This window comes from Rhizobium sp. BK316 (genome assembly GCF_014193695.1).
In the GTDB taxonomy this organism is placed as follows: Bacteria; Pseudomonadota; Alphaproteobacteria; order Rhizobiales; family Rhizobiaceae; genus Rhizobium.
Genome location: NZ_JACHZR010000001.1, coordinates 784,984 through 898,007 on the forward strand (window position 1 = coordinate 784,984; position 113,024 = coordinate 898,007).

The 113,024-nt window shown below is 59.8% G+C and carries 110 protein-coding genes and 1 pseudogene (1 of these 111 running past the window's edge); 67 read left to right on the forward strand and 44 right to left on the reverse strand.

Annotation, left to right across the window (positions count from 1 at the left end):
- Both FHT87_RS03415 and ung read right to left on the reverse strand, forming a co-directional pair.
- Nucleotides 1–470 carry the 5' portion of a VOC family protein gene (locus FHT87_RS03415; protein WP_183725375.1) on the reverse strand. It extends 463 nt beyond the left edge of the window, so the window shows 470 of its 933 coding nt (coding positions 1–470); its start codon is at nucleotides 468–470; the stop codon falls past the left edge of the window.
- 129 nt (nucleotides 471–599) lie between these two features.
- Entirely contained in the window at nucleotides 600–1,292 is a 693-nt protein-coding gene (gene ung / locus FHT87_RS03420) for a uracil-DNA glycosylase (RefSeq protein WP_183725377.1), read from the reverse strand.
- Nucleotides 1,293–1,582: 290 nt separating this feature from the next.
- On the opposite strand from ung, the gene FHT87_RS03425 reads away from it, so the two are divergent.
- From FHT87_RS03425 to FHT87_RS03435, 3 genes are all read left to right on the forward strand, one after another.
- Nucleotides 1,583–3,007, forward strand: coding sequence for a phosphomannomutase (locus FHT87_RS03425; protein ID WP_183725379.1), 1,425 nt, complete (start codon nucleotides 1,583–1,585; stop codon nucleotides 3,005–3,007).
- 43 nt (nucleotides 3,008–3,050) lie between these two features.
- Complete coding sequence (locus FHT87_RS03430; RefSeq protein ID WP_183799465.1) at nucleotides 3,051–4,478, forward strand: mannose-1-phosphate guanylyltransferase/mannose-6-phosphate isomerase; 1,428 nt, start codon at nucleotides 3,051–3,053, stop codon at nucleotides 4,476–4,478.
- An 84-nt stretch (nucleotides 4,479–4,562) separates the two neighbouring features.
- The gene (locus tag FHT87_RS03435; protein ID WP_183725383.1) at nucleotides 4,563–5,879 is read left to right on the forward strand and encodes a UDP-glucose/GDP-mannose dehydrogenase family protein; all 1,317 of its coding nucleotides are present in this window, start codon (nucleotides 4,563–4,565) and stop codon (nucleotides 5,877–5,879) included.
- A gap of 337 nt (nucleotides 5,880–6,216) precedes the next feature.
- Here FHT87_RS03435 and FHT87_RS03440 read toward each other — a convergent pair whose 3' ends face one another.
- On the reverse strand, nucleotides 6,217–9,441 hold the full coding sequence (locus tag FHT87_RS03440; protein WP_183725392.1) for a heparin lyase I family protein: 3,225 nt from the start codon (nucleotides 9,439–9,441) through the stop codon (nucleotides 6,217–6,219).
- 252 nt (nucleotides 9,442–9,693) lie between these two features.
- Here FHT87_RS03440 and FHT87_RS03445 point away from each other — a divergent pair, with 252 nt between their 5' ends.
- The 6 genes from FHT87_RS03445 to FHT87_RS03470 are packed head-to-tail and all read left to right on the forward strand — an operon-like array spanning nucleotide 9,694 to nucleotide 15,437.
- The gene (locus tag FHT87_RS03445) at nucleotides 9,694–10,953 is read left to right on the forward strand and encodes an ABC transporter substrate-binding protein (RefSeq protein ID WP_183725394.1); all 1,260 of its coding nucleotides are present in this window, start codon (nucleotides 9,694–9,696) and stop codon (nucleotides 10,951–10,953) included.
- Nucleotides 10,954–11,013: 60 nt separating this feature from the next.
- Entirely contained in the window at nucleotides 11,014–11,883 is an 870-nt protein-coding gene (locus FHT87_RS03450; protein ID WP_183725396.1) for a sugar ABC transporter permease, read from the forward strand.
- A complete protein-coding gene (locus FHT87_RS03455) occupies nucleotides 11,873–12,682 on the forward strand; it encodes a carbohydrate ABC transporter permease (protein WP_183725398.1) in 810 nt (269 codons plus the stop codon). Before FHT87_RS03450 ends, FHT87_RS03455 begins: the two co-directional genes overlap by 11 nt.
- Nucleotides 12,683–12,706: 24 nt before the next feature.
- Complete coding sequence (locus FHT87_RS03460) at nucleotides 12,707–13,456, forward strand: glycerophosphodiester phosphodiesterase family protein (protein WP_183725399.1); 750 nt, start codon at nucleotides 12,707–12,709, stop codon at nucleotides 13,454–13,456.
- On the forward strand, nucleotides 13,453–14,493 hold the full coding sequence (locus tag FHT87_RS03465; protein ID WP_183725402.1) for an ATP-binding cassette domain-containing protein: 1,041 nt from the start codon (nucleotides 13,453–13,455) through the stop codon (nucleotides 14,491–14,493). The genes FHT87_RS03460 and FHT87_RS03465 overlap by 4 nt, the downstream gene beginning before the upstream one ends.
- A gap of 56 nt (nucleotides 14,494–14,549) precedes the next feature.
- Nucleotides 14,550–15,437: a MurR/RpiR family transcriptional regulator gene (locus FHT87_RS03470; RefSeq protein WP_183725404.1), complete on the forward strand. Its 888-nt coding sequence runs from the start codon at nucleotides 14,550–14,552 to the stop codon at nucleotides 15,435–15,437.
- An 89-nt stretch (nucleotides 15,438–15,526) separates the two neighbouring features.
- Here the strand turns inward: FHT87_RS03470 and minE are convergent, their stop codons facing one another.
- The 3 genes from minE to minC are packed head-to-tail and all read right to left on the reverse strand — an operon-like array spanning nucleotide 15,527 to nucleotide 17,370.
- Complete coding sequence (minE, locus tag FHT87_RS03475) at nucleotides 15,527–15,784, reverse strand: cell division topological specificity factor MinE (protein WP_183725406.1); 258 nt, start codon at nucleotides 15,782–15,784, stop codon at nucleotides 15,527–15,529.
- Entirely contained in the window at nucleotides 15,781–16,596 is an 816-nt protein-coding gene (gene minD, locus FHT87_RS03480) for a septum site-determining protein MinD (protein ID WP_183725408.1), read from the reverse strand. The genes minE and minD overlap by 4 nt, the downstream gene beginning before the upstream one ends.
- 30 nt (nucleotides 16,597–16,626) lie before the next feature.
- The gene (minC, locus tag FHT87_RS03485) at nucleotides 16,627–17,370 is read right to left on the reverse strand and encodes a septum site-determining protein MinC (RefSeq protein WP_183725410.1); all 744 of its coding nucleotides are present in this window, start codon (nucleotides 17,368–17,370) and stop codon (nucleotides 16,627–16,629) included.
- A 313-nt stretch (nucleotides 17,371–17,683) separates the two neighbouring features.
- Between minC and FHT87_RS03490 the strand changes: the two genes are divergently transcribed.
- The gene (locus FHT87_RS03490; RefSeq protein WP_183725412.1) at nucleotides 17,684–18,313 is read left to right on the forward strand and encodes an alpha/beta family hydrolase; all 630 of its coding nucleotides are present in this window, start codon (nucleotides 17,684–17,686) and stop codon (nucleotides 18,311–18,313) included.
- Between the two features lie 195 nt (nucleotides 18,314–18,508).
- Complete coding sequence (locus FHT87_RS03495) at nucleotides 18,509–19,777, forward strand: acyltransferase (RefSeq protein ID WP_183725414.1); 1,269 nt, start codon at nucleotides 18,509–18,511, stop codon at nucleotides 19,775–19,777.
- A 63-nt stretch (nucleotides 19,778–19,840) separates the two neighbouring features.
- Here FHT87_RS03495 and FHT87_RS03500 read toward each other — a convergent pair whose 3' ends face one another.
- Nucleotides 19,841–20,035: a hypothetical protein gene (locus FHT87_RS03500; RefSeq protein ID WP_183725416.1), complete on the reverse strand. Its 195-nt coding sequence runs from the start codon at nucleotides 20,033–20,035 to the stop codon at nucleotides 19,841–19,843.
- 580 nt (nucleotides 20,036–20,615) lie between these two features.
- On the opposite strand from FHT87_RS03500, the gene xth reads away from it, so the two are divergent.
- Entirely contained in the window at nucleotides 20,616–21,413 is a 798-nt protein-coding gene (xth, locus tag FHT87_RS03505; protein ID WP_183725418.1) for an exodeoxyribonuclease III, read from the forward strand.
- Here xth and FHT87_RS03510 read toward each other — a convergent pair.
- Entirely contained in the window at nucleotides 21,367–21,663 is a 297-nt protein-coding gene (locus FHT87_RS03510; protein WP_183725420.1) for a hypothetical protein, read from the reverse strand. The two genes, xth and FHT87_RS03510, sit on opposite strands and share 47 nt — an antisense overlap.
- A gap of 198 nt (nucleotides 21,664–21,861) precedes the next feature.
- On the opposite strand from FHT87_RS03510, the gene FHT87_RS03515 reads away from it, so the two are divergent.
- A complete protein-coding gene (locus tag FHT87_RS03515; RefSeq protein WP_183725422.1) occupies nucleotides 21,862–22,416 on the forward strand; it encodes a hypothetical protein in 555 nt (184 codons plus the stop codon).
- A gap of 70 nt (nucleotides 22,417–22,486) precedes the next feature.
- On the opposite strand, the gene FHT87_RS03520 is transcribed toward FHT87_RS03515, so the two are convergent.
- The gene (locus tag FHT87_RS03520; protein ID WP_183725424.1) at nucleotides 22,487–22,750 is read right to left on the reverse strand and encodes a hypothetical protein; all 264 of its coding nucleotides are present in this window, start codon (nucleotides 22,748–22,750) and stop codon (nucleotides 22,487–22,489) included.
- 311 nt (nucleotides 22,751–23,061) lie between these two features.
- Here FHT87_RS03520 and FHT87_RS03525 point away from each other — a divergent pair, with 311 nt between their 5' ends.
- From FHT87_RS03525 to treS, 3 genes are all read left to right on the forward strand, one after another.
- Complete coding sequence (locus FHT87_RS03525; protein WP_183725426.1) at nucleotides 23,062–23,325, forward strand: hypothetical protein; 264 nt, start codon at nucleotides 23,062–23,064, stop codon at nucleotides 23,323–23,325.
- Between the two features lie 12 nt (nucleotides 23,326–23,337).
- On the forward strand, nucleotides 23,338–23,712 hold the full coding sequence (locus FHT87_RS03530) for a GFA family protein (protein WP_183725428.1): 375 nt from the start codon (nucleotides 23,338–23,340) through the stop codon (nucleotides 23,710–23,712).
- A 69-nt stretch (nucleotides 23,713–23,781) separates the two neighbouring features.
- Complete coding sequence (treS, locus tag FHT87_RS03535) at nucleotides 23,782–25,425, forward strand: maltose alpha-D-glucosyltransferase (RefSeq protein ID WP_183799468.1); 1,644 nt, start codon at nucleotides 23,782–23,784, stop codon at nucleotides 25,423–25,425.
- A gap of 28 nt (nucleotides 25,426–25,453) precedes the next feature.
- On the opposite strand, the gene FHT87_RS03540 is transcribed toward treS, so the two are convergent.
- Complete coding sequence (locus FHT87_RS03540; RefSeq protein ID WP_183799471.1) at nucleotides 25,454–25,843, reverse strand: hypothetical protein; 390 nt, start codon at nucleotides 25,841–25,843, stop codon at nucleotides 25,454–25,456.
- 252 nt (nucleotides 25,844–26,095) lie between these two features.
- Complete coding sequence (locus FHT87_RS03545; protein ID WP_183799474.1) at nucleotides 26,096–27,607, reverse strand: oligosaccharide flippase family protein; 1,512 nt, start codon at nucleotides 27,605–27,607, stop codon at nucleotides 26,096–26,098.
- A 243-nt stretch (nucleotides 27,608–27,850) separates the two neighbouring features.
- On the opposite strand from FHT87_RS03545, the gene FHT87_RS03550 reads away from it, so the two are divergent.
- From FHT87_RS03550 to FHT87_RS03585, 8 genes are all read left to right on the forward strand, one after another.
- A complete protein-coding gene (locus FHT87_RS03550; protein ID WP_210276638.1) occupies nucleotides 27,851–28,522 on the forward strand; it encodes a hypothetical protein in 672 nt (223 codons plus the stop codon).
- Nucleotides 28,519–29,148, forward strand: a complete 630-nt coding sequence (locus tag FHT87_RS03555) for an HAD family phosphatase (RefSeq protein ID WP_183799477.1) — start codon at nucleotides 28,519–28,521, stop codon at nucleotides 29,146–29,148. Before FHT87_RS03550 ends, FHT87_RS03555 begins: the two co-directional genes overlap by 4 nt.
- Nucleotides 29,145–30,638 (forward strand): glycosyltransferase family 2 protein, encoded by a 1,494-nt coding sequence (locus FHT87_RS03560; RefSeq protein ID WP_183799480.1) that lies wholly within the window; start codon nucleotides 29,145–29,147, stop codon nucleotides 30,636–30,638. Before FHT87_RS03555 ends, FHT87_RS03560 begins: the two co-directional genes overlap by 4 nt.
- Nucleotides 30,631–31,374 (forward strand): hypothetical protein, encoded by a 744-nt coding sequence (locus FHT87_RS03565; RefSeq protein WP_210277782.1) that lies wholly within the window; start codon nucleotides 30,631–30,633, stop codon nucleotides 31,372–31,374. The genes FHT87_RS03560 and FHT87_RS03565 overlap by 8 nt, the downstream gene beginning before the upstream one ends.
- A 123-nt stretch (nucleotides 31,375–31,497) precedes the next feature.
- Nucleotides 31,498–32,475, forward strand: a complete 978-nt coding sequence (locus FHT87_RS03570; RefSeq protein WP_183725442.1) for a glycosyltransferase — start codon at nucleotides 31,498–31,500, stop codon at nucleotides 32,473–32,475.
- 413 nt (nucleotides 32,476–32,888) lie between these two features.
- Nucleotides 32,889–33,059: a hypothetical protein gene (locus FHT87_RS03575; RefSeq protein WP_183725444.1), complete on the forward strand. Its 171-nt coding sequence runs from the start codon at nucleotides 32,889–32,891 to the stop codon at nucleotides 33,057–33,059.
- 58 nt (nucleotides 33,060–33,117) lie between these two features.
- Complete coding sequence (locus FHT87_RS03580; RefSeq protein ID WP_183725446.1) at nucleotides 33,118–34,506, forward strand: sensor histidine kinase; 1,389 nt, start codon at nucleotides 33,118–33,120, stop codon at nucleotides 34,504–34,506.
- A 1-nt stretch (nucleotide 34,507) separates the two neighbouring features.
- Entirely contained in the window at nucleotides 34,508–35,131 is a 624-nt protein-coding gene (locus FHT87_RS03585) for a response regulator transcription factor (protein WP_183799483.1), read from the forward strand.
- Here the strand turns inward: FHT87_RS03585 and FHT87_RS03590 are convergent.
- The 3 genes and pseudogenes from FHT87_RS03590 to FHT87_RS03600 form a co-directional block, all read right to left on the reverse strand.
- Nucleotides 35,128–35,664, reverse strand: a complete 537-nt coding sequence (locus FHT87_RS03590) for a hypothetical protein (RefSeq protein ID WP_183725450.1) — start codon at nucleotides 35,662–35,664, stop codon at nucleotides 35,128–35,130. The genes FHT87_RS03585 and FHT87_RS03590 overlap by 4 nt on opposite strands.
- A 179-nt stretch (nucleotides 35,665–35,843) precedes the next feature.
- Nucleotides 35,844–35,956 (reverse strand): annotated as a pseudogene (locus tag FHT87_RS03595) (BA14K family protein); the annotation flags it as partial.
- A gap of 31 nt (nucleotides 35,957–35,987) precedes the next feature.
- Nucleotides 35,988–36,422, reverse strand: a complete 435-nt coding sequence (locus FHT87_RS03600; RefSeq protein WP_183725452.1) for a BA14K family protein — start codon at nucleotides 36,420–36,422, stop codon at nucleotides 35,988–35,990.
- 263 nt (nucleotides 36,423–36,685) lie between these two features.
- Here FHT87_RS03600 and FHT87_RS03605 point away from each other — a divergent pair, with 263 nt between their 5' ends.
- The 10 genes from FHT87_RS03605 to FHT87_RS03650 all read left to right on the forward strand — a co-directional run bounded on the left by FHT87_RS03605 (nucleotide 36,686) and on the right by FHT87_RS03650 (nucleotide 46,768).
- A complete protein-coding gene (locus FHT87_RS03605) occupies nucleotides 36,686–37,954 on the forward strand; it encodes a DUF763 domain-containing protein (RefSeq protein WP_183799485.1) in 1,269 nt (422 codons plus the stop codon).
- Between the two features lie 212 nt (nucleotides 37,955–38,166).
- Nucleotides 38,167–38,439, forward strand: a complete 273-nt coding sequence (locus FHT87_RS03610; protein WP_183799488.1) for an acylphosphatase — start codon at nucleotides 38,167–38,169, stop codon at nucleotides 38,437–38,439.
- A gap of 149 nt (nucleotides 38,440–38,588) precedes the next feature.
- The gene (locus FHT87_RS03615) at nucleotides 38,589–39,230 is read left to right on the forward strand and encodes a Rieske 2Fe-2S domain-containing protein (protein ID WP_183799491.1); all 642 of its coding nucleotides are present in this window, start codon (nucleotides 38,589–38,591) and stop codon (nucleotides 39,228–39,230) included.
- Nucleotides 39,230–40,075, forward strand: a complete 846-nt coding sequence (locus FHT87_RS03620) for an aromatic ring-hydroxylating dioxygenase subunit alpha (protein WP_183801003.1) — start codon at nucleotides 39,230–39,232, stop codon at nucleotides 40,073–40,075. Before FHT87_RS03615 ends, FHT87_RS03620 begins: the two co-directional genes overlap by 1 nt.
- The gene (locus FHT87_RS03625; RefSeq protein WP_183799494.1) at nucleotides 40,072–40,731 is read left to right on the forward strand and encodes a glutathione S-transferase family protein; all 660 of its coding nucleotides are present in this window, start codon (nucleotides 40,072–40,074) and stop codon (nucleotides 40,729–40,731) included. Before FHT87_RS03620 ends, FHT87_RS03625 begins: the two co-directional genes overlap by 4 nt.
- Before the next feature lies 1 nt (nucleotide 40,732).
- Nucleotides 40,733–42,112 carry an amidohydrolase gene (locus FHT87_RS03630; RefSeq protein ID WP_183799496.1) on the forward strand — a complete coding sequence of 460 codons (1,380 nt, stop codon included), beginning with the start codon at nucleotides 40,733–40,735 and terminating at the stop codon, nucleotides 42,110–42,112.
- A gap of 23 nt (nucleotides 42,113–42,135) precedes the next feature.
- Nucleotides 42,136–43,236, forward strand: a complete 1,101-nt coding sequence (locus FHT87_RS03635) for a BMP family ABC transporter substrate-binding protein (protein ID WP_183799499.1) — start codon at nucleotides 42,136–42,138, stop codon at nucleotides 43,234–43,236.
- Between the two features lie 3 nt (nucleotides 43,237–43,239).
- A complete protein-coding gene (locus tag FHT87_RS03640; protein WP_183799502.1) occupies nucleotides 43,240–44,763 on the forward strand; it encodes an ABC transporter ATP-binding protein in 1,524 nt (507 codons plus the stop codon).
- Complete coding sequence (locus FHT87_RS03645; RefSeq protein ID WP_183725474.1) at nucleotides 44,760–45,860, forward strand: ABC transporter permease; 1,101 nt, start codon at nucleotides 44,760–44,762, stop codon at nucleotides 45,858–45,860. The genes FHT87_RS03640 and FHT87_RS03645 overlap by 4 nt, the downstream gene beginning before the upstream one ends.
- On the forward strand, nucleotides 45,857–46,768 hold the full coding sequence (locus FHT87_RS03650; protein ID WP_183725476.1) for an ABC transporter permease: 912 nt from the start codon (nucleotides 45,857–45,859) through the stop codon (nucleotides 46,766–46,768). Before FHT87_RS03645 ends, FHT87_RS03650 begins: the two co-directional genes overlap by 4 nt.
- Nucleotides 46,769–46,809: 41 nt before the next feature.
- Here the strand turns inward: FHT87_RS03650 and FHT87_RS03655 are convergent, their stop codons facing one another.
- The gene (locus FHT87_RS03655; protein WP_183799504.1) at nucleotides 46,810–47,724 is read right to left on the reverse strand and encodes a proline iminopeptidase-family hydrolase; all 915 of its coding nucleotides are present in this window, start codon (nucleotides 47,722–47,724) and stop codon (nucleotides 46,810–46,812) included.
- A gap of 53 nt (nucleotides 47,725–47,777) precedes the next feature.
- Nucleotides 47,778–48,560 carry a LuxR family transcriptional regulator gene (locus FHT87_RS03660; RefSeq protein WP_183799507.1) on the reverse strand — a complete coding sequence of 261 codons (783 nt, stop codon included), beginning with the start codon at nucleotides 48,558–48,560 and terminating at the stop codon, nucleotides 47,778–47,780.
- 125 nt (nucleotides 48,561–48,685) lie between these two features.
- Here FHT87_RS03660 and FHT87_RS03665 point away from each other — a divergent pair, with 125 nt between their 5' ends.
- The 5 genes from FHT87_RS03665 to FHT87_RS03685 are packed head-to-tail and all read left to right on the forward strand — an operon-like array spanning nucleotide 48,686 to nucleotide 54,648.
- Complete coding sequence (locus FHT87_RS03665) at nucleotides 48,686–49,576, forward strand: proline iminopeptidase-family hydrolase (RefSeq protein ID WP_183799510.1); 891 nt, start codon at nucleotides 48,686–48,688, stop codon at nucleotides 49,574–49,576.
- Between the two features lie 51 nt (nucleotides 49,577–49,627).
- Nucleotides 49,628–50,566: an ABC transporter permease gene (locus tag FHT87_RS03670; protein ID WP_183799513.1), complete on the forward strand. Its 939-nt coding sequence runs from the start codon at nucleotides 49,628–49,630 to the stop codon at nucleotides 50,564–50,566.
- Entirely contained in the window at nucleotides 50,563–51,414 is an 852-nt protein-coding gene (locus FHT87_RS03675) for an ABC transporter permease (RefSeq protein ID WP_183799515.1), read from the forward strand. Before FHT87_RS03670 ends, FHT87_RS03675 begins: the two co-directional genes overlap by 4 nt.
- Nucleotides 51,411–53,114, forward strand: a complete 1,704-nt coding sequence (locus FHT87_RS03680) for an ABC transporter ATP-binding protein (RefSeq protein WP_183799519.1) — start codon at nucleotides 51,411–51,413, stop codon at nucleotides 53,112–53,114. The genes FHT87_RS03675 and FHT87_RS03680 overlap by 4 nt, the downstream gene beginning before the upstream one ends.
- 19 nt (nucleotides 53,115–53,133) lie before the next feature.
- On the forward strand, nucleotides 53,134–54,648 hold the full coding sequence (locus FHT87_RS03685) for an ABC transporter substrate-binding protein (RefSeq protein WP_183799522.1): 1,515 nt from the start codon (nucleotides 53,134–53,136) through the stop codon (nucleotides 54,646–54,648).
- Between the two features lie 129 nt (nucleotides 54,649–54,777).
- Here the strand turns inward: FHT87_RS03685 and FHT87_RS03690 are convergent, their stop codons facing one another.
- The 5 genes from FHT87_RS03690 to FHT87_RS03710 all read right to left on the reverse strand — a co-directional run bounded on the left by FHT87_RS03690 (nucleotide 54,778) and on the right by FHT87_RS03710 (nucleotide 61,488).
- Complete coding sequence (locus tag FHT87_RS03690; RefSeq protein ID WP_183799525.1) at nucleotides 54,778–55,308, reverse strand: winged helix DNA-binding protein; 531 nt, start codon at nucleotides 55,306–55,308, stop codon at nucleotides 54,778–54,780.
- A gap of 24 nt (nucleotides 55,309–55,332) precedes the next feature.
- Nucleotides 55,333–58,959: a hydantoinase B/oxoprolinase family protein gene (locus FHT87_RS03695; RefSeq protein ID WP_183799528.1), complete on the reverse strand. Its 3,627-nt coding sequence runs from the start codon at nucleotides 58,957–58,959 to the stop codon at nucleotides 55,333–55,335.
- A gap of 207 nt (nucleotides 58,960–59,166) precedes the next feature.
- Nucleotides 59,167–59,922, reverse strand: coding sequence for a 2-dehydro-3-deoxy-D-gluconate 5-dehydrogenase KduD (gene kduD, locus FHT87_RS03700; RefSeq protein WP_183799531.1), 756 nt, complete (start codon nucleotides 59,920–59,922; stop codon nucleotides 59,167–59,169).
- A 5-nt stretch (nucleotides 59,923–59,927) separates the two neighbouring features.
- Nucleotides 59,928–60,764 (reverse strand): 5-dehydro-4-deoxy-D-glucuronate isomerase, encoded by an 837-nt coding sequence (gene kduI, locus FHT87_RS03705; protein WP_183725507.1) that lies wholly within the window; start codon nucleotides 60,762–60,764, stop codon nucleotides 59,928–59,930.
- The gene (locus tag FHT87_RS03710; protein WP_348649347.1) at nucleotides 60,754–61,488 is read right to left on the reverse strand and encodes a GntR family transcriptional regulator; all 735 of its coding nucleotides are present in this window, start codon (nucleotides 61,486–61,488) and stop codon (nucleotides 60,754–60,756) included. The genes kduI and FHT87_RS03710 overlap by 11 nt, the downstream gene beginning before the upstream one ends.
- A gap of 510 nt (nucleotides 61,489–61,998) precedes the next feature.
- Here FHT87_RS03710 and FHT87_RS03715 point away from each other — a divergent pair.
- The 4 genes from FHT87_RS03715 to FHT87_RS03730 all read left to right on the forward strand — a co-directional run bounded on the left by FHT87_RS03715 (nucleotide 61,999) and on the right by FHT87_RS03730 (nucleotide 65,344).
- Nucleotides 61,999–62,997 carry an ABC transporter substrate-binding protein gene (locus tag FHT87_RS03715; protein WP_183799539.1) on the forward strand — a complete coding sequence of 333 codons (999 nt, stop codon included), beginning with the start codon at nucleotides 61,999–62,001 and terminating at the stop codon, nucleotides 62,995–62,997.
- Nucleotides 62,998–63,101: 104 nt separating this feature from the next.
- Nucleotides 63,102–63,989 carry a proline/glycine betaine ABC transporter permease gene (locus tag FHT87_RS03720; protein ID WP_183725513.1) on the forward strand — a complete coding sequence of 296 codons (888 nt, stop codon included), beginning with the start codon at nucleotides 63,102–63,104 and terminating at the stop codon, nucleotides 63,987–63,989.
- The gene (locus tag FHT87_RS03725; protein WP_183725515.1) at nucleotides 63,982–65,001 is read left to right on the forward strand and encodes a glycine betaine/L-proline ABC transporter ATP-binding protein; all 1,020 of its coding nucleotides are present in this window, start codon (nucleotides 63,982–63,984) and stop codon (nucleotides 64,999–65,001) included. The genes FHT87_RS03720 and FHT87_RS03725 overlap by 8 nt, the downstream gene beginning before the upstream one ends.
- 142 nt (nucleotides 65,002–65,143) lie before the next feature.
- Nucleotides 65,144–65,344: a hypothetical protein gene (locus tag FHT87_RS03730; protein WP_183725517.1), complete on the forward strand. Its 201-nt coding sequence runs from the start codon at nucleotides 65,144–65,146 to the stop codon at nucleotides 65,342–65,344.
- Nucleotides 65,345–65,618: 274 nt separating this feature from the next.
- On the opposite strand, the gene katG is transcribed toward FHT87_RS03730, so the two are convergent.
- Entirely contained in the window at nucleotides 65,619–67,802 is a 2,184-nt protein-coding gene (katG, locus tag FHT87_RS03735; protein ID WP_183799542.1) for a catalase/peroxidase HPI, read from the reverse strand.
- Nucleotides 67,803–67,994: 192 nt separating this feature from the next.
- Between katG and FHT87_RS03740 the strand changes: the two genes are divergently transcribed.
- Both FHT87_RS03740 and FHT87_RS03745 read left to right on the forward strand, forming a co-directional pair.
- Nucleotides 67,995–68,909 carry a hydrogen peroxide-inducible genes activator gene (locus FHT87_RS03740; RefSeq protein ID WP_183725521.1) on the forward strand — a complete coding sequence of 305 codons (915 nt, stop codon included), beginning with the start codon at nucleotides 67,995–67,997 and terminating at the stop codon, nucleotides 68,907–68,909.
- Between the two features lie 137 nt (nucleotides 68,910–69,046).
- Nucleotides 69,047–69,757, forward strand: coding sequence for an MgtC/SapB family protein (locus tag FHT87_RS03745; RefSeq protein WP_183799550.1), 711 nt, complete (start codon nucleotides 69,047–69,049; stop codon nucleotides 69,755–69,757).
- A 239-nt stretch (nucleotides 69,758–69,996) separates the two neighbouring features.
- Here the strand turns inward: FHT87_RS03745 and FHT87_RS03750 are convergent, their stop codons facing one another.
- The 6 genes from FHT87_RS03750 to FHT87_RS03775 form a co-directional block, all read right to left on the reverse strand.
- A complete protein-coding gene (locus tag FHT87_RS03750) occupies nucleotides 69,997–70,770 on the reverse strand; it encodes an SDR family oxidoreductase (RefSeq protein WP_183725525.1) in 774 nt (257 codons plus the stop codon).
- 11 nt (nucleotides 70,771–70,781) lie between these two features.
- Nucleotides 70,782–71,507, reverse strand: a complete 726-nt coding sequence (locus FHT87_RS03755) for an SDR family oxidoreductase (RefSeq protein WP_183799552.1) — start codon at nucleotides 71,505–71,507, stop codon at nucleotides 70,782–70,784.
- A gap of 24 nt (nucleotides 71,508–71,531) precedes the next feature.
- A complete protein-coding gene (locus FHT87_RS03760; RefSeq protein ID WP_183799554.1) occupies nucleotides 71,532–72,806 on the reverse strand; it encodes a D-tagatose-bisphosphate aldolase, class II, non-catalytic subunit in 1,275 nt (424 codons plus the stop codon).
- Nucleotides 72,806–73,783, reverse strand: a complete 978-nt coding sequence (locus FHT87_RS03765; protein ID WP_183799556.1) for a sugar kinase — start codon at nucleotides 73,781–73,783, stop codon at nucleotides 72,806–72,808. The genes FHT87_RS03760 and FHT87_RS03765 overlap by 1 nt, the downstream gene beginning before the upstream one ends.
- A 26-nt stretch (nucleotides 73,784–73,809) precedes the next feature.
- Nucleotides 73,810–75,024, reverse strand: coding sequence for an ROK family protein (locus FHT87_RS03770; protein ID WP_183799558.1), 1,215 nt, complete (start codon nucleotides 75,022–75,024; stop codon nucleotides 73,810–73,812).
- 64 nt (nucleotides 75,025–75,088) lie between these two features.
- Nucleotides 75,089–75,973 carry a sugar phosphate isomerase/epimerase gene (locus tag FHT87_RS03775; protein ID WP_183725535.1) on the reverse strand — a complete coding sequence of 295 codons (885 nt, stop codon included), beginning with the start codon at nucleotides 75,971–75,973 and terminating at the stop codon, nucleotides 75,089–75,091.
- Nucleotides 75,974–76,268: 295 nt separating this feature from the next.
- Between FHT87_RS03775 and FHT87_RS03780 the strand changes: the two genes are divergently transcribed.
- From FHT87_RS03780 to FHT87_RS03805, 6 genes are all read left to right on the forward strand, one after another.
- The gene (locus tag FHT87_RS03780; protein ID WP_183799560.1) at nucleotides 76,269–77,702 is read left to right on the forward strand and encodes an extracellular solute-binding protein; all 1,434 of its coding nucleotides are present in this window, start codon (nucleotides 76,269–76,271) and stop codon (nucleotides 77,700–77,702) included.
- 95 nt (nucleotides 77,703–77,797) lie between these two features.
- Nucleotides 77,798–78,673, forward strand: a complete 876-nt coding sequence (locus tag FHT87_RS03785; protein WP_183799562.1) for a sugar ABC transporter permease — start codon at nucleotides 77,798–77,800, stop codon at nucleotides 78,671–78,673.
- 4 nt (nucleotides 78,674–78,677) lie between these two features.
- Nucleotides 78,678–79,514 carry a carbohydrate ABC transporter permease gene (locus FHT87_RS03790; RefSeq protein WP_183799565.1) on the forward strand — a complete coding sequence of 279 codons (837 nt, stop codon included), beginning with the start codon at nucleotides 78,678–78,680 and terminating at the stop codon, nucleotides 79,512–79,514.
- Between the two features lie 4 nt (nucleotides 79,515–79,518).
- Complete coding sequence (locus FHT87_RS03795) at nucleotides 79,519–79,725, forward strand: DUF2160 family membrane protein (RefSeq protein ID WP_183725543.1); 207 nt, start codon at nucleotides 79,519–79,521, stop codon at nucleotides 79,723–79,725.
- 61 nt (nucleotides 79,726–79,786) lie between these two features.
- Nucleotides 79,787–80,848 (forward strand): sn-glycerol-3-phosphate ABC transporter ATP-binding protein UgpC, encoded by a 1,062-nt coding sequence (ugpC, locus tag FHT87_RS03800; protein ID WP_183725545.1) that lies wholly within the window; start codon nucleotides 79,787–79,789, stop codon nucleotides 80,846–80,848.
- Nucleotides 80,849–80,860: 12 nt separating this feature from the next.
- Nucleotides 80,861–81,586 (forward strand): SDR family oxidoreductase, encoded by a 726-nt coding sequence (locus tag FHT87_RS03805; RefSeq protein WP_183799568.1) that lies wholly within the window; start codon nucleotides 80,861–80,863, stop codon nucleotides 81,584–81,586.
- 19 nt (nucleotides 81,587–81,605) lie between these two features.
- Here FHT87_RS03805 and FHT87_RS03810 read toward each other — a convergent pair whose 3' ends face one another.
- The 9 genes from FHT87_RS03810 to pobA form a co-directional block, all read right to left on the reverse strand.
- Nucleotides 81,606–82,400, reverse strand: coding sequence for an aldolase/citrate lyase family protein (locus FHT87_RS03810; protein WP_183725549.1), 795 nt, complete (start codon nucleotides 82,398–82,400; stop codon nucleotides 81,606–81,608).
- Between the two features lie 10 nt (nucleotides 82,401–82,410).
- Nucleotides 82,411–83,889: an NAD-dependent succinate-semialdehyde dehydrogenase gene (locus tag FHT87_RS03815; RefSeq protein WP_183799571.1), complete on the reverse strand. Its 1,479-nt coding sequence runs from the start codon at nucleotides 83,887–83,889 to the stop codon at nucleotides 82,411–82,413.
- A 36-nt stretch (nucleotides 83,890–83,925) separates the two neighbouring features.
- Nucleotides 83,926–85,053 carry a tartrate dehydrogenase gene (locus FHT87_RS03820; protein WP_183799574.1) on the reverse strand — a complete coding sequence of 376 codons (1,128 nt, stop codon included), beginning with the start codon at nucleotides 85,051–85,053 and terminating at the stop codon, nucleotides 83,926–83,928.
- Nucleotides 85,054–85,435: 382 nt separating this feature from the next.
- A complete protein-coding gene (locus FHT87_RS03825) occupies nucleotides 85,436–86,152 on the reverse strand; it encodes an ABC transporter ATP-binding protein (protein WP_183799577.1) in 717 nt (238 codons plus the stop codon).
- Nucleotides 86,133–86,897: an ABC transporter ATP-binding protein gene (locus tag FHT87_RS03830; protein ID WP_183725556.1), complete on the reverse strand. Its 765-nt coding sequence runs from the start codon at nucleotides 86,895–86,897 to the stop codon at nucleotides 86,133–86,135. Before FHT87_RS03830 ends, FHT87_RS03825 begins: the two co-directional genes overlap by 20 nt.
- Nucleotides 86,894–87,898, reverse strand: coding sequence for a branched-chain amino acid ABC transporter permease (locus FHT87_RS03835; protein WP_183799580.1), 1,005 nt, complete (start codon nucleotides 87,896–87,898; stop codon nucleotides 86,894–86,896). The genes FHT87_RS03830 and FHT87_RS03835 overlap by 4 nt, the downstream gene beginning before the upstream one ends.
- Complete coding sequence (locus FHT87_RS03840) at nucleotides 87,895–88,758, reverse strand: branched-chain amino acid ABC transporter permease (RefSeq protein WP_183725560.1); 864 nt, start codon at nucleotides 88,756–88,758, stop codon at nucleotides 87,895–87,897. The genes FHT87_RS03835 and FHT87_RS03840 overlap by 4 nt, the downstream gene beginning before the upstream one ends.
- A 94-nt stretch (nucleotides 88,759–88,852) precedes the next feature.
- A complete protein-coding gene (locus FHT87_RS03845) occupies nucleotides 88,853–90,025 on the reverse strand; it encodes an ABC transporter substrate-binding protein (RefSeq protein WP_183799584.1) in 1,173 nt (390 codons plus the stop codon).
- Between the two features lie 68 nt (nucleotides 90,026–90,093).
- On the reverse strand, nucleotides 90,094–91,266 hold the full coding sequence (gene pobA / locus FHT87_RS03850; RefSeq protein ID WP_183799587.1) for a 4-hydroxybenzoate 3-monooxygenase: 1,173 nt from the start codon (nucleotides 91,264–91,266) through the stop codon (nucleotides 90,094–90,096).
- A 116-nt stretch (nucleotides 91,267–91,382) separates the two neighbouring features.
- Here pobA and FHT87_RS03855 point away from each other — a divergent pair, with 116 nt between their 5' ends.
- Nucleotides 91,383–92,273, forward strand: a complete 891-nt coding sequence (locus FHT87_RS03855) for a helix-turn-helix domain-containing protein (RefSeq protein WP_183799590.1) — start codon at nucleotides 91,383–91,385, stop codon at nucleotides 92,271–92,273.
- Here the strand turns inward: FHT87_RS03855 and FHT87_RS03860 are convergent.
- Nucleotides 92,270–93,130: a TIM barrel protein gene (locus tag FHT87_RS03860; RefSeq protein WP_183799593.1), complete on the reverse strand. Its 861-nt coding sequence runs from the start codon at nucleotides 93,128–93,130 to the stop codon at nucleotides 92,270–92,272. The two genes, FHT87_RS03855 and FHT87_RS03860, sit on opposite strands and share 4 nt — an antisense overlap.
- Before the next feature lie 68 nt (nucleotides 93,131–93,198).
- Nucleotides 93,199–94,569 (reverse strand): amidase, encoded by a 1,371-nt coding sequence (locus FHT87_RS03865; protein WP_183799596.1) that lies wholly within the window; start codon nucleotides 94,567–94,569, stop codon nucleotides 93,199–93,201.
- Between the two features lie 273 nt (nucleotides 94,570–94,842).
- Here FHT87_RS03865 and FHT87_RS03870 point away from each other — a divergent pair, with 273 nt between their 5' ends.
- On the forward strand, nucleotides 94,843–95,136 hold the full coding sequence (locus FHT87_RS03870; protein WP_183727205.1) for a hypothetical protein: 294 nt from the start codon (nucleotides 94,843–94,845) through the stop codon (nucleotides 95,134–95,136).
- A gap of 72 nt (nucleotides 95,137–95,208) precedes the next feature.
- Nucleotides 95,209–95,649 carry a DUF1810 domain-containing protein gene (locus FHT87_RS03875; protein WP_183799599.1) on the forward strand — a complete coding sequence of 147 codons (441 nt, stop codon included), beginning with the start codon at nucleotides 95,209–95,211 and terminating at the stop codon, nucleotides 95,647–95,649.
- Here the strand turns inward: FHT87_RS03875 and FHT87_RS03880 are convergent.
- Nucleotides 95,646–95,831 (reverse strand): hypothetical protein, encoded by a 186-nt coding sequence (locus FHT87_RS03880; protein ID WP_183727206.1) that lies wholly within the window; start codon nucleotides 95,829–95,831, stop codon nucleotides 95,646–95,648. The genes FHT87_RS03875 and FHT87_RS03880 overlap by 4 nt on opposite strands.
- A gap of 87 nt (nucleotides 95,832–95,918) precedes the next feature.
- A complete protein-coding gene (locus FHT87_RS03885; RefSeq protein WP_183799602.1) occupies nucleotides 95,919–96,542 on the reverse strand; it encodes a TetR/AcrR family transcriptional regulator in 624 nt (207 codons plus the stop codon).
- Nucleotides 96,543–96,672: 130 nt separating this feature from the next.
- Between FHT87_RS03885 and FHT87_RS03890 the strand changes: the two genes are divergently transcribed.
- Entirely contained in the window at nucleotides 96,673–96,888 is a 216-nt protein-coding gene (locus FHT87_RS03890) for a hypothetical protein (protein WP_183799605.1), read from the forward strand.
- Between the two features lie 466 nt (nucleotides 96,889–97,354).
- Nucleotides 97,355–98,185, forward strand: coding sequence for an IclR family transcriptional regulator (locus FHT87_RS03895; RefSeq protein WP_183799608.1), 831 nt, complete (start codon nucleotides 97,355–97,357; stop codon nucleotides 98,183–98,185).
- Between the two features lie 34 nt (nucleotides 98,186–98,219).
- Here FHT87_RS03895 and FHT87_RS03900 read toward each other — a convergent pair whose 3' ends face one another.
- On the reverse strand, nucleotides 98,220–99,089 hold the full coding sequence (locus FHT87_RS03900) for a sigma-70 family RNA polymerase sigma factor (protein WP_183799611.1): 870 nt from the start codon (nucleotides 99,087–99,089) through the stop codon (nucleotides 98,220–98,222).
- A gap of 169 nt (nucleotides 99,090–99,258) precedes the next feature.
- On the opposite strand from FHT87_RS03900, the gene FHT87_RS03905 reads away from it, so the two are divergent.
- The 3 genes from FHT87_RS03905 (at nucleotide 99,259) to FHT87_RS03915 (ending at nucleotide 101,282) form a co-directional block, all read left to right on the forward strand.
- Entirely contained in the window at nucleotides 99,259–99,921 is a 663-nt protein-coding gene (locus FHT87_RS03905; RefSeq protein WP_183799614.1) for an HAD-IA family hydrolase, read from the forward strand.
- 62 nt (nucleotides 99,922–99,983) lie between these two features.
- Nucleotides 99,984–100,673 (forward strand): RibD family protein, encoded by a 690-nt coding sequence (locus FHT87_RS03910; protein ID WP_183799620.1) that lies wholly within the window; start codon nucleotides 99,984–99,986, stop codon nucleotides 100,671–100,673.
- A gap of 150 nt (nucleotides 100,674–100,823) precedes the next feature.
- Nucleotides 100,824–101,282, forward strand: a complete 459-nt coding sequence (locus FHT87_RS03915) for a carboxymuconolactone decarboxylase family protein (RefSeq protein WP_183799623.1) — start codon at nucleotides 100,824–100,826, stop codon at nucleotides 101,280–101,282.
- 18 nt (nucleotides 101,283–101,300) lie between these two features.
- On the opposite strand, the gene rhaI is transcribed toward FHT87_RS03915, so the two are convergent.
- Nucleotides 101,301–102,593 carry an L-rhamnose catabolism isomerase gene (gene rhaI / locus FHT87_RS03920; RefSeq protein WP_183725580.1) on the reverse strand — a complete coding sequence of 431 codons (1,293 nt, stop codon included), beginning with the start codon at nucleotides 102,591–102,593 and terminating at the stop codon, nucleotides 101,301–101,303.
- A gap of 50 nt (nucleotides 102,594–102,643) precedes the next feature.
- The gene (locus FHT87_RS03925) at nucleotides 102,644–104,740 is read right to left on the reverse strand and encodes a bifunctional rhamnulose-1-phosphate aldolase/short-chain dehydrogenase (RefSeq protein ID WP_183725582.1); all 2,097 of its coding nucleotides are present in this window, start codon (nucleotides 104,738–104,740) and stop codon (nucleotides 102,644–102,646) included.
- Nucleotides 104,741–104,949: 209 nt separating this feature from the next.
- On the opposite strand from FHT87_RS03925, the gene FHT87_RS03930 reads away from it, so the two are divergent.
- The 8 genes from FHT87_RS03930 (at nucleotide 104,950) to FHT87_RS03965 (ending at nucleotide 112,935) form a co-directional block, all read left to right on the forward strand.
- Nucleotides 104,950–105,762 carry a DeoR/GlpR family DNA-binding transcription regulator gene (locus FHT87_RS03930; RefSeq protein WP_183725584.1) on the forward strand — a complete coding sequence of 271 codons (813 nt, stop codon included), beginning with the start codon at nucleotides 104,950–104,952 and terminating at the stop codon, nucleotides 105,760–105,762.
- 47 nt (nucleotides 105,763–105,809) lie between these two features.
- Nucleotides 105,810–106,805, forward strand: a complete 996-nt coding sequence (gene rhaS / locus FHT87_RS03935; RefSeq protein WP_183725586.1) for a rhamnose ABC transporter substrate-binding protein — start codon at nucleotides 105,810–105,812, stop codon at nucleotides 106,803–106,805.
- A gap of 73 nt (nucleotides 106,806–106,878) precedes the next feature.
- Entirely contained in the window at nucleotides 106,879–108,414 is a 1,536-nt protein-coding gene (locus FHT87_RS03940) for a sugar ABC transporter ATP-binding protein (protein ID WP_183725588.1), read from the forward strand.
- A 9-nt stretch (nucleotides 108,415–108,423) separates the two neighbouring features.
- Nucleotides 108,424–109,413, forward strand: coding sequence for an ABC transporter permease (locus FHT87_RS03945; protein ID WP_183725590.1), 990 nt, complete (start codon nucleotides 108,424–108,426; stop codon nucleotides 109,411–109,413).
- Nucleotides 109,410–110,420 (forward strand): ABC transporter permease, encoded by a 1,011-nt coding sequence (locus FHT87_RS03950; RefSeq protein ID WP_183725592.1) that lies wholly within the window; start codon nucleotides 109,410–109,412, stop codon nucleotides 110,418–110,420. Before FHT87_RS03945 ends, FHT87_RS03950 begins: the two co-directional genes overlap by 4 nt.
- On the forward strand, nucleotides 110,417–110,737 hold the full coding sequence (gene rhaM, locus FHT87_RS03955; protein WP_183725594.1) for an L-rhamnose mutarotase: 321 nt from the start codon (nucleotides 110,417–110,419) through the stop codon (nucleotides 110,735–110,737). Before FHT87_RS03950 ends, rhaM begins: the two co-directional genes overlap by 4 nt.
- The gene (locus tag FHT87_RS03960; protein ID WP_183725596.1) at nucleotides 110,734–112,101 is read left to right on the forward strand and encodes an FGGY-family carbohydrate kinase; all 1,368 of its coding nucleotides are present in this window, start codon (nucleotides 110,734–110,736) and stop codon (nucleotides 112,099–112,101) included. Before rhaM ends, FHT87_RS03960 begins: the two co-directional genes overlap by 4 nt.
- Before the next feature lie 78 nt (nucleotides 112,102–112,179).
- Entirely contained in the window at nucleotides 112,180–112,935 is a 756-nt protein-coding gene (locus FHT87_RS03965; protein ID WP_183725604.1) for a fumarylacetoacetate hydrolase family protein, read from the forward strand.
- Nucleotides 112,936–113,024: the final 89 nt, after the last annotated feature.

A 113,024-nucleotide genomic window follows, 5' to 3' on the forward strand; every position in this document is an offset into this window, starting at 1 on the left:
ACCGAGTGGAAGCCTCTGATAGCCTGATCCTCGCTGATGCCGCCATGTGTCCAGGGAGCGCGGGTATCGTCCTTGACTTCGACGAGGGCGAAACCATCCCCGTCAGGGCCAGCAAAATTCAGGCGCTTTTCACCGAAGGTTTCCTCGGTTTTTAGACCGCCAACGTTGAGTTTCGTCAGCCGATCGCTCCAGAACCCGAGCGAGCCCTGCGGAACCGAGTAGACCGTGGTACCGACTTCACCGGTACCCGGGCGGCCCTGCGGCATCTTCGGGAACGGGAAGTAGGTCATGATCGTGCCCGGCGAACCGGTCTCGTCGCCGTAATAGAGGTGATAGATGTCGGGAGCGTCGAAATTGACGGTCTTCTTGACACGGCGCAGGCCCAGCGCATTGGTGAAGAACTGGTTGTTGGTGCGGGCGTCCTCCGCCATCGATGTGACGTGGTGCAGACCCTTGATTTGATCGAGCATTTGAGACCTCTTTCTGCCCGCATCGGGCGGGCTTTCGATGGGTCATAGATGAGCTCTTCCGCCCGTTTCTCATAGCCTGGCAAGCCGACACGCATTGTCTCCATTTTGTGAACGACGATGCGGGAGCGTTCACGGATTGGCGGGAAGCTGCCAGTCGATCGGCTCGCGACCGTGCGACTGCAGGAATGCATTCGCCTTGGAGAAATGCCGGGATCCGAAAAAGCCGTTATGAGCCGAGAGTGGCGACGGATGCGGCGCCTTAAGCACCAAATGCCGCCTTGCATCGACAAAAGCCGCCTTCTTTTGAGCGTAAGAACCCCAGAGCATGAAAACGGCAGCTTCGCACTCATTGTTCACCTTGCGGATAACAGCGTCGGTAAACTGCTCCCAGCCCTTGCCCTGATGCGACGCAGCCTGCGCCTCCTCCACAGTCAGCACGCTGTTGAGCAGCAGCACTCCCTGTTGAGCCCAATGTTCCAGGAAGCCGTGCCGCGCCGGCAGAATGCCGAGATCCGTCTCCATCTCCTTGTAGATGTTGACGAGCGACGGTGGAATGCGCACGCCAGGCCGCACACTGAAACACAGCCCATGTGCCTGCCCCACGCCGTGATACGGATCCTGTCCAAGGATCACGACCTTGACCTTCGCAAGCGGGGTCAGGTCGAGCGCGCGGAAATATTCACTGCCCTTGGGGAAAATCCGCCGGCCGAGTTCCTTCTGCTCCAGCAGGAAGGTCTTGAGCTGCTGCATATAAGGACTTGCGAACTCACCGGCGAGAGCCGCCTTCCAGCTCTCTTCTAGAGTGACTGACGTCTCGTTCACGACGCAAACCTCCGGGATCAACGCACTTGATGTAGGACTGCGGTTCTAGCAAAAGTGTCTATACCCGCAATACGCAACGGTTGCAGCGGAATATTTTCCGTCTCGCAAAGGCGAGCAACCGTCATAAATCTGAAATTCATTAATATTAGCAAAAGCTCTGGTAACGACGCGTAAATGATGGCAATACTTCGCTTATGCCGCCGGCCGGTTTAACTATGTCCTAATTTTGCTGTTTACCCAAGCAAATCAGCACAGTAGAAACGGTTGTTCACAGCGCGAGGGTGTTTCGCATGAAGTTTGGGACAAGCGGCCTTCGCGGTCTGTCAGCGGATCTCAAAGGACGCTCATCGGCGCTCTATGCCACGGCTTTCGGCAAATATTTGCTGCAGAGCAAGAAAGCAGAACAGGGCGATGTCATCCTGATCGGGCGTGACTACCGCGACTCTAGCCCGGAGATCGCGGGCAATTGCGCCGGCGCACTGGCAAGCCTCGGATTCAAAATTCTCGACTGCGGTACCGTTCCGACGCCGGCACTTGCACTTTATGGCCTCGAGAGAAAGGCCGCGTGCCTGATGATAACGGGTTCGCATATTCCAGCGGACCGCAACGGCATCAAGTTCTATCGTCCTGACGGTGAGATCGACAAAGCAGACGAAGCCGCCATTACCCGGTTTGCAGCCGAGATCGAAGCCTCCGGCGAAGCTGTCGTCAGCGCGCCCGCCACCTGCGAGGATCACTCTGCGCCGTGCCTGCAGTTCTTCTTCGAGCGCAATACGGCCCTCTTGCCTGAAGCCGCGCTCGCCGGCATGAAGATCGGCGTCTATCAGCACAGCACCGTCGCCCGCGACCTGATGGTCGATATCCTCGCCTATTACGGTGCCGAGGTCGTCGCCCTTGGTCGGTCCGAAACCTTCATTCCCGTCGATACCGAAGCCGTTTCAGAAGAGACGATCGCCCTCCTGAAGGGCTGGGCTTTAACGCACGGCCTTGATGCGATTGTTTCCACCGATGGCGACGGCGATCGTCCACTGGTTGCCGACGAGACCGGAATGCCGCTGCGCGGCGATCTTCTCGGGCTGATCGCGGCGAACTTCCTGGGCGCCGGAACCGTCGTCACGCCAGTCACCTCCAATTCCGGCATTGAGGCGGCCGGGCCTTTCACCGTCATCCGCACCCGCGTCGGCTCCCCTTTCGTGATTGCCGGCATGGAAGAAGCGGTTGCCGCCGGCAAGGATCTCGTCATGGGCTTCGAGGCGAATGGTGGGATGCTGACGGCAACACCTTTCGATATTAACGGCCGTAATGTGCGGGCATTGCCGACACGTGATTGTTTCCTGCCGATGCTGGCGACGCTTTCGCTTGCTGCGATCCGCAGGGAGCCGCTTTCGGCCATTGCAACCTCCTATAAACTGCCCTTCGCCGCGGCCGACCGCCTTGAGAATTTTCCGGTCGAAACCAGCGCAGCCTTGATGAACTACCTGCGCGCATCCGATGCCAATCTTGCGGAGTTCCTGCAACCCATCGGGGAAGTCGGTTCAAAAAGCGATATTGACGGCTTGCGCGTGACGCTGCGTGATGGCCGCATCATTCATTTCCGTCCGTCCGGCAACGCACCGGAAATGCGGTGTTACGTAGAAGCTGAGGGCGAGACAGCCGCCTCAGACCTATTGAACGCCGGACTAACCCGAATTAAGCGCTGGGCAGAAGCCCGGTAAGCATGCGACAAACTTGGCCATACATTTCGAGGAAGAACATCCTATGACACAGAAAATCGTCCCCGTGATCATGGCTGGTGGCAAGGGTACACGCCTTTGGCCGCTCTCGCGTGCAACCGCACCGAAGCAATTCATCCAATTCGTCGGGGACAAGACGCTGTTTCAGGAGACTTTGGTCCGCGTTGCCGATCCGGTCCTTTACGAGGCCCCCATCGTCGTAACGAATGAGGATTTTCGCTTCCTCGTTGCAGAACAGGCCCGCGAACTCGATATTAAGCTTGCCGCCTTCTTGCTGGAACCTGTTGCCCGCAACACTGCTGCGGCAGTGGCAGCAGCAGCAACTCTGGCCTCCGAGCATTTCGGCAAAGACGCCATTATCCAGATGCTGGCATCTGATCACGAGATTCTTGCTGATGAAACCTATTTCGACGCCATCCGCGCGGCACGGGATGCAGCAGCCAAGGGCAAGCTTGTTACCTTCGGCATCACGCCGACCGAACCGGCGACCGGTTATGGTTATATAGAGGCCGGCAAACAACTTTCGGCCGGCACGCACGAGGTCAAGCGCTTTGTTGAAAAACCGGTTCGCGAAAAAGCCGAGGAAATGTTGGCCGCCGGTGGTTTCTACTGGAACTCCGGCATCTTCATGTTCCCAGTCACTGAGCTGCTTTCCGAAATGCAGGACTATGCACCAGATGTTCTGAAGGCAGCCAGCAAGGCTGTTTCCGGAGCGACACGTGATCTGGACTTTACACGTCTCGACGCAGAACAATTCGCAAAAAGTCCTGACATCTCCATCGATTACGCAATCATGGAAAAGACGTCCAAAGCGGTGGTCGTGCCGTCTGCCTTCAAATGGTCGGATCTGGGCAGTTGGGATGCCATATGGAAGACCGGCGTTCAGGACGAAAACGGGAACATTGCCGCTGCCAACACGACTGTTGTCAACACCCGCAACTCGCTCGTCATGACCCATGGCGTGCATCTCGCCGTCCAGGGCATGGACGATGTCGCAGTCATTGCCAGCGAGGACGCTGTCTATGTCGGCCCGCTGAAGGAAAGCCAGCAAGTCGGCAGCCTCGTCAAGCTGCTTGCCGGCCAGAAGAAGACGTCGAAGCTGACAGAGACGCATCCCACCTCCTATCGCCCGTGGGGCGGCTACACCTCGATCTTCAACGGCGATCGTTTCCAGGTGAAGCGTATCTTCGTGACACCCGGCAAGAAGCTGTCGCTACAGAAGCACCATCACCGCTCGGAGCACTGGGTTGTGGTGAAGGGAACGGCGGAGGTCACGATCGGCGACAACGTGCAGATGCTGCGTGAAAACGAATCGGTCTACATCCCGCTCGGCGAAGTCCACCGTCTCGCAAATCCTGGCAAGATCCTCCTGGAACTCATCGAAGTTCAGACCGGCTCCTACCTCGGCGAAGACGACATCATCCGCATTGTCGACGAGTTCGGCCGCTCTTAACATTTCCTTAAAACGCCATTTAGGCTTGATTTGTTGCGTTGCAGCATATAGCCCAAGTGGCGTTATTAACTTGGAGATAGCTTCATGCGTATCGTTATGATTGGTTCCGGCTATGTCGGCCTCGTTTCTGGCGCCTGCTTTGCCGACTTTGGTCACCACGTGACTTGCGTCGACAAGTCCGAAGCAAAAATAACAGCGCTAGAAGCCGGCGAAGTGCCGATTTTTGAACCTGGGCTCGATGCTATCATTCAGCAGAACCGTGAAGCTGGGCGCCTGGATTTCTCTAAAAATCTCGCCCCTTCCGTCGGTGAAGCGGACGTCGTCTTCATCGCTGTCGGCACGCCTTCGCGCCGCGGCGACGGCCACGCGGATCTGACTTATGTCTATGCTGCGGCGCGCGAAATCGCTGCCGCTGTTAAGGGCTTCACCGTCGTCGTTACCAAATCGACCGTGCCCGTGGGTACGGGGGACGAGATCGAACGGATCTTCCGCGAAGAGTTTCCGGAAAAGGATATTGCTGTCGTCTCCAATCCCGAATTCCTGCGGGAAGGTGCGGCTATCACTGACTTCAAACGTCCTGACCGTATTGTGATCGGCACCGAGGATGCCCGTGCGATCGAGGTCATGCGCGAGGTATACCGCCCGCTCTATCTCAATGAAGCGCCGCTCTACTTCTGCGAACGCCGCACCTCCGAACTCATCAAATACGCCGCAAACGCATTCCTTGCGATGAAGATCACCTTCATCAACGAGATCGCGGATCTCTCCGAAAAGATCGGTGCCGACGTCCAGAAGGTCGCTAAAGGCATCGGTATGGACAAGCGTATCGGCGACAAATTCCTGCATGCTGGCCCGGGCTACGGTGGCTCGTGCTTCCCCAAGGATACGCTCGCCCTCGTCAAGACCGCGCAAGACTTTGACAGCCCTGTCCGTCTCATCGAGACGACAGTCGCGATCAATGACAATCGCAAGCGCGCCATGGGCCGCAAGGTTATCGCCGCCTGCGATGGTGACGTGCGCGGCAAAAAGATTGCCGTTCTCGGCCTCACTTTCAAGCCGAACACAGATGACATGCGCGACGCGCCGTCGATCACCATTGTTCAAGCCCTGCTTGATGGTGGTGCAACGGTCCACGCCTACGATCCCGAAGGCATGGAGGCCGCAAAAGACATACTCGGCCCGATCACTTACGGCAAAGATCCCTATGAGATTGCCGTCGATGCAGACGCAATTGTCATTGTCACCGAGTGGGAGGAATTCCGCGCGCTCGACCTCAAGCGCCTCAAAACCGTTATGAAGGACCCGGTCATTGTCGATCTCCGGAACATCTATCCGGCAAGCGAAGTCGCCAAGCATGGGTTCGGTTATTTTGCCATCGGCAGAAAGCCCGAGAGAAGGTAGGAACGAGTTCCTGCTGAGCAGGGGCTGCGGAATTGATGATTCCCATCCGGCGTGCCTACTGCAGAATAGGAATAGCGAACCACCTTCGAAGGTGGTTCCGTTAGCTGCATTATGTGGCGCTGCCGCCTCAACCTTGCGAACAAAATGAAGCCACTGTCTCGGCCTCATTCAGCAACTACAATCCCGTTCTACGGCACAGGACGGGATTCGTCCGGCAGAAAGACAGGTCACGAGATCTCAATCTGTACAGGAGTTCGGCGTAGCGTAGGAATGGTTGAACGCTTCGCCGAATCTCCTAATGAGTTTTTCCATGCCAACGACGACGAGATATCTCTCCCTATACGAAGAGGAAGTCGTCAGAAGACAAGTTCGCCATCGCGACCTTGGAGATCAACACGCTGTTATGATCATCGAAGGTGATGAGTGTTCCTGTGGAGGTAGAGCTCATCAACGTATATAGGCTGGCGTAATCGTCCACCAGCGAACTGTCGAAGGCAATTCGGTCATGAATGGTCCCGCCATGCGGCTGAAAGCCGGAGATCGTATCCTGGCCCGCCTGATTGTGGAACATGAACGTGTCGTTGGCAATGCTCGATCCGATCAGTGTGTCTTTCACGCCCTCATGCGATGTCAGGATCACACCTTCGGCAAAGGCCGTCTGCGTATGGGCGCCGTCGACATTCGTCTTGTCGGTCCATTGTTTCTTGCCGTCGATACCATAGTGCGACTGCTCGATCGTGCTTGGTGACGCTCCGTCCCCGGCATAGACGAACAGGATGTAGTCGCGGGAATGGTCGGAATGCGTCGTGTCCGAGACCGTCTGTCGCCCATTGATGTCGAAGTTGCTGCTCTCCTGCGATCCATCTGCGTTCAGATGGTATGACTGGGAAATGGTGTGCGCAGCGTCTCCGTACTTACGGACGCTGTCGATGAGCTTGCCGGCAGCATCGTATGTCTGAATTTGTTGCGCGTAGTCCCTGCCGGTAATCGCAAGACTTGCCTCGACACGTCCACCATCGGCATAGCGGATGCTGTAGCCGGTTTCGTTTCCGGTGGCAGGATCAAACCGATGTGTCTCCTTCGAGCCATCAGCATTATAGACCGAGAACTCCTTGAGATGCTCATCGGGCGCATAAGTTTCCGTTTTGATCAGCTTCTGACCTGCCGCGTAGAAAAGCGCAGTTGTAAGCTGACCCGCCGTGTCAAAATTGCGGATCTCGCCCGCGCCGGTACTGTCGAAATGTTCGGTATGGGCGATCGTATGAGCCGGGTCGCCATACTTGCGCACGAGATCGGTGACCTTACCGTTGGAATCGTAGCTGATGATCTGCTCGGCATAATCCTTGCCGGTGACCGCTAAATTGGCTATCACGCGGCTGCCGTCCGCATTGCGGATCGAATAGCTGAGTTCCTTGCCAGTGTCGGCATCGTAGCGATGCGTTTCTGTCGATCCGTCGCTGTTTCGAATCTCCTGATAATAGGTGTTGGTTACGGGGTCGTAGGTGCCAAGGGAGGGATCCGGCACGAGGATATCGGTTCCGATGAGGTTGCCGGTGGCATCGTAATGGCTGATCCTGGCCACAGTCGTCGTGCCGGCAACATAGGTGGCTACGTCATAGGAATGGTCGGCAGCATAGAGCGTATAACCCGTGGCCGGACCGGTGCTGTTGGCATAGGCAAATACTTTCAGCGTCGGGTTTATTCCGAATGTCTCGGTGCTGATAAGCCTGCCGTTCTGGTCAAGCAGATCCTTCGAGATCATCGCGTTACTGGCGTCATAGGTGACGATCTGGCCTGAATAGGACTGACCGGTGATACCGAACGTGCCTTCGACATGCGACTTGTCCGGGTGCACGATCGAAAAACTCGTTTCCTGACCGGCGGTGTTATAACGGTGTGTTTCAGTCGTCCCGTCCGGTTCCCAACTGGCGGACAGGATCTTTATGTGCCCAGGCGCGAAACGCTCCTGAAGAATCAGTTTGCCTGCCGGGTCGTACGTATAGGCTTCTTCGACATAGTCTTTGCCGGTGATGCCGTAGGTGGTGCGGGTATAACTCTTGTCTGCGTTATAGATCGTTTCGATCGTTTTTGCCCCGGAGGCCGGATCGAAATAGGTGACAGTCTTGCGGGAACCGTCGTCGTTGAAGGTCTGCTCGAACTTCAGTCGGTTCAGGGAATCATATTGCTCGTACTCGATCAGGACGCCGTTCTTGGTGATATTGATATCCGACGAACCGTCTGTCTTCCAGGTCTGGGTCGTGGTGACGCCATCGGCGCCGATTTTCTGATCGAATACTAACTTGCTTCCGAGATATCGCTCGGATTCAATGACCTTGCCTTGCTCGTTGTAGATATAGACCTGCCGGTCATAGCTGCCGCCTGATACCGCCGTGCTGGTCTTGAAGGTAACATCGTCGCCTGCGATCTTGTTCAGGACGCCTGAATTTATATAGAGGCGCATCACATAATCGGAGGGAACCGTCAGCATATGCGTGTCGGTGAGGATGATCGATTGGACACTCGCATCCTTCATGATGCTGTCCATGCGTCCGACGATTTCTGCAGCCGTGCCGATCTCGATGCCCGCCGGGGCGGCGGTAATACCGTAGCGACCCGACGAATCGACCGCGACCGCGCTCAGACTATGCTCGCCCGTCGTCGCAAAGACGATGTCGGTCGTATACCGCCCCATGGCATCTGTTTCGGCGGTGGCGATCACCGTGCCGTTTTCGTAGATCACGACTGTCGTACCGAGCTTGGCGGTGCCGCTGATCGTTGCCGAATTAACTCCCGATGGATCGTGCGCGGCATTGCTCACTAGGACGGAAGGGGCTCCGATATAGGCGTCCGGATCGGGAAAGTTAACTGTGGAGCCAGTCTCGATATCCAGATCGCCGTAGACTGCTGCAACGGATTCCGTCGCGTTGGAATGGCGATAGATGCCTTCGGCCCAGTAGACCCCCTGGTCCTGAATGTAACCAAGCGGCCCCATATAGTCGACAATCGTCACTCCGTCGCGTGTTACGACAAGCCGGCCGTTTCCGTCAGGATCGAACGTGGCCTTGATATCCATGTCATAGTTGTGCCCACGCTGGATATCGTAAGCGTCGGTAAAGATCACCTGTTGAACCGGGTTGCCGTTAGCATCGCTGAAGCCGATGCTGATGCCCATCTTCTCGCCCGTTAGCGTGATGGAGAAGGGAGGAGGGACGACAAGCGCACCCTCGTGCACATTCTGATGAAGCTGGCCGAGCACCATGAAATAGGCCGTATTGGGCTGGCCGGGTTCGAGCATGAAGTCATAGGAAACCTGTAGCGGCGTCCCGTAGGTGATCGGTTGCCTGTCGGCGATCTCGATGCGCTCGGAGTCGTGATTGTTGGCCGCATCCCATGGGGCTTGGTCTCCGTCGTGCAGCTCGAAGCGGATGGCGCCGCTCCGCGGCACCGACAAGGAATAATCCTTGCCTCCACCCTGATACTCGAAGGGTTGGTCGTCCACTTCGATGGAATAATAGCCTGTAAGAGAGCTGTTCCAGTCTTCCGGCTGAATGATGGTGACCATTTCTCCGCCGCCTTTTGTTGTTGGAGGAATGCCAACAGGGTCCCAAAGGAATGTTAAGGAGGCCGAAAACAAAAAGCTTAAAATTTAATGTTTTTTTCTACAGCGCACGGTCGAATTGAAATAACTCAACAACCTTAAGTGCTTAAGGGGGCCTCAGTCACAAAAAATTCATGCAGGCTTCAAGAAACTGTTTCGTCCGCGGGCTACTCCTCGCCAAAACGGAATGCAATATTTTTTGCAGAGGAGAAAATTATGTCAAACAAATTGCAGAATACGGTCGCAGTCGGCGTTGTTGCCCTGATGTCCATGGTCGGTTCGGCACATGCCGATACGACGGTGAAGTTCTGGCACAGCTTCAGCAAATCCTCCGGCGAGGCGCTCAACAAGATCATCGCCAATTTCGAAGCCGCCAATCCAGGTATTCATATCGAGAGCGAGTTCGTCGGCGATTATAATGATATCGTCGCCAAACTGCAGGCCGCCATTCCCGCTAAACGTGCGCCTGATGCCGTCATCATGGAAGTCACCCGCTACGGTCTCTTCGCCGACCGCGGCGCCCTGATCGACCTTACGCCCTATTTCAATGCCGACCCGTTGAAGGACGACCTTTACGACTATGCGCGTGAGGTTGGCGTCTACAACGGCAAGAACTACATCGTGCCGTTCAACTCCTCCACGCCGGTCCTCTACTACAACAAGGATATCCTGGCGCGCGCCGGCTTCACGACCGAACCGCCGCTGAAGACTTTCGCAGATATTCTTGCCGTTTCGAAGACAATCACGGAGAAGCTCGGCTCGGAAGGCATCACCGGCATCGCGGCCCCCGGCCAGTTCGCCCGCTGGGGGCTCGTCATGTCCAATGACAGCGAGCTCATCGATTCCAAGACCAACGATATCCTGCTCGACTCGCCGAACACGATCGAAGCCTATCAGTGGATGGCGTCGCCGGTTCATGACCAGAAGGTTGCCTCTCCGGATGGCGTCACCGATGAAGATGTCGGTCGTGATGCTTTCTTCGCCGGCAAGGTCGGTATCTCTCTGAATTCCACGGGCGATTACGGCGGCGCCAAGAAGGCGCTCGGCGACAAGCTCGAAGTGCGTCCAATGCCCTGCAACAAGGTCTGCTCGGTTCCGATCGGCGGCGCCGGTATCGGCATTCTCGCGACTTCGCAAAAGGACGTTCAGGACGCCGCTTACAAGTTCATCAGCTATGCCGCCTCGCCGGAAGCCAATGCGATCTGGTTTGCTGCGACCGGTTATCTGCCGATCAACAAGAAGAGCGCGGCACAGCCAGTTGCCGCCGAAGCGCTTGCCAAGAAGCAGGGCATCGATGTTGCCATCAAGCAGCTCGAATTCGCCCATGGCCGCGCTCGTCCGCCCGTCGTCACCTGGATGCGCACGACCGAGTACAAGATGTGGGAAGCCATGGCGCTCGGCCAGCGCGATGTCACTGACACGATGAAGGACTTCGCCGCGCAGACCCGCGAAGAAGCCAAGCGTTCCAGCAACTAAGCCCCTCTCTTCGGCAAGACGACGGACCGTGAGGCCCGTCGTCTCAACTGTCTCGGTCCCATGCTGCGCAAACTCACACCCTATCTCCTCGTCGCACCGCTGATCCTCTTCATCATGGTCTTCACCTATATCCCCGTCATCACCAGTGTGAACCTCAGCTTCCGACACTGGGACTTCCTGTCGCCGACCATGCCCTTCGTCGGCTTCGAGAATTATCGCCTGTTGCTGAATTCGCGCGACTTCTGGAATTCGCTTCAGGTCACAGCGATCTTCGCGCTGATTTCCGTGCCGATCCGACTGGCCTTGGCGCTGGCGGTCGCAAGTTATCTCGTCCGCGAGACGTTGCCCTCACGCCTCTTGCGCGGCGCGCTCTTCCTTCCGTCGGTCACGTCAACCGTCTCGATCGCCGTCGTCTTCTCCTGGGTCTTTGCCACCGATTACGGCATGGTCAATGCCGCACTGACCTCGCTCGGTCTCGGCAAGGTGCAATGGCTGCAGGATCCGCAACTCGCCCTCTGGGTACTGATAACAGTCAATACGTGGAAACAACTCGGCTACGATATCGTCATCTATATTGCCGGCCTGCAGGCTGTGCCGCAGGAACTCTATGATGCTGCCGCAGTGGACGGCGGTCGGCGTTTCCATGTGTTCCGGCGAGTCACCGTGCCGCTCGTGATGCCGACCACCTATTTCCTGCTAGTGATTTCCGTCATCGAGGCCTTCCAGGTCTTCACCATCGTCAACATCATGACCCATGGCGGCCCTGCGGGTGCTACCGACATGCTCGTCAACCTGCTCTATCGCGTGGGTTTCACCCTCTTCGACATCGGCAGGGGTTCGGCGCTTGCCGTCCTGCTCTTCATCTTCCTGATTGTGCTGGCGCTGATCAAATCCTTCGTCATCGGCCGGAGGGTCCATTATGAAGCTTGAGAACCCGATCGTCACCGGTCTCGCGCTTCTTGCGGGGCTGATCTTCCTGTCGCCTGTGCTCTATTCCATCTGGATGTCGTTCGAGACGGCGCAGTCCTATTACACGGGCCAATATGAGTTCACGCTGGACAACTACGTTCGCGCGGTCGCCGAGTACAATTTCGCCCGTTATCTCATGAACAGCATCATCGTCTCGGGGCTTGTGACGCTGCTCGGGATCACGGTCGCGACCATGGCCGCCTTCGGCTTTGCCCGCTACCAGTTCCGCGGCGGCAACCTTCTCTTCGGTGCAACGGTCGCCACGTTGATGATCCCGAGCCATATCAGTCTGATCCCCAACTATCTGACGCTTGCCAAGGCAGGACTGCTCGATACTTATTCCGGCCTCATCCTGCCGGCGATATCGAATGGCTTTGCTGCCTTCTTCCTGCGTCAGTACATCAAGGGCATTCCCAAGGCGCTGGACGAGGCGGCCTATATGGATGGGGCAACGCCGCTGCAGGTGCTTTGGCGGGTGATCGTACCGATTGCCCGACCCGCCATCTTTTCGATGGGCCTCTACATCTTCATCACCGAATGGAACAACTACATCTGGCCGCTCGTCGCCGTCGGCAAGGAAGACCTCTACACGCTGCAGATCGGCCTTGCCCGCCTCTACCGCATCAATCCCGGTGAGGGCCTTGTCGACTGGCCACTCGTCATGGCCGCCTGCACCCTCAGCATGCTGCCCGTGCTGCTCGGCTTCCTGCTGGTCGAGCGCCATCTCGTGCGCGGCATCACGCTCGGCGCGGTCAAGTAGATCATGAAGAAGGACAAGCATAGAATGACACGCATCGCTTCGCACCGCGGCGGTACTCTCGAGTTCGGCGACAGCACGCCGCAAGGCTTTGCGGCTACGGCAAAAATGCCGTTGGAGGAGGTGGAATTCGACGTCCATCCCACAGCAGATGGTGCGATCATGGTCCATCACGACGCAACGCTGGACGGCACGACGGATCGCAGCGGCGCAATCGCCGCCATGAGCGAGGCAGAGGTTCGCGCGGCCATCATCAACTATGGCGCCGGCGGACATCCGATCTCGCTTGTCGAGCTCTGCGCCATCTATGCCGACAGTTCCGTGGATTTCCGCTGCGAGATCAAGCCTGGCGTCGATGGCCGCCCCTATGAGAATTTCGTGCCCCGCGTCGTCGAAACGCTGGCGCGCCACGGCATGCTCGAAAGGACGATCTTCTCCTCCTTTCTGGTGGAGTCGCTGGATGCTCTTTCCCCCGCCACGAGCCGGCCGAAGCTCTGGCTCGTCAGCCCTCCGGTGCTGCGTCAACTCGGGACCTCCGCGGTGATCGAAGTCTCGAAGGCGCATGACATTCCCGAAATCGGCGTCCATGTGGATACAGCCGATTCCGCGCTGATGGCCGAGGTCAGGGCCGCCGGTCTCGATTTCGGCTGCTGGGCGGCCCATTCGACCCGGCAGATCGAAAAGGTGCTGACGCTCGGCGTCAAGGTCTTCACGACAGACCGGCCAAGTCTTGCCATCGCCATTCGCAATCGCCTCGAAGCGGAGACCGCGCAATGAGTGGCATCACCCTTCGGGACATCAGAAAGTCCTATCCCGGCGGGCCGGAAGTCCTGCACGGCGTCTCCATGGATATCAGATCTGGCGAATTCATCGTCATCGTCGGCCCGTCAGGCTGCGGTAAGTCCACCCTGCTGCGCCTGATTGCCGGCCTGGAACGCTGCAAAGAGGGCGATATCGAGATCGGCGGCCAGCGTGCGAATGATCTTGCCCCGCAGGACCGAGACATCGCCATGATCTTCCAGAACTACGCGCTTTATCCGCACATGACGGTGCGCGAGAATATCGCCTTCGGCCTGGAACTGCGCGGCATGCCGAAGGCCGAACGCAATGTTCGGGCCGAAGGCGTGGCCAAGACGCTCCAACTCGAACCCTATCTTAACCGAAAGCCGGGCGCGCTTTCCGGCGGCCAGCGCCAGCGGGTAGCGATGGGCCGCGCCATGGCGCGCAACAGCTCCATCTTCCTGATGGACGAGCCGCTGTCGAACCTCGACAATGCGCTGCGGGTCGCCATGCGCACCGAGATCAAGGAACTGCATCGCCAACTCGGCGCCACCATCGTTTACGTCACTCATGATCAGACTGAGGCGCTTTCGCTCGCCGATCGGATTGCTGTCATGAAGGACGGCGACCTGCTGCAGTTCGACACGCCGGAAGCAATTTACGATCGGCCGCAGAACCGTTTCGTCGCAGGCTTCCTCGGCGTTCCCTCAATGAATTTCCTGCCTGTCGAACATCTGCCCGGCTGGCAGGGCCGGCTGGGCCTGACGGCAGGGCTCAGGCCCGAATCCATGGCGATATCAGCCGAAAAACCGCATGAGCCTGCCCTGCCTGTCCGCCTCATGCTGTCGGAGATGACGGGTTCTGATATCATTCTGCATTGCGACAGTCCGGCCGGACGCATCACGCTCACCAGCCCACGCAAGGACGTGCCGCGCCATGCCGACAATTTCTGGGTCATGTGCGACCTTGACCAGGCTGTGTTTTTCGATAACCAGAGCGGGAGCCGCGTCGATCTTTCATCCGGAGATCGTTGAATCTAGAAGCCGCTGGCCGGGTCAAGTTCGCAAGCAGCGCCGCAAGAAGTGATGCAATGGAAAGACAGAACGAAATTCCGCAACTTCTCGGCGATCTTATCAGCCGCAACTCGACAAAGCTCACCGAGGCTGATACCCGCCTTCTCGATGTGATGATGCAGGATCCGATCCGCGCGGCAATGGAGAACGGCAAGGCCGTCTCCTTCCGTGCCGGCGTGCATCCCGCCTCGGCCGTGCGGCTTGCGCGCCGTCTCGGTTTCAAGGGTTATCCCGAATTCCGGACCTTCCTGCAGGCAAGCCTCATCGAAGGCGGCGGCGATTTTGAAAGCCCGGCTGCACGCATGGCCGCTCGCCTCGTCCAGGCGGAAGAAGGCGGCGTACTCTCTTCCGTACTCGACAGCGAGATTGCCGCGCTCCAGCAGGTGCGCAACGCCGTCGCCGATGCCAATGTCAGAGGATTTTCGGAGATCCTGCGCGATAGCCGTCGCGTTCTCGTCTTCGGACGCGGCCACTCCGCCGCTCTCTCCTCGCTGATTGCCCTGAGGCTCAATCGCTCCGGCTATCCGTCGGTCGATCTAGCAAGCCAAATGCATCTGATCGCCGAAGCACTGGCAACGTTGGGACCTGGCGATGTCGTCTGGCTGCTCGCCTTCCGTAAGGCTTCACCGCTGATCCATCAAATCAGGGAGATTGCAGCCGAAAGAGGCGCCAAAGTCCTGGCGCTCACCGATCTGCTCAGCGCGCGCATCGATCCTGTGCCCGATTGCCAAATTTCGGTTTCCCGCGGTGAAGCGGGTGAATCCCAGTCGCTCGTCGTTCCGATGACGATCGCCAATGCGGTCATTCTCGATCTTGCGGCCATCGATGACGGACGTTCGCTGCGCGCGCTCAGCGCCTTCAAGGCTTTCCGCGCGGATTGCGGTCTGTCGCCGGTCATTCTGTGACTATAGCCATCTGTTGCCTATAATCATCAAGATGATGATCGAGCACTATTTGGGAGACATTTCTGTCTCCCAAATGATCTGTTCAAGCATCAGGCTGCCCGAGCGGCCTTGGCGGGAATCTCTACATCGATTTCGAGGATCGAGACGTTTTCGCCGCGATCGATTCTAATCTGCAGACGGTCCCCTTCGATTTCGACGTGTTTGGCGATAACCGCAAGGATTTCCTCTCTGAGAACGGATACGAGATCCGAACCGGGAGACGCGCGTTCATGCGCCAGAAGTACCTGCAGACGTTCGCGCGCGATCGGTGCAGTTTTCTTCTTCTGAAAGAAATCGAATACGCTCATGCTGCCCTCCGTCCGAAGATCTTGCCGAACAGACCGCGCTTCTCGCCGGGTATCGTCACCGGGAGAACCTCGCCATTCAGGCGACGGACCGCCTCAAAATAGGCTTTTGCGGGCGCGCTGTTCTGGTCCGCAAGCGTTACCGGAGCGCCGAGGTTGGACGCGCGCAGCACATCCATGCTCTCCGGGATGATGCCGAGCAGCGGGATCGACAGGATCTCGAGCACGTCATCCACCTTCAGCATGTCACCGCGTTCGGCGCGGGTGACATCATAGCGGGTGAGAAGCAGGTGCTTTTCAATGCGCTCACCCCTCTCCGCCTTTTCCGTCTTGGCGTCCAGAAGGCCGATGATACGATCGGAATCGCGCACCGAGGAGACTTCCGGATTGGTGACGACGACGGCGATATCGGCATGGCGCATAGCCAGCGTTGCGCCGCGCTCGATACCAGCGGGACTGTCGCAGATGACCCAGTCGAAATGCTTCTTCAGCTCGTTGATGACGCGCTCGACGCCTTCTTCGGTGAGGCAATCCTTGTCGCGGGTCTGGGATGCCGGCAGAAGGAACAGCGTTTCCAGCCGCTTGTCGCGGATCAGCGCCTGGGTCAGCTTCGCGTCGCCCTGAATGACATTGATCATGTCATAGACGACGCGACGTTCTGCCCCCATGACGAGATCGAGATTGCGAAGACCGACGTCGAAGTCAACGACGACAACCTTCTCGTTCCTCTGCGCCAGCGCTGCCCCCAACGCTGCAGTCGAGGTTGTCTTGCCAACGCCACCTTTACCCGAGGTTACAACAATGACCTTTCCCATATCCCTCTCCTGTTTCAACCATTCACCCTGTTAAATCAGTCGCGACGCCATGATCGCGTCGTTCTCAAGCCATAATTGCGCGGACTGACCGCGCAGCTCGGCCGGCAGGTCGTCGGCCGTCTTGTAGATTCCATCGATTGCCAGAAGTTCGGCCTCCAGCTTGCGGCAAAAGATGCGCGCCGCCGAGTTGCCGACCGATCCGGCAAGCGCCCGTCCACGAAGCGCGCCGTAGATATGGATCGAGCCGCCGGCGATCACCTCGGCACCCGATGCGATGGACCCGATGACAGTCACATCACCTTCGGGAAAGATGATCGACTGGCCGGAACGCACCGGCTCATGCAGCACCAGCGACGACACAGGGGCGCGGACAATCGGTGCAGCAATCTCCTGCACCTCTGCCGGCTTCGCCTTACGCGACGCCTGCCCTTCGGCCTGGACCTCTGCTGTCGGCACGTCCACATCCGCTGCCGGACGTCCGCCAGCCATACCCGGCGGCATGCTGGCGTCGAGCTGCGACGGCCGCGCGCCTTCGATGCCCATCACCCTGACATTGCGCTCACCGAGAGCCTGAACCATCGCCTTCAGCGCGGCACGGTCCAGCGAGAGCTCGGTGACGTCCAGAACAACTGGCCTACCGAGGAAGAACCCGGCAGAGCGAGCAGCGAGGTCGTCGAGACGAACGAGCCAGTCCTCGAACGGCAGATCGGGCGTCAGCACGACTGCAAGAAACGATCTGCCTTTGATACGAATGGAGCGTGCGTCGGTTAACACGTTAGTAAACTTGGTTAATTTCGATTTAAAAGCTTTAGCTGCTTCATGGTTAACAAATCGTTAACACGAGGTCGACGGGACCAAAAAATGGCCCTCCGAAACAGCGGCGACCCGTTCACCGAATTTCGCACCTCATGCCAGTTGCAGCTTAGGTTCTTCCAAAAAAATCAGAGCTTTCCTCGATTTCACACGCAATAGGAAACGGGAAGATCGTCCTTCGAGCGAAATGCCAGCTCTTGCTAAAATCGCATGTTCGCCCGCAGAGTAATGCTACCAGTATGATGGACTCACAATCAGAGCATTCGGAAAAGGAATGACCAGCTTTTTGATCACAGGGCCGGAAACGGCCACCTTCACGATCCTCCTGGCTCATGGCGCGGGCGGGGCGATGGATTCTGCGTCGATGACGGATCTATCGAAAGCACTCGCAGACGGCGGCTTCCGGGTAGCGCGCTTCGAGTTCGCCTATATGGCGCAGCGTCGCCTGACTGGAGCGGTCAAGCCTCCCCCGCGTGCCGACCACCTGCTCGATGAATATCGCACGGCGATCAGCGAACTAAACGCCGGCAAACTCATCATCGGTGGCAAGTCGATGGGAGGCCGCGTTGCAAGCATGATCGCCGATGAGAGTTTTGCGGCGAAGAAAGCCCGGGGCCTGCTTTGCCTCGGATATCCGTTTCACCCGCCGGGAAAGCCGGACCAACTTCGCACCGCGCATCTGGAAGGCCTGCGCATGCCCACACTGATCTGCCAGGGAACGCGTGATCCCTTCGGATCAAGGGAAGAGGTCGCATCCTATAAGCTCTCAGGTGAGATTGATCTGCTCTGGCTGGAAGATGGCGACCACGATCTCAAGCCGCGAAAGAAGATCTCCGGATATTCCGCAGGCGACCATTTGCGGCGACTGTCCGAGTATACGGTAGCTTGGGCAATGCGACTGTAGCGAACGGACCAACGCTCGCCGCACGCGACATTTCTTCCCATATCAGCCGCTTCCTCAAAATTTAATCTTATTCAGTAAACACTTTTAAAAGTTTGCTTGGTCGAATGCCGCCTCGCGCATCAGCGCAGAAATCAGTTCCTGAACAAAGCGGTTCTCAATTGAACACGCGCTTTGTCATCCGGCGGGAAGTCAATCATGGGCGCGATCGAAGGCAGGAAGATTGATGGCAATCTTTCCATCTATCTTGATCTGCTGCGACTAGGCGCAGCCGTCGTCGTATTTCTCTCCCATGCGCATGTTTTCCTGCTCCCCTCCATCAAGATCGGCCCTCTTGGTTGGGGGCGGGAGGCTGTGGCGGTCTTCTTTGTTCTCTCCGGATTTGTCATCAGCTATGTCGGACGGGTGAGCGAAAAGGAATGGCGCATATACCTCGTCGCCCGCCTCGCTCGAATAATGCCTGTTGCTCTGCTGGCAATCGCGGTGATCTTTGCGGCCGACAGCATCGGAATGCACCTCAATGCCTCTTATTATGATGTCATCAACACCGGATTTTTCACTCCGGTATCAGTCGAATCGGCACTGGCTTATGTGACCTTCACGAACCAATTGTGGTTCGCACATGTCGTTTTTGGCAGCGGCGAACCATACTGGTCGTTGGGTTTCGAAGTTCAATACTACCTGTTTTTCGGGCTGTTCGCCTTTTCGCCGCGGCACGCGAAAATCCCGTTGCTGTGCCTCTGGGCCGCTGTCGCCGGCCCGAAAATCCTGATGTATATGCCGCTGTGGCTCATGGGCTGGTTGACGATGAAATGCGTCATCGAACGTCCGCCATTTCGGCGCCCCATCTCCATCGCGATGATCGTCGTATCGCTCGTGCTGTTCTTCAGCCTGAAATTTTTCGCCGATCGCACTGCGACCAACATGTACGAGACCTGGTCACTGTCTCAGGAAGCGATCAATTTCGTCTACTTCAACCTCATCGGCGTTGCCGTGGTCCTGCACCTCATCGGTGCGGCATCGTTGCTCTACCAGGCTCCGGTACTGTTCGAGAAGACAGGCCCGGCGATCAGATGGCTGGCTGGCGGCAGTTTTACGCTCTATCTTGTCCACCAGCCGCTCATCCTCATGTGTGCGGCCTTCCTGCATCCGGTGGAGGAGCATGTTCCGATGGCGGCTGCCCTGCTCGTCGCCTGCTTCGTTCTTTGCTTCCTGTTGGCAGAGGTAGCGGAACGCCGAAAGAAGTTCTTCGCCTCACTCATCGTAAGTCTGCTACCGGTGCTATCGCGAACGGGCCAGAAAACACGCGTCAATATTGCTTCTGACACCGCCTCCTCAGGCGATACAGCACCGGCGACTTCACAGCTCATTCGAGTTCTCGAGGAAATGCAAAACGCTCTCGATGGAGAGGAAAAAGTGGGCGGCGTTCATGATGCACAACCTAGCGACCGCGCATCGCGGGCTTGAGCGATCGAACCTCCAACGCCTCTCGGATCGCCTGATCTGATGCACTCGCAACCATCTTCCACCTCAGTGAACACTCGGGAGCTTCACCGCGGAGGCGAAATCCTCCGCCACCAGTTCGCTAATCGCGATCAATGTTTCCTCGATCGTAAAACCGGAGGCGACAGTCGCCTCGATCAGATCCTGCAGATCCGGTCCGATAGCCTCACGGCAATCGTCAAGCCTGTCGTCGGAAACTGTCAGACTACGCAACTCTTCCATGATGTCCCTTTCCAGAATAGTGAGCCGGAATAGCCGCCGACATATTGCGGCGGCGCTGTTATTTATCAGCCTGTGGACGGCGCGGCGTCTTGCGGCTGGCAGAAGCCCTTCGCGCTTCCGCTGGCATCCCTCGACACTCATTCTGCGCGAATGGCGCAATCGAAGGGCAGCCTTAGGTGAAACGATCAGAGGGTCGCGCTTTGCGATCACGCTGCGCCAGCGCAGCGGCAATCTATGCTGAACCAGCCACTGGTCGATGTTTGCGAAAGTCTTGGCCGACCGCGCATCCTCTCCTCAAGAGGAGATCCTGTGGTCTTGTGGGTCCCTGCCCAGCCGATACGGGCGATCTCACGTAAGTAAGAGCGATATGGCGGTCATGCAAGGCAGCGCGGTCCGCCTCAACAACAGGCCAACGGGAACTTTCTGAAGCTACGCACATTCCATTCGCCGAGTGCGGGCCGTGTCAACCGGACGCGACAGGGATGGCGAACATGGCGATTTTTCCGGTTTCCCGCCATGGCTAACGAAATGGCAGACGAGCACCCGACCTGTCCGGTCCGCCTCGCCGTCTGGAGGTCGATTGAAAATAGCCACCTATAATATCAACGGAATCATCGGCCGCCTTCCGATACTCCTGCGATGGCTGGAAGAAGATGCGCCAGACGTCGTCTGCCTTCAGGAACTGAAGACTTCCGATGATAAATTCCCGCAACGGGAGATCGAACGTTCAGGCTATTGCGCCGTTTGGCATGGTCAAAAAAGCTGGAATGGTGTGGCGATCCTTGCGAGAGACGTTTTGCCGGTGCTCACGCGGCAAGGTCTGCCGGGAGATCCGGACGACAGCCACAGCCGTTACATCGAGGCCGCCATAAATGGCCTGTTGATCTGTTGCCTCTACCTTCCAAACGGCAACCCTGCACCCGGCCCCAGGTTCGACTACAAGCTGCGCTGGTTTGATCGACTGCATCAGTATGCCGGAGAGCTTCTAGACCTCAAAGTTCCGACCCTGCTCATCGGCGACTTCAACGTCATGCCGACAGACATGGATGTCTATTCCCCGGCACGATGGCGCGATGATGCCTTGTTCAGACCCGAGGTCAGAAAAGCCTATGCCAGGCTGGTTCAACAGGGATGGACGGATGCGCTTCGCCACCTTCACCCGAACAAGCGGATCTACACCTTCTGGAAGTACTGGAGAAACTCATTCGAACGGGACGCGGGACTGCGGATCGACCATATTCTTCTCAGTCCCGACGTCGCTGGACATCTTCGCTCTGCCAGCGTTCGGCGCAATCCGCGGAGCTGGGAGCATACGAGCGATCATGCGCCCGTCATGATTGAGCTCGACCTGCCTTACGCGACCGGCGGGAATCGGTAAATCCACAAGTATAGAGCGCCGGCGAAACCTCTTCGTCCGCACGATCGGGAAAGAGTTGGCGGCGCATGCGATCGAGGGCCTCTGCTTCCTTGCGCGTTCTTGCAAGCAGATCGGTGGTGACATCACCGTAGCGTAAGCCATCCGCCGGGGCGACGCCGACAGTACCGCCGCTCGACAGGAAGTCACAGAAGGATCGCACCGATCGAAGACGCGTGGTGATCTCGATATAGTAGCTATCGTGTCCGGCCATGCTCATCTCCCTTCGCTCTCAAAGGTTAACGCGCACTGCGTCAATATGATGGCACTATTCGCGCCTTTCAGCGGTACCATACCGAAAGCACCGCGTCATGATCGCGGCCATTGGTTATCGCGCCCGCACAGGACGTTATTCTCTTTTGGAAGGAACATTCACCCGCCGACCGCCTTTGTCCCCTCAAGGAGAATTGCCATGGCCAACGCTCGGACCACCTTCCATGAAGTCATCTCGGAAATCGAGGTGCTCGCGACTTCGAATGCAACAGACCATTCCGGTCGCTGGACGGTCGAATATCTCACTCGACGCGAGATCTTCTATCAGTTTTCGGGAAATCGCAGTCTCGAAGGCGGGGATGCGACCGGGCATCGGTTTGACGGTACACGCGATACACTGACGGCCTTGCCCGCAAATCTGCTCGTTCCCGCCATCGCCGACTTCGACAACAATACGATCATGGCCTTCTACATCGGAGCAAGCACGTCGGTAGCGGCAATCGCGCGGGAAGCAGTCGATTGCTCCGTGCGGGCGCCGGAGGTCCTGCTGGTGGACATCACCATCGATGACGAAGATCTGCTTGCAGACACAAGATCCCTGACAAGATTGGCATTCGTCGGGCTCGATGCCAATGAAGGATGGTCGCCGCTTGTTCCATGTGCAGACGTCCTGAGCATCAGCGACATGCTCCATCCGTTCTGGTGCCACGGCAGACAGGTGGCGCGAAGAGGTCTACTGCAGATCAGGATCTGACGAGCGATGTCGCGCCAACGGTTCAACGTCCTGCCGCTGGTCCTGTTTTGAGCGACCGCCGGATCGTCGCTCAGTCAAATAATTCACCCCGTCCAATCTGTCCTTGCTTCGCATCGATATCGCTGATTGCCGGATCGTCAGCGGGATCCGGGTCACTGGTGTTTGCGTCTTTGAGAGACCGCGCTGCCTCAAAGAGCGCCACAGCCATTTCATCCGCGCCCCAACCCGCGGCATTAGCATCGGCGATAAGCGCCTCCAGGGCAACGCGGGCGGCATCGGTCGCTTCCTGAAAACGACGGGTGGGATCATTGCTTGTCGGTACTGGAAAATTCATATCCGTTCCTTTCGAGGGTTCGAACAAGATGTGGTGCTTGAAGTGAACGCAGCGGACCGCAAATAGATGCGTCGATCGTCTCGACGCGCGACCAGCAAGCCACGGCTATGTCGCCCACTGCTTCTCAAGAAGGCATATGTTCTTCGACGGATGCCGGCGGAGCGAAGGCCGGAGTAAACCATTCGGTAAGGCGACAGTGCGGAACCGAAGGAAGGGAGGCTCCGGAACCAATCGCCAGCATATCGGTTGATACACTGATCTCCATGCTACGAGAGAAGCGAAACCGGCAGAATGGCCGGAGGGAGGTTTCGATGGATCTGAACGGAGCAAAGGTGACGCATCGGCAGAACGCCTGGCATGTCGATTTCTTCGGCGACGCCGGTGAGCAGCTGACGGTGCGCCTTCCCGAGGCGGCGGCGCTGAGTGAAGAAGACGCAATCGATCGCGCCAGGGAAATGATGGTGCAGCTCACGCCCTTCGGTACCCGAGGCGGCGAGCCAAGCCTCAATCGCTACGACAGTTTGAGCAACGGCAATTTCGACGACGATCAACCGCCTTTCGGGGTGAAACATTGAGGGAGGCCTTGGATGACCATACGTCACGGGAGCTGCAATTGCGGCAAGGTGCGCTATCAGGTGGAGGGCGAACCGAAGCGCGTCGGGCTTTGCCATTGCACTGACTGCCGGCAGGAGAGCGGCGCAGCCTTTACCTATTACGCGATCTGGCCGGCGACCGCCTTCAAGACAACGGGAGAAACCGCAGTGCATCAAGGCCGCCGTTTCTGCCCGACGTGCGGGTCGCGGGTTTTTGCCTACGACGAAAACGAGGCCGAGATCAAACTCGGGACCCTGCAGGATGCGCCGACCAGCCTCAAGCCCACCTATGAGCTCTGGATCAAGCGGCGCGAACCTTGGCTGCGGCCGGTCGAGGGTGCGGAACAGTTCGTGGAAGATCGAATTTGATAGGTGTCCGATGTCGAAGTTCGGCAATCCAGGACACCAGGTGAGTCAGCGGAAGACCAAGGGATCTCGATGTCGGATAATGGGCTGCAGCATCCTCTTTGGCACAAAGATGCAATCATTTATCAATTGCACGTCAAATCTTTTTTCGATGCCAATGGCGACGGGGTCGGCGATTTTGAGGGATTGACGCAGAAGCTAGATTATCTGGCGCAGCTCGGCATCAATACCATCTGGCTACAGCCATTTTACCCGTCACCGGACAAGGATGACGGGTATGATATTTCCGACTACACGGGCATCCGGCCGGAATTTGGGACAGTCGATGACTTCAGCCGGTTTGTCGGGGAAGCCCACGCGCGGTCGATCCGGGTCATCGCCGAGCTTGTCATCAACCACACGTCCGATCAGCACCCTTGGTTTCAGCGGGCAAGACAGGCGCCTCCCGGTTCGCCCGAGCGCGCGTTCTACGTCTGGTCGGACACTGACAAGAAATTCAAGGAAACCCGCATCATTTTCGTCGATGCCGAGAGGTCGAACTGGACTTGGGATCCTGTGGCGAAATCCTATTTCTGGCATCGCTTTTATATCCATCAGCCGGATCTCAACTATCGAAACCCGGCGGTTGTCGAAGCCCTGCTGAACACCATGCGCTTCTGGCTGGATCTCGGCGTCGACGGTTTTCGGCTCGATGCCATTCCGCATCTTGTCGAGCGCGACGAGACGCGCAACGAAAACCTGCCCGAAACCCATGCTCTTCTGAAGCATATCCGAAAGACATTGGATGCCAGCTACCCCGGCAAGGTGCTTCTTGCCGAGGCCAATCAATGGCCGGAGGAAGCGCGCCAATATTTCGGCAAGGGCGACGAATGCCATATGGCTTTTCATTTTCCGCTGATGCCGCGGATATTCACGGCGATTGCCAAAGCTGACAAGCAACCGATCGTCACTATCATCGGTCAGACATATGACATTCCGAAGAGCTGCCAATGGGCGATCTTCCTGAGAAATCACGATGAACTGTCGCTGGAGATGGTCAGCGAAGAGGAACGCAATTTCCTCTGGGATACCTATGCTGCAGACAAACGGGCGAGGCTCAATCTCGGCATCCGCCGCAGGCTAGCGCCATTGATGGGCCAGGACCGCAGGCGCATAGAGCTCCTGCACATCCTGCTCTTATCATTGCCGGGCAGCCCGGTGCTCTATTACGGCGACGAACTGGGGATGGGTGACAATATCGACCTCGGAGACAGGAACGGGGTGCGCACGCCGATGCAATGGGCGCCAGACAGGAACGCCGGCTTTTCGACTGCGCCTGAGGAGAAGCTTCCGCTGCCGCCGATCGACGATCCGCAATATGGCTTCAGGGCGATCAATGTCAGGGAGCAAGACAGCGATCCGCATTCGCTGCTCAACTGGCTTCGCCGCATTCTGCGGCTGCGCACCGCGCACCAGGCCTTTGGGCGGGGAGCGATCCGCTTCCTCGAAAGCGGTAACCCGGCGGTCATCGCCTATTTGAGGGAATATGGTGAGGAGAAATTGCTCTGCGCCGCCAACCTGTCGGACGCGTCCGTCGCCGCCGACGTGCAGCTCGTCGGGTTGAGGGGCCGCACCCCCGTCGAACTCATCAATGGCGAGGCATTCCCCGAGATTTCCGAAACCGACTACCGGCTGACCTTTCAGCCCTACGGTTACTATTGGCTGCGCCTCGATTGAACTTTTGGCTCAAAATGCCTGATCACGCTTAGTCGAAACGAAAAAGGCCGAGAGGCATCCTCGTCATTCTCCGAGGAGGCAGCGACCGCAATCGTCCGGCCACCAGGAGCGTTACGGCAATGACGCCGGCGAGCTTGAGCCAGGGATAGTTTCCAGGCTGCTCACGGGCGCTCGTATCCGCCCGTTGGGCGCGTGCCGAAATGGAGGCCTTCGCCTGCTCGCGGAGGAGAGCGAGGTGTCTGCGCAGCAATGTTAGATCTTCCTGCAATCTTGCGAGCTCGCCGGTCTCCTGCTTCTCCGCCGCATAATCGACCGGAAGCAACCTGGCCTCTTCCGTTTCAGTGGCCTCTTCAATGTCGGCAAGATGTTCGTCAAGTTCGGTCTTCGTCTTGAATCCGCGCGTCCTTATATCAGTCATAGGCACCTCCCATCCGGCGGGTTCACTATCGCAAGATGAGAACGCACTCAGCCGTCATAAGTTCGAAGCTTGCCGACACATCCCGTGTGGTGCTCAGTTTCACGGCAACAGCCGGTCGAGTGGGGTGATTTCACGACCATTTGAGAGTGGAATAAGCCTCACGGCTATGGCTGTATGGTGGCACGGCTTTCGAGCCAGTGGCTGATAGCGGACAAGGAAACTCGGCTCTAACAAGCACCCGCATCCAAGTCTTTATCGCGCATCCGTCACGTGGTTGAGTTCCGCCATCAAGGCGCGACCGCTGGACCATGCGATGACGATATAGGCGAGCCCCCCCACCACAACTCCCATGAACAGATCCACCAATGGAAGATTCAGACTGCCGCCAGTCGTGTGCAGAGCTAGGCCGACCGCACCGACCATGACACAGGCACCCAATCCGGCCGGAAGGATCCGGCGCAACAGCGATGGCCAGCGAAATCTCGTGCCGCGCTGCAGGAAATACAGGGATACGGCAGTCGTCAATGCCGCAGCCACGACTTGCGCGACGGCGATATTGAGCAGTTGCGGCCCGATCCAGCCCGCGATCGCGAGGCAGGCGAGGCTGGTCGCCGTAAACAGCATGTTCAGGCGCGGCAGCAGCGCAACGCGGCCGATTATGCTGAGCACAGGCTCGTTGAGCATCTGGATGACGGCAATGCCGCGCGCGGCGGCCAGCAGGATGAGGACCGGCGCCGCTGCGAGCCATTGCGCGCCGAGAGCCACGCTTACGAGCTGTTTCGATATCACGGCAAGGCCCATGAAGACCGGAAGCGCTGCGAAAGCCGTCGCAGCCATGATCAATCCCATCAGACGGCTGAGGCCTTCCTCACCGCCGCCCGCCTCACCCTGCTGGCGGGAAAAGTAGCTCCATGCCAGCATCCGTACGGGTTCGGAAATCAGCTCGGTGACGGCGCCGACGATGCGGCTTGCCATTCTGTAGAGGCCGACTTCCGTCGCGCCGATGAAGAAGACGATCAGGAATTCCGCGCCGTAACTTTGCGCAAATTGCATCAGGCGCGATGCCAGCAGCCGCGTGGAGTAAACCAGCGCCTCGCGGGCGGTGGTGAGCTTGAATTCGAAGCGAGGAAGCCAGCGCGCAAAGCCCGTGGATATCAGCAGCGCAACGAGCACGACGCAACACCGTCCTGCCGCAAGCGCGACGATGCCCCAGCCGAGCAACAACCCTCCGGCGGTCACGAGAAGGCCCAAAAATTCCGAAGCCGCCTGGTAGCAGGCAAGTTCACGGAGCCGTCGCCCCCTCACCAGCACGCCGCTTTGGCAGATGATGAAGGTACCGGGAACGATTGTGGCCATCAGCAGCAGAAGGGTGAGGAAAATCGATCCGCTGGGCTGCAGCCAGATAAGGGAAATGGCAAGCCCGAGGAAACCGAGAATGGTGAAGGCGAGCCCGCTTGCAAGCGCACAATAGAGAACCGTACCGGGCAGCTCCCTATCGTGCGGCGCAGCGATAAGATATTCACTCCATCCGGCCTCGGCAATCTTTGATTGCAATAATACGGTCGAGGAGACCATGGCAAAGATACCGACCTCGGCCGGTGAGAGGACGCGAGCGGCGACCAGCAACGTGCCGATGCCGCAGAGTTGGCTTACCAGACGCGCGCCCGAAACCCACAGCGCATCCCGTGACGTAGACGCACTGCGTGGCTTGTGATCTTCACCTTCTCCGGACACTGCAGTTGACGCAACACTAGATGTGCCCATGGTCACATGTTCTTTTTAGTTAAAACCGAGGTAAATTCCTTACTTCTACGCGCTTTGCATGTGTTACCAAAGTAACAACTTTGGTGTATATTCTATGTTGACGACTTATACTCACTTCTGCATAGTTAAAATGAAATTACAATCATGCATGTGAAATTTGGTCGGCAGATGCATGGATTTTATCCAGCTGTTTGTAGCGACACAAAATCGTTTGCTGGCCGATTGGGCCGGAAGGGCATGATCATGATGATACTCGCACATCGCGGCTGGTGGCAGGCGCCCCATGAGCGGAATAGCTTAGGGGCATTCGAGAAGGCATTTGCAGCCGGACACGGCGTTGAACTTGATGTTCGCGATCTGAATGGCGAACTGGTTATTTCACACGATCCTCCCACAACCGGAGCGCTGCCTTTCGAGCGCGTTCTTGAGTGCTATGCGAAAAATGGCGCCCCCGGACGGCTGGCCATCAACATCAAGGCGGACGGTCTCTGCCCGGTTCTCGTGCCGATGCTGGAACAATATAGTGTGACGAAACGCTCCTTCGTTTTCGACGCCTCGGTTCCCGATCTCAGGCCCTATCTCGACAGCGATATCCCGGTCTTCACCCGCTTCAGCGAGGTCGAGTTCTACCCGTCCTTCTACGAACGCTGCCAGGGTGTCTGGGTGGATTCCTTCACCGAAAAGCCGGCATCCATCGAACGCGCGATCGATGATCTACGACGCGGCAAATATGTCGCGATGGTCTCGCCGGAACTGCATAAGCGCCCGCATGAGGCAGTCTGGGCCGCCTGGTCCGGCGCATTGCGGCAGTCTGCAAAGAGCGGTCTTTCACTCGAGCGGCTGATGATCTGCACCGATCTGCCCGATGCAGCCGAGCAGAGCTTTGCCTGGATGGTTGAGGAGGAAGTCACATGATCCGTGCTGTTTTGTTCGACATGGATGGCGTGCTGATCGATGCCAAGGAATGGCACTACGAGGCACTGAACCGGGCGCTCGATCTTTTCGGCATGCCGATCGACCGCCAGGCGCATCTGACCACGTTCGATGGCCTGCCGACCCGGCGTAAGCTGGAAATCCTCTCCCGTTCCAATGGTTTGCCGAAGGGGCTGAACGAGCTGATCCACGACCTGAAACAGGACTATACGATGGAGCTGATATACACCCGCTGCAAGCCGGTGTTTGCTCATCAGTATGCGTTGAGCCGCCTCAAACATGACGGCTACAAGATCGCGGTCTGCTCGAATTCGATCCGTGTCACCATCGAATCCATGATGCGGCGCGCCGGATTGATGGAATATATCGACCTCATCGTCTCCAACGAGGACGTCACCCGCGCCAAGCCGGATCCGGAAATGTATGTGACGACAATGGAGCGCTTCGGCCTGAGGCCGGATGAGTGCCTGATTCTCGAGGACAATGAATACGGCCTGAAAGCCGCACGCGACAGCGGAGCTTACGTCATGCAGATCGGCACACCGGCCGACGTCATCCACGGCCGGATCGTATCGGAGATCAAGCGTGTATCGGAGGTGATGGCATGATCGTCCTGTTCCCCACCACGGGCGCAAGTCCCCATTTCAGCCCGGAAGACTATGCTTATCCGCGCCCGCTCATCGAAGTCGCCGGAAAGCCGATGATCCTGTGGGCCATCGAGAACCTGAAGTCGCTCGGCGGCGACACGCGTTTCCTTTTCGTCGTCGATCAGCAGGATGCCGTCAAATATTCCTACGAGCGGATCTTCGACCTGAGCACGAACGGCCGTTCCGAGGTGGTCATGCTGAAAGGCCCGACGGCCGGCGCGCTCTGCACTTGCCTGATGACCATTGACAGGATCGATCCCACCGAGCCGCTGGTCATCGCCAACAGCGACCAGATCATCGACACCCGCCTTGCATCCGTGATTGCGGAATTCGAGGCGGCCGAGGCGGATGCTGGTGTCATCACCTTCGAAACGGTCCACCCGCGCTGGTCCTATGCGACGCTCGGCGACGACGGTCTTGTCAACCGCACGTCCGAGAAGGATGTCATCAGCAACAAGGCGATCGCCGGATTCTACTATTTCCGCGAGGCCCGGATCTTCTTCAAGGCCGCGACTGCCGCCTTGCGGCATGGGGTCACGGTGGAAGACCGCTATTACGTCAGCTCCTCGCTGAACGAAGTGATCCTGGATGGCGGCCGCGTTGTGTCGGCGAGCATTCCGGCCGACCGCTACCACAGCTTCTACAACCCGAAAATGATCGAGAATTTCGAGGTGAACGGGGTGCGCCGCCTATCCTCTGCACAGGCCGCACGGCCCGTGCAACTGGTAGTGCCGGCCGCCGGCCGGGGCAGCCGCTTCGCCAAGGTCGGCTTCGCCCGCCCGAAACCCTTCATCGATGTGCTTGGCCGGCCGATGATCCAGCATGTGCTGGAAAATACCCTGCCGCCCGGCGGACAGCCGACGGTCCTGCTGCTGCGCGAACATCTGGACAGCCAAACGGATGCGGTGGCCGAGCTTCGCTCGCAGGGTGTCGGGATCGTTTCGGTCGATCATATCACCGAGGGCACCGCCTGCACCGTTCTTCTGGCGCGCCAGCACCTCGACGAGGAGGCACCCCTTCTCATCGCCAATTCCGACCAGGTCGTGGATATGCGGATCGTCGATTTCATCGACGACTGCATGTCGCGCGATCTCGACGGATCGATCCTCGTTTTCCGCGATCCGAAGCGCGATCCGAAATGGTCCTTCGCAGAAACCGATGCGGCAGGCTTTGTGCTCAGGGTTGCCGAAAAGCAGCCGATCTCCGAACTGGCGACGGTCGGCATCTACTTCTTCCGCCGCGCCGGCGATTTCATGAAGGGTGCTCTCGACATGATGGTGCATAACGACCGCACCAACAACGAGTTCTATGTCTGCCCCGCCTATAACTACGCCATCCGCAACGGCGCACGCATCGGCGTTTACGAAATCGACGTCAGAAACATGCACGGGCTTGGCACGCCCGAGGATCTGGCAGAGTACCTGCAAAGCCGTGAGCCTGCCTATGCCTGACGTCGGCATCGGACCGGGCGCGACGGCGCCGTTGAACATCATCATTCCCATGGCCGGGAGTGATTTCGAACGGCCTGACGGCTCGGTGAAGGCGGAAATACCGGTTGGAAAGACGACATTGCTTGGCGCCACGCTGGAAGCGCGCTCGTGGTGGACCACAGCAGCAGTTCCTGTTTTCGTGCTACGGGATCAGCCCGGATCGCGGCGCTATGCGCGGGAAACATTACTGAGGCACTATTCGACCGCGCGGATCGTATGGCTGTCCGAAATGAGTGGCGGCGCTGCCTGGAGCGCTGCGGCCGGTACCGCACTCGCTGCCTTTCCGGATGCACCCGTCGTCGTCGATCTCTGCGATATCATCTTCGACAGCGATGCGGACATTGCTGCAATCTTTGCCGCCGATCCCAATCTCGGCGGCTTGGCGCTCACATTTGGCTCCCGCCATCCGCAATACAGCTATATCAGGCTTGGAGATGATGGCCGTATGCTGGAAGCGAGGGAGAAGATCGTTATTTCCGGCAATGCATCGGCAGGCGTCTATGCCTTCCGCAGCGTCGCCGTTTTTCATCTGGCTCTGGCACATAGCCTGCAGAACCGGGCGAGCCTTGCGCATAACGGCCTGCTTTTTGTGTGCCCGATGCTGAACGGCGTAGTCGCACACGGTTTCGATGTCCGGACGCTACCGGCGCGTGACGTGTTCGATGTCAAGATCGCAGACGCGGCCCTTGCCGGCTAGCGTCAAAGATGAGGGAAATACTGGCGCCGTTCCGCTTCGAAGGGTCACGGAGCCTTGCCAACGATCCGCTCGACACGCGTTCGCGGGGATCAGGGGACCTAGCAAACCGGATGGGAGTTCATCATGACAGCCGGGACATCGAGCAAATTACCCTCTCTCGCCGTTATCATACCCTGCTTCAACAATGCTGAGACACTTGCCGAAGCGCTCGACAGCGCTCTGGCCCAGGATTATCCGGATTTCGAGGTGCATGTTTGTGACAACGGCTCCACGGACGGCAGTCGGGAAATGATCGCATCCTACTCATCTCCACTGCTGAAGCCGGCCCTGCACCGGAACACCGTGCCGCGCACGGACAATTGGAATCGCGCCTATACTGCCGGCGCGAATGCGGATTACCTCGTCACCTTGCATGCCGACGACCGTCTCGCGCCGGGGGCGTTGCACGCCATCGGGCGCGCGGCAATGCGCCACCCTGCCCTGATCCACGGCCGTTTCCGGCAGATTACCTATGGAGGCGATCCCATTCCCGGCCGTCGCTTCGGGTGGAGTTACAGCAACAGCGGCGAGGCGTTTCGGGAACTGCTGCTGCTCAACAATATGGTCGCGATGCCGGGTGCGACCATCCGCACGGACGTGTTCTTCCGGGCCGGCCGCTGGGACCCGGCCTGGCAGTATCTGCAGGATATGGAGCTCTGGTGGCGCTGCGGCGAACTCGGAGAAGTGGCATTCGTCGCCGACATGCTTGGCGACCACAGAGCCTATAAGCATCCGCAGGCGCTGCACCGGCATGCCGAAGAACATCTTCGCTGGACGACGCGCAAGCTTCGAACCGCCCCAACACGCCGGCTGCGGCAGGCCGCTGCGGATGGACTGAATGCCTATCTCGAACGCCTCGAAGCGGAAGTGGATGGCTTGCCGGAGATTGCTGCCAGTCTGGTGGACCCTGTCAGGGCTGCCCGTGCGGCTCTGACGAAAGCGCCGGGCACGCGTGTCGATGCCCTCCGCCGGCAAAGACTGCTGCGCATACGTGCTGCCTCGCGCTCAGCCATCGCTAACATCTTTGGAAGACTTTCGCCTTGGCAGGCCCCGTCGCGCTGACGGACGATGGAATTCGCCAATCCAGACCGACCTGTATCGCTGCGGGCTGGCCTGCATACCGCCATTTCGGGGCGGCCAATTGATAGTGGGCTGCGATTACCGCCATCCGGGCGTCCACATCCCGTTGCAAGCGAATCCATGTCTGGGCGGTGCGGCGGTCACCGTGATCTCTTGTGAGAGGGAAGCGGTATTTGCCGCATCTGACACCGGATCAGTTGACGACCTGGATCATCTTGTTGGAAGAAGGCTCGACGATGACGCGCCTCCTTTGATTTCGAGGCGGCCTCACACTCGGACCTCAGTCGGATTCACTTCGGCCTTTGGTCTGATGATGCTCGGACTGAGGTCCCAGATCCGGAACGCACCGTCTCTCCCGCCCGTTCGGCTCCTTGTCGAAAGAGGAGTTTTCAGCCATGGCCGACAGGAACGAAATCCCGGAAATTTCCAGCGCGTGGAACGCATCCCTGCTGGCGCTCGTCATCTTTCTAGCCGTCATGCTCTATGTCTTCGGCGCTGCCATGTCAGGCGACACCGATCAGTTGACCGCCAGCATTCCGGGCGCCGACATGATCGAGGTCCGGTGAACTGGAAAAGTCCGGCCGATGCGATAGTTTGAGTGAATCGTCGTAACTCAGGTTGGAAATGAACTGGCTCACACGCTGGAACGCCCGCTCCCTCGCCTCCCAATTCTTCATCATGGGAGGGCTTGTTTCCCTTGCCGCGATGTTCCTCATCGGGCTCGTCGTCACCCATCTCATCGAGGACGCCGTCATTCACAATTCGGGTGCTGCGACGGCGCTTTACGTCGACAGCGTCGTCGCACCGTTGCTTCCGGACATGCAGAAGGAATCGCTGCTCGACGAAGCAAGCGCCCAGGCGCTCGACGAAACGCTCGGCCAGGGCGCGCTCGGCCGTCGTCTCATTTCGTTCAAGCTGTGGCGCCGCGACGGCACTATACTCTACTCCAATCAAAAGGAACTGGTGGGGAAGACGTTTCCGGTAAACGACAAACTCGCTCAGGCATTTGCGGGCTCGCTGGTCGCTCGCTACGAAGTCGCGAGCGACCCTGAAAGCGCCGAGGAGCGCAGTCTCGGCAGGGCGCTCATGGAAATCTACAATCCCGTGCTGCAGCCGTGGTCGGGAGAGGCTGTGGCCGTGCTTGAATTCTACGAGACGGCGGAAGGGCTGGAAGACAGCCTCGTCTGGGCAAGGCTCTGGAGCTGGCTGGCCGTGGCCGGTCTGACTGCCATCTTCTTCCTCGTTCTCTCCATTCTCGTCTTTCGGGGCAGCCATACGATCGAAGTCCAGCGTAAAGCGTTAAAGGCCAGAGTGGACGAACTCTCCGCACTTCTTGCCGAAAATCGCGGCCTGCAGCGCAGGCTTCAATTGTCCTCCCAGCGTGCAGCAGCCTTGAACGAGACCTATCTGCGCGGCATCGGCGCCGACCTGCATGACGGCCCGGCCCAGCACATCGCCTATGCCTCGTTGCGGCTCGACAGCGAGTTGCTCGTCGATGCCGCGACACAATCGGAAACACGCGAGAAGGAACTCGCCTGGATCCGCTCCAGCCTCGCCGAGGCGATGAAGGAGATTCGCGACATCTGCAAGGGGCTGGTGCTGCCGCAAATCGAGAACGCCTCGATTACGGAAATCGTGAAACGGGTCGTCGAGGCTCATCAACAGAAGACCAACACCACCGTCGACACGACAATCGACGAGGACGATCCGGAACTTGCCCCCGCTCTCAAGATTTGTATCTACCGCTTCATTCAGGAGGCACTTAACAATGCCTATCGCCATGGTGGCGGCGTTGACCAAGCCGTCATGGCCACATCGCATGATGGCCACGTCCGTATCGAGGTCCGTGACCGGGGTGAGGGTTTTGACCCGACGCAGGTGAGGTCGGCGAGCTTAGGCCTTGTCGGTCTTAGAGAGCGTATCGATAGCCTTGGCGGTGAATTCGACATAAAAACCGGCGAAGGCGGAACGACTGTCATCATGACCTTCGAGCCTATGGAAGCGGAGGAATAGAATGACATCCATCAAGGTCGCCGTCGTAGACGACCATCCGTTGTTTCGCGAGGGGGTGACACGCAGCCTCTCCGAGGTCAGCGATTTTGTCGTCGTCGGAGAAGGCGCCAACACATCTGACGCGGCAATGATCGCCTCGGATGCGCATCCGGACGTGCTGCTTCTCGATGTGTCTATGCCCGGGAACGGGCTCTCGGTGATCGAGGAGATCCTTTCCATAAGCCCGGATACCAAGATCCTCATGCTCACGGCCTCAGAGGAAGTCGATACGCTCGTCGAAGCGCTCCAACGCGGAGCGAAAGGTTACATTCTCAAGGGTGTTGGTTCCCGCGGTCTGGCGGAAGCGATCCGCACCGTCTTCAAGGGAGCCCGGTACGTCTCCCCGGCGATGTCGGCGAAGGTCATGGAATATTCATTGAGCGGGCAGGCATCGGACAGAGACACGCTCACCCCTCGGGAGCGCGAGGTGATGGACCTCGTTGCGCAAGGTCTCTCAAACAAACACATCGGCCTGCGTCTCGATCTACAGGAGAAAACGGTCAAGCATCATATGACCCAGATCCTGACAAAGCTCGGCGTCACGAACAGGACGGAAGCTGCCTTGCGGTGGCGTGAAAAACGCTAGCGCAGCAGGCGCGCAAGCCGCGTGCTGTCAGCCGATGTCGCCCGCCTATTGATGATCGTGCGGCCTTTCGAGTCCTTCATGATGTAGCGTCCTGCACGAAGAGTTTCAGTTATTCCATTCGTATGCCGGACATCGATCGAGCCATCCGTATCTTCGGTCACGCGTGCGCCTGATGTTGAGGGCACACGATCCGTACTACCGGCTCCGTTCGAGCTAGATCGGCTGTTCCCACTGCTGTTGCCGTTGCCGCCCGAATTTCCGTTGCCATTACCCCCGCCGCTGCCGCCATTACCATTTCCATTCCCCCCGCCGTTGCCGCCGTTTCCATTCCCTCCGCCACTGCCGTTTCCATTTCCCCCACCATTCCCGCCGTTGCCGTTTCCATTCCCTCCGCCATTGCCGTTTTCGTTCTTTGCGAATGCAGTCAGACTGGCCAGCGACGGAAACGAACCCGTGACATCGACCTTCAGCGGCACAACGGCAAGGACACTCGCGCCGCAGCCTTTCAGGAAATTGCGCTTGGAGATCACCATAGTCCCTGTCGTTCTTCCTTGAGTGTCAACTTGAAAACAGGAATGAGATTGACCGCTTGCTCCGAAATTGCAAGACGGTCAGACATAGGTACCAAGGCGGCTAGGACTTTGGTCCCGGCTCTCTGATCAAGATGAGCGACGGTCGCTGCAGAAGAAGGCGGCCTTATCATATATGTCCGTCAAACAACGGGAGAAATGCACTGGCGTCTCGGCCCGCTGAACGGCCGATAGGTATTGTCCGAAGCGCGATAGGAATCATAGCGGGGGCGCACCATGAAATATGTGGGTCGGAGCTCGTATCGGCTTCCGGCAACCCCGGAAAACTACCTTTCAGCCGTCACGCAAGGTTTTCGGGGACCACCGTCAAAAGGCTGGTACGTATTGTCAGCGACGTTGTAGGACCGGTAACGCTGCCGGCATAGGCTGAGATGGTGGCCATCGGCCGTCCATTCCTGCTTCGGCGGCTCAATCGCCCCTGTCACGGTTGCGTCAGGTGGCGCAATGGCCAATACGCCAACCAAATTGGCAGGTTTTAAGGATTGGTTATTGTCGACAACGGCCTGCTGCGGCGGAAGGCGCTCGTAATTTTGAGCCTTGGGGTCGACGCGCATCGGTGTCGTCGTCCAGAGCGGCGCGTCGAGATTGGCGAAGTGATGTGGTTCCGGATCGCGCAAGGCGTAGGAAGCAAATCCGTGGCCGCCAATCAGAATGGCACCAAGCGCCGCCAGACAAATGGATGATGCAGCAAGCGACTTCATGACGCGATCTCACATTCCTGCTCAACATAGAAATTGGGAATGCCGGGCTCGGGTTCCGTGACGGGCTCAAAAAAATTGCGCTTTTGCTCTTGTTTCGTGACTGCGGGATGTCCCTGCCCGTGCGGCGCGATCCCCTCGGCCGCTATTTCCGGAAGGCACCCACAACGGATAGGAATTTATTGCCATCGCCCCGATTTTGACGGATAGCTGTTTTATCGAGCGATCGGATCCGTCGTAGCAGATCGTAGGCAGAAAGAGGAAGCATGTCGCAAAGAGCGGGCAGCGCCGACCTCCCCCTTCACGGAGGCCGCGTGCCACCATGGCTGGGCAACCGCATGACCACGCTTGGCGCGCTGATCACCGAGGCGATCGTTCACCATTACGGGCGTGACGAGTTTCTGCAACGGCTCGCCCATCCCTTCTGGTTCCAGTCCTTCGGCGCCGTCATGGGCATGGACTGGCATTCCTCCGGCATCACGACCAGCGTGCTCGGCGCGCTGAAGCGCGGGCTGAAGCCGCTATCGAAAGAACTCGGCCTGCACGTCTGCGGCGGGCGCGGTGCGCAATCGCGCAAGACGCCGGACGAACTGATGGCGATCGGCGATCGCACCGGCCTTGACGGTGCCGGCCTTGCAAAGACAAGTCGCCTGGTCGCCAAGGTGGATAGCGCGGCGGTGCAGGATGGTTTCGATCTCTATCTGCACGGCTTCATCGTTGCCGATGACGGGCATTGGGTGATCGTTCAGCAAGGTATGAACGGCGACAAGCGTCAGGCGCGGCGCTATCACTGGTTTTCCGAAGGACTGGAGAGCTTCGTCAACTCCCCGCATGCGGCCATCGAAGGCCGCTCGCAAGGCGAGATCATCAATCTGGCCGACCGACGCGCGGAAAAATCCCGCCACGATCAGCTCGATCTTCTCACAGCGCTTGGGCCAGACCGCATTGTCCGCGAGGCGGCAGCCCTTGCCCTGGCCGCCGATCCTGCGCCCGCGCTGGAGCCAGTCGAACAGCCGATGCTGCCGCATCTCATCATGCCCGCCCATCACGACGTGCGCGAAAGCGACGTCAATATGCGGCGTCTGCACGGCAACCTTGCCGCAGCTGCCGATCGCGGACCGGTCGATTTCGAGGATCTTCTTCTCGTGCCCGGCGTTGGCGCCCGCACAGTCAAGGCGCTGGCGCTCGTCGCCGAAGTCGTGCATGGCGCGCCCTGCCGCTTTTCCGATCCCGCCCGCTTTTCCATCGCCCACGGCGGCAAGGACAGGCATCCCTTCCCCGTACCGCTCAAGGTCTACGACGAAACGATCAATGTGATGAAATCGGCGGTCATGAAAGGCAAACTTGGTCGCGAGGAGGAGCTGCAGGCCCTGCGCCGTCTGGACGAGCAATCGCGCAGCATGGAGCGCTACGTCACCGGCCCTGACCTCAAGGAAATCGTCGCAGGCGAATTCCGGCAATCCTCGGCCTTCGGCGGCCGAAGCGTCTTTGGCTGGGAACAGCCGACTGGCGCACCTTCGGGAAAGAGTGATTGACAGAAACTCCCAGTCCTAGGTCTCTCTCTTTTTTCCGAAACGGCTAGCCGATCAGCAGCTTACCCCAGGCCTCGACATCGTCGCCGCTGCTCATGTCAGGGCGTTGCCGCCTTCCAGCGTCGATGCTGCGAGAATAGAGCGTACGATCAGCCCCTTTCACAAACGTGCCGAGCCGCTATGCTGTCATCGCGAACTGAAGGATGGATAATTCAATGATGCAGGCACGGCAGGGGGAGTTGCGCGAGCGGATGACGATCCTTGGCGATGTCAATTCTGCCTCATTCGTCCCGTGGATCCGTCGTCATGCCGACAAGCTCGGACTGTCCCAGGATTTCTTTCACACCGGGGCCGACCGAATCGAGCTTGAGGTCGCGGGACCTGTGGAACTGATCGACATGCTGGAAATGGGATGTTCGCTCGGCCCGATCGATGTCTGGGTGGACGAGATTCAGCGCAAGATTGTAGATCCGGCCGATACACCGTAATGCGACAGCATTGATCTGTTGCCTTTAATTTAATCATTGTTGCTAATGCGATTTTTTTATGCAAGCCTCTGACAACTGAGGTCGCAAGCTCGGCAACAGTGCGCGGCCAGCGGCGCTAAAGTATTGGTAAAATTGAGGAACTGAAAGTTATGCCATCTGATACGGCCGGCTCCTGGACGCCTGTCGCCCTTTCTGCTGATCTGCCGCCGGCAACCGTTATACCGGCCTGGACGCCAGCAGGATCGATCGCCCTTTGGCGCAGTCAATCGGGGCGCGCATCGGCATCGTCGGATCGCTGTCCGCATCGCGGGATGCGATTGTCCCACGGCTTCGTGCGCGGCGAGGCGCTCTCCTGCATCTATCATGGCTGGAGCTACTCTCCGGCGGGAGGATGCATTCGCATCCCGGCCCACCCCGACCTCGTGCCGCCGGAAACGATCCGTGTTGCGGTCCAGACAGTCGAAGAATTGGATGGCGTCATATGGGTCGCTGCTGGCCAGCCAGCAGCGCAGCCGCCACGCCTTGGCGATCTCATTCCATTGCGCTCGCTGACGGCCGAGGCCGGCATCGCGGAAATCGAAGCTGTGGCCGGCGCAAAGGCGAATGCCGACGGACTTATCAGCGTCGCGGAATATCCATGGGTCCGGCTGTTGCCGACGCCACAGGGGGATCGCACGCTGGTTCATCTCCTGATCGAGCAAAGTCGCAGCATTGAGGATCGGGTTGCCGCGTCCCGCATTGCCGAAGCCCTGCGCCGCCGGGCGGAAGCACGCCAGAAGGAAGCCGCATGATGAAGGCCGGCGCGATGATCGACGAATGGTATCCGGTCGGCCTTTTCAGCCGGCTCACCGAGACGGGAAACAAGACCGCGCTGATGGGCGAGCCCATCGTGGTGGCATGCACGCAGGACGGATCAGCGCGGGTAACATCCGGCAATGGGCACGCGCTCCCTGTCCGTGTTCGCTACGGCCATGTCTGGTCTTCCCTCGGCAATCCCGTCAAGGAGCTTTTTGCCATTCCCGAAGCGGATCAGCCCGGCCGCCGTTTCGTCGATGTCGGCGTGGTGCGGGTGCGCTGCTCGCCGCTACGGGCGGTGGAGAACTTCCTCGACATTGCCCATTTCCCCTTCGTCCATACCGACATCCTCGGCGCCGAGCCCCATACGGAAGTCGAAAACTACAAGGTAGAAATCCGCGAAGATGAGGATGAGGTCTGGGCGACGCAGGTGAAATTCTACCAGCCACAGGCAGCCAAGTCGGCAACCGGCGGCATTACCACCGAATATATGTACCGCGTCCCGGCACCGACCTGCTCGGTGCTCTACAAGACCTGCCCTCCCCGCCCAAGCGAATGGGATGTCATTACCCTCTTCGTCCAGCCGCTTGCGGAAGACCTCTGCGACGTATGGCCATGGATGGCCCTTTTCGACGACGAAACGCCCATGACAGACCTCATCCATTTTCAACAGATGATTTTCCTGCAGGATCGCTCGATCCTTGAAAACCAGATCCCAGCCCTGCTGCCGCTCGATCCCGGCATGGAAATCCCGACCCGGGCCGATCTCACATCGGTTGCTTACCGGCGCTGGCTGAAGCGTCACAACTATACTTACGGGGCACAGTTGGTCGCGCAATGAAGCTCTACGACTACATTCTCTCGCCGAGCTGCTACAAGATCCGCCTCATGGCGGCGATCCTCGGCATCAAGCTCGATATCCGACCGGTCGATTTTCATCCCGGCGCGGAACATCGCGGACCAGAACTCCTGGCGCTCAACCCGGCAGGTTCGATTCCGATCCTTGAGGACGGCGATCTTGTCCTGACGGAATCCTCCGCCATTCTCGCCTATCTCGCCGCCGGAAACGCCCCGGAATGGCTGGGCACCGGCACGCCTGAAGAGACGGCGCGGGTGCAGCAGTGGCTCTCCTTCTCGCATCGGCTGACGGCTAATCTCGGCGGTGCGCGACTGCATGAAATGCTTCTGCGCCCCGGCAATATCGAGATCCTGCAGGCGCAGGGCATCACCGCGCTGCGCGAGCTGGAGGCCAGTCTCTTCGAACAGCAGCTTCGCGGCATGCGCTTCCTGGCGTCGAACCGCGCCACGATCGCCGATATCGCCTGCTTCCCCTATGTGGCGCTCGCGCCCGATGGCGGCATCTCGCTCGATCCATACCCAACGATCCGGCTCTGGCTGCGTGCCATCCGCAGCATCGACGGTTTCATCGAAATGCCCGGCATTCACAGGTTGCACGAGCTGAAACCCGATCCCCATCCCGCAAAGGAGGAGAGGTGAGATGGCCGGCTACCTCCTGAAAAACTGTGCAGCCGTCATTGTCGACGAGGGCAATGGACCAAGCGTACGCCGGAATGTGGATCTGCTGACCAATGGTCCGGCAATCCAGGCGATCGGCGCCAACCTGCCGCAGGAGACACTGGCCGCCGGCACGATCGTCCAGGACGCGACCGGCTGGTTCGTCTATCCGGGACTCGTCAACACGCACCATCACTTCTTCCAGTGCTTCGTGCGCAACCGGGCCGATCTCGACTGGACGAAGCTGTCGGTCATCGAATGGCTTGATCGGATCTACCCGATCTTCTCGCGGCTGACTGAGGATTGCTTCTACCATTCGTCAGTCACGGCCATGGCCGAGATGATCAAGCATGGCTGCACGACGGCCTTCGATCATCAATATTGCTTTCCTCGGCACGCCGGAAAGCGCCTGATCGATCGCCAGTTCGAGGCGGCCGAGCTTCTTGGCATGCGTTTCCACGCAGGCCGTGGCGGCAATACGCTGCCGAAGTCCGAGGGCTCGACGATCCCGGATGCCATGCTGGAAACGACCGATGAGTTCATCGCCGATTGCGCCCGGCTGATCGACAGCTACCACGATGCCGGCCCCTTCAGCATGCGGCAGGTGGTCGTCGCTCCTTGCCAGCCAGTCAATTGCTATCGCGAGACCTTCGTTGAATCGGTCGCATTGGCCCGCGATCGCGGCGTGCTGATGCACACGCATGTCGGCGAGGGTGAAAGCCCGGTGATCGAGGCACGGCACGGCATGCGCACGGTCGACTATTGCACCGAACTCGGTTTTGCCGGCCCCGACGCCTTCTATGCCCATTGCTGGGAGCTGACACACGACGAATTGCGAAAGATGGCGGCAAGCGGCACAGGTGTCTCTCATTGCCCCGAGCCGGTCTATCTTGTCGGCGCAGAGGTGACCGATATTCCGGCAATGTCCGCCTTTGGCCTGCGCATCGGGCTCGGCTGCGATGGCGCTGCCTCGAACGACAATTCAAACCTCATGCACTGCATCCATTCCGCCTACATGCTGCAATGCCTGACAGCATCGACGCGCACCCATCCGGTCCCGGCACCCGTCGACTTCCTGAACTATGCGACGGCGGGCGGCGCAAGCCTGCTGGGCCGCAGCGATATCGGGCGCCTTGCCCCCGGCATGGCCGCCGACCTCTTTGCAATCGATACGCGGCGGATGGACTATGTCGGCACGCGGCATGACCCGCTGAGCCTGATCGCCAAGGTCGGGATCGGCATGCCGACCGATCTCACCATGATCAATGGACGGATCGTCTGGCAGGCCGGTGAATTCGCCGGCCTCGACGAATTCAAGCTTTTCGCGGACGCCGAAGCCGCGCTCGCGACTGTGGAATTCTGAACAACCAAAAGAGGGGAACTGACATGTCCAACAATCTGACCCGCAGAACACTGATGAAGAATGCGGCTGCCGCCGGCCTTGCCACGGCCTTTGCCGGCCGCTCCGCATTTGCGGCCGACGAACCGCTCGGCATCGCCCTCGTCGTTCCCTCGCCGATCGGCGATGTCGGCTGGGGCCATGCCCTTGCCGCCGGCCTCGATCCGATCAAGGCCGCCTATGGCGACAAGGTGAAGGTCACCATCCTCGAGAACATCGCCGAAGGACCGGATGCGGATCGCATCATGAACAAGACGGTCGCCGATGGAAACCATTTCCTGATCGCCGGCTCCTTCGGCTATCAGAACGGTGCGCTGCAGATCGCCCGCCGCAATCCGAAGGTAACGGTCCTGCATGCCTCTGGCTTCCAGGTCGCGCCGAACTTCTCGCCCTTCGCTGCCAAATATTTCCAGGGAACCTACCTGCTCGGCATGGCGGCAGCAGCCTTGTCCAAGACCGGCAAGCTCGGCTCGGTTTCGGCCTTCGCCATTCCCGAACTGATCACCTCCATCAACGCCTTCACGCTCGGCGCACAGTCCGTCAAGCCCGACATCGAAGTGTCCGTCGTCTGGGTCAATTCCTGGTTCGATCCGGCAAAGGAGCAGGAAGCCGCCAAAGCGCTGATTGCGCAGGGCTGCGACGTGATCTTCTCGAACGCGCAGGATACGCCTTCGGTGATTTCCGCCTGCGAGGAGGCCGGTGTCTATGCCTTCAACCTCAATTCCTCGATGAAGAAATATGCCGAGAAGACCTATCTCGGCTGCGTTGCCACCGACTGGTCGCCCTTCTTCAAGGCTTCGGTCGATGCCCATCTCGCCGGCACCTTCAAGGGCGCCAACACCTTCCTCGGCGTTGCCGACAAGGTCGTCGAAGTCGTCGATTGGAACCCGGCGATCCCGGCCGATACGATGACGAAGATCAAGGACGTCGAAGCCAAGATTGCCGATGGCAGCTTCTCGCCCTTCACCGGCCCAATCACCAAGGCCGACGGCAGCGAAGGCGCTGCTTCGGGCGCGACGCTGACGGACGCCCAGATCGTCGCGATGGATTGGCACGTCAAGGGTGTCACGACGCCGCTGCCGAAGTAAACCATGGTGAGCCCGCTCCTGTCGCTGCGCGGCATTTCCAAGAGTTACGGCCAGGTCCATGCCAACCAGCAGATCGACCTCGACGTTGCTCCCCGCTCGATCCATGCCATTCTCGGAGAAAACGGGGCTGGCAAATCGACCCTGATGAAGCTGATTTACGGCGTAGAACAGCCGGACAGCGGAATCGTCGCCTGGAACGGGCACCCCCTCAGCCTTGCCTCTCCCGCAGAGGCAAGGCGCGCCGGCATCGGCATGGTCTTTCAGCATTTCTCGCTGTTCGAAAGCCTGACGGTCGTCGAGAACATCCGGCTCATCGTGTCCGGCAACAAGCGCGAGCTTGCGGAGCGCATTCGCAAGCTCGGGAATGAATTCGGCCTCGAAGTTGATCCGCTCGCAGATGTGCATTCGCTTTCGGTCGGCGAACGACAACGGGTGGAGATCATCCGATGCCTGATGACCGACCCAAAACTGCTGATCCTCGACGAGCCGACATCGGTGCTGCCGCCGCAGGCCGTGGAGAAGCTTTTCGAGACATTGCGTCGGCTGCGTGACGGCGGCGTCTCCATCCTCTTCATCTCGCACAAGCTGGAGGAAATCCAGTCGCTCTGCGACCGTGCCACGATCCTGCGCGGCGGGCGCGTGACCGGCCACGTCGATCCGCGCGAACATGACGCTCACGAGCTTGCACGCATGATGATCGGCCGTGACATGCCGGAGCCCATGCCGGCGCTGCCTTTGGCTGAAGGAGAGAAGCGTCTGGAGCTTATCGGCCTTGATTATAGGCCGGACGATCCTTTCGCCGTGCCGCTCGCCAATGTCAGCTTGACCCTGCGCGCCGGCGAGATCCTCGGCATTGCCGGGATTTCGGGAAATGGTCAAAGCGAACTCGCCGGGCTGATTTCGGGCGAAACCACCCTGCCGCGAGTTCAACGCGACCAGATTTTCATGATGGGCAAGGATGTCGGCACGCTCGATTCTGCCGCGCGTCGTCAGCTGGGCTTCGCCTTCGTCCCGGAGGATCGTCTCGGCCGGGGTGCGGTTCCCGAAATGTCGCTCACCCTCAACAGCCTGCTGACGGCCCACCCCCTGAACCTCGTCAAGCGCGGCCTTCTCGACAAGGCGCAGGCAACCGACTTCACCAATAACTGTATCCGGGATTATGACGTGCGCACGCGCGGTCCCGAAGCGGAAGCCGGTTCGCTTTCCGGCGGCAACCTGCAGAAATTCATCGTCGGGCGCGAAATCATGCTGGCGCCAAAGCTTCTTTTCCTCGCCCAACCCACATGGGGCGTCGATATTGGTGCGGCCTCGGCGATCCGCAAGCGGCTCGTCACCCTTCGCAATGAAGGCATGGCGATCCTCGTCATTTCCGAGGAGCTCGAGGAACTGTTCGAGCTCAGCGATTTCATACAGGTCCTGCATCACGGCACGCTGAGCCCGCCGCTCGTCACGCGCGACACCAAACCCGAGGAGATCGGCCGATACATGATCGGAGCACAGTTACAGCGCGAGAAGGCCACCGCATGAGCAGACCCTTTTTCGCTGCCCTGCCCATACTGGTGCGCCGCGAGCGCGCTTCGCTTGCCGCTACCCTGCTCGCCCCGCCGATCGCGCTGATCATTACCATCACTCTCAATCTCGGCCTCTATATCGCCATGGGTCGCGATCCAGCCGCGGTCATCTATGCGATGCTGATCGAGCCCTTCTTTTCCTGGGCGTCATTCTCCGAGGTGCTCCTGAAGACCGGACCGTTATTGCTTATCGCACAGGGACTTGCGATCGGCTTCCGCGCCAAGGTCTTCAATATCGGCGCCGAAGGGCAATTCGTGCTCGGGGCAATCTTTGCCTCCGCCATTCCGATCTGGTGGCCTGACGCCACCGGTCAATGGATTTGGCCGGCGATGCTGCTGCTCGGCACCATCGGCGGCGCGCTCTGGGCATCCCTCACCGCCTTCTGGCGCGTCCGGCTCAATGCCAACGAAATCCTCGTCTCGCTGATGCTGAGCTTCGTTGCCGCGCAGCTTCTCAACTATCTGTTGCTCGGCCCCTGGAAGGATCCGAACGGATTCAATTTCCCGCAGTCGGTCATGTTTCAGTATGACGCGATGGTGCCGATCCTGATCGAGGGCACGCGCGTCAATGTCTCGCTGATCCTTGCCGTTCTGCTGTCGATTGGCGCGTGGATCTTCATGCAGAAGAGCTTCATCGGCTATAAATTGCAGGTCGGTGGGCTGGCGCCACGTGCGGCAAGCTATGCCGGCTTCAAAGAGGGCTGGGCGATCTGGCTTTCGCTGCTGATCGGTGGCGCGGCCGCCGGTCTTGCGGGTGCAGCCGAAGTCGCTGGCCCGCTCGGCCAGCTGCAGCGCTCGATCTCGACCGGTTACGGCTATGCGGCGATCATCGTCGCCTATCTCGGCGGATTGCATCCGATCGGCATCGTCATATCCTCGGTCGTCATGGCCGCACTTTATATCGGCGGCGACAATGCCATGGTGTCCGCCAATCTGCCGATCGCCGCCGTGCGCGTTTTCCAGGGCAGCCTGCTTCTCATTTACCTCATCGCCATCGCCTTTGTGCGCTACCGCCTTGCGTGGCGACCGACCGCCATCAGGAGCCCGACATGAACGCCATCGAGTTCATCCTGGCCGGAATGCTGGCGGCCGCGACACCCTTTCTACTGGCGGCGCTCGGCGAACTGGTGGTCGAACGCGCCGGAGTGCTTAATCTCGGTGTCGAAGGCTTGATGGCATTCGGCGCCGTCATCGCCTTCATCATCGTCTATCATGGCGGCGGCCACATTCTCGCGTTTCTCGCGGCCGGGCTCGGTGGCATCCTGCTATCGCTGATCTTTGCGGGGGTCATCCTTGGCTTCAACGCAAACCAGGTCGCGACGGGGCTTGCGATCGGCATTCTCGGCCAGGGCCTGTCGGCGCTGTTCGGCAAGAGCTATGAAAGCCTGACGGTCAAGGCATTGCCGAAGATAGCCATCCCCGGCCTTTCGGACATTCCCGTCATCGGCGGCCTCTTCACCCAGGATATCATCGTCTGGCTTTCGCTTCTGGTGACCGTCGCGATCTGGGCAAGTTTTGCCTATAGCAAGGTTGGGCTGGTCATTCGCGCCGTCGGCGAAAACCCGAAAGCCGCCCACGCCATCGGTTATCCTGTTATCGCCGTGCGTTTCGCCGCCGTGGCATTCGGCGGCATGATGGCGGGCTTTGCCGGCGCCTATGCATCGACGATCTATACGCCGCTCTGGGCGGACGGAATGATCGCCGGCCGCGGCTGGATCGCCATTGCGCTTGTCGTCTTCGGAACCTGGCTGACCGGCCGGATCTTTCTCGGAGCCTGCCTCTTCGGTGCCGTATCGCTGATGGGGCTTGCCGCGCAGGCAACCGGGCTCGACCTGCCCTCGCAACTGCTGGCCTGCCTGCCCTACCTGGTAACGATCATCGTGCTCGGCATCATCTCGGCAGACCGCCGACTGCTGAAGCTCAACGGCGTCGCCTCACTCGGCGAACCGTTCGAGCGGTAAAGAAGACGCGGGCAGCGCCAGCGGCGCAGGCCGCCGAGCGATCAATCATGCCTGGTAAGGAAGGCCGAGACGACGTCGAGGCAAAGCTCCTTTTCCTCGACATGCGGCATGTGGCTGGAATTCTCGAAGAGCACCCATTCGCAACCTTTGACGCGATCGACATAGGGTTTGACGACCAGCGGCGTCGCCTCATCATATTTGCCGGAGATCAAAAGCGTTGGCGCCGCGATGAGCGGCAGGCGATCCTCGATCGTCCAGTCCTTCATCGTGCCGATGACGTGGAATTCGGTCGGGCCGTTCATGTTGCGGTAGACGGTATTGTCTTCGTCCATGATCGCGAAGGTGCGCGCGACCTCCGGCGGCCAGGGCACGACGCGGCAGACATGCCGATCGTAGAAGACACGCGAGGCGGCGACATAGTCGGGGTCGGTGATGGTGCCGGCTTCCTCATGCTTCAGCAGCGCATCTTGCACTTCCTGCGGCAACTCCTCGCGCAGGCGGTTTGCCTCCGCTACCCAGGTGTGCATGTTGGCCGGCGAATTGGCGATGACGAGCGCCTTCAGGCCTTTCGGCTGGCGCACGGCATGTTCGGCACCGAGCATGCCGCCCCAGGACTGGCCGAGGAACGCGTACCGGTCCTGAATGCCGAGATGTTTCAGCAGCGCGTCGAGCTCTTCGAGAAAGAGCGCCGGCGTCCAGAAATCCGGTCCCTTTTCAGGCAGCCGCGTGGAGTTGCCGTTGCCGAGCTGATCGTAATGAATGACCGCGCGGCCATCGAGCTCGGCGATACCCTTGAAGGAATCGACGTAGTCATGCGTGCAGCCGGGGCCGCCATGGGCGACGACGAGCGGCAGTTTTCCGGAATCAAGCGAACCGGTGATGCGATACCATGTCTGGTATTCGCGAAATGGCAGATAGGCTTCCTTCGTCGGAACTGCGGCCACAAGTCTCTCCATCCTAGGTGCAACGATGAAAGACCATAGCGTCGCCAAAACGGTGAAGGCAGCTATCAGAAGTTATAGGATGGTCGATCCTCCAGCAGGCGGTAGTGCGTGGCGCGCACCACTGCCTGTGTGCGGTTGCGGGCGCCGAGCTTCTTGGCCGCGGCATTGAGATGCATGACGACTGTCGGCACCGACCGGTCGATGATGCGGGAAATCTCCTTGGCCGAAAGGCCATCGGCGGAATGGCGCAGACACTCGCGCTCCCGTTCCGTCAGGCGGATCTTCCCGACGCTCAGCGCCTTGGCGTCGAAAAGCGAATAGGCAGCCTCGTGAAAGACATGGGCCAGCAGGTTGAAATCGGCAAGGTAGCGCAGTGCATGACGCTCGAAATCGCTGTTGGCACCGAAGCGAATACCGGTCACGGTCGCATAGTCGCCGCGCGGCATATGGACGGGAACAGTCACACCCGTCGACATGTCGCGCTCGCTGAGATAGCGCGTCACCGGCGCCGTGTCGTCGCTCATGAAACGGTTGATGAGGGTGTCCGCATCCCTGTCGTAATTCCAAAAGAAGGGGGCTGAGGTACGCAACGCCACCTGCTGCACGGGATCAATGCGGAAATAGCCGCGATCGAACCAGTATTCCCGCATGTCCTCGGAAATATTGCGCAACTTCAAGAGCGAAGGGACCATGATCCCGCCGTCGAGGTCGTAAGGCACCGGCGTGTAGTCGTAGATCAGGGCCTCGAAGCCGATCCCTTTCATCGCCTCGAAAACCTGATCGATACGACCATCAAGGGTCTGATGGATGGCGAATTGCCGTCTGATCGTTCCGATTTCGTCAAGCATGGCAGGCTCCCGGTCGGTGGTTTACCACCCTATCACTTCTTATAGCTGGCGAAGACTGAGGTTTAAGGTAAAAATTTAGCCATGCCCAATTATTGAGCAAGCGAAATCTTCTGCCGGAGCGGTCAATGTGGCGTGAAATCGAGCCCGAGGCGCGACATGAAATCGAAGTCGACGGCTATAAGGTGGTCGCCTACAGTTTTGGAAGCGGCAGCGAGACTATATTCTGCCTGAACGGCGGCCCCGGCCTGCCCTGCGACTACCTGCGTGAGGCTCATTCCTGCCTCATCGATAAGGGCTACCGCGTGGTGGCTTTCGATCAGCTCGGCACCGGCGCCTCCGACCGGCCGACGGACCGATCGCTTTGGACCATCGGCCGCTATGTCGAAGAGACGGAGACGGTGCGAAAGGCGCTCAGCCTCGGCAAAGTGCATATGCTTGGTCATTCCTGGGGCGGGTGGCTGGCGATCGACTATGCGCTGACCTATCCGGAAAACCTGCAGACGCTGATCCTCGAAGACACTGTCGCCGACATGCCGCATCTGATTTCCGAACTGGAGCGGCTGCGCGCGGCCCTCGGTCCGGAGACGGTGGCGATGATGCAGAAACACGAGGCGCAGGGCACCTACAATCATCCGGAATATCTGGCGGCGGTGACGATCCTCAATTACCGCCATGTCTGCCGCTTGCCGGAATGGCCGGCCCCCGTGCGCCGCTCTCTCGACGACTGGAACATGGGGCCTTACGAAACCATGCAGGGGCCGAACGAGTTCCTCTATATCGGCAATCTGAAGGACTGGAACCGGATTCCCGACCTGCCGCGTGTGACGACGCCGGTGCTGATCACGACCGGCGAGCATGACGAACTGACACCGGCCTGCGCGCTGCGGATGAAGCTTGCCCTGCCGAACGTCGAACTCAAGGTCTTCGCCAATGCCAGCCACATGCCCTTCTATGAAAATCCGCATGATTATTATCCGGCGCTGGTCGATTTTCTATCGCGGCACAGGGCAAGCTGATGCAGGGTAAGGTGATCGGTACCCGACGAAGACAAGGGGGCGAGCGCCGCCATGCATCGTTATAAGTTCATACTGACCCGGCCGGTTCAGTTTCTGCCCGTTATCTTCGGCATCAGTGTCATCACCTTCATTCTGGTGCGGCTGATCCCCGGTGATCCCGCCCGCAACATTCTCGGCACGCGCGCCACGCCGACCGCACTTGCCAATATCCGAGCCCAATATGGCCTCGATCAGCCGATGTGGCTGCAATATTTCTACTTCCTCAAAAACCTCGTAAATGGCGAGATGGGCAAGTCGATCCTCTACAAGATCGATGTGCTGCCGCTGATCGCAACCCGCATCGAGCCGACGATCGCGTTGGTGCTGACCAGCGTCATTCTGTCGATCCTGATCGCCGTGCCGATGGCGGCGATTGCCGCTCGCAATTCCGGCCGGGCGCCGGATCATGCGGTGCGTATCGTCTCCACCTTCGGGATCGGCTTTCCGCCCTTCTGGCTCGGCCTGATGCTGATCATTCTCTTCAGCGTGGAACTCGGCGTCCTGCCGGTCTCCGGCTACGGCACGACGCTGGGCGACAAGCTCTCCCATCTCATCCTGCCAAGCCTGACAGTGGCATTGTCGCTGTCGACGGTTCTCACCCGCAGCCTGCGCTCCGCCATGATCGAATCCTTGAAATCCGATGTGGCGACGGCGGCGCGCGCCCGCGGCATGCCTGAGAGCATCGTCTTCTGGCGTCACGTGCTGCCGAATTCGCTCGTGCCGACCATCAATCTTCTCGCCGTCAACATCGGCTGGCTGATCGGCGGCACGGTCGTCGTCGAAAGCGTCTTTGCCCTGCCAGGCATGGGGCAACTGCTGGTACGCGCCATCTTCTCGCGGGATTACATGGTCGTGCAGGGCGTTGCCATGACATTCGCGTGCGCCACCGTGCTCGTCAATTTCATCGCCGACATCGTCACCGTCGCTGTTGATCCGAGGGTGAAGCTATGAGTGTCGAAACCATTGCTCCCAATCCGGTCGCCTGGCGCCGTTTCCTCGGCCGCCGGCTGACGCTCGTGTTCGGCTCGGCCATTCTGCTGTTCTTCCTGCTTTTGGCGATAGCGGCTCCGCTGGTGGCTCCCTATGATCCGATCCTGCAGAATGCCGATGTCCGATTGCAGGGACCGTCACTCGCCCATCTCTTCGGCACGGATAATTTCGGCCGTGACATCCTGTCCCGCGTCATCTGGGGCGCACGCATCGATTTGCAGATCGCCGTCATCGGCGTCCTCTTCCCTTTCCTGATCGGCACGACCGTCGGCACGATCGCCGGCTTCTTCGGCGGCATCGTCGATGCGATTTTCATGCGCCTCGTCGATATCATTCTCGCCTTCCCGTTCCTCGTGCTGATGCTGTCGATCATCGCCATTCTCGGGCCGGGCCTGAGCAGCTTTTATATCGCCATGGCGCTGGTCGGCTGGGTCTCCTATGCACGCCTCATCCGCGCACAGATGCTGGTTTTGAAAAGCAGCGACTACGCGGTCGCAGCCGTCAGTCTCGGCTTCAGCCGCACCCGCATCATGTTCCGCCATCTTCTGCCGAATGCGATTGCCGGCTCCATCGTCTTTTCCATGTCCGATGCCACATTGGTGCTGCTCAGCGGCGCGGCCGTCAGCTATCTCGGCCTCGGTGTGCAGCCGCCGCTTGCCGAATGGGGCGTCATGGTCGCGGAAGGCCAGAGCTTCATCACCACGGCCTGGTGGATCACGCTTTTCCCCGGCCTTTCCATCGTCTGCCTTGCCTTCGGTTTCAGCATGCTGGGTGATGCGCTCGGCGAACTTCTCGGAGTTCACGAATGAGCGCCTCAGTGCTTTCCGTCCGCGATCTGACGGTCAAGGTTCATCTCGACGGCGGCACGCGAACGCTGATCGACAATGTTTCGCTCGACCTTGCCAAGGGCGAAATCCTCGGTCTCGTCGGCGAGAGCGGCTCGGGTAAGAGCCTGCTCTGCCGCTCGCTCGTCCGGCTCTTGCCCTCCTCGCTGATCAAGATCGAGGGCGGCACCGTCCTGCTCGAAGGGCGCGACCTGACGACGGCAAGCTATGCCGAGATGCTCGATGTCCGTGGCGGCGAGATCGGCATGATCTTCCAGAACCCGACGAGCCATCTCGACCCGGTCATGCGCATCGGCGACCAGATTTCCGAAGGTATCCGCTATCACCAGAACCTGGGAGCGAAGGAAGCGCGGGCCGCCGCCATCGAGATCCTGACGCAGGTCGGCTTTCCCGATCCCGTGCGCCAGTATGACAGCTATCCGCACGAATTTTCGGGCGGCATGCGCCAGCGCGCGATGATCGGCGTGGCCCTCTCCTGCAATCCGAAAATCCTGATTGCCGACGAGCCGACGACGGCGCTCGACGTGACCATCCAGGCGCAGATCCTGAAGCTCTTGCTGGAGATCCGCGACAAGCGTGGCCTGTCGATCATCCTCATCACCCACGACCTTGGCATCGTCGCGCAGACCTGCGACCGCATCGCCGTCATGCGCGGCGGCAGGCTGCTCGAACAGGGACCGAAGCGCGCGATCCTCTCGCGGCCCCAGGACCCCTATACGATCAATCTGATCAACAGCCATCCTTCAATGCCGGATGAGATGACCGTACCCGTTGCGGAAGTCGCCTCCCCCGCCGCATCGGCCAAACCTCTCCTCGAAATCGACGACCTGCATGTGCGGTTCAAGGCCGGTGGCAGTCTCTTTAGAGGCAGCACGAAGACGGTGAGTGCGGTTTCCGGCGTCAGCCTTCAAGTCATGCCGGGTGAGACCATCGGCATTGTCGGCGAATCCGGCAGCGGCAAGAGCACGCTCGCACGCGCCGTCCTCGGACTGACACCGATTTCCTCAGGCCATGTCTCTATCGGCGGCATCGATCTTGCACAGCAACGGGCCGCCGGTCTCGCAAAGCTGCGGCGCGAGACGGCCATGGTCTTCCAGGATCCCTATAATGCTCTCAATCCGCGGCTCACCATCGGCCAGATGCTTGCCGAAGTGCTGAAGGTGCAAGGCAAGGTTCCAATATCTGCCATTCCGGCGCGCATCGGTGAACTTCTCGATCTCGTCGGGCTGGAGCGGGAATTCGCCAACCGCAAGCCTCGCAGCATGAGCGGCGGCCAATGTCAGCGTGCCGGCATCGCTCGGGCGCTCGCCGTCGATCCGAAGCTCATCATTGCAGACGAATGCGTCGCAGCCCTCGACGTGACCATCCAGGCCCAGATCATCGGGCTCTTTCGCGAACTGACCGCGAAGATGAACCTGACCCTGATGTTCATCGCCCATGACCTGGCGATCGTGCGCAATCTCTGCGAACGCGTCGTCGTCATGTATCGCGGCGAGATCGTCGAGGAAGGCCGTTCGGATGAGGTCTTCGCGCGGCCGAAGCACCCCTATACCGCGGCGCTGATTGCCGCCATCCCCGACATCGATCCGGACAAGCAGCTTCTGAGCGGTGCGAGCTCGGAAGACGAACTGATGTCGGTCCTGCCCGTCAAACGCATGCCATAACAACGAAGGGAACGAACGCATGATCACTAGAAGGAAATCAATCGGGCTTGCAGTGCTTCTTGCAGGCCTGACGCTCAGCACATCTTACGCCGAGGCCGCCGGCGTGCTTACCATCGGCCGCCGCGAGGATTCGACCACCTTCGATCCGATCAAGACGGCGCAGAACATCGACAACTGGGTCTTCTCCAACGTCTATGATGTGTTGATCCGCGTCGACAAGACCGGCACCAAGCTGGAGCCCGGCCTTGCCGAAAGCTGGACGGTCTCCGACGACGGCCTGACCTATGTCTTCAAGATCCGCGACGCAAAATTCTCCGACGGTTCGCCGCTGACGGCCGAGGACGCCGCCTATAGCCTGCTGCGCATCCGCAATGACGAGGGTTCGCTCTGGAGCGATTCCTACAAGGTGATCGATACGGCTGTCGCCACTGACCCGCATACGCTGACAATCAAACTCAAGAACCCTTCCGCGCCCTTCCTGTCGACGCTGGCACTGCCGAATGCCTCCGTCATCTCCAAGGTCGGCATGGAATCCATGGGCGCGGACGCCTATGGCGAGAAACCGGTCGCGTCGGGTGCCTTTACCGTCGAGGAATGGCGTCGCGGCGACCGTATCATCCTGAAGAAGAACCCGAATTTCTGGCAGGCGGACCGGGTGAAGCTCGACGGGGTCGAGTGGATCTCGGTGCCTGACGACAATACCCGCATGCTGAACGTGCAGGCGGGCCAGCTCGATGCAGCCATTTTCGTACCCTTCTCGCGCGTCGAGGAGCTGAAGAAGGATGCCAATCTCAACGTGCTGATCGATCCTTCGACACGCGAAGATCATCTCCTGATCAACCATGCGCATGGTGATCTCGGCAAGAAGGACGTGCGCCAGGCTCTCGACCTGGCGATCGATAAGAAGGCAATCGTCGAGGCCGTCACCTTCGGCCAGGGCACGGTCGCCAATTCCTACATTCCGAAGGGTGCCCTATACCACTACGCCGACAATCTGCAGCGCCCCTATGATCCGGAAAAGGCCAAGCAGATGCTGGCTGATGCCGGCGTTTCCAATCTGACGCTGAACTACCTGATCCGCGCTGGCGACGAAGTGGATGAGCAGACGGCCGTTCTCGTGCAGCAGCAGCTAGCCAAGGCCGGCATCACCGCCAACCTGCAGAAGGTCGACCCCAGCCAGGAATGGGACATGACCGTTGCCGGCGATTACGACATCTCCGTCAACTACTGGACGAACGACATTCTCGACCCGGACCAGAAGACGACCTTCGTGCTCGGCCACGATTCCAACAACAACTACCTGACCAACTACAAGAACGAAGCGGTGAAGGAACTGGTCGCCAAGGCCCGCCTGGAACTCGATCCGAAGAAGCGCGAGCAGATGTATATCGACCTGCAGAAGATGGCGAAGGACGACGTCAACTGGATCGATCTCTACTATAGCCCGTACATCAACGTGGCGCGCAAGAACATCGACAACTTCTACCAGAACCCGCTCGGCCGCTTCTTCCTGGAAGACACGGTCAAGAACTGAGCCCGGATCTCGCTATCGTACTCCGCCTCTGAAGGGCGGAGTACGCTTTTGACGAGAGATCGGAAATGCCGACGGAGGCCGGTTAGAGAACCGAGAGAATGGTGGCGTCTATGCTCCTGGCCGTTTTGATCATAAGGTTGCCGCTGATCTCGCCGCCTGCTCGTAATAGCCCGATAAGGCTCTCAAATGGGAAGCGATATCGGAAAGGTCGCCCTGCGACAGGCCTGACACCTTCGTCGCTTCCACCAGCAGCCGCTCGCGGATTTCCGAATAGCGCGTCAGCGCCTCCAGGCCCTTGTCGGTAACCTGGACGACTTTCTCCTTGCCGGATTTTCCGGTTTTGACCAGCCCCGCGGCATCAAGCTTCTTCACCGCGTAGTTGGCAACATGGGTGTCTTCGATATCGAGCACGAGGCAGAGGTCAGACAATGTCTTCGGCCGATCGCGATGGCGGACCGAGTGAATGATCAGTATTTCCACCGGCGACAGGCTCGGCACCCCAGCAGCCGCCATGCAGCGCACCATCCAGCGATTAAAAGCGTGGGAAAAGAGCACCGACCCATATTCGAGCTCCGAGAGACCCGGCGAGCTGCCCAGCGCCAGATGGGCCGACGAGACGATCAGGTCACGTGCGGCCTTTTGATCCTTCGATTTTTCCATTGAGCGCCCTTTCGTTCCAAATGCTCAAGCATCTTTCGGTCCATATCCGCCGCCTGTTGGGGTCACGACCGTGAAGGCTTCGCCCGCTTCCAGCACTGTATGAGCAGCACCGATCAGTTCATCGATCGTACCGTCGTTGCGACGAACGTAGTTGCGGCCGGTCTGTCCGGGCTCGCCGCCCTTCAGGCCGAAGGGCGCAACACGGCGATGGCCGGAGAGAACGGCAAATTCGAGCTTCTCAAGCGCACGGATCGTGCGCTGCGTGCCGTTGCCGGCATGCCACTGGCCGCGACCACCGGAATTCGGACGGATGTGGAAATCTTCGAGCACGACCGGGAAACGGCTCTCCAGGATTTCAGGATCGGTCAGACGCGAATTGGTCATATGCGTGTGCACCGCGTCTGCACCATTGAAGCCGGGGCCGGCGGGGGCACCAGAGCAGATGGTCTCGTAATATTGGTAGATGTCGTTACCGAAGGTCAGGTTGTTCATCGTCCCTTGCGCCGCAGCCATGGCGCCAACCGCACCGATCAGGCAGTTTGTGACGGCTTGGCTGACCTCGACATTGCCGGCGACGACCGCTGCGGGATAGGCCGGCGTCAGCATCGTACCTTCGGGGATCACGATACGGATCGGCCGCAGGCAGCCGGCATTCATCGGAATATCCGCTTCGACCAGCACGCGGAAGACATAGAGTACGGCCGCCCGCGTGACCGGTGCCGGCGCGTTGAAATTGTCGGGCCGCTGCGCCGACGTGCCGGTAAAGTCGACTGTTGCCTCGCGCTTCTTGCGATCGATGGAGATCTTGACGACGATTTTGCAGCCCTGATCCATCTCATAGGAAAACTCGCCGTCCGGCAGCCGGTCGAGCACGCGGCGCACGCTTTCGGCAGCATTATCCTGCACATGGCCCATATAGGCGTCGACCACATCCTCGCCGAAGTGCCCGATCATCTTCTTAAGCTCGGCCACGCCTTTTTCGTTGGCAGCAACCTGCGCCTTCAGATCATTGACATTCTGCGCCAGCGTACGCACCGGATAACGCGCACCGGTGAGGAGATCGGCAAGGGCGTCTTCCCGGAAACGACCGCGATCGACCAGCTTGAAATTGTCGATATAGACGCCTTCTTCCTCGATATGGGTCGCAAGCGGCGACATCGAGCCGGGCGAAATGCCGCCGATATCGGCGTGATGGCCACGGCTCGCCACCCAGAAGCGGATGCGCGTACCGGCATCGTCGAAGACAGGCGTGCAGACGGTGAGGTCAGGCAGATGCGTTCCGCCGTTATAGGGCGCATTGATCAGGAAAACATCGCCCGGATGAATGACCGGGTTTTCACGGATGGCAGTCCCGACGGATGCATCCATGGAGCCGAGATGTACCGGCATATGCGGCGCATTGGCGACCAGATTGCCTTCCGCATCGAAGACCGCGCAGGAGAAATCGAGGCGCTCCTTGATGTTGACGGAATAGGCCGTGTTCTGCAGCGTCACGCCCATCTGCTCGGCGATCGACATGAAGAGATTGTTGAAGATCTCGAGCATGACCGGATCGGCCTTGGTACCGATCGCCGTGCGCTCCGGCAGGGCCTTGATACGGGTCAGCACGATATGATCGCGCGCCGTCAACTTCGCCTGCCAGCCATCTTCCACGACGATGGTCTGGTTCGGCTCGATGATGATGGCCGGTCCCGTCACCGTCTGGCCGGGGATAATGCTGTCGCGCAGAACAACTGCCGCATTATGGCTTTCGCCCTGCGAATGGAAGCGGGTATGGCGGATGGCCGAGGCTTCGCCACTGCCCGCCTCGCCACGGTCGACATCGATCTCAGCGGCCGCACCGCCGATGCATTCGACCTCGGCCGCTTCAACGACCAGCGGCTTATCCTCTGCGACGAAACCGAAGCGGCGCTTGTGCAACACCTCGAATTCCTGACGAAGCCGCGCCGCATCGTCGCCTTGCGGAAACAGCGCCTCGACCGCCAGCAGCGTATCGGTGCCGGCATAGCGGATATGGGCGCGAAGCACCGTCTTGATCTTCTCGACATCCACGCCCTGCGCCACCAGTTCCGGCAGGCATTCGCCCTGCAACTCGAGTCCGAGTGCGGCAATCGCTTCAGGTGCCGCCTCATCAAGCGGCACGCCGAGCGCTTTCTGGCGGGTGGAGCGGATATCGGCAAGCCCCATGCCATAGGCTGACAGCAGCCCCGACATCGGGTGCAGCAGGATGCTCTTCATGCCGAGTGCGTCTGCGACAAGGCAGGCATGCTGGCCGCCAGCCCCGCCGAAGCAGTTCAGTGCATAACGCGTCACGTCATAACCGCGCTGGACGGAAATCTTCTTGATCGCCTCGACCATATTGGCAACGGCAATGCGGATGAAACCATCCGCCACCTCTTCGGGGCTGCGCCCATCGCCGATCTCGGCGGCCAGTTCGACAAATTTCTGCCGCACGGTCTCGACATCGAGAGGCTGGTCCTGGTTCGGGCCGAAGATCGCCGGGAAAAAGTCCGGCAACAGCTTGCCCGCCATGACATTGGCATCGGTGACCGCAAGCGGTCCGCCATTGCGATAGCAGGCCGGCCCCGGATAGGCGCCGGCGGAATCCGGCCCGACACGGAAGCGGCCGTCGTCGAAATGCAGGATCGAACCGCCGCCTGCCGCCACCGTATGGATAAGCATCATCGGCGCGCGAACGCGCACGCCGGCAACCTCCGTTTCGAAAGCGCGCTCATATTCGCCATCGAAATGCGCAACGTCCGTCGAGGTGCCGCCCATATCAAAGCCGATTACATGGCCGAAACCCGCCTGCTCACCGGTCTTGGCAAGACCAACGACACCGCCGGCCGGGCCGGACAGGATGGCGTCCTTGCCCTGAAACATGTCGGCGGCCGTCAGACCGCCGGAGGACATCATGAACATGACGCGCGCGCCAGTGCGCGCTACATCGAGCTCATCCGAAACCTGGCGCACATAGCGACCAAGCACTGGAGAAAGATAAGCATCGACAACGGTCGTATCGCCCCGGCCGACCAACTTGATCAGCGGCGAGACCTCATGACTGACGGAAACCTGCTCGAAACCGATGGCGCGGGCAATGCGCGCCGCTACCGCTTCATGCTCCGGATATTTATAGGCATGCATGAAAACGATGGCGACAGCGCGGTAGCCCTTAGTGCGCAGATCGCGCAGCGCCGCTTCCGTCGATGCTTCATCGAGATGAAGCTCGACCGTACCGTCAGCCAGTACGCGTTCGTCGAGCTCGACCACATCCTGATAAAGCGCTTCCGGCTTTATGATCTCCGTCGCGAAGATATTCTTGCGCTCCTGGTAGCCGATGCGCAGCGCGTCGCGGAAACCCTTTGTGGTGATCAGCGCGAGGCGTTCGCCCTTGCGCTCCAAGAGCGCATTGGTGGCGACCGTGGTTCCCATGCGCACCTCGCCGATCAGCCCGGCCGGTATCGCTTCGCCGGCAGTGAGACCCAGATGCTGCCTGATGCCGTGGACGGCGGCATCACGGTAGGCTTCGAGGTTTTCGGAGAGCACTTTTCGAGCATGAAGCGCGCCGGATGGGTCGCGCCCGACGACATCCGTGAAGGTACCGCCACGATCGATCCAGAAGTCCCAACTACCAGCCGCAATGCCCGACAAAATCGCCTCCGCCAATCGTTTCCGACATCACTAAGAAATTATCGATAAATCGTCAACGTTTTTGCGACAGAGATATGCGATGCAGCCCGGAATTGTTGTGCACCAAAAACGAACGCCGCGGCCTGGGAGGCCGCGGCGATAAGATTGGGATTATCGTGACCAGCGCTCCAAGACGCCACTATTGGCCGGAACAGGCATGCTGTCGCGTCAGCGCGCCAGCCAGCCTCCGTCGACCGGCAGCACGGCGCCGTGCACGTAGTCGGATGCCGATGATACCAGGAACACCACGGCACCGCCGATATCGCTCGGCTCACCCCAGCGGCCGGCCGGAATGCGGGCAAGGATGCTCGCGTTGCGATCAGCGTCTTCGCGCAGCGCCGTCGTGTTGTTGGTGACGAAATAGCCGGGCGCGATGGCGTTGACGTTGACGCCCTTGCCGGCCCATTCGCAGGCGAGCAGCCGCGTCAGCCCCGCAAGGCCGCTCTTCGAGGCCGTGTAAGACGGAATGCGGATGCCGCCCTGGAAGGAGAGCAGCGAAGCGATATTGATGATCTTGCCGCGGCCTTTTTCGAGCATGTGGCGAGCCGCCGCCTGAGACAGAAAGAAGGCTGTCTTCAGGTTGACATTCATCACCGCGTCCCAGTCTTCCTCGGTGAAATCGATCGCGTCGGCACGACGGATGATGCCGGCATTGTTGACGAGGATATCGAGACCACCAAAGCGCTCCAGCGCCTCCGCGACGATCGGCTTGACCGGTTCGATCGTGCCAAGATCGGCCTTGATCACGTGGAATTTGGTGCCGGCGCTTGCCACCAGCGCCTCCGTCTCATCCATCGACGAACGGCCGACGGCGACGATCGACGCACCGGCCTCAGCCAATGCGACGGCGATCCCCTGCCCGATGCCGGTATTGGCGCCGGTGACCACGGCGATCTTGCCAGAGAGATCGAAAAGAGCCTGCATCGCCATCACTTGAGATCGCCGATTGCGATATGGTCCATATCGGTGAAGCTCTTGTTGTCGCCGGCCATCGCCCAGATGAAGCTGTAGTTCTTGGTGCCCGCGCCGGAATGGATCGACCAGGGCGGCGAGATGATCGCCTGCTCGTTAGCAACGAGCATGTGCCGCGTCTCACGCGGTTCGCCCATGAAATGGAAGACACGCTGGTCGGCATCGAGGTCGAAATAGAAATAGGCCTCCATGCGCCGGTCATGCGTATGACTCGGCATCGTATTCCAGATGCTGCCGGTCTCCAGGCTGGTGAAGCCCATCGTGAGCTGGCAGGACTGGCAGACTTCCGGATGAATATACTGGTAGATCGAACGCTTGTTGGCGGTCGCCGCCTCGCCCGGCGTCAGATGCCGCGCCTTGTCGCGCGTCAGGAGCACGGTCGGGTGGCTTGCATGGGCCGGCGTCGAAACGAGGTAGAATTTCGCGGAATTGCCGGCATCCGCACTTTCGAAGCTGACATCGACGGCGCCCTTGCCGATATAGAGGCAATCATATTTCGCCAGTTCGTAGGCCTTGCCGTCAACGACGATGCGGCCCGCATGACCGACGTTCAGCACGCCAAGTTCGCGCTCCGCCAGAAACGTCTCCTGGCCGATGGCCTTCGGCGCCGTCAGCGCCAGAACCGCGCCGAGCGGCGCTGCACCACCGATGACCATACGGTCATAGTGGGAATAGGTGAGCCTGATCTCGCCTGGTACAAACACCGTCTCGACCAAGAAGTGACGCCGCAGCGTTTCCGTATCGAAACCGCGCACCGCTTCGGGATGGGAGGCGTGCCGTACGTCAATCTGCATTGGAATGATCCTTCTCTCCTCCGGATGCCGCCATCGACGGGGCATCCTCAATGAAATAAGCGGGGTCGAGCATCTCGGCCTTTTCGACTTCGTGCAGGAGCTTGCCGAGATGGAATTCCATGGCAGCCTTCGCACCGTCCTTGTCGCCCGCTCGCATGCAATCGATGACGGCGGCATGTTCCTCGATGACGCGCGTCAGACGGCCCTGCTGCGGCAGCGTCAGCAGGCGATAGCGATCACTGTGAACCTTGACTTGCTGGATGATCGCCCAGATGCCGGGAAAGCCGGCGATATTGCTGATGAGTTGGTGGAAATCATTGTCGATGACATGGAAGGCCGCGACATCACCGTCGCGGTGACAGGCGTCGAGATCGGCAAGATTGCGTTCCAGCGCCCTGAGACCCGCCGGCGTCATTTTCTCGACCGCGATCGAAACCGTTGTATCCTCTAGCGCCTTGCGCACGAGGATCGCTTCGTAAAGCGCCCGGCGCGGAATACGGGAAACGAACGTGCCCGACTGCGGGAAGACGTCAACCAGACCGTCATCGGAAAGGCGGATGATCGCCTCGCGGATCGGTGTGCGGCTGACGCCGAACTGCGCTTCGAGCTCCTTCTCGTTCAACAATTCCATCGGCTTGCGGCGCAACGATACGATCTCATCGAGAAGCGCATTGTAGACCAGCGTCGCCGCTCGCGGTGCGGCTGCGCGTTGATGCGAAAGCACTGTGACGCCTTGAAGAGATCGTTTTTTGCGCATGATTCCGGTGGGCGAATTCATCGTGTTCCTTCACCGGCAAGATCCGAAAATCGAGCATCTGAAACCATCGACAAACGCCTCCCTGCAGCCCGACTAAAGAAGTAATATATTAGTATCTAACTTCTGACAAGCGCGTCCTTCGTTCATGGAAATCATTGAAAATCGCTTGTGATAAGTTGGCCCGAGAATGGGGGCAGCGATTGATGCGCTCGTCTTCAATGATCGACAGGCACAACCAGCCGTTCAACCGAATGGCATGGCGCCGCCGCGGAAACAACCACAGAGCGATTACGTCTGGCCACCGTTCCGTCAGCGACGCCGTATTTAAGACAGCATTGAAAGAAGGCTCTAATGCGCCATTTTTTGGCGTAACCAGAATGGCCGTTGCAGCCCTAAAGCAGGCTCAATGCAGGGGTCGGCGCGCGGTGCCGCCGGCGCCCGGGTTCAGGATGCACCGCGACCAGAGGGAACAAAAAAATGAAAGTACTTTTGGCATCCACCATTCTCACAGCTGGCGCCATGCTCGCGGGCGGCAGCGCTTTTGCTGCCGATTGCGGCAATATCACAATCGCAAGCATGAACTGGCAGTCGGCAGAAGTGGCTGCGAGCCTCGATAAGTTAATCCTCGAGGAAGGTTATGGCTGCACGGCGGAAATCGTCAGCGGCGATACCGTCCCGACGCTGACCTCCATGGCGGAAAAGGGAGAGCCGGACGTTGCACCGGAAGCCTGGGTCAGCCTGCAGCCGGAACTGGTCAAGCGCGGCCTTGAAGGCGGCAAGGTCGTCGAGGGCGCCAAGATCCTCTCGGACGGCGCAATACAGGGCTGGTGGATCCCCAAATACATCGCCGAGGCCCATCCCGACATCAAGACCATTCCGGATCTCCTGAAACATCCCGAGCTCTTCCCGGCACCGGAAGACAAGAGCAAGGGCGCCGTCTTCAACGGCCCGCAGGGCTGGGGCGGCACTGTCGTCACCGCACAGCTCTTCAAGGCCTATGATGCTGAGAAAGCGGGCTTTACGCTCGTTGATACCGGTTCTGCCGCTGGTCTTGATGGCTCGATTGCCAAGGCATATGAAGGCAAGCAGCCTTGGGTCGGCTATTATTGGGCACCGACCTCGCTCCTCGGCAAATACGAAATGGTCAAGCTAGGATACGGAACGGAATACGACGCCGCCGAATGGAAGCGCTGCACCTCGGTTGCCGATTGCGCCGATCCCAAGCCGAATGCATGGCCGGCGGATGACGTGCAGACGCTGATCAGCAAGACCTTCGCCGATCGCGGCGGCCCGGCCATTGATTACCTCAAGAAGCGCGCCTGGACCAATGACACCGTCAACAAGCTGATCGCCTGGATGACCGACAACCAGGCAACCGGCGAAGATGGCGCCAAATACTTCCTGAAGAACAACGAGCCTCTCTGGAAGGATTGGGTCTCGCCAGAAGCCGCAGAGAAGATCAAGGCTTCGCTTTAGTCACTCGGACATAACATGGGCAGCTTATCGCTGCCCAGACAATCCTTCGGCGCGACGGCCAAAACAACAATCGGCCGCCGCCATTATCTATTTTGGGAACCGCTATGGATTGGCTCTGGAAATTTCCGACCATGAACGACGAGACGCTGCGCGCGCTGAAAAAGAGCGTGGATGAAGGATTTCGCGCCTTCACCCGCGCCTATGGCGACGGCATCGAAGCAGCCTTCAACCCGCTGCAAAGCTTCCTCATCTGGGCTGAACGGTTGCTGACCGGCACGCCCTGGCCAATCGTACTGATCGTCTTTGCTGCCATCGCCTGGTTTGCCAGCCGCAGCTGGAAGGTGGTCATCGGCTGTGTGCTGACGCTTCTTGTCATTGGCTATTTCGACATGTGGCAGGATACGATGAAGACCGTGTCGATGATCTTCGTCTGCACTGTGCTCTCCATCGTGATCGGCCTGCCTCTCGGCATCCTGATGGCGCGGTCGAATACGATGCAGAGGATCGTCAACCCCATTCTCGACGTCATGCAGACAATGCCGAGCTTCGTCTACCTGATCCCCGTCGTCATGCTTCTGGGTATCGGCCGTGTGCCCGGCGTCATTGCCGTCGTCATCTATGCCTTGCCGCCGATGATCCGTCTCACCAATCTTGGTATCCGCATGGTGGACGAGAATGTGCTGGAGGCGGCCGATGCCTTCGGTTCATCGAGCTGGCAGAAACTTCGCAACGTCCAGCTGCCACTGGCGCTGCCGACCATCATGGCCGGCATCAATCAGACGATCATGATGGCGCTCGCCATGGTGGTCATCGCCTCGATGATCGGCGTTCAGGGGCTCGGACAACCGGTTCTCAAGGCTATCTCCAACCAGTACTTCACCCTCGGCGTCTTCAACGGTCTCGCCATCGTCGGCATTGCCATCATCTTCGACCGCATCAGCCAGGCCTATGGCCTGCGGCTTCAGAAGCACCGGGAGATCGTGCATGGCTAGCAATTCGATTGAAATCCGGAGCCTCTTCAAGATCTTCGGCCCGCGCGGCGGCGACTATGTGGAAGCGGTCAGCAACGGCATGTCGAAGACCGAGCTCAACAGAGAACATGGCCATGTTCTGGGTCTGAAAGACATCAACATCACCATCCCCGGCGGCAGGATCACCGTCATCATGGGCCTTTCCGGCTCCGGCAAGTCAACGCTGATCCGCCATATCAATCGGCTGATCGACCCGACGTCGGGGGAGGTGCTCTATGGCGGCGAGGATGTCTGCCGTATGGATGCCCTGCAGCTTCGCGAATTCCGCCGCCGGAAGACTGCCATGGTCTTCCAGCGTTTCGGCCTGTTGCCGCATCGCAACGTTCTGCAGAACACCGTCTATGGTCTCGAAATCCAGGGCGTTGCAAAGGCGGAGCGTGAGGAACGGGCCAATGCCTGGATCAAGCGCGTTGGTCTGGAGGGCTTTGATGGGCACTATCCGAACCAGCTTTCCGGCGGCATGCAACAGCGCGTCGGCCTGGCGCGGGCGCTTACCAATGATGCCGAAATCCTGCTGATGGACGAAGCCTATTCGGCGCTCGATCCGCTGATCCGCGTCGACATGCAGACCGTCCTCCTCGATCTGCAGAAGGACCTGAAGAAAACGGTCGTCTTCATCACCCACGATCTCGACGAAGCTCTCAGGCTCGGGGAGAAAATCGCCATCCTGCGCGACGGCGAAGTCATCCAGCAAGGCTCGGCGGCTGAGATCGTCCTCAACCCGGCCAACGATTACATCGCCGCCTTCGTCAAGGAGGTCAATCGCGGTCGAGTTATCAAAATCGGTGCCGTCGCGAAGCAGATCTCGGTCGAAAGCCAGCTGCAACTTGCCGAAGACATGGATATCGAAGGAGCATTGCGGGAAATGTCGCGGGCCGATGTCCCTTCTGCCCTGGTCGTCTCGCAAAATGGCCAGCCGCTCGGCGGCGTTTCGCTGCAGCAGTTGCTGGCGCTGCTCCTGCATCAGGCATGACAATCTTAAGCAATCAGGCGGCATGCGCCTCAAATGCGTGCCGTTTGTTTAAACATGGTTAATTTTTTCATTATAATCATCTTATAGAAGGAACCGAACGATACGTCCGGGTGTTGATGGCACGCTGAGGAGGACCCTGAAGATGTTCAAATTTTTCTCGATCAAGCCGTCGAATGAAGACTTCGACGCCGATACCGGCACCTATGCCGACGGCATGACCGACCGCTACCATCGTGATCTGGCCGGCCGGACCGAACACCGTGTTCGCTCGGCCCATGAGCGCGATTACGGCGCAGCCCGCGAGATCGTCGAACATGCGCCTCATGGCGCAGTGGGTAACTGACCGGCGTATCGTCTCTCTTTGCTGATATCAGGCGTACCGACATACCTGCGTCTCTTGCGAGGCTACGTACCGGTTCTGGGCGGACAAATTCAGAGCATGCGACTGCGCCGATCGCAGCCGTCTCCGAAAGAGAAAACGGGCTGAAAAATCGAACGCCCAATACCGAACAGCGATGTTCGATCACGCTACGGCATCGAAATCTCAATACATAGATTCAAAGGACGCTAACGTCTGGACGCGGCGGCACCCGCCGCGTCCAGACAGGGCTTTTCAATCAGACGAGGTCGAAGCGATCGGCGTTCATGACCTTGTTCCAGGCGGCGACGAAGTCCTTGACGAACTTCGCCTTGGCATCCGACTGGCCGTAGACTTCCGCAAGGGCGCGAAGCTGCGAATGCGAGCCGAAGATCAGGTCGACGCGGGTGCCCGTCCACCTGAGTTCCTTCGTCTTGCGGTCGCGTCCTTCGTAGACGCCGTCCTTGCCGGCAACCGGCGCCCAGACGGTGCCCATGTCGAGCAGGTTGACGAAGAAGTCATTCGTCAGCACTTCCGGACGCGCGGTGAAGACGCCGTGCTCCGGCTTGCCGGCCGTCAACACCCGCAGCCCGCCGACGAGCACGGTCATTTCCGGTGCGGTCAGCGTCAGGAGCTGGGCGCGGTCGACGAGTGCTTCCTCGGGCTTCATGAACTGCTGGCGCTTGCCGTTCACATAGTTGCGGAAACCGTCGATGCGCGGCTCCAGAACCGCGAAGGACGCAACGTCGGTCTGCTCCGCGGTTGCATCCATGCGGCCCGGCGTGAACGGTACGACGATGTCGTGACCACCGGCCTTAGCCGCCTTTTCGACACCGGCCGCACCGGCCAGCACGATCAGATCGGCGAGCGAGATCTTCTTGCCGCCGGTCTGGGCCGCATTGAAGTCCTTCCGGATGCCTTCCAGAACACCCAAAACCTTGGCGAGCTGTGCCGGGTCGTTGACCTCCCAATCCTTCTGCGGCGCAAGACGGATGCGTGCTCCATTGGCGCCGCCGCGCTTGTCGGAGCCGCGGAAGGTCGAGGCGGAGGCCCAGGCTGTCGAGACCAGTTCCTGCACCGTCAGGCCGGAAGCAGCGACCTTGGCCTTGAGACCGGCAATGTCCTGGTCGTCAACGAGCGGATGGTCGACGGCCGGGATGACATCCTGCCAGATCAGGTCTTCGGCGGGCACTTCCTTGCCGAGGTAGCGCACCTTCGGTCCCATATCGCGGTGAGTCAGCTTGAACCAGGCGCGGGCAAAGGCGTCGGCGAACTGATCCGGGTTTTCCATGAAGCGGCGCGAGATCTTCTCGTAGACCGGGTCGAAGCGCAGTGCGAGGTCGGAGGTGAGCATTCGCGGCAGGTGCTTCTTCGAAGAATCGAAGGCATCCGGGATCGTGGCGCCAGCGCCCTTTGCCACCCACTGATGGGCACCCGCCGGGCTCTTTTCCAACTCCCATTCATAGCCGAACAGGTTCCAGAAGAAATTATTGCTCCACTTAGTAGGAGTGGTCGTCCAGGTGACTTCTAGGCCACTACCGATCGCATCGCGACCGACGCCGCTGTTGAACGTGCTCGCCCAGCCGAGACCCTGGGCCTCGAGCGCGCCGCCCTCGGGATCGACGCCGACGAATGACGGGTCGCCGGCGCCATGGGTCTTGCCGAACGTGTGGCCACCGGCGATCAGCGCCACGGTCTCTTCGTCATTCATCGCCATGCGGGCGAAGGTCTCGCGGATGTCGCGAGCGGATGCGAGCGGATCGGGCGTGCCGTTCGGGCCTTCCGGGTTGACGTAGATCAGGCCCATCTGCACGGCGCCGAGCGGCTCTGCCAGCTGGCGTTCGCCGCTATAGCGCTCGTCGCCGAGCCAGGTGCCTTCCGGACCCCAGTAGAGCTCTTCCGGCTCCCATACGTCGGCGCGGCCGCCGGCAAAGCCGAAGGTCTTGAAGCCCATGGATTCGAGCGCGACGTTGCCGGTCAGGATCAACAGGTCGGCCCAGGATATACTGTTGCCGTATTTCTGCTTGATCGGCCAGAGCAGGCGGCGGGCCTTGTCGAGGTTGACGTTGTCAGGCCAGGAGTTGAGCGGGGCAAAACGCTGCTGGCCCTGACCGGCGCCGCCGCGGCCGTCGGTGATGCGGTAGGTGCCGGCGCTGTGCCAGGCCATACGGATGAACAGGCCGCCGTAGTGGCCGAAGTCAGCCGGCCACCAGTCCTGCGAGTCCGTCATCAGCGCATGAAGGTCCTTCTTCACCGCGTCGAGATCGAGTGCCTTGAACGCTTCGGCATAATCGAAATCCTTGCCCATCGGGTCGGAAAGGCCGGAATGATGGTGCAGCATCTGCAGGTCGAGCTGGTTCGGCCACCAGTCGCGATTGCCCCTGCCACGTGCTCCCGAATGATCAACGGGACATTTGCCCGCGCTCTCTGGTTTCTGGTCCATAGTTTTCTCCTGTTGCTTCAGACGACCATTCTGCAGCCGCCTTGTCCGTTAAACTATCGGGGGCTGATCGCGTGCCCACACCTCGTCCCGGTTCGATCGGGGTCGGCACGCATCCTCCCTGTTCCTCCCTTTTATCGGAAGCATGTGATAATTTTAAGTTGGATTTACTGATGGCTGCGATAAGTTGGCCTTATGACCAATATTACCCTCAAGCAGCTTCGCTATTTCGAAGCCCTGGCACGTCACGGCCGTTTCCGGCATGCGGCCGATGCCTGTGCGATCTCGCAACCCGCTCTGTCCATGCAGATCAAGGAGCTTGAGGAAGAGCTCGGCGGAAATCTCTTCGAACGCGGTGCGCGCGAAGTGAAATTGACCGCTTTCGGACAGCTCTTTGCGCTGAGGGTTCGCGACATTCTACGGGCTGTGGACGAACTCGGCGACCTTGCCCGCGCCTCGCAGGACAGGCTGCTGACGCGGCTGAGGATCGGCATCATTCCGACCATCGCCCCCTATCTGCTCCCGGCGATTATCAGCGACCTGAACAGAACCTTCGATAATATCGAAATTCAGGTGCGCGAAACGCTGACGGCCAGGCTGGTTCATGAAGTGGCGCAGGGCGAGCTGGATCTGGCGGTGGTCGCATTGCCGGTATCGGAGCCATCGCTGACCGAAATCAGGCTGTTCGAAGAGGAGTTCCTGCTGGTCCGACGGCGCGAAGACGAAGGCAAACCGGTGCCGGAACCCGAGGCTCTGCGCGAAATGCGCCTGCTTCTCCTGGAGGAAGGGCACTGCTTTCGCGATCAGGCCCTGTCCTTCTGCGGAATAGAATCGACGCGTCCCCGCGAAATCATGGAAGGCAGCTCGCTCTCGACGCTGGTGCAGATGGTCAGCGCCGGTATCGGCGTCACCCTCATCCCCGAAATGGCGGTGCCGGTGGAGACGCGCTCGGCGGATGTCTCCATCTCCCGGTTTCGCACGCCCCAACCCTTGCGAACGATCGGAATCATCTGGCGCAATTCGACGCCTCTGGCCAAGCAGCTGCTCCAGATTTCCGAGGTCATTCGCCATTCGGCCGGAAGCCTGCGCCATCAGGTCTCTGCGGAATGAACCCGATCCTGCACTTGCCGATTCCGTGACGGATTTTACTGCCCCACTGGCCGGCTTGCCGGCCGCGCTCTAGCTTCCCGCATTAAACGATCGGCAGCGATCCCGCGTTCTGAGCGCTGATCCGCGACAAGGGGAGCATGGAATTGGATTTGATCGACCTGATGCCGATCACGCCGAGCTGGACGGACATCGCAATCCGTCTGGCGGCAACGATTATCGCCGGCGCATTCATCGGCCTCGACAGGGAACGTGGGGGACATGTCGCGGGATTGCGCACGACCATCCTCGTCGGACTAGCGGCCTGTCTCTCGATGATCCAGGCGAATATCCTCCTGGCGACGAGCCAAAGCGTGAACGGATCAATGGATATATTGCGCTTCCCACTCGGCGTCCTCACCGGCGTGGGCTTTATCGGTGGCGGGGCGATCCTGAAGAGGGGCGACATCGCAACCGGCGTGACTACGGCGGCCACGCTGTGGCTGATCACGGCGATCGGCCTGTGTTTCGGCGGCGGGCAAATCGCTGTGGGTTCCATTGTTACCGTCCTGGCCGTCCTGATCCTTTCTCCGCTGAAGCAGGTAGACCGGTGGATATCAGGCCAACAGAAAGGCATGGTCGCAATCAGACTGCCGGTCGAGGCCGGCATTCCTGATATAAAGAAGGCGGCTATCGAGCTTTCAGAAGCGACCTTCACAGAGCTCAGGGACAGCGATGAGGCGTACCGAGAGCTAATCTACGAGATCAGATGGACATCCGTTCAAGGCATTCCGGGTGCTGACCAAATTGCTGCATCTTTGGAAACGAACTTTCGCGTTACCCGCTTCGAGCATCGCACGACCGGAGCTTAGCAGCCAACGTCATCACGATCACAACGATGCGGCGCGTGAGAGGATAGGGATCGAGGTATTCAAGACATGGGATCCCGGTGATCTGGACAATCTGGTCCGCCTGATGCGGAAGTTTGCCGATGCCGTGAAGGATGATCCGGTCAAAAGCTGACGAACCACCGCGCGGATGGGCAGGCTGGCGGGAGAAAGCGAAGCGTCAGCAGAATCGCCGGCGCCTTGAGACTCTCACCCGACCCGGTTTACCAGCAGGTGAATCCCGCATCGACATTGACGATTGCTCCCGTCATCAGGCTTGCCGCACCGGATGCGAGAAAGAGAACCGCGCTTGCGACCTCCTCAGGCGTGCCCATTCGCCCCATCGGCGTATCGGCGAGCCAGATCGGAATCCGCTCGCGATTAGCTTCGACTGCAGCCACCATCGGCGTCTCGATATAGGTCGGAGCGACCGCATTGATCCTGACACCATGCTGAGCCCATTCGGCGGCCATGGAACGGGTGAGGTGGTGAACGGCAGCCTTGGAAACGTTATAGGCCGTCTGCGGCTGCGGCCGATTGCAGATGATGCCGGACATCGAGCCGAGATTGACGATCGCACCCCGTTTCATCGCCACCATATGGCGGCCGAAGGAACGCGAGCACCAGAAGACGCCGTTGACGTTGACATTCATCATCCGCAGCCAATCGGCGTCCGTGACGTCTTCGGCGGCAATCCCGTTCTGTCCGATACCAGCATTGTTCACCAGGATCGTCGCCGGGCGGCCACTGCCGGCGAGTTCATTGGCGATCGCCTCCATGCGGGCGGAATCGGTCACATCGCCGAGACGCAGCTCGACGTCGTATCCCTGGTCTTTGAGCGCCAGAGCCTGCTCGGCGTCGGATTCATTGCGCTCGATGACGACGACGGCTGCACCGGCTTCGGCGAGTGCGTGAGCGCAGCAAAGCCCGATGGCCCGCCCGCCGCCGGTGACGACGGCACGCTCGCCGTCAAGGCGGAATTTTTCCTGATAGCTCATCGTCAAGCTCCTCAGATGTCGAATGCGCTTGGAAGAACCACGATGTCGCGGATCGTCACGTTGCGCGGACGCGTCAGCATGAACATGATCGCATCCGCCACCTCCTTGGGTTCGATCAGGGCGCCGGCCTCCTTGGCCTTGCGCAGGTTCTCTTCCGGCCAGTCGGCAAGCAACGCGCTGATGACCGGTCCCGGCGAAACCGAGCCGACACGAATACCGCTTTTCAGCAGTTGCCTGCGCATCGTCTGGACGAAGCAATGCATCGCCCATTTCGACGGCGAATAGACCGGCTCCCAGGGAACGGGCGCATGGCCTGCGACCGAGCTCGTGACGATGATGTCGCCGGTGCCGCGTTCGATCATGTGCGGAATGACCGTCCGGACATTCTTGATGACGACATTGACGTTCAGGTTCAGCATCCTGTCGATGGCGTCCAGATCGGCATCTGCGAGGTCCCCGCCGATATAGGTGCCGGCGTTGGCATGCAGAATGTCGAGCTGCCCAACCTTAGACAACACGCGGTCAAGAAGCTTAGCGCAAGCCTGAGGATCCAGCAGGTCCAAAGCGAGAGGTATCGCCCGCTCACCAAGGCGTTCGCAGGCCGACTGAAGCGCCTTCTCGTCGCGGTCAACGAGAACGACCGTGGCGCCTGCCGCGATCATTGCCTCGGTCGACGCCATTCCGATACCCGACGCCGCGCCGGTGATTGCCGCGACCTTCCCTTTCAACTCGTTCATTCTTTCCTCCTCGGTTGAGCAGCGCTATCTGCCTGCGCCGCATGCTGCATGATAGTCGGCAAGGCTCTTCGTCACCCGCCAGATCAGAACCTCCTCAGGATCCAGCGGTATGTCACAAAACTGCTGGGCGGCCGGCATGTGCTGCCAGAACAACGGAAACGGCACGGATTTTCCGGCAAGCGCGTCGCAAAGGCGTGCGACGGCGGATTGAGCCTCTTTCGACGCCCAATAGTATCGGATGCGATCGGACAGCGAATAATGCCGAAGCCAGCGCTGCTCATTCTCCGTGCCGTGATAGTGCCGGCTCCAGTTTTCCCGATGCGCCAGCATGAGCGCTTCCATCGCGGCGTAAAGCGGACGCTCGCCATAATCAGGCACGAGATCAGAGGCGATCAGATCCAGTCCATAGAGCGCCTCGCGCAGCACGAAGGTCAGCTCCGGCCCGACCTTGAGAATGGGGAATCCGTCTTCGACCAGCGCGGTCAGCGGATCGGTGCCCTGATAATCGGTGGAATGCGCTTCGAACACGAATTGCGGCTCGTCCCCGAGCACCTGTTTCAATGCGTCGATCCTGCTGCGGTCGTAGCGGACGACGTTATGGTTGCCGAACTCGACGCCGGGCTGCACCACCAGGCCGATAGCGCGCGTAAACGCCTCCGCAAGGCCGGCCTCCGTGAAGACATGACGATGGACATCGATGGTTCGCCTGGCGGCGGAAGCCGCGGTCGGCTCGATCGTGGTCAGCGCATGATCCACACCGCCGGGAGGAGGAACCTCGGTGCCGATCACATAAACCGGCATGGCGCCCCCTGCCCGCCTTGCCGAGATCTCCGCGACAGCGGCAAGGCGGGCAGCGCGATGGGCGGTCGTCTCGTCGTCCAACGCGGCGGGTTCGCCCATGCAGCCCATCGACGCGTCCAGATGGATCTTGCGGAATCCGGCATCGACATAGGCCGCCACCATTCTCTCGGCTTCCGCCATGGCCTCTTCGGCCGCACGTTCCCGCCAGGGATTCGGCCCGAGGTGGTCGCCCCCAAGCATGATGAGGTTTTCGGGGCAGCCCTCCTCTTTGGCGATGCGCAGCACGATGGCGGCAAAGTCCGCAGGGGTCATTCCGGTATAGCCGCCCAGATGGTTGACCTGATTGCAGGTGGCTTCGATCAGGACCGTGCTCGCATGGTCACGTCCATGACGCAACGCTGCCCGCAGGACGATTGGATGCGCCGAGCAGACAGAGACGATACCCGCGGGACGCCCCTGGACCCTGAGTGCAGCCAGTTCGTTGAGCGCTATCTGCATCAGGAACGCCTTTCCGTTGAGGCGATGAAGGCGTCGAGTTCCTGGCGCGTACCGGCGCCTTCCATCGGACCGCGAACCGTCACATTGCGCGCACCCGCGGCCGAACCATAGGCAAGAGCTTCGCCTGGAGACATTCCGAGCCGCCGGCAGGTGAGATAAGCGCCGCCGAAGCAATCGCCAGCACCGGTCGGATCGATCTCTTCGACGAGGAATGCAGAAGCATCGATCCGGTCTCCGTCCCTGCCGAAATAGGTCGCGCCCTCCGCTCCGCGCTTCAGCACGATCTCCTTCACGCCGATGTCGAACAGGCGGCGGATCGCCGCGGCTTCGCCCGCGATGCCTGCAGCACGCTCGAGCTCTTCCCCTGACGGCAAAAGAAGATCGGCGGCGGCGACAAGCCTCGAAAATCGGCGCTCGGTATCCTCATCGAGCTGCAATTCCTTGCGGATGTTCGGATCGACCGAGAGCGTGCCGCCTCGCGTCTTCACAATATCGACCGCCTTGTCGATTACTTCCCGAGCGCTCGGAACGGAGAGAGCCGAACCCATCACATGGAGATGTCCGCTGCGGTTGATGAGATCGGCGACACCCTGAGACCAGCCGAAGCGGGCGGCCGCGGATTTCGCGATATTGTAGACGAAGTCACGGGAGCCGTCCTTGCGGTAACGGACGAAGGCGCTTCCAGTCGGATAGTCAGGATCGATGGCAATGGTAGACACATCGACGCCATCGCGCCTGAGGCGGTCGATATTGACGCGACCGAAATCGTCATTGCCGACCGCACCCACCATTGCCGCCGCTCCGCCAAGCCGGCCGCATTGCGAGATGAAGATCGCCGGCGCCCCGCTGGCAAACGGGCCGACAAGCGGCTGAGCTTCCAGGAATCCGTCTCCGGTTGTCGTAGCAACGATCTCCACGAGGATCTCGCCGACGCAAACCGTGGGACCGAGATGATCCGGAGCCAACACTGAAGCCATTGCCATCCTGCTTTCGATAGATGTCGTTAAATCGCTGTTGACCGTTGTATTGCACCGTCTTCGCCACCGAACTCCTCGTTTTCGAGAGAAAGGAAGCGCCGGTGCAGCATGCATGCCGCCCCGAAGGCGGAACCGAACTCCGCATCGCCATCGACGACGATCTCGGGTGTCGGAAAAGGAATATTCTGGCCCTCCGACATGTGGACCGCCACGCGGGCAGCCACCATCGGATAGAGCGAGGCCACGGAACCGCCCAGCACGATCCGGTCCGGGTCGAGCAGACGACAGGCCTGAAGCAGCGCATAGGCAAGATGCCGCGACCAGATCTCCGCTATGTTTACCGCGTCCGGAACGCGATCGCGAACGTCGGTGAGGAACTCCTGCAGGTCTGCGTCGGTGCGGCCGGTCGCTTCCCGGTACTGCCGGATCAGCACTTCGCGGCCGATCAATTGCTCGAATTTCTGTCCCCCGCTTCCCGGCACGAGGGTATGGCCGATTTCGCCTGCAAGGCCATGACCGCCGCGAAACAGCTTTCCGTCGATCATGATCCCGCCGCCGACGCCGGTCTCCATGAGCAGAAAGAGCGTTACACCGGCAACGCCGTGACGATAGCTGTCACCGATGGCGAAGGCGTTGGCATCGTTTTCGACCGCGATCGGCACCTCGGCCGGAAAGGCGCTGCGGCCGATCTCCTTCAAAGGCACCTCCCGCCAGCCGATGATCGGCGCAAGCGTGACAATCCCTTCCGGCCGGATATGCGCCGGCACGGATATGCCGAGCCCCCGACAACGCTCAATCATCTCCTTCGACATCGCGTCCACAATGAGCTCGACGCCGCATGCCACCGCCTCCTCCACGGTCGAGGACTGCGCGTGGAAGGCCAGCCTGCGACAAGCCCGGACATCTGCCGAAAAATCCACGACGACAGCAGATATATGCTCGACGCCAAGTTCGATCCCGGCGAAGAACGCGGCATCCGGAACCAGTTTGAGCATGATCCCCGGACGGCCGGCGCGGGATTGCTCCGGGCGCTGTTTGCTGTTCTCCTCCGACTCCTGAACAAAGCCGCTCTCCGTCAGTTCGGCAACGATCTCGCCTGACGACGAACGGTTCATTCCGAGCTTCCGCGCCAGATCGGCCCGGCTCAGGCGGCGATGGCTGTAGATCGTCTGCAGGGCTGCGACGATGTTGTTCTGCCTGATCCTGCGCGGCGAGCTTCCGATGGAAACGGTGTCGTTCATGTTCATTTCTCTTCAAATCGACTGCTTCAGCCTACACTTGCGAAGCAGATCGGCAGAAGGATTATCAGGGGCGAGCGTTCGTGACGCGGCGGCGTTTTGCTTCTTCATATTTCAATTCGATATAGCGTTTGGCATGGGCCGCCAGCGGGTCGTTGTCGGTCCACGTGTCGCGCCAGATTGCACAGGCGAGCGAAAGGCCTTCATCGACGACGGCGGTCGAAAAGCTTTCGAACACGATGTCGCGCCTGTAGTCGATATCGAGCAACGCATCGAAGATGAGATCGAAATTGATGACGCCGTCGCCAAGATAGCCGCGATTGCTTTCGCCGATGTGGAAGTAGCCGATCTTGTCGCCGGCGAGCCGGATCGCGGCAGCGGGATTTGCTTCCTCGATATTCATGTGAAAGGTGTCGAGATGCAGTCGGACATGGTCCGATCCGGTCTCGGCGATGAACTTCAATCCCTGGGCCGCCGTGTTCAGAAGGTTCGTCTCGAAACGATTGACGATCTCCAGGACGAGATCGACCCTCGCTTCCTTCGCGACATCAGCGGTCGCAGCGATCGTAGCGACGCTGTTGTCCCAGCCCTTCTTCGTCGGTTGGCGGTTGTACTTGGTGTGCGCGGAATAGAGAATACCGCCGAGCTTGTTTCCGCCGATGTCACGGACCGCACGCACCGCATCGGCCAGCGTCTGCTTGCCGGCGGATACAGCAGCGGCATCCTCGCTCGAAATATCCTTGTCGACCGGCAGCCCCATCGTCACGCCGATCTCGACATCGAGCGATTGTGCGAGCTTCGCCAGACGGTCGAGATTGAACTTCTCGGGGCGCAGATAAGCGAATTCGATCGTGCGATATCCATGCTCGGCCGTTTTGTTAAGGGCCATTTCAAGGCCCTCCTGTGTTTGGCCGCCTGTCCATACAAATGAATGGATGCCCAATCGGCGCATGGCTTTTTTCCTCCGCTGAAAGCCTTCAATTGCGCCACAGCTATGCCATTTAGTATGGTAAAGCAACAAATAAATTCACAGATTCTGATTTTGCCCCTGCGAGCAAATTCGTTGCGTTGCAGCATTTTTAGTTTGATAATCCTGCATTGTTATTTTCGCCGGAATTAGTTCTCACCAAAATCAACAACATAGCCGTCATATTTGCAGGTTTAGACAACAAATATTGCGTGGGCAGTATTTTTCGTCTACAAAATGGCTCGGCGAAATGATCTCGCTGCTATCTGGGAGGATTGAAATGAATTACGCTCTGAAGGCCAGCGCGCTTGCGCTGACGCTCAGCCTCGCCACCGCCGCTTCGCCGGCTTGGGCAGACTTCTGGTCTGACGCCGGCGCCAAGTTCAAAGGCGTGACCTTGCACGGCGTGACCGAAAGCACGCCGCCATCGAACTACATCAAGAACGTGCTCGCTCCGGAATTCGAGAAGAAGACCGGCATCAAGGTCGAGATCGAGACGACGTCCTGGGATCAGATGTACGACAAGGCCATCAAGGACATGGAGGCCAAGACCGGCATCTATGACATGGTCTACATCGAACAGGACATCATCTACTCGTATCTGTCCCGGAATTTTCTCGTCAACATCACTCAGACGCTGAAGGATCAGGCGGATCTGAAGGCGCCGACCTACGACGACGCGAACTTCACCAGCTTCGCCGACTATTTCAAGGACAAGAAGGGCGATCTCTTTGGCGTCCCGATGGAAGCCTTCCTGAAGACCTATCTCTATCGCAAGGACCTTTTCGACGATCCGAAGATCAAGGAAGCCTTCAAGAAGGAAACCGGCAAGGACCTCAAGCCGGCGACCACGCATGAGGACTACACGCAGATCGCCGAATTCTTCACCAAATACGGCAAGGATAACGGCATTGAGCTATGGGGCACCACGGCTCAGGCCCATACAGGTCACGCGGCGTCCTGGTACGAATATTTCGAATCCATCGCGCCGACCTTCGGCGTCTATAACTGGGGCATCGACGCCAGCAACAACTATGCCGCAACCGTCGAGCATGGCGGCGCGATGAACAGCGACAAGGCGAAGGCCGCGCTGAAATACTGGCTGCACCTGCGCGATATCGCTCCACCGGAATCGACCCAGTCCACCTGGACGGAGACTGCGACGACCTTCGCTGCCGGCCGTGTCGCCCAAGGATTGATCTACGGCGAGAACGCGGCATGGATTGCGAGTGATCCTGCGCAGTCGAAGGTGGTCGACAAAGTAGGCTTTGCCCTGCCGCCGCTCGAACCGGGCGTTCTGGAAGATGCGAAATCCGGAAAGGGCTATATCGGCTATTACGACGGCGGCGCTTTCGGCCTGCCGATTACGTCCAAGAACAAGGAAGCGGCCCTGCTCTTCCTCGAATTCATGGGTCAGAACGATGTGCAGCCCGATTGGGCGATCGCGGCACCCCGCATCACCAATAAGGCGACCTTCGATGATCCGAAGGTCAAGGCGATGGATGTCAAGCTCGGCGGCTTCTACACGATGCTGAAGGATGAAGGCAAACTCTTCGCCGGCGCACCCCCGTATCCGTTCCACGCCCAGTTGCGTGAAGCAACCCTGCCGATCTTCTTCGACATCCTGACCGGCAAGATCGCGCCCGACGAAGGCCTCGACCAGATGGCCGCCAAGACGGAAGAGGAGCTCACGTCGCTCGGCTATCGCAAATAAATCATCCTCCCCACCTTGGCGGGTCGTCTTCGCTTGGCGACCCGTCTCTTTCTTGGCTCGATAGGCCGCCCCAGGGGGCCAGAGAGGATGAGGCAATGCATTCACAAAAGCTTGGATGGCTGCTGCTGTCACCGACGATCCTGATCCTCGGGCTCTTCGGCATCTTTCCATTCATCTACGTCGTCTGGGTTTCGTTTCACCAGTGGAATCCCTTCGCCGCAAATCCGCTGATGGTCTTCAACTGGGCTTCGAACTACCGCACCCTCGTCTTCGACAAACAATTCCTCGCCTCACTGGGAATCACCATCGCATTCGTCTTCTTCGCTGTCGTTTCCGAACTCGTCCTCGGATACGTGCTCGCGCAGGCGCTGATGAAGGATTTTCCGGGAAAGGCGTTCTTCCGCACCATCCACACCCTTCCTCTGATCATGGCACCCATCATCGTCGGATCGGTGTGGAAGCTGATGACAACACCGTCGATCGGCATCATCCCATATCTCTTACGAAGCTGGTTCGGGTATGATTTGAACATCGGGCAGAGCGCCGCCGCGGCCTTCACCATTACCGTTATCATGGACGTCTGGCACTGGACACCGCTGGTCACCCTGTCCCTGATTGCTGCCTTGGTCTCGCTTCCGCCAGATCCCTTCGAGCAGGCGCAGATCGATGGCGCCGGCAAGAGCCAGATCTTCTGGCACATTACGCTCCCTCTGATCCGTCCCGCCCTGCTGGCCACGGTGTTCATCAGGCTCATGGACGCGCTGCGCACGGTCGACGAAGTCCTGATGCTGACCGGGGGCGGTCCGGGGTCTTCGACGCGCTACATCGGCGTCCACATCTTCAGGGAAGTCTTTCCGAAGACGAACTACGGCTACGGTTCGGCGATTTCGGTCGTCGTGCTTTACCTCACCATCGTCGTCTGCTGGCTGCTCTACGTTGGCTTGATTGCTCCCCGCGCGAAGAGAGGTTGATCCGATGCAGAGACGGAACCCCTGGCTTTCGGTTCTCTTGTGGACGCTGATAAGCTTTGCAACCCTTTTCCCGATCTATTGGCTCTTCGTCATATCGGTAAAGCAGCCCTTCGACCTGTTCTCGACGCCAGACGTCGTCATCAGCAACTTCTTCTGGAAGAACTATCAGGACGTGCTGACGAACGAGACATTGCGGCGATACATGATCAATTCGCTGGTCATCTCGTCTGGAAACGCAATCCTGGTCACGACCCTCGGTTTTCTTGCCTGTTACGCGCTGAGCCGCTTTGATCTCGCCGGCAAGGAAAGCATTTTCTTCTGGACGATCACCAACCGCATGGCGCCCCCGGCCGTCTTCCTGCTGCCGCTTTTCCTGTTGCTGACGCAGGTCTACAGGATCGGCGACTTCTCACTGGCGGATTCCAGGCTCGGCATGATCCTGGTCTACTGTTCCTTCAACCTTCCCTTTGCCATCTGGACGCTGCGTCCGACTGTAGAGGGCATTCCCAAGGAACTGGACGAGGCGGCCTATATGGATGGCGCAAGCCCCTGGATGGTCCTCTACGACATCGTCTTTCCCTTGGCGCGACCGGGGCTTGCAGTGACGCTCATCCTCACCTGGGTCTTCGCGTGGAACGAATATCTGCTTGCCGCGACACTCACCAACTTCAACGCCCGCACACTCACCACCGGCCTGTCGGAATACGTGACGACGACAGGGACGGCCTGGGGCATTATGGCCGCGATCTCGATGCTGACATTGATCCCGGCGCTCATCGTCTTCTCGGTGGTGCAGCGTCACATCGTTGCCGGCCTGACCTTCGGCGCAGTGAAAGGATAGCGAGATGGCTTCGGATTCTCGAAACAACGAAAAACAGCCGGGCTTCCTGCCGATCGAGACGAACTGGTTCGACCGGCTGTTCATCTCCGTCGTGATCTGGGTCGCACTCTCCCTGTTCTGGATGCGGTTCATCGAACCGTTCGGGCTTTCGGTCTGGTTCGCCGTGGCAATCTCCGCCGTGCTCGGCGCCTACATCATCCGGAAGGGGTGAAGCGGTGCATTCTGTCAACAACATCAATACGCAAGCGGTGCTGCATTAGGGAGAAACGAGATTGGCAAACGTACAGGTCAGCGACGTCACCAAGAGATATGGCGCTCTTCAGGTCATGCACGGCGTCAGCGTCGATATCGAGGATGGTGAATTCGTCGTGCTGGTCGGCCCATCCGGCTGCGGCAAGTCCACGCTGCTGCGCATGATCGCCGGTCTTGAAACGGTCAGCAGCGGCGACATCAGGATCGGCGGCCGCGTCGTGACGAACGCTCCGCCGAAGGAACGCGACATCGCCATGGTCTTCCAGAGCTATGCGCTCTACCCTCACAAGACGGTCGCCGAGAACATGGGCTTTCCGCTGAAGATGCAGAAACGCCCCAAGTCGGAGATCGACGAAAAGGTCGGCAGGGCAGCCGAGATCCTCGACCTGACACGCTATCTCGACCGCTACCCGAAACAGCTGTCAGGCGGACAGCGCCAACGCGTCGCCATGGGCCGGGCCATCGTCCGCGACCCGCAGGTTTTCCTGTTCGACGAACCGCTGTCCAACCTCGATGCCAAGCTTCGCGTCACCATGCGCGTCGAAATCAAGGAACTGCATCAGCGGCTGAAAACCACCACCGTCTACGTCACGCATGACCAAATCGAAGCAATGACGATGGCAAACAAGATTGTCGTCATGCGCGACGGAAGGGTGGAACAGGTCGGCAAACCGCTCGACCTGTACGATTTCCCTGCCAATCTCTTCGTGGCCGGCTTCATCGGCAGCCCATCGATGAATTTTCTTCAGGGCAAGATCGCGACAAGGGACGGCAAGCAAATCGTCATCACCGACCAGGGCGTCATCCTGCCCGTGGACCGCGTGAATGCTGAGGACGGCAAAGCAGTGACTTACGGCATTCGCCCGGAACACATCACCATCAGTGACGACGGCATTCCGGTGGAAGTTTCAGTATACGAGCCAACCGGCTCCGAAACACTGATCTTCGGCCGTGTCGGCGGCACCCCGATCGATGCCCTCATCCGTGAACGCATTGAGGTCGCACCCGGCAAGACATTGCACTTTCATATTGATCCGAGACGCGTTCACATCTTTGATCAGGCGACGGGACAGCGATTGTAAAACGAGGATCACATGAATTTTGAAGGTAAAAAAGTCATCGTCACCGGCGCCGGCAAGGGCATCGGCCGTGTCGTCGCAGAGATATTGGTCAAGCGCGAGGCTGAGGTCGCGGCACTGACCAGAAGTGCTGACGATGTCGTTTCCTTACGGGAGGATCTGGGCTGCCGGGCCATTCAGGTCGATCTTGCCGATGCGAAAGCCACGCGGGAGGCTGCGCAAGCTGCACTGCCAGCGGATCTTCTGATCAACTGCGCCGGTACGACCGAGCTGCAATCCTTCCTGGACACCACGACAGAGGCCTTCGATCATCTGATAGCCGTCAACACGCGCGCTCCGATGATCGTCGCACAGGAATTTGCGCGCTCCCTGATCGAAGGGGGTCGCAAGGGCGCCATCGTCAATGTCTCCTCCGTCGCCGCCTTTGTCGGCATTCCTGATCATGCCGCCTATTGCGCGTCGAAGGGCGGTCTTGATGGCCTGACACGCGTCATGGCCAAGGAACTGGCGCCGAAAGGCATCCGCGTCAATGGCGTACATCCGACGGTGACGCTGACGCCGATGGCGATGAAGGCGTGGAGCGATCCGGAAAAGGCCGCCGGCATGCTGAGCCGCATCCCGGTCGGACGGTTCGCGGAGTCCGAGGACGTGGCAGAGGTGATCCTCTTTCTGCTCTCGGACGAAGCCGCGATGGTCAACGGCATCTCCATGCCTGTCGATGGCGGCTACATGATCGCTTGAGACCGTATATGCCTATGGATCAGCCGCCGGAGGCAATCTTCCTGGCGGCGTTGATCTGTTTGCGGGCGCCGGAGCGCAACTGCGCGGTTTCCGCGCCGGCGATGACAAAGGCGAAGCCGAATTTCAGAAGTTCGCCGGCGCGCTCACCGTCACCGGCAAAGGCGCAGGCGAATTTTGAATGCGCGCGGCAACGCGCAACGGCATGCCGCATGGCGCTGTCGATCTCGGCGGCATTCGGTGCGACTTGATCGCCGTTGGAAAGTGCGATGGAAAGGTCCGAGGGACCGATGAAGATGCCATCGATGCCGGGCACGCCAAGAATATCGTCGATTGCTTCGAGCGATGCACGCGTCTCGACCATGGCGATCGCGACCGTCAGGTCATTGGCATTTTTGAGGTAGTCGTCGGCGGAGAGACCGGTATGGTTGAGAGCCAGCGAAGGACCCCAGCTGCGTTCGCCGACGGGCGGGTATTTGGTGGCCTTGACGAAGGCCTTCGCATCCTCGGCCGAGTTGATCATCGGCGCGATGATGCCCGACGCACCGGCATCGAGCAGACGCGAGGCAGAGGCGAAATCGCCGACCGGAATACGGGCGAGCGCCGGCTTGCCGGCAATACGCACATGACTGACGGCGGCCGCGGCCGACGGCAGATCCCACATGCCATGCTGCATGTCGAGTACGACGGCATCAAAGGCTTCCTGGGCCAGATGATTGACCAGCAGCGGATCGGGAATGCCCACCCAGGCGGAAATCATCCCGCTTGCATGGTTCCTGATCCGGGCTGCAAAGCCGTCGATGTCAGTTGCACTCATGGCATTCTCCTCAGTTCGTCAGGCCACCAATGGCCATGTATTTGACCTCGAGGAACTCTTCGATGCCGTATTTCGAGCCTTCCCGGCCGATGCCGGACTGCTTCATGCCGCCGAAAGGAGCGACGGCTGTCGAGATGAGTCCCTCGTTGATACCGACAATGCCGAATTCGAGAGCCTCGGCAACCCGGAAGATGCGGCCGACGTCGCGGGCATAAAAATAGGCGGCAAGACCGAAGGGGGTATCATTCGCCATTTCGATCGCTTCCTCCTCCGTCTTGAAGCTGAAAAGCGGGGCAACAGGGCCGAACGTCTCGTCGGAGAAGATTTCCGCTGCAGGGGAGACATCTGAGAGAATGGTGGGCAGGTAGAAATTGCCGCCGCGCTGATCGCGCCTGCCGCCGGAGACGATTTTTGCACCGTGTTTGACGGCATCCTCGACGTGCGTCTCGACCTTCTTGACCGCCGCCTCGTCGATCAACGGGCCGAGGGTGACGCCCTCCTCCATGCCGTTGCCGAGCTTCAGCCTGGCAACGGCGGCTGCGAGCTTTTCGGCAAAGGCGCCATGCACCTTGTCCTGCACGAGAATGCGATTGGCACAGACGCAGGTTTGTCCCGTATTGCGGAACTTGGAGCCCATGGCACCCTTGACCGCCTCGTCGAGATCGGCGTCGTCAAAGACGATGAAAGGCGCATTGCCGCCGAGTTCCATGCTGGTCTTCTTGATGGTCGGCGCACATTCGGCGAGCAGCTTGGCGCCGACTGCCGTGCTGCCGGTGAAGGTGAGCTTGCGCACCTTCGGGCTGCTGGTGATTGCGGGACCTGTTTCCGATGAGGGGCCGGTAATGACGTTGCAGACGCCGGCCGGAAAACCCGCCTCTTCCGCCATCACCGCCAGCGCCAGCGCCGAATAGGGCGTCTGGCTCGCCGGACGGATGACACCGGTGCAGCCTGCCGCCCAGCCGGGACCGGCCTTGCGGGTGATCATTGCCGACGGGAAGTTCCACGGCGTGATTGCCGCGAAGACGCCAACCGGTTGTTTCTGCACGATCAGCCGACGCCCCGGAACTGGCGAAGGGATCGTGTCGCCATAGATGCGTCTTGCCTCTTCGGCGAACCATTCGATGAAGCTTGCGGAATAGACGACCTCGCCGCGGCTTTCGGAGAGCGGCTTGCCCTGCTCGATCGTCATGATCGCGGCAAGGTCCTCAAGATTCTCGTGCATCAGCTCGGCGAGCTTCCAGAGATGATTGGCGCGCTGCTCGGCGGTCAGCGCCGCCCATGCCTTCTGCGCCTTGTAGGCGGCATCGATCGCACGGTTCGTCTCGACCGCACTCATGGCCGGCACGGTGCCGATCACCTCGCCGGTGGCGGGATTGGTGACATCGTAGCTGCGGCCGCTATCGGCCTGCACCCACTGGCCGCCGATATAATTCGCTTCGCGGAAAAGCTCCGGACGGCGGAGCTTGTAGCCTGAAAGTCTGTTGGTCATGACCGGATACCTTCCATATATGCGGCTGCCGGGAGATCAGACGGCCGGAATATTCTCGTTATCGGGGGCGAAGTTCGATCCCCGCAGCGCTTCGCAAACGGCGCGTGTCACATCCGCCGTCGTCGCCTTGCCGCCAAGATCTGGAGTGAGAATGCCGGCAACGCAGACCTGTTCCACCGCCGAGATCAGTATCTTTGCCGCAGTCGCCTCGCCGAGATGTTCCAGCATCAGCGATGCCGTCCAGAAGCTTGCGACCGGATTGGCGATGCCCTTGCCGATAATATCGAAGGCCGAACCGTGGATCGGCTCGAACATCGAGGGAAAACGGCGCTCGGGATCGACATTGCCGGTCGGCGCGATGCCGAGAGAGCCCGCAAGTGCCGCCGCGAGATCGGACAGGATGTCGGCATGCAGGTTGGTCGCAACGACAGTGTCGATGCTCTTTGGTTTTGCGACCATGCGGAAAGTCATGGCATCGACCAGTTCCTTGTCCCAGGTCACGTCGGGGAAGTCCTTGGCGACCTCGGCGGCGATCTCGTCCCACAACACCAGGCCGTGGCGCTGGGCGTTGGACTTGGTAACGACGGTCAAGAGCTTGCGTGGGCGCTTCTGCGCCTCGCGGAACGCGAAACGCATGATGCGTTCGACGCCACGACGTGTGAAGATCGAAGTCTCGGTCGCCACTTCCTCGGGCAGGCCGATATGGGCGCGGCCGCCATGGCCGGAATATTCCCCCTCCGAATTTTCGCGCACGATCAGCCAGTCGAGATCGCCTTCTTCCACACCCCTCAGCGGGCTTTTCACGCCGGGGAAGATGCGGGTCGGCCGGATATTGGCATATTGGTCGAGACGCTGGCAGATCGGCAGGCGCAGGCCCCAGAGCGTGACGTGATCCGGCACGTCAGGCGCGCCGACGGCGCCGAAATAGATGGCGTCAGCCTGCTTCAGCAGGGACAACGCATCGTCAGGCATGAAGGCACCGGTCTTGCGGTAGCGCTCGCTGCCCCAGTCATAGTGATCGATGTCTAGCACGAAAGTACCGCTTCGGGCGGCCAGCACATCCAGCACTTCAAGGCCGGCGGCGATGACTTCGGGGCCGATACCATCGCCCGGAACGGAAGCGATGCGATAGCGGCGGGGCGAGGCGTTGGTATTGGCGTTCATGGGATCCCCACTCATCGTCAGATAAGGTCGCCATTGATCGGCAACATCTGCTTGGCAATCAAGCGGCTGTCGTCAAAGGCAAGCAACATTGGCCACGCCCTCGACCTTGATCTCCTCGGGAATGCACTGCAGCTTCGCCCAGTTCGGCGATCTTGCTTTCATGGCTCTTGAGTTCTTGCACAGTCCACCAAGATACCCAACAATATTGTTGCGATATTCGCTGCCTGCCTTGGAGGTAGCAGCATGGCACGATGATCGACTATGGAAAAGGGCGATCGCGAGAGGCTTGCCGAGATCGTCGGCCGCCATATCCAGCCGTCGAAGGAGGCCTATCTGCGGCTGGCAAGCACGCAATGGGTCCGTCCCTTCCGCTAGGTTTCAGTCAGTGCAATCCGCCGACCCCGAGGAAACGCTCCACGGCATCGTGATCGGCTGACAATTCCGATGGCGTGCCGCTCCAGGCAAGCCGGCCGCGCTCCAGGATAACGACGCGATCGGCAAAATCGAGGGCGCTCTGGATGCGCTGCTCCACAAGCAGGATGGTCATGTCGCCAGCCTTGGCAAGCTCGGTGAAGGCGGCCATCAATTCCTCGCAGATGACGGGCGCCAATCCTTCCAGCGGTTCGTCAAGCAGCAGCACGGATGGGCGGCCCAGAATGGTGCGGGCCGTCGAGAGCATTTGCTGCTCGCCGCCCGAGAGCTGGTTGCCAAGGTTCTTGCGTCGCTCCTTCAGCCGCGGAAACATTGCATAAGCTTCCTCCAGCGCCGCCCTTGGGCGCCCCTTCAGGCCGACGAACAGATTTTCCTCGACCGTCAGGGTCGGGAAGATACAGCGCGCCTGCGGCACATAGCCGAGACCGCGATGCGCGCGCGTTGCGCTCGGCGCATCGGTGAGATCAGCTTCACCGAGCCGGATGCGCCCCTCATAACGTTTCGTCTGACCGGCGAGCGTTGCGAGCAGCGTCGTCTTGCCCATCCCGTTTCGGCCGAGCACGGCGAGGCGACAGCCCGAGGGCACCGAGAAGGAGACGCCTTCGAGCACTTTTGTCGGACCGTAGCCGGAAGAGAGATTTTCAACCTCAAGCGACATGGCTGGCATTGGCATAGCTCCCCAGATAGGCCTCACGGACACGTGCATCCTTCGTCACTTCGGACGGCGCGCCATCAAAGATGATAGCGCCGGCCGCAAGCACGATGACGCGTTTGGCGAAACGGAAAACGAGGTCCATGTCATGTTCGATCATCAAGACGGCAAGATCGGCCGGAAGATCGGCCAGCGCCTGTTCGATACGACCTGTATCGCTTTGCGGTACGCCGGCTGCAGGTTCGTCGAGCAGCAGTACCTTGGGCTTGAGCGCAAGCGCCAGCGCGATTTCCAGAAGCCGCTGCTGGCCATAGGCGATTTCGGCGACCTTGCGATGCATCAGCGGCCCAAGGCCAAGCTTGTCGAGCAACTCGTCAACCTCGGCCATGACATCAGGCATGGCCAGAAAATTACCGATGAGGCGCCCGGTTCGCCCCTTCCGGCGCAAGACGGCAAGCGCGACATGCTCGGCAGGCGTCATGTCCTGGAACAAGCGAGTGACCTGGAATGAACGCACGAGCCCTCGTCTCACCCGACCAATCGCATCCACTTTCGTCACCATCTCGCCGGCAAGCCGCACCTCGCCGGAATCGGGCGCCAGATTACCGGTAACAAGATTGACGAAGGTCGTCTTGCCGGCCCCGTTCGGGCCAATCAGCGCGATGCGGTCGCCTGGCGACATGGAGAGCGAGACATCGTTGGTGACCGCCAGACCGCCGAAGGCCTTCTTAAGATGGGCGACTTCGAAAACGGCGCTCATGGACGGGCCTCCTTGCGGGGGGCGACGAGGACAGCCGCGGTACCGTAAATGCCTCTGGGTGCAAAGAGTACGACCGCAATCAGCAAGGCACCGATCATCGTCAGCCAGTGGAAAGGATTGGCGGCTGAGACATAATCCTCGAACAGCATGAAGATTACAGTGCCCGACAGTGCGCCAAACAGCGACCCCGTGCCGCCGAGCACCAGCATGACCAGTGCTTCCGCCGATTGGGTAAAGGAGAGGCTGTCGAGACCGACGACCTGGGTGGAGATCGCGTTCAAGGCGCCGCCGACGCCAGCAACGGCACCTGAGAGCACGTACATCCTCGCAAGCGCTGCTTTCGGAGACGCGCCCATGGCGCGGATGCGCAGCGGATCCTCCTTGATGCCGCGGCAGAGCATGCCGAAAGGCGAGCGCACGAGCAGGCGCAACAGCACGAAGACAATCAACAGCAGAACGATGCCGAAGACATAGGCCGTGTGGCCGTAGAGATCGAATTCGAACATGCCGAAAATCGGATCAGGCGAAATGCCCGACAGACCGTCGCTGCCGCCCGTCCAGGAGGACGCCTTGTTGGCGAATTCGTGGAAGAGGTTGATGAGCGCGATCGACAGTACGAGCTGCGGCAAGCCATGGGCGCGCAGAATGACGGCGCCGCAGATAAGGCCGGCAATTGCACCGCCGAGAATACCGGCAAACGTCATGAGCAACGGATCGTTGATGCCGTAATGAGCCGAGAGAATACCGGCTGCATAGGCGCCGGAGCCGAAGAGTGCGGCGTGGCCGAGGGTAGCGATGCCGGCATAGCCCGTGACGAGATCGAGCGACAAGACTAGAAGCGCAATGGCGATAATGCGGGTCAAGAGTGCCAGATTGTCCGGAAAGGCAAAATAGCCGACGATAGCGGCGACAATGATGACGGCAATGCCCGAGAGATCGCGGCTGAGGGCACTGCGGCGGCGCTGCACCAAAATTTCTTTATCATGCATGGCGAGCGTCATTTCGCCCTCCCGGCAAGGCCACGCGGGAAGATGCAGATGATGGCAATAACCGCGAGATAGAAGAAGAATTCGCCGAATTCCGGCATGAGATAACGTCCTGTCGTATCGATCGCGCCAAGCAGCAGGCAGGCGATCAGCGCGCCCGGAATGGAACCCGCACCGCCGACCGAGACGACGACGAGGAAGGTCACCATGTAGCGCAGCGCATAATAGGGCTCGACCGGCAGCAATTCGGCACCGACAACCCCGCCAAGTGCGGCAAGGCCGACCGCAACGCCGAAACTCACGGCATAGATGATCTCGGTGCGTACGCCGAGAGCCGCAGCCATCGGTGCATTATCGACCGAGGCACGCAGCTTCACACCGAAACTCGTCCTGTCGATCACGAACCAGAGGCCGAGGGCGACGGCCAGACCGCAAACGATGGCAAAGAGCCGATGCACGGGAATAGTGCGAAAGCCGAGATCGGCCGACCCCTGCAGCGCCTCGGCAAGCGGAATGGTCTTCAGCGTCGGTCCCATGAGGTAGTTGGCGATGCCGATGACACAGAAAGTAATACCGATCGTCATCAAGACCTGTGTCAGTTCCGGCGCGCCATAGATGCGCCGATAGAGGAAGCGCTCGATTGGAATGGCGATGATGATCGTTGCTGCAACGGCGGCAACGATTGCGACTGTATAACCAAGCCCTAGATCGCGGGCGACATAAGAGGCCACATAACCGCCAATCATCGCGAAGGCACCATGCGCCAGGTTGACGACACGCATCAAACCCATCGTCACCGAAAGGCCGATCGATATGACGAAGAGCACCATGCCATAGGCAAGTGCATCCACAGCTATGCTGAAGACTGTCTGCATGGAACTACCCTGCTCTAAATGCGGCGAACCCTACTGGAAGCCGGCGGAAAGCTCCGCCGGGTCCGTCGCATGTCTCTTTCGAAGTCAGCGGCCTTTACTTTGCGGCAGCAAGACCCGGATCGCCCTGCTTTTCGAAAGTCTGGACTTCCTTGTTGATGTAGGTCCCGTCATCGGCCTTGGCGACTTCGCGTAGATAGATGTTCTGGGTGATATGGCGGCTTTCCGGATCGATGGAAACCGGGCCGCGCGGGCTGACCCACGAGAGACCCTTGACCGCATCGACCGCCTTCTGTGCATCCTGCTTGCCGCCCGTCGCTTCGATCATCTTGTAGATGACATACATGCCGTCATAGGCGCTGACGGCCGGGAAGGAGAGCTCGGCCTTGTTGCCGATTGCCTTGGTTGCGGCATCGACGAAGGCCTTGTTCTCCGGCGAGTCATGCGACACCGCATAGTGGAACGTCGTCTGGATGCCGAGTGCGGCGTCGCCGAGCGCCGGCAGGTCGGATTCCTGCGTCAGATCACCGGGCGCGAAGAACTTGATGCCCGCAGCCTTGAGGCCGTTTTCATTGTAAGCTTTGACGAAGCCGAGCGTCGTCGGACCCGATGGCAGGAAGGCGAAGACACCCTGTGCGCCGGAATCCTTGATGCGCTGCATGATCGGGCTGAAATCGTTGGTGGCAAGCGGCATGCGGATCGCCTCGACCACCTGACCACCAGCCTTTTCGAAGCCGGCCTTGAAGGCGTTTTCGGCATCGACGCCCGGGCCGTAATCGCTAACGACCGAGATCACCTTCTTGACGCCGGAATCGAAGGCGACTTTGGCGATCGGCGTCGAGGTCTGCCAGGTGGTGAAGGACGTGCGCACGACGAGCGGGCTCTTGGTGACGATCGCCGAGGTCGCAGCGTTCATGATCACCATCGGCACATTGCCCTGCTTGAGGATCGGCGTCACGGCCATCGCATCCGGCGTGAAATAGAAGCCGGCGAGATACTGCACCTTTTCCTTGACGATCAACTCCTGCGCCAGCGCCTTGGACTGGGCCGGATCGGCCTGCGGCACGTCGCGATAGACGACCTCGACCGTATCATTGCCGACCTTGTTGCCGTTCAGCGCCATATAGGCGTCGGTACCGGCCTTGAAATTCTTGCCCTGCAGGGCAAATGGACCGGAGAACGGCCCGATCACGCCGACCTTGATCGTATCGGCATAGGCAGTTCCGCCGAAGAGCAGCGCCGCGACCGCGGCCATAACGAGCTTTTTCATGATGTGAGTTCCTCCCTCTATCAAAGGTGCCGCCCTCCATGGCATTGCACCGGTCTTAAATCATTCCGTCAGAACGGCAATCCGACGTAATTCTCCGCAAGCGCCGTCGAGGCGGCGCGCGAATGGGTAAGATAGTCGAGTTCTGCTTCCTGGATCTTCTGGTCGAAATCATCGGTATCGGGAAAGCGATGCATCATCGTCGTCATCCACCAGGAGAAGCGGACCGCCTTCCAGACGCGAGCGAGCGCCTTCTGCGAATAGGCATCGATGCCGGCACTCGAACGATCACCGTAGAACTCGCTCAGACCCTCGAACAGATAATGCACGTCGCTGGCAGCAAGGTTCAGCCCCTTGGCACCAGTCGGCGGCACGATATGGGCGGCATCGCCGACCAGGAACATGCGCCCGAAACGCATGGGCTCGGCCACGAAGGAGCGCAGCGGCGCAATCGACTTTTCGAACGAAGGCGCAGTCTTCAGCGCTTCAGCGTGATGGGCTGGCAAGCGGCGGCGCAGTTCGTCCCAGAAACGGTCGTCACTCCAGTCCGCGACCTTTTCCTCGAGCGAACACTGGATGTAATAACGGCTGCGGGTCGCCGAACGCATTGAACAGAGCGCAAAGCCGCGCGGATGGTTGGCGTAGATGAGCTCATGATTGACGGGGGCGACATCGGCAAGCAGGCCAAGCCAGCCGAAGGGATAGACCTTCTCGAAGGTTCTGATTGCCTTTTCCGGAACCGCCTTGCGGCTTGCGCCGTGGAAGCCGTCACAGCCGGCGATGAAATCGCAGTCGATGCGGTGGGTGACGTCGCCCTTCTCGTAAGTCACGTAGGGTGTGCTGCCATCGAAGTCGTGCGGCGTCACATTCGCGGCGTCGTAGATCGTCACGGCGCCGCTTGCCTCGCGCTCCACCATCAGGTCACGTGTCACTTCGGTCTGGCCGTAGACGGTCACGCGTTTACCGCCGGTCAAGCCGTGGAGATCGATGCGGTGATCCCGCCCGTCGAAAGCCAGCGAAAAACCATCATGCGGCAAGCCTTCGGCGTGCAGGCGCTCGGCGGACTTTGCCTCTTCCAGCAGGCGGACCGTGCCTTCTTCCAGAACGCCGGCGCGAACGCGCCCGAGGATATAATCCTTGCCTACGCGATCGAGGATGACATTGTCGATCCCAGCGCCGGTCAGCAGCTGGCCGAGCAGCAGACCTGATGGCCCCGAGCCGATGATGGCGATTTGGGTGCGCAATTGCTTCCTTCCCACAATTTGTCTTTTGCCAAATTCTGACCTGCCACCTCTTATGCGGCAATGGACTTTCCCACCGAAAAATTGCACAAAACGAACATGGGAACGGGAGGAGACCCATGACGAGACATGTGCCGACCTATGAGCTCTACGGCGAGACATCGGGCAAGGAACCCGATTTCTGGCTGCACTGCGAAACAATTCCCTCGCGCAGCAGCCTTCACCATTGGGAGATCAAGCTGCACAGGCACGCGAGTTTCTTTCAGATATTATACATCGACACCGGCGCGGGCGATGCCATTTTCGGGGAGCGCAGCCACAGCATCCAGCCGCCGGCAGTCGTCACAGTTCCTCCCGGGCTCGAGCACGGCTTCCGTTTTTCGCGGGATATCGACGGCCTCGTCATCACTATGCTGAGCGCCAATCTCAGCCACCTTCCCGGCGACCGCAGCCGGCTCGGCGAGTGGCTTGCAGCCCCGCATCTCACCGCACTCGATCCTGATGATCCCGACGCCGCCTATCTCATGCAGAGCCTGAGGCGGCTCGGCGATGAATATCGGAACAACCGCAGCGGCCGCAGCGAGCTTCTCGCCTCCTATGCCGCATTGGCGCTGCGGCTGACGGCGAGAATTTCCTATCAGGAGGATATCAGCCAGTTCCCCACCAATGAAAACGAACGGCGGATGGAGCACCTGACTGGCCTCATCCAGCAGCATTTCCGTTCGCACAGACCTGCTTCATTCTATGCCAGGGAAATCGGTGTTTCACCGACCCATCTCAATCGTATCGTCCGATCGATGACCGGAAAGACGGCTCACGACCTGATCGCCGGCAAACTCGTCGACGAGGCCAAGCGCGAGCTCGTTTTCACGCTCGCGAACGTTCAGGAGGTCAGTTATCGGCTTGGCTTTGCCGACCCGGCCTATTTCTCCCGCTTCTTCCTCAAGCACGCGGGCGAGACGCCCAAGGATTGGCGCAAGCGGGCGAAGAACAGGCTCGAACGAGCCTAGGCTGTGCGGCGCGCCGGGGCGTCCTCAAGGAAGTCCTCGATGAAGCGTTTTTGCAGCAGGATGCCATCCCACTCATCCGCAAAGAATGGCGAGTCGTAGATCAGCGTGTAAGGTCCGGCGTAACCAGCCTTTTCGCACATTTCCAGGCAATGACGGTAATCTGCGGCATCAAGCCCGGAGGCATTGTAATCGGCCTTGGCATGGCAGATTTCGGCCCGGCGCATGATATTCGCCAGCCCTTCATATTTCGCCGGCGCCGCCCAGTTTCCGAGGTCGCCATTGAGACCGATCTTGCCGTCGAGTTCATCAAGCAACCAGTTCATTTCCCTCGGTGAGGGCAGAAGGGCGAACCAGTTTTCGGTGACAATGCGCACACCGCTTCCCTCCGCTTGTCCGGCCAGCCACTTCAGATGCCGCGCGGAACGCGCAAGGTTCTCCTCGTCAGGCGCCTGCTTGCCGGCGATGACGCGGATGCGCTCGGCACCGAGCTTCTTTGCGATATCGATCCAACCGGCAATCCAGCCTATGTCACGTTCCGCCGTCTCGGCATTGCTGGGATCGCCATCCTCGACGAGCAGCGTCTGGAAAAGGATGTTGGAGGCCTCCAGCGCATCGCGAAATTCGGCGAGATACGAGGCATCCAGGCTCGGCAGATGGAACGAGCAGACCTCCAGCCGGCCAAGTTCGCGTTCGGCGAGCATGCCCGGCACTTCGAGCAGGCTGATCGTGCCTAGCCCATAGGGCTCCTGGCGTGTCGCGCTTTTCTGCGGATCGGGACTATAGGGGTAGGTTGCACCCAGCATCCGGTGAAGCGACCATGTGGAAACCGCAAACCGGCCGTTCTGCAAAGCCTGCATCTTTCATCTCCTCCCGTTTCCTCATGGGGACTCTGGCAAGAATGGCGTGCGGCTTCAAGCCCGCAATGCTAGATCCGCTCGCCGCGAATGATCGCTTCTGCCGCCAGAGAAACCGCGAGCAGTGCGTCATCCCGGTTAGCCGGGGCCGACAGAAGGAAACCAACCGGCATATCCGCCTCACCCTTTCCGCAGGGAATGGAAACGCCGCACCAGTCCAGAAAATTGCCGAGCGCCGTATTGCGCAACGTCTTGCCATTTGTGGCAACGAAGAGCTCGTCGTCGCGCTCCAGTGCGGCGATCGGCGGTGCGACATGGGCAACCGAGGGGAAGGCGATCAGGCGATTGCCGATCAGACGCTCCGTATCGGCGATCAGTCGGGCACGCGCAGCAAGAATGGCGATATAGTCGGGCATGCTGGTCTTCTCGCCAAGACGAGTGCGCATGACGACACGATGATCCATGCGCGCAGCCTCCGGCCCTGCAAGCCGTTCGCGATGGAGGGCGAAGGCTTCGGCGGTCACGAGAGCTCCATGTTTTGCCATCAGCGCAAGAATCTCGTCGAAAGCCGGGATTTCGAGCGGGCTGACAAGCGCACCGGCAGCGCGCAGCCGCTTCACACCGCCTTCGAAGGTTTCGGCGACGCCAGCGCCCAGACCGTCGAACACGACGTTCCGCGGTGTGACGATCTCGATGCCTTTCAGGGACTGCCAAGCAATGGTCGGTGCGGTCTGACCGCGCATGGCGGCATCGACCCAGATGGCATCCTGCACGGAACGGCAGAGCGGGCCGAAGGAATCGAGGCTCGTTGCCAGCGGATAGACGCCTTCCATGGCATAGCGTCCGCGCGTCGCCTTGTAGCCGACGATGCCGTTCAGGGCGGCAGGAATACGCACCGAACCGCCGGTATCCGTGCCCATCGCAACCGGTACAAGGCCTGCGGCAACGGCCACGCCGGCGCCGGAAGACGACCCACCGGGAATACGCGGTTCGTCCTTGCTGTGAGGATTTTCCGGCGTCCCATAATGCGGATTGATGCCGAGGCCGGAGAAAGCGAACTCGCTCATATTGGTACGGCCGATAGCCAGCATGCCGGCACTCTTGAGCGTGGTGACGACGGCAGCGTCCTTTTTAGCGGGCGCATCGCCCGCCAGTACCACCGAACCAGCCGTGGTTGCCATGCCTTCGATGTCAAAAAGATCTTTCCAGGCGATCGGAATGCCGTCGAGCGCACCGAGCGAACGGCCGTCGCGGATACGCTTCGAGGAAGCGTGGGCTTCCCGCAATGCTCGCTCGCGCAACAATACGGTGAAGACCGCCTTGTCGGCATATTGCTCGATGCCGTCGAAGATCGCCTCTGCGACGTCAACAGGATCAGCCGTTCCGCTCTGGATGAGGAGGGAAAGCTGAGCGATCGACATCGCACCAAAAGAAAGGGCCATGGGGGAGAGTCCTGTGGAAATCACACAGGATTTACCGCCTATCATTTCGCAGGACCAGCCCTTGCACGGCTTTTCACGACGATTGGTACGATTTTGTGAACACTGAGTTTGAATTAGCCCTCTTCAATTTATCGCAATTAAGACACACATGCGGTGCTGCACGCGGGAAACGGACAGGCGCGCCATTAGCTTGCCTTCCCAAGCCGCATCCCAGTGCATTGCAGGAGACTTGAAATGACACAATCTGAAACTTGGACCTCCGGTGACCAGGATATGGTGCACCAGCATGTGAAGGAGGACGTGAGCTACGGCGAAGCTGAACGCGACTACGCCGACCACGTCAACGCACAGAAGCTCTCGGTCCTGGAGCGGATCGTGGTCGTAGGCGCCCTCGTATTGCTGAGCTTTGTAGGCTTCACGGCACCGTCGGCACAGACGTCGGCGACCGATCCGATGACCACCTCGGCCATAGAAGAGCCGACACCTCCAGGTGATAGCCTAGTGTCGCATCATCAGCGCTACGGCCATTGCCGTGAAACGAGCCCCTACGCAGACAAGGTCTGCTAAGAGCCAGCGATTTTCGCCGGGCATGGAATCTTTCGTCTGACTTGCGTAAGAAGCATAGGAAAGGGGAAGAACATGGCCGGTGACCTAGATTACGACCTCCATCGCTTTATCGAAGCGCAGAACGGCGTATACGAACAGGCACTTGCAGAGCTGAAAACGGGCCGTAAGCGCTCCCACTGGATGTGGTTCATCTTCCCCCAGATCGCCGGTCTCGGAACGTCTTCCATGGCGGAGAAATATGCCGTTCGCTCCGCGGAGGAAGCCTCGGCCTATCTCGCCGACCCGATCCTCGGCAGCAGACTTTTGCGCTGTGTCGAGGCGATTCTCTCTATCAACGATCGCAGCGCCCACGATATCATGGGTGCACCCGATGATCTGAAGCTGTGCTCGTCCATGACGCTGTTTGCTGCGGTCAGCGACCACGGCTCGCCCTTTCACAAGGCGATCGAGCGTTTCTACGATGGAAAATTCGACGAACGGACAATTTCGATTCTGAGCGCCGGTAATAATTAACCCGGCGAGCGCTCCAGCGCCGCAATCTCCTTGGAGATTTCTTCGAGGCGCTGTTTCAGATCGTTTTGTGTACCATCGTCCACTTCCTCTTCGCCGAAGCAGTAACGTGCGTCGTGCAGTTCGAGCTTGGCTTCAAGCTCGGCACGTCTGGCATATAGCCGCCGGAGATAAGCGTAATTCATCTCTGCCTCCAGATTGCTCCCAGATCAGCAGAAAAACGGCCATGCACTCCCAAGGTTCCCAAGCCTGAGCACCTTGGCCGCGTGGGATCAGCCGAAGGCTGAGATCGCCACGTTGCACGCTTTTTCGAAATGGCAGGAACAGCCGCCATCCGTCATGGCCTGACGGGTGACGCGCGCACCCTCGAGCAACAGCGTCAGCGTGTCGGCAAGAAGTTCCGGCTCACGTGCGCCGGCAGCCACGCAAAGAGCCGCGAGCCGGTTGCGCTGCATGGCCTTGTGGCGCTCGATCAGTTCGTGCGCCGGATGGCCTTCGCCCTTCAATTCGATGGCGGCATTGGCGAGATCGCAACCTGCGGGCTCGCCGTCCAGACAGTGAGCTCGATCTTCGACCCAGGCAAGCAGCTGGGCGCGCGCATTACCAGGATGGGCAGCTTCGAGATCGCGCCAGATCTTCTCGGCCTTGTCGGAGGCGCGGCGCAGTGTCTCGCAGACCAGTTCATCCTTGGAGCCGAAATGCCGGTAGAGGGTCATCTTGTTGGTGGAGGCGGCATCGGCGATGGCATCCACGCCGATGCCGCGAATGCCGCGCTCGCGGAAAAGCTCCGAAGCCGTCGAGACGATACGCTCCCGCGGGGGGATTCGATCATCTGAAACGGCTGCGGAGATTTCGTTCAATGTTTCTGATTTTTTCGCGGACGAAGTCCTTGACATCGATGTGACCGATCGGTAACAAATATATTGTTACTTACCGGTAACACCACTCTTCGCGGAAGTCAATGCCAGGAGCGCTTGGCAGCAGGAGTGGAACACGGGCGACCGCCCACGAAAGGAGGACTGCACCATGAGAAAGACCAAAGAAGATTTGACCATTTCCGAAGCCCTTCGCGACCCGCTGATCGCCATGGTGCTGCGCGCCGATGGCGTGAAGCTTGACGACTTCAAGCAACTCCTCGAGACGGCCGCCCGCAAACGCGAGCCGCGTACCTCCACGGCGAGCGATATGATCGGGTCCTTTGCCAACCGCGCCAATCTGCCGGCGATGCCCTGCTTCGGCTGATCTGACCGCTGGCCTTACAAGGCCCGATCGGCACTGGGGTTAAGCCCTGCCCCAGATGGGCTGCCGCTATCAACAGGCGGCAGCCCTTGCAATATAGTTGGTTGCGCGCTTCACGTCTCCGGCATTCCGGAGTTGCGAGTTTTTTAAACATCCAACCGATTATGACTATATCTCCCAAGACGATACAACGCTCGCCGCCGGTGACGCCGTCATCATGACAATGTTCACCGGCGGTGGCTTTGCAAGCCGCAGACTCGGACTTGCCATGACTGACCGCAATGCCTGGCCGGAGACATAGCCCGCATCCGATCAGCCAATATCTGCACTGATAGGTCAAGAACTCGGGCTGGGCCTTGTTGTTCCTGCCTGCGGCTCTTTGTGCCGTTGCAAGATTTTGCGATTTGCTTCGCAAGCAGCTATGCCATAGTAATGTAACAGGCTCGTATAGCATCAGAGGTACGTTGAGTTGGACGGAAACACATCACCCGCAATCTCCGAAGATGAAAGCCCGGCCGAAGAGGCCGGTGCAAAAGGCGCTCGCCGCGCTCGCGTCAGCGGTATTGATCGCGCGCTTCAGGTGATCGACCATCTTTACGAGACGGGATCCCCGGCCGGCGTCTACGCCATTGCGAAAGCTGTGAAGGCGCCGCTTTCGACCGTCTATGTCATCGTCGACGATCTCGTCGAAAAGAACATGCTGACGCGCCAGTCTGACGGTTCGATCTGGCTCGGCTCGCGGCTTTACCATTATGGCCTTGCCTATGCCCGCTCGCTCGACTTCATGAGTGTCGCCACACATGAAATGCACGACCTTTGCCGGCAGGCCGGCGAGACCGTTCAGGTCTGCGGTCGTGACGGCGATTACATGCTGGTGCTCGCCATGGCCGATGGCCCCAGCCATTTCCAGGTCGCCTCGCGTGTCGGCACCCGCGTACCGCTCAACTGGACAGCCTCCGGCCGCCTGCTGGTCGGCCACCTGCAGGAAGACGAGCGCGTCGAGCTCTTCAAGCGCTGCGCCCGCTCCTCGCCGACGGGCCGCGCCGAGATCGATCCCGCTACACTATCGGAATCCGCCGGCAAGGCCTTCGAAGCGCGCCTGTCGATCCAGGCCGGCGAATCCGACTATGCCGTCGCCTGCATCGCCTCGCCGATCTGCGATCGTGAGGGCCAATGCGTCGCCACCATTTCCATCGTCCTGCCGGAGCAGAAGGCCTTTTCGGACGAGAGCCATTATACTGCGCAGGTGCGCAACTCGGCGGAACGCATCGAAAGGCTGATGGGCTGGCGAGGCCATTAGGCGTTCCCGTCTGAAATTTTCCCGGTCATGATCCTCAGCCTTCCAAGATCGAATAGCCGATCTCACCCAGTTGATCCGGATCGGCGATCGCGTCCACCGTCGAGATCCTGTCGCCATCGAAACCCAGCGCCAGTACGATACGCAGTTGGCCCTCGATAAAGACAACCACACCGATTTCGCCATCGACAAGCGCGACCTTTGCCGATCTCGCCTTCCCCTTGAAGCTTTCGGCGACAGCCTCGGCGCCGTGAAGGGGAACGACATTGCCGAGGCGAGCGGCGGCCGCGTCCGGCCGGAAAACGGCATCCGGTGCGAGTACCGCAATGAGGCCCTCCAAATCACTGTTGCGAGAGGCGATCAGAAAGGCCTCGGCTATGCTTCGCCTGCGCGCAAGATCGACTTCGGGCGTTTCCGACTGTCCGCTCACCCTGCGTCGCGCCCGGCTTGCAAGCTGCCGGGCAGCAGCAGCGCTGCGACCGATCACGGCAGCAATGTCCTCGAAGGGCAGATCGAACATGTCGTGCAGCACGAAGGCAACGCGCTCGGCAGGCGAAAGAGTTTGCAGCACGACGAGCAGGGCGATGCCGATCGAATCGGCAAAGGCTGCTTCACGCTCCGGATTGCTGGCGATATCGGCGATTGCGCCATGCGCCGGCAGCTCCAGCGGCTCTTCGCGTCGCGTCTTGCGTGAGCGCAGCATGTCCAGGCATATGCGCGCCACGACCGTCGTCAGCCAGCCGGAGAGATTGTCGACGCCAGACCTGTCCGACCGCGTGAGACGCAGCCACGCTTCCTGCACCGCATCCTCCGCTTCTGTGCGGGAGCCAAGCATGCGGAAGGCGACGGCCCGCAGATGCGTCCGGTTCGCCTCGAATTCATCGGCCAGCCAGTTTTTCTCGTTCATTGGTCCACTCCTCATCCCGTCATGATGTCAAAGACCATGACGAACGAAAGCCGGACGATGTGACAGGAACGATGTTGCATCAAGCCCTCGTGAAATTTCTCCGGCGACTTGACCTGCCGCATTTTTCATTGGCTGATGGCGCGCAGATCCCTCCCTATGGTATTTCACTATGTCCTTCCGATTTGATAGCTCAAAACAATATGCCGCCTTCCTGTTCGACATGGATGGGACGATCCTGAGCTCGACTGCGTCAGCAGAGCGCGTCTGGGGACGCTGGGCCGAGCGGCACGGGCTCGATGTCGAAAAGTTCCTGCCGACCATGCATGGATCGCGCGGTATCGACACGATCAGACGGCTGAATCTTCCTGATATCGACGCCGAGGCGGAAGCAGCTGAGATTACCGAAGACGAAATCCGCGATGTCGAAGGCGTCGTGGCGCTTCCGGGTGCTGCCGATTTTCTGGCGTCGCTCCCACCGAACCGGTGGACGATCGTCACCTCCTCTCCGCGTCGCCTTGCGGCGCGCCGGCTCGAGGCAGCCGGCTTGCCTATGCCGCAGGCCATCGTGACGGCCGAAGATGTGACCATCGGCAAGCCTGACCCGCAATGCTATATCCTCGGCGCCGAGAAGCTCGGCTTTTCCACGCGTGAATGCCTGGTCTTCGAAGACGTCGAAGCCGGCGTGAAGGCAGGAGCGGCAGCCGGAGCCGATATCATGGTCATCACTGCTGCAGGCCACAAGCATTCGCTGCAGGGCTATCCCGAGATCGAACATTATGCCGATGCGACCGTTCTCATTGCTGACAGCGGCCACCTCTCGATCAAGCTCTGATCGGCCAGGCTCTGATCGGCCAAACTCTGATCAGTTTGCCGCCCCGCTGGAAAGGAATTGCCATGAAGCCGGAAATCGTCTGCCTGATGATGTCGTCCCTCGACGGCGGCCTGCACCCGAGCAAGTGGACAGAAAGCCCCGATGGCGGCCGCAAGGAATGGACGGCCCTCTATCAGAAGGCACATGAAGAGCTGCAGGGCGACGCCTGGATCGTCGGGCGCGTGACCATGGCCGAAATGGCAAAGGGAGAGGCGCATCCGCCGAAATCGGCCGGTTCCGTGGAGCGGCCCAACCATTTTGCCGATCGCGAGGCAGACAACTACGCGATTGCCCTTGACACCTCGGGCAAGCTGCATTTCACGCGGCCGGATATCGATGGCGACCATATCGTTGTCATCCTCGGCAGCGAGGTGCCGGATACGCATCTTGCGGAGCTTGCCGCCGACGGCATCTCCTACATAGTCTCGCCTTCCGCCGAAATCGACCTGCCCGCAGTGCTCGATGTGCTGGACAAGGAACTCGGCATCCGCAAACTGCTGCTCGAAGGCGGAGCCGCGATCAACGGCGCCTTCTTTGCCGCCGGGTTGATCGACGAGTTCTATCTGCTCGTCGCTCCGGCCCTGGATGGCAGCAGCGGCCAGCCTGTTGTCACGTTCGACGGAGGACTGGCAGGCAAGACGCAACTCTCACTGATATCGGCCGAAACGATGGGCAATGGTGCTGTCGCCCTGCGCTATAAGGTCCACGCCTGACGGCGCAGGAGCTTGCCAGCCACCTTGCTTCTCATCTTTTTTCCCGACTTCGTCACATTGCCTCATCCTGATCCGTCAAATCCATGACGAACGAAAGCTGGCGACATGCCGGCCCTGCGTCAAACGGAACACATTATCAGGAGATTGAACATGCAAGAGAGAATGGGAAATCCAGCCCTCGTCATCCCGGAAGCCATGCAGGCACTGAATGCTCTCGGTAAAGTGCCGGCCACGGCCGGGCTTGCGCCGGGATTTCTGGAAATCATCTATCTGCGCGCCAGCCAGATCAACGGCTGCAGCGTCTGCATCGATGGGCATTGGCGCATCGCCCGCAAACATGGGGAGACCGACGAGCGGCTCTTTGCCGTCGCAGGCTGGCGCGAGGCTCCCTATTACAGCGATGCCGAACGTGCAGCACTTGCCCTGACCGAGGCCGTCACCCGCCTCAGCGACCGCGCCGATCCGGTGCCGGAAGAGATCTGGGACGAATGCACCCGCCACTACGACGGCAAGAGCCTTGCGGCCCTCGTCATCGCGATCGCCAACATCAATGTCTGGAACCGGCTGAATGTCGCCACCCGGCAGATTGCGGGGAGATGGAAGCCGTGATCCACGGCTTCCCGGTGCTTAGATGATGCCACCGCCGCCGGAGACCGAAGCCGGGCGCTCGGCGGCGACTTGTCTGCGGTAGCCGCTGGCGCGGAAGGTGGCAACCGGATCGATCGCACCGCCGGCACGCCGGCGGGCTTCGGCCAGGATCGGCTCGACATCGGCGCGGTAAGCGCGCTTCAGCGTCTCGGAAGCCATCAGCGCATCGTTATCCTGCTGGTAGCCATCGAGCGCCTTGCGGTCGACGATCAGGGCCTGGGCATAGGCACGGCGGATTTCGTTAGCGCTGTTGATCAGGCTTTCGATCGGGTCCGTCACATTGTGAGACTGGTCGATCATGTGGGCCGGACGGAAATCATTCACGCCGCGCTGTTCAGCATCGACCAGCTCGTTGAAAACGAGGAACAGGCGATAGGGCTCGATCGCTCCGGCGTCGAGGTCATCGTCGCCATATTTCGAGTCGTTGAAATGGAAGCCACCGAGCTTGCCAAATTGGATCAGGCGGGCGACGATCATCTCGATATTGGTGTTCGGTGCGTGATGGCCAAGGTCGACAAGGCAATGCGCCTTGGGGCCGAGCGTCTGGGCGATCAGGTAGTTCGTGCCCCAATCCTGTACGATGGTCGAATAGAAGGCCGGCTCGTACATCTTATGTTCGGAGAAGAGCCTCCAATCGTCTGGCAATGCCTTGTAGATATCCGCCATCGAGGCGAGGTAACGCTCGAACGCCCTAGTGAAATTGCTCTGGCCGGGGAAGTTGGAGCCGTCGCCGATCCAGACGGTTAGCGCCTTGGAGCCGATCGCCTTGCCGATCTCGATGCATTCGAGATTATGCTCGACCGCCTGCCGGCGGGTCGCCGCATCCGTGTGGCTGAGCGAACCATATTTATAGGTCAGCTTCTGGCCGGGTGCGTCCGAGAAGGTGTTCGAGTTCATTGCATCGAAGCCGAGACCGAGCGCATCGCCCTTTGCCTTCAGCTCCTTCACATCGGTCTTGTCCCACGGAATATGCAGGGAAACAGTGGGGGTCGCCCGTGTCAGCTCGTTGATGACGGCGCAATCGTCGAGCTTGTCGAAAATGCCGCGCGGCTCGCCGGTGCCGGGGAAACGGGCAAAGCGCGTGCCGCCGGTGCCCACGCCCCAGGAGGGGACGGCGACGGAGAACTCCGCCACCTTACGGGTAATCGCCTCGATATCGACACCGCGGCGCGCAAGCGTTGCACCCAGCGCTTCGTAGTCGGCCTTCAAGGCTGCAGCGCGCTTGTCGTTTTCCGCCGCGACCAGATCCGGCGCAATCCTGGATTCTGTCATCTGTTCCTCCCAGAAATTCTGTTGCGGCGGGCGTGGCCCGCCGCTCGCTATCAGCGGGTAAAGCTCTGAACGTTGCCAGCGTCAACGTTGATGATGTTACCGGTCGACTTGGCCGAAAGATCCGATGCCAGGAAGTAGACGGCCTCGGCGATATCTTCCGGGAACACGTTCAGCTTCAGCATGGAACGCTTGCGGTAATGTTCCTCAAGATCGTCGACCTCGATCTTCGAGGAGGCCGCGCGCTGTTCACGCCACTCGCCGCTCCAGATCTTCGAGCCGCGCAGCACTGCATCCGGATTGACCGTGTTGACGCGGATGCCGGCTTCTGCGCCTTCGAGCGCCAGGCAACGGGCAAGATGGATTTCGGCAGCCTTTGCAGTGCAATAGGCAGCTGCCCCTGGCGAAGCGGCAAGGCCATTCTTCGATGCGATGAAGACGACGTTGCCGCCGAGCGCCTGACGGCGGAACAGCCGGAAGGCTTCACGCGAGACGAGGAAATAGCCGGTCGCGAGGATGTCGATATTTCGGTTCCAAGTCGACAGCTCGGTCAATTCGATCGGCGCTGAAGAGGCGATGCCCGCATTCGAAACGAGGATATCAATGCCGCCGAATTCGGTGCAGGATTCGGCGAAGGAAGCGATAACCGCATCTTCCTTGGTCACGTCGAGCTTGACGGCGCGAACTGCGTCGGCACCGTATTTCTTGATGAATTCCGCTTCCGTCGATTCAAGCGCAGCCTGATCGATATCGGCAAGCACCACGCAGGCGCCCTCGCCGACAAGGCGGGCTGCCGTCGCACGACCGATGCCGCCGGCGCCGCCGGTGACGAAGGCAACCTTGCCGGCAAGGCTCTTCGGCTTCGGCATGCGCTGCAGCTTGGCTTCTTCGAGCAGCCAGTATTCGATGTCGAAAGCCTCCTGCTCGGGCAGGCCCTGATATTCAGAGACCGTCGAGGAACCGCGCATCACGTTGATGGCGTTGACGTAAAACTCACTGGCGATGCGGGCCGTTGCCTTGTCGCGGGCAAAGGAGAGCATGCCGACGCCCGGCACCAGGAAAATCACCGGATTGGCATCACGCATAGCCGGCGAATTGTCATGCTTGCAGGCATTGTAGTAGCGCGCATAATCGGCGCGATAATCTTCCAGAGCCTTGTCGAGACCGGCGATGATGGCATCGACATCGGGCTTGGCCGGATCGAGATCGACGATCAGCGGGCGGATCTTGGTCCGCAGGAAATGGTCCGGGCAGCTGGTGCCGAGCGAGCCCAGCGGTCGCAGGTTCTTCGAATTGACGAATTCAAGCACCGCATCCTGATCATCGAAATGGCCGAGTTTGCGCTCCTGTTTGCCGATGCGTCCGCGAATTTCCGGCATCAGGCGGGCAGCGATGGCGCGACGTTCGGCAACCGGCAGGCTTTCAACGACTGCGCCGCCGAAGATCATCTTGCCTTCGGTCTGGCCGGCAAACCATTCGATCGCCTTGTTGATGATATCGAGCGTCAGCTCGTAGCAGGCCTTGGCATCGTTGGCCCAGGTAAACAGGCCGTGGCTTTCGAGCACCACGCCCTTTGCGTCAGGGTTCGCCTTGACGAAGGCTTCAAGATCAAGGCCGAGTTGGAAACCCGGGCGGCGCCAGGGCAGCCAGCCGATCGCGTCACCGAAAATCTGCTTCGTCAATTCCCTGGAATTCTTGGAGGCGGCAATCGCAATGATCGCGTCCGGATGCATGTGGTCGACATGCGTAAAGGGAACGAAGCCGTGCAGCGGCGTATCGATGGAAGCGGCGCGGGAGTTCAGGTTGAAGGTGCAATGCGGCAGGAAGCCGACCATGCGATCCTCGTCCTCGACGCCCTTGTAGATGCCCTTCAGCGATTCAAGCTTGTCCTGATAGAGCGTTGCGAAACCGTCGAGCTTGATCGTGCCGACATCACCGCCCGAGCCCTTGACCCAGAGAACCTGAACCTTGCCGCCGGTTAGCGGATCGGTTTCCATGACCTTGGCTGAGGTATTGCCGCCACCGTAATTGGTGATGCGCTTGTCGGCGCCGAGCAGATTCGAGCGATAGAGAAGCTTGCCGGGCTCATCGAGGCCCGCCGCATAAGCATCATCCCAACGGTTCTCAAGAAGTCGAACCTTTGCCGCCATGTCATCCTCCCATATAGGCTTGTGTATAGGCCTGCGGGGCGTCGCGATAAGCACGCCCTTTCGCTCACGGTATCGCGCATCAAAATGGCGCTTGTCAATCGAAAACGATCAAATTCGATTATGTTGCATCGCAATATGAAAATTTATGATCGTTTCTGATTGACAGGCTTTAACGGATACGAAATAAATATGACAAGAGGAGGAGCCCAATGCACGAACGCGAACGCCATCGCATTATCTTAAGCGCTGTCCAGGAAAAGTCCGTCGTTACGATTCAGGACATTTCCGAGCTGACGGACGCTTCTGAAGCGACGATCAGGCGCGACATTGCGGCTCTTCACGTGCAGGGCAAGATCCGGCGCGTTCGTGGCGGCGCGGAGGCTGTGCATCCGCCGCAGCTCGGAAATCTTGCAGGCCGTCCCTTCCGGGTGTCAGAATCAGTCAATATCGATAAAAAGCGCGCAATTGCGCGAGCAGCCGTCGATCTTTGCGAAGCTGGCGACGCCATCATTATCAACGGCGGCACGACCACCTTCCAGATGGTTCACTATATGGCCGGCCATCGTATGCAGGTGATGACCAATTCATTCGCCATTGCCGAGCATCTGGTAAAGCACTCCAAAAACACGGTGACGGTGCCGGGCGGCGCGATCTATCGCGAGCAGAGCCTGATCCTGTCTCCCTTCGACAATGACGCGATCCGCAATTTCTATGCACGACGCATGTTCATCGGCGCCCAGGGCGTCGGCCCGCTCGGCATCATGGAAGCTGACGCACTGATTATCCAGAGCGAGCAGAAGCTGATGCATCAGGCCGACGAGTTGGTCGTCATGGCCGATTCCAGCAAGTTCAATCGCCGGTCGAGCCTCATCCTTTGCGCGCTCGACCGGGTTTCGACAATCATAACCGACGACGGTATCGCCGATGAGGCGGCCCGTATGATCGGGAATGCAGGCGTCCGGCTCGTTGTCGCGAGCCCAACGGCGCAGGCAGTAAAGGAGGATTCCTCGTCGGTCGCATGAGGCGTCGGCGAGGTGTGGAAGTCTAAATCTCAGTGGGAGGACATGACATGAAACTTGCAAAGACACTTGCAATCGGCGTGGCGTTTGCCGTCGCCATGATGGCTGGCGCGGCAAGCGCCAAGGACATCAAGATCGGCCTCGTCGTGAAGTCGCTCGGCAACGGCTTCTTCGACGCCGCCAACAAGGGTGCTCAGGAAGCAGCCAAGGAACTCGGCGGCGTGGAAGTGATCTACACCGGCCCGACGAGCACGACGGCCGAAGGCCAGATCGAAGTCATCAACTCGCTGATCGCTCAGGGCGTTGATGCCATCGCCATCTCGGCAAACGATCCGGACGCTGTCGTTCCGGCGCTGAAGAAGGCTGCCCAGCGCGGCATCAAGGTCATTTCCTGGGACTCTGGCGTTGCCCCTGAAGGTCGCATCCTGCAGCTCAACCCGTCTTCGAACGAGCTGATCGGCAAGATGTGCCTGACGCTCGCCAAGGATCATCTCGACGGCGGCAAGGGTGACTTCGCCATCCTGTCGGCCACCACGACCTCGACCAACCAGAACATCTGGATCGACCAGATGAAGAAGCAGCTCAAGGACTTCCCGGGCCTCAACCTCGTCACCACTGTCTACGGCGACGACCTCTCGGACAAGTCCTATCGTGAAGCCGAAGGCCTCCTGAAATCCAACCCGAACGTCAAGGTCATCGTCGCTCCGACGACGGTCGGCGTTCTGGCTGCTTCCAAGGTCGTCGAAGACAAGGGCCTGGTCGGCAAGGTCTACGTGACCGGTCTCGGCCTGCCGTCTGAAATGGCTGGCGCAATCAAGTCCGGCGCGACGAAGGAATTCGCCATCTGGAACCCGATCGACCTCGGCTATTCCGCAACCCAGATCGCCTATCACCTTGCAAAGGGTGATGCCGACGGCAAGCCGGGCAGCGAAATCGAAGCCGGCCGCATGGGCAAGATTAAGATTGGCGACAATGGCGAAGCCGCTATGGCCGACCCCTTCGTCTACAATGCCTCGAACATCGACCAGTTCTCCAAGGTCTTCTGATTTCCAGAGATCATGAACGGACACCCGGCGGCTCTGCCGCCGGGCTTCTCTTTCGATGGTGGTAAGCTTGCTGATGACCCCTGCCCTTCAATATCCCGTCACGGACCCAAAAGCCGACGACGCAGCCGCCATTCTGGAAATGCGCGGCATCTCGCAGATCTTTCCGGGCGTGAAGGCGCTCGACAATGTCAGCATCGCGCTCTATCCCGGCAAGGTGACGGCACTGATCGGCGAAAACGGCGCCGGCAAGTCGACGCTCGTCAAGATCCTGACCGGCATCTATCGCCCGAACGAGGGCGAGATCATCGTCGACGGCAAGCCGGTGCATTTTGCGACGGCACAGGCCGCCATCGATGCCGGCGTGACCGCCATCCATCAGGAAACCGTGCTTTTCGACGAGCTTTCAGTTGCCGAAAACATCTTCCTCGGCCATGCGCCGCGCACACGCTGGCGCACGATCGACTGGAGCGAGATGAACAGCCGCGCAAGAACGCTGCTGACTTCGCTCGAAAGCAATATCGATCCGACGATCCGCCTGAAGGACCTCTCGATTGCGCAGCGTCACCTTGTGGCGATCGCTCGCGCTTTGTCGATCGAGGCCCGCATCGTCATCATGGACGAACCGACAGCCGCCCTCTCGCGCAAGGAGATCGACGATCTCTTCCGCATCGTCGAGGGCCTGAAGGCGAGCGGCAAGGCGATCCTCTTCATCAGCCACAAATTCGACGAGCTCTATGAGATCGCCGACAATTACGTCGTTTTCCGCGACGGCCGGGCCGTCGGTCACGGGAAGCTGAAAGAAACGCCGCAGGACGAAATCGTCCGCATGATGGTCGGTCGCGATGTCGAAAACGCCTTCCCGAAGATCGATGTCGCGATCGGCGGTCCGGTGCTCGAAGTCGACAAATACTGTCACCGCACCGAGTTCCGCGACATCTCGCTGACGCTGCGAAAGGGCGAGATCCTCGGCATCTACGGCCTGATCGGCGCCGGACGTTCGGAGCTCGCCCAATCGCTCTTCGGCATCACCAGGCCGCTCTCCGGCAGGCTGTCACTTGAAGGCCGAGAGATTGCGATCAACTCGCCACATGACGCCATCCGCGCCGGCATCGTCTACGTGCCGGAAGAGCGCGGCCGTCACGGTCTGGCGTTGCCGATGCCGATCTACCAGAACATGACGCTTCCCTCTCTGGCGCGCACCTCGCGCAAGGGCTTCCTACAGGCGGCGGAGGAATTCGCGCTCGCCCGCAAATATGCCGAGCGGCTGGACCTGCGTGCTGCCGCCCTATCCGTGCCGGTCGGCACGCTGTCGGGCGGCAACCAGCAGAAGGTCGTCATCGGCAAGTGGCTTGCCACCATGCCCAAGGTCATCATCCTCGATGAGCCGACCAAGGGTATCGACATCGGCTCGAAGGCTGCCGTCCATGGCTTCATCAGCGAGCTTGCCGCCGAAGGCCTCTCCATCATCATGATCTCCTCCGAACTGCCCGAGATTATCGGCATGTCGGACCGCGTGCTCGTCATGAAGGAGGGCCTGTCGGCAGGGTTCTTCGAACGCGATCAGCTTTCGCCGGAAGCGCTGGTGCGCGCGGCGACCGGAAATGCATGAGGTGACGGCATGATGAGACTGATCAGAAAACGCGAAACTCTGCTCTTCGCCATCATCGTGGTGATGATCGCCGCCTTCTCGACGCGCGCTGCCGATTTCGCCACGCCGGACAATCTTGCCGGCATCTTCAATGATACGGCAATCCTCATCATCCTGGCGCTCGCCCAGATGACGGTGATCCTGACGAAATCGATCGACCTTTCGGTCGCAGCCAACCTCGCCTTTACCGGCATGGCAATCGCGATGATGAACGCCGCCTTTCCCGGGCTGCCGCTCATCGTTCTCATTTTTGCAGCAGTCGTAATCGGCGCAGCCCTCGGTTCGATCAACGGCTTCCTCGTCTGGCGCCTCGAAATCCCGCCGATCGTCGTGACGCTCGGCACGCTCACCATCTATCGCGGCATGGCCTTCGTCCTGTCGGGTGGGGCCTGGGTCAATGCTCACCAGATGACGCCGACCTTCCTTGCTATTCCGCGCACGCCGATCCTCGGCCTGCCGGTACTGAGCTGGGTTGCGATCATCATCGTTGCGTTGATGTATATGTTGCTGCGCTACAGCCAGTTCGGCCGCTCGGCCTATGCAACCGGCGGCAACCCGACGGCCGCCGTCTATGCCGGGATCGATACCGGCCGGACGAAGTTCCTGGCCTTCGTCCTCTCGGGCGCGCTCGCCGGTCTGTCCAGCTATCTCTGGGTCTCGCGTTATGCGGTCGCCTATGTCGATATCGCCAACGGCTTCGAGCTCGATAGCGTCGCGGCTTGCGTGATCGGCGGCATTTCGATTGCCGGCGGCGTTGGCTCGGTCGCCGGCACGGTGCTTGGTGCGCTCTTCCTCGGCGTCATCAAGAATGCCCTGCCCGTCATCGGCATTTCGCCCTTCACGCAGATGGCGATCTCGGGAACCGTCATCATCCTCGCCGTCGTCTTCAATGCCCGGCGCGAACGCAACCGGGGCCGCATCATCCTGCGGGATCGCGCAGCAGCGGAGGTCGCAGCATGAGCGCCGTTTCTTCAACACCCGAAAAGCGCGTCATTCCTGATCGCCTCGGCACGCCCTTCAAGCGCATCATGTCGAGCTGGGAAGTGCTGCTCTTTTGGGTGGCCGTCCTGATCTTCATCTTCAATTCCGTGGCGTCGCCCTACTTCCTCGATGCCTGGAACCTCTCGGACGCGACCTTCAATTTCACCGAAAAGGCAATGATCGCCTTTGCCATGGCGCTGCTCGTCATATCAGGCGAAATCGACCTGTCGGTCGCCGCCATCATCGCGCTCGCTTCGACCGCGATGGGTGCAGCTGCACAAGTCGGCGTCGGCACGCCGGGCCTCGTTCTGATCGGCATCGGCACCGGGCTTATCTGCGGCGTCTTCAACGGTTTTCTCGTTTCAGTGCTGAAGCTGCCGTCGATCGTCGTCACGATCGGCACGATGAGCCTGTTTCGCGGCATCTCCTATATCGTGCTCGGCGACCAGGCCTATGGCAAATATCCGGCGGATTTCGCCTATTTCGGCCAGGGTTACGTCGTCTGGGTCTTCTCCTTCGAATTCGTACTGTTCATCGTGCTGGCGATCCTCTTTGCCATCCTGCTGCATGCGACGAATTTCGGCCGACAAGTCTATACGATCGGCAACAATGATTTCGCCGCCCGTTTCTCCGGCATTCCCGTCGAGCGCGTGAAATTCATCCTCTTCCTGCTGACCGGCGTGATGAGCGGTCTCGCCGCCGTCTGCCTGACCTCGCGCCTCGGCTCGACGCGTCCTTCGATCGCGCAAGGGTGGGAGCTCGAAGTCGTCACCATGGTCGTGCTCGGCGGTATCTCGATCCTCGGCGGCTCCGGCACGATCGGCGGCGTCGTCATTGCCGCCTTCGTGATGGGCCTCGTCACCTTCGGCCTCGGCCTGTTGAACGTGCCCGGCATCGTCATGTCAATCTTCATCGGCCTGCTTTTGATCATCACCATCGCGATCCCGATCATCGCCCGCCGCATCAAAGCCATGAGCGCCAAATGACCCTGGAAAAATACGCCTTCAAGATGAAGCTCAATCCCGGCATGGAGGCCGAATATCGCAGGCGGCATGACGAGATCTGGCCGGAACTGGTCGATCTCCTGCACAAGTCGGGCGCCAGCGACTATTCCATCCATCTCGACCGCGAGACCAATACGCTTTTCGGCGTGCTGACACGCCCGAAAGACCACACCATGGCGAGCCTGCCCGAACATCCCGTCATGAAGAAGTGGTGGGCGCATATGGGCGACATCATGGAAACCAATCCGGATAATTCGCCAGTTCAAAGCGACCTCGTCACCGTCTTCCATATGCCATGAGTGACTATCGCCACATCGCCGTTCTCGACATCGGCAAGACCAACGCCAAGGTCGTCGTGCTGGACAGCGCGACGGGCGCTGAAATCGCCGTTCGCAAGCAGCCGAACACCGTCATACGCGATGGTCTCTATCCGCATTACGATATCGAAACCCTCTGGAATTTCGCGCTGGCCTCACTCAAGGCCTTCGCCAGGGAGCCGGGCTTCGACGCGATCTCGATCACCACCCATGGGGCAGCTGCCGCCCTGCTCGATGCAAATGGCAAACTTGCCATGCCTGTCATCGATTACGAGCATGAATATCCGCAGGGCATCCGCGACGCCTACGACGCGCTCCGTCCGCCCTTTACCGAGACATTCTCGCCACGCCTATCGATGGGGCTGAATGTCGGCGCACAGCTGCACTATCAAAAGACCGCCTTTCCGGACGCGTTCGCCAAAGTCGCAAACATCCTTACCTATGCACAATACTGGTCCGCACGGCTGACCGGTGTCGCGGCAAACGAGGCGACCTCGCTCGGCTGTCACACCGATCTCTGGAACCCGAAAACCGGCGCTTATTCCTCGCTGGTCGACACGCTGGCCATTCGCGCCCGGATGGCGCCGATCCGTTCGGCTTTCGATGCGCTTGGTCCAGTCCTGCCCGAGATCGCCGATGAAATTGGGCTTTCCGTGCCCGTCTATTGCGGTATCCATGATTCAAATGCCTCGCTGCTGCCGCATCTCGTCGGCCGTGAGGCACCCTTCGCCGTCGTCTCGACCGGTACATGGGTGATCAATTTCGGCGTCGGCGGCGATCTCGACCACCTCGACGCGAAGCGCGATGCGCTTGCCAATGTCGACGCCTATGGCCGCGCCGTGCCGTCGTCCCGTTTCATGGGCGGTCGCGAATTCGAGATTCTCTCAACGGAAATCGGTGAGGTCAGCGATGCCGCGGCACGAGCTGCCGTCGCCGATGTCATCGCCAAGGGTATCATGCTGCTGCCGAACGTGGCGCCTGGTTCCGGTCCCTTCCCCGGCAAGGTCAGCCGCTGGGTGGGTGTGGAGGGCGCCAGCCGCCAAGAGCGATATGCCGCGGTCTGCCTCTATCTGGCGCTGATGACACAGGCCTGTCTCGGGCTGATCGGCGCGAAAGGCCCTGTTATCGTCGAAGGTCCGTTCGCGCTGAACGAGGCCTACTTGTTCCTGCTTTCCGCGTTGACCGGCCGGGACACGATGGCGCTGCCGGGCTCGACGGGCACGAGCCAGGGTGCCGCGCTGCTTGCCGGCATCAGACCCGTCTCCGGCGCGGAAAGACATTTCGCACCCTCGGCCATCCCAGGGCTTTCCGACTATCGGGAGCATTGGTACGCCGCGATGGAATAACAGTCTTTCCAACAGCGCCCTTGCTCAGACCGGCTGCGCCGTTACTGTGGCACCTCTCGATTTGATGAAGGGGACAGCATGACTGAATCATTCGACCCGCGGGCGCTGGCCGCCAAGCTTTACAGCCTGCGTCAGGACGGAAAGCAGGAGCCGACGAGCGCCTTTCCGCTGCCGAACGATTTTCACCAGGGCATGGAAGCGCAGAATTTCCTGAAGGCCGGCGAAGCTGTCGCCAGCAATGCCTGGAAGGTTACGGCCTCCCCTGAGGGCCAGCCGGTTACTGCGCCCCTCCATCCCTATGCCGAAGCCGTCTCCGGCGCGACGATCCCCTGGTATCCGGGCATGAAATTCGAAGCCGAAATTGCGGTGCGCTTCGGCAAGGACCTACCGTATCGCAAGGGCGCACCTTACAGCCGCGCCGAAGTTCTGGATGCGATTTCCACCGCCTATCTCGGTGCCGAACTGCTCGTCACTGCGGTCAAGGAAAGCGGCGCCGTCTCCTTCCTCCTCTTCCTCGCAGACCGTCTCGGCAATAGCGGCTATGTGCTCGGCCCGACCATTGCGAAGAGCTTTATCGATACGGCCGCAAGCACGCCGGTGAAGGTCACCCATGGCAGCAAGGTGATCTATGATGGCCTTGCCAAGCATCCGAAGGGCGACGTCCTGTTCTGGCTCCTCGACTACGTCAACGACCCGCTGCGGCCGGAAGATTCGCTGAAGTCAGGCGCGCTCGTCACCACGGGTACGCTCAGCGGCGCCGTCGAACTCACCGAACCCGGCGAGATCGATATCCACTTCGGCGACAGCGCGCGGCTGACCTTGTCCGTCGTCTGATATCGGCTTTTCGCACAGCGAATCCGGGTGATTGTCATACCGCTCTGCCTCCTGTATTAAACTTGAGTTTCATACGAAGGTTTATTCTG

Bases quoted from the DNA above. Each gene is read 5' to 3' on its own strand.
- FHT87_RS03870 (WP_183727205.1), top strand. From the start codon at position 94,843: ATGGTGCACCAGCATGTGAAGGAGGACGTGAGCTACGGCGAAGCTGAA.
- FHT87_RS03890 (WP_183799605.1), top strand. From the start codon at position 96,673: ATGAGAAAGACCAAAGAAGATTTGACCATTTCCGAAGCCCTTCGCGAC.
- FHT87_RS03900 (WP_183799611.1), bottom strand. From the start codon at position 99,089: ATGAACGAGAAAAACTGGCTGGCCGATGAATTCGAGGCGAACCGGACG.
- FHT87_RS03650 (WP_183725476.1), top strand. From the start codon at position 45,857: ATGAACGCCATCGAGTTCATCCTGGCCGGAATGCTGGCGGCCGCGACA.
- katG (WP_183799542.1), bottom strand. From the start codon at position 67,802: ATGGACCAGAAACCAGAGAGCGCGGGCAAATGTCCCGTTGATCATTCG.
- FHT87_RS03510 (WP_183725420.1), bottom strand. From the start codon at position 21,663: ATGGCCGGACACGATAGCTACTATATCGAGATCACCACGCGTCTTCGA.
- FHT87_RS03635 (WP_183799499.1), top strand. From the start codon at position 42,136: ATGTCCAACAATCTGACCCGCAGAACACTGATGAAGAATGCGGCTGCC.
- FHT87_RS03740 (WP_183725521.1), top strand. From the start codon at position 67,995: ATGACCAATATTACCCTCAAGCAGCTTCGCTATTTCGAAGCCCTGGCA.
- FHT87_RS03790 (WP_183799565.1), top strand. From the start codon at position 78,678: ATGCAGAGACGGAACCCCTGGCTTTCGGTTCTCTTGTGGACGCTGATA.
- FHT87_RS03610 (WP_183799488.1), top strand. From the start codon at position 38,167: ATGATGCAGGCACGGCAGGGGGAGTTGCGCGAGCGGATGACGATCCTT.
- FHT87_RS03905 (WP_183799614.1), top strand. From the start codon at position 99,259: ATGTCCTTCCGATTTGATAGCTCAAAACAATATGCCGCCTTCCTGTTC.
- FHT87_RS03760 (WP_183799554.1), bottom strand. From the start codon at position 72,806: ATGCAGATAGCGCTCAACGAACTGGCTGCACTCAGGGTCCAGGGGCGT.
- FHT87_RS03915 (WP_183799623.1), top strand. From the start codon at position 100,824: ATGCAAGAGAGAATGGGAAATCCAGCCCTCGTCATCCCGGAAGCCATG.
- FHT87_RS03425 (WP_183725379.1), top strand. From the start codon at position 1,583: ATGAAGTTTGGGACAAGCGGCCTTCGCGGTCTGTCAGCGGATCTCAAA.
- FHT87_RS03715 (WP_183799539.1), top strand. From the start codon at position 61,999: ATGAAAGTACTTTTGGCATCCACCATTCTCACAGCTGGCGCCATGCTC.
- FHT87_RS03655 (WP_183799504.1), bottom strand. From the start codon at position 47,724: ATGGAGAGACTTGTGGCCGCAGTTCCGACGAAGGAAGCCTATCTGCCA.
- FHT87_RS03550 (WP_210276638.1), top strand. From the start codon at position 27,851: ATGATGATACTCGCACATCGCGGCTGGTGGCAGGCGCCCCATGAGCGG.
- FHT87_RS03840 (WP_183725560.1), bottom strand. From the start codon at position 88,758: ATGCAGACAGTCTTCAGCATAGCTGTGGATGCACTTGCCTATGGCATG.
- FHT87_RS03570 (WP_183725442.1), top strand. From the start codon at position 31,498: ATGACAGCCGGGACATCGAGCAAATTACCCTCTCTCGCCGTTATCATA.
- FHT87_RS03750 (WP_183725525.1), bottom strand. From the start codon at position 70,770: ATGAGCTATCAGGAAAAATTCCGCCTTGACGGCGAGCGTGCCGTCGTC.
- FHT87_RS03665 (WP_183799510.1), top strand. From the start codon at position 48,686: ATGTGGCGTGAAATCGAGCCCGAGGCGCGACATGAAATCGAAGTCGAC.
- FHT87_RS03940 (WP_183725588.1), top strand. From the start codon at position 106,879: ATGACCCCTGCCCTTCAATATCCCGTCACGGACCCAAAAGCCGACGAC.
- kduI (WP_183725507.1), bottom strand. From the start codon at position 60,764: ATGCAGATTGACGTACGGCACGCCTCCCATCCCGAAGCGGTGCGCGGT.
- FHT87_RS03885 (WP_183799602.1), bottom strand. From the start codon at position 96,542: ATGTCAAGGACTTCGTCCGCGAAAAAATCAGAAACATTGAACGAAATC.
- FHT87_RS03430 (WP_183799465.1), top strand. From the start codon at position 3,051: ATGACACAGAAAATCGTCCCCGTGATCATGGCTGGTGGCAAGGGTACA.
- FHT87_RS03910 (WP_183799620.1), top strand. From the start codon at position 99,984: ATGAAGCCGGAAATCGTCTGCCTGATGATGTCGTCCCTCGACGGCGGC.
- FHT87_RS03775 (WP_183725535.1), bottom strand. From the start codon at position 75,973: ATGCGCCGATTGGGCATCCATTCATTTGTATGGACAGGCGGCCAAACA.
- FHT87_RS03780 (WP_183799560.1), top strand. From the start codon at position 76,269: ATGAATTACGCTCTGAAGGCCAGCGCGCTTGCGCTGACGCTCAGCCTC.
- FHT87_RS03755 (WP_183799552.1), bottom strand. From the start codon at position 71,507: ATGAACGAGTTGAAAGGGAAGGTCGCGGCAATCACCGGCGCGGCGTCG.
- FHT87_RS03575 (WP_183725444.1), top strand. From the start codon at position 32,889: ATGGCCGACAGGAACGAAATCCCGGAAATTTCCAGCGCGTGGAACGCA.
- kduD (WP_183799531.1), bottom strand. From the start codon at position 59,922: ATGCAGGCTCTTTTCGATCTCTCTGGCAAGATCGCCGTGGTCACCGGC.
- FHT87_RS03470 (WP_183725404.1), top strand. From the start codon at position 14,550: ATGGAAAGACAGAACGAAATTCCGCAACTTCTCGGCGATCTTATCAGC.
- FHT87_RS03645 (WP_183725474.1), top strand. From the start codon at position 44,760: ATGAGCAGACCCTTTTTCGCTGCCCTGCCCATACTGGTGCGCCGCGAG.
- FHT87_RS03830 (WP_183725556.1), bottom strand. From the start codon at position 86,897: ATGAGCGCCGTTTTCGAAGTCGCCCATCTTAAGAAGGCCTTCGGCGGT.
- FHT87_RS03795 (WP_183725543.1), top strand. From the start codon at position 79,519: ATGGCTTCGGATTCTCGAAACAACGAAAAACAGCCGGGCTTCCTGCCG.
- FHT87_RS03960 (WP_183725596.1), top strand. From the start codon at position 110,734: ATGAGTGACTATCGCCACATCGCCGTTCTCGACATCGGCAAGACCAAC.
- FHT87_RS03880 (WP_183727206.1), bottom strand. From the start codon at position 95,831: ATGAATTACGCTTATCTCCGGCGGCTATATGCCAGACGTGCCGAGCTT.
- FHT87_RS03785 (WP_183799562.1), top strand. From the start codon at position 77,798: ATGCATTCACAAAAGCTTGGATGGCTGCTGCTGTCACCGACGATCCTG.
- FHT87_RS03625 (WP_183799494.1), top strand. From the start codon at position 40,072: ATGAAGCTCTACGACTACATTCTCTCGCCGAGCTGCTACAAGATCCGC.
- FHT87_RS03490 (WP_183725412.1), top strand. From the start codon at position 17,684: ATGACCAGCTTTTTGATCACAGGGCCGGAAACGGCCACCTTCACGATC.
- FHT87_RS03855 (WP_183799590.1), top strand. From the start codon at position 91,383: ATGACGAGACATGTGCCGACCTATGAGCTCTACGGCGAGACATCGGGC.
- FHT87_RS03450 (WP_183725396.1), top strand. From the start codon at position 11,014: ATGCTGCGCAAACTCACACCCTATCTCCTCGTCGCACCGCTGATCCTC.
- FHT87_RS03835 (WP_183799580.1), bottom strand. From the start codon at position 87,898: ATGACGCTCGCCATGCATGATAAAGAAATTTTGGTGCAGCGCCGCCGC.
- FHT87_RS03745 (WP_183799550.1), top strand. From the start codon at position 69,047: ATGGAATTGGATTTGATCGACCTGATGCCGATCACGCCGAGCTGGACG.
- FHT87_RS03555 (WP_183799477.1), top strand. From the start codon at position 28,519: ATGATCCGTGCTGTTTTGTTCGACATGGATGGCGTGCTGATCGATGCC.
- FHT87_RS03545 (WP_183799474.1), bottom strand. From the start codon at position 27,607: ATGGGCACATCTAGTGTTGCGTCAACTGCAGTGTCCGGAGAAGGTGAA.
- FHT87_RS03465 (WP_183725402.1), top strand. From the start codon at position 13,453: ATGAGTGGCATCACCCTTCGGGACATCAGAAAGTCCTATCCCGGCGGG.
- FHT87_RS03445 (WP_183725394.1), top strand. From the start codon at position 9,694: ATGTCAAACAAATTGCAGAATACGGTCGCAGTCGGCGTTGTTGCCCTG.
- FHT87_RS03685 (WP_183799522.1), top strand. From the start codon at position 53,134: ATGATCACTAGAAGGAAATCAATCGGGCTTGCAGTGCTTCTTGCAGGC.
- FHT87_RS03500 (WP_183725416.1), bottom strand. From the start codon at position 20,035: ATGGAAGAGTTGCGTAGTCTGACAGTTTCCGACGACAGGCTTGACGAT.
- FHT87_RS03540 (WP_183799471.1), bottom strand. From the start codon at position 25,843: ATGACTGATATAAGGACGCGCGGATTCAAGACGAAGACCGAACTTGAC.
- FHT87_RS03455 (WP_183725398.1), top strand. From the start codon at position 11,873: ATGAAGCTTGAGAACCCGATCGTCACCGGTCTCGCGCTTCTTGCGGGG.
- FHT87_RS03630 (WP_183799496.1), top strand. From the start codon at position 40,733: ATGGCCGGCTACCTCCTGAAAAACTGTGCAGCCGTCATTGTCGACGAG.
- FHT87_RS03530 (WP_183725428.1), top strand. From the start codon at position 23,338: ATGACCATACGTCACGGGAGCTGCAATTGCGGCAAGGTGCGCTATCAG.
- rhaM (WP_183725594.1), top strand. From the start codon at position 110,417: ATGACCCTGGAAAAATACGCCTTCAAGATGAAGCTCAATCCCGGCATG.
- FHT87_RS03620 (WP_183801003.1), top strand. From the start codon at position 39,230: ATGAAGGCCGGCGCGATGATCGACGAATGGTATCCGGTCGGCCTTTTC.
- FHT87_RS03495 (WP_183725414.1), top strand. From the start codon at position 18,509: ATGGGCGCGATCGAAGGCAGGAAGATTGATGGCAATCTTTCCATCTAT.
- FHT87_RS03720 (WP_183725513.1), top strand. From the start codon at position 63,102: ATGGATTGGCTCTGGAAATTTCCGACCATGAACGACGAGACGCTGCGC.
- treS (WP_183799468.1), top strand. From the start codon at position 23,782: ATGTCGGATAATGGGCTGCAGCATCCTCTTTGGCACAAAGATGCAATC.
- FHT87_RS03930 (WP_183725584.1), top strand. From the start codon at position 104,950: ATGCACGAACGCGAACGCCATCGCATTATCTTAAGCGCTGTCCAGGAA.
- FHT87_RS03585 (WP_183799483.1), top strand. From the start codon at position 34,508: ATGACATCCATCAAGGTCGCCGTCGTAGACGACCATCCGTTGTTTCGC.
- FHT87_RS03670 (WP_183799513.1), top strand. From the start codon at position 49,628: ATGCATCGTTATAAGTTCATACTGACCCGGCCGGTTCAGTTTCTGCCC.
- FHT87_RS03600 (WP_183725452.1), bottom strand. From the start codon at position 36,422: ATGAAGTCGCTTGCTGCATCATCCATTTGTCTGGCGGCGCTTGGTGCC.
- minD (WP_183725408.1), bottom strand. From the start codon at position 16,596: ATGGGAAAGGTCATTGTTGTAACCTCGGGTAAAGGTGGCGTTGGCAAG.
- FHT87_RS03770 (WP_183799558.1), bottom strand. From the start codon at position 75,024: ATGAACGACACCGTTTCCATCGGAAGCTCGCCGCGCAGGATCAGGCAG.
- FHT87_RS03820 (WP_183799574.1), bottom strand. From the start codon at position 85,053: ATGAACGCCAATACCAACGCCTCGCCCCGCCGCTATCGCATCGCTTCC.
- rhaI (WP_183725580.1), bottom strand. From the start codon at position 102,593: ATGACAGAATCCAGGATTGCGCCGGATCTGGTCGCGGCGGAAAACGAC.
- FHT87_RS03580 (WP_183725446.1), top strand. From the start codon at position 33,118: ATGAACTGGCTCACACGCTGGAACGCCCGCTCCCTCGCCTCCCAATTC.
- FHT87_RS03725 (WP_183725515.1), top strand. From the start codon at position 63,982: ATGGCTAGCAATTCGATTGAAATCCGGAGCCTCTTCAAGATCTTCGGC.
- FHT87_RS03845 (WP_183799584.1), bottom strand. From the start codon at position 90,025: ATGAAAAAGCTCGTTATGGCCGCGGTCGCGGCGCTGCTCTTCGGCGGA.
- FHT87_RS03440 (WP_183725392.1), bottom strand. From the start codon at position 9,441: ATGGTCACCATCATTCAGCCGGAAGACTGGAACAGCTCTCTTACAGGC.
- FHT87_RS03560 (WP_183799480.1), top strand. From the start codon at position 29,145: ATGATCGTCCTGTTCCCCACCACGGGCGCAAGTCCCCATTTCAGCCCG.
- FHT87_RS03765 (WP_183799556.1), bottom strand. From the start codon at position 73,783: ATGGCTTCAGTGTTGGCTCCGGATCATCTCGGTCCCACGGTTTGCGTC.
- FHT87_RS03605 (WP_183799485.1), top strand. From the start codon at position 36,686: ATGTCGCAAAGAGCGGGCAGCGCCGACCTCCCCCTTCACGGAGGCCGC.
- FHT87_RS03525 (WP_183725426.1), top strand. From the start codon at position 23,062: ATGGATCTGAACGGAGCAAAGGTGACGCATCGGCAGAACGCCTGGCAT.
- FHT87_RS03660 (WP_183799507.1), bottom strand. From the start codon at position 48,560: ATGCTTGACGAAATCGGAACGATCAGACGGCAATTCGCCATCCATCAG.
- FHT87_RS03515 (WP_183725422.1), top strand. From the start codon at position 21,862: ATGGCCAACGCTCGGACCACCTTCCATGAAGTCATCTCGGAAATCGAG.
- FHT87_RS03565 (WP_210277782.1), top strand. From the start codon at position 30,631: ATGCCTGACGTCGGCATCGGACCGGGCGCGACGGCGCCGTTGAACATC.
- FHT87_RS03950 (WP_183725592.1), top strand. From the start codon at position 109,410: ATGAGCGCCGTTTCTTCAACACCCGAAAAGCGCGTCATTCCTGATCGC.
- FHT87_RS03825 (WP_183799577.1), bottom strand. From the start codon at position 86,152: ATGCCAGCCATGTCGCTTGAGGTTGAAAATCTCTCTTCCGGCTACGGT.
- FHT87_RS03435 (WP_183725383.1), top strand. From the start codon at position 4,563: ATGCGTATCGTTATGATTGGTTCCGGCTATGTCGGCCTCGTTTCTGGC.
- FHT87_RS03640 (WP_183799502.1), top strand. From the start codon at position 43,240: ATGGTGAGCCCGCTCCTGTCGCTGCGCGGCATTTCCAAGAGTTACGGC.
- rhaS (WP_183725586.1), top strand. From the start codon at position 105,810: ATGAAACTTGCAAAGACACTTGCAATCGGCGTGGCGTTTGCCGTCGCC.
- FHT87_RS03925 (WP_183725582.1), bottom strand. From the start codon at position 104,740: ATGGCGGCAAAGGTTCGACTTCTTGAGAACCGTTGGGATGATGCTTAT.
- FHT87_RS03945 (WP_183725590.1), top strand. From the start codon at position 108,424: ATGATGAGACTGATCAGAAAACGCGAAACTCTGCTCTTCGCCATCATC.
- FHT87_RS03805 (WP_183799568.1), top strand. From the start codon at position 80,861: ATGAATTTTGAAGGTAAAAAAGTCATCGTCACCGGCGCCGGCAAGGGC.
- FHT87_RS03810 (WP_183725549.1), bottom strand. From the start codon at position 82,400: ATGAGTGCAACTGACATCGACGGCTTTGCAGCCCGGATCAGGAACCAT.
- FHT87_RS03590 (WP_183725450.1), bottom strand. From the start codon at position 35,664: ATGGTGATCTCCAAGCGCAATTTCCTGAAAGGCTGCGGCGCGAGTGTC.
- FHT87_RS03615 (WP_183799491.1), top strand. From the start codon at position 38,589: ATGCCATCTGATACGGCCGGCTCCTGGACGCCTGTCGCCCTTTCTGCT.
- FHT87_RS03680 (WP_183799519.1), top strand. From the start codon at position 51,411: ATGAGCGCCTCAGTGCTTTCCGTCCGCGATCTGACGGTCAAGGTTCAT.
- minE (WP_183725406.1), bottom strand. From the start codon at position 15,784: ATGAGCGTATTCGATTTCTTTCAGAAGAAGAAAACTGCACCGATCGCG.
- FHT87_RS03965 (WP_183725604.1), top strand. From the start codon at position 112,180: ATGACTGAATCATTCGACCCGCGGGCGCTGGCCGCCAAGCTTTACAGC.
- FHT87_RS03730 (WP_183725517.1), top strand. From the start codon at position 65,144: ATGTTCAAATTTTTCTCGATCAAGCCGTCGAATGAAGACTTCGACGCC.
- FHT87_RS03815 (WP_183799571.1), bottom strand. From the start codon at position 83,889: ATGACCAACAGACTTTCAGGCTACAAGCTCCGCCGTCCGGAGCTTTTC.
- FHT87_RS03860 (WP_183799593.1), bottom strand. From the start codon at position 93,130: ATGCAGGCTTTGCAGAACGGCCGGTTTGCGGTTTCCACATGGTCGCTT.
- FHT87_RS03865 (WP_183799596.1), bottom strand. From the start codon at position 94,569: ATGGCCCTTTCTTTTGGTGCGATGTCGATCGCTCAGCTTTCCCTCCTC.
- FHT87_RS03460 (WP_183725399.1), top strand. From the start codon at position 12,707: ATGACACGCATCGCTTCGCACCGCGGCGGTACTCTCGAGTTCGGCGAC.
- FHT87_RS03690 (WP_183799525.1), bottom strand. From the start codon at position 55,308: ATGGAAAAATCGAAGGATCAAAAGGCCGCACGTGACCTGATCGTCTCG.
- FHT87_RS03675 (WP_183799515.1), top strand. From the start codon at position 50,563: ATGAGTGTCGAAACCATTGCTCCCAATCCGGTCGCCTGGCGCCGTTTC.
- FHT87_RS03875 (WP_183799599.1), top strand. From the start codon at position 95,209: ATGGCCGGTGACCTAGATTACGACCTCCATCGCTTTATCGAAGCGCAG.
- FHT87_RS03520 (WP_183725424.1), bottom strand. From the start codon at position 22,750: ATGAATTTTCCAGTACCGACAAGCAATGATCCCACCCGTCGTTTTCAG.